The organism is Mucilaginibacter kameinonensis (assembly GCF_003675385.1).
Classification (GTDB): Bacteria; Bacteroidota; Bacteroidia; order Sphingobacteriales; family Sphingobacteriaceae; genus Mucilaginibacter; species Mucilaginibacter kameinonensis.
Genome location: NZ_RCWZ01000005.1, coordinates 922,744 through 1,038,086, shown reverse-complemented (window position 1 = coordinate 1,038,086; position 115,343 = coordinate 922,744). Strand labels below are relative to the sequence as shown.

The 115,343-nt window shown below is 43.3% G+C and carries 78 protein-coding genes (2 of these 78 only partly in view); 41 read left to right on the top strand and 37 right to left on the bottom strand.

Going from position 1 to position 115,343, the window contains the following annotated elements:
* The 5 genes from EAH55_RS27060 to EAH55_RS27040 all read left to right on the top strand — a co-directional run.
* On the top strand, window positions 1-2,249 hold the 3' portion of the coding sequence (locus EAH55_RS27060) for a GAF domain-containing protein (protein ID WP_121812398.1). 109 nt of this gene lie to the left of the window's left edge; only the last 2,249 of its 2,358 coding nucleotides appear in the window; the start codon falls outside the window, past its left edge; the stop codon is at window positions 2,247-2,249.
* A gap of 370 nt (window positions 2,250-2,619) precedes the next feature.
* Window positions 2,620-5,208 (top strand): BamA/TamA family outer membrane protein, encoded by a 2,589-nt coding sequence (locus tag EAH55_RS27055; RefSeq protein WP_244228374.1) that lies wholly within the window; start codon window positions 2,620-2,622, stop codon window positions 5,206-5,208.
* Between the two features lie 405 nt (window positions 5,209-5,613).
* Window positions 5,614-6,264, top strand: a complete 651-nt coding sequence (rpe, locus tag EAH55_RS27050; protein WP_121812397.1) for a ribulose-phosphate 3-epimerase — start codon at window positions 5,614-5,616, stop codon at window positions 6,262-6,264.
* 201 nt (window positions 6,265-6,465) lie between these two features.
* Window positions 6,466-7,533 carry a 3-phosphoserine/phosphohydroxythreonine transaminase gene (gene serC / locus EAH55_RS27045; protein WP_121812396.1) on the top strand — a complete coding sequence of 356 codons (1,068 nt, stop codon included), beginning with the start codon at window positions 6,466-6,468 and terminating at the stop codon, window positions 7,531-7,533.
* 81 nt (window positions 7,534-7,614) lie between these two features.
* Window positions 7,615-8,568, top strand: coding sequence for a D-2-hydroxyacid dehydrogenase (locus EAH55_RS27040; protein ID WP_208644948.1), 954 nt, complete (start codon window positions 7,615-7,617; stop codon window positions 8,566-8,568).
* Window positions 8,569-8,820: 252 nt separating this feature from the next.
* Here the strand turns inward: EAH55_RS27040 and EAH55_RS27035 are convergent, their stop codons facing one another.
* From EAH55_RS27035 to EAH55_RS27015, 5 genes are all read right to left on the bottom strand, one after another.
* Window positions 8,821-9,525 carry a hypothetical protein gene (locus EAH55_RS27035; RefSeq protein ID WP_121812395.1) on the bottom strand — a complete coding sequence of 235 codons (705 nt, stop codon included), beginning with the start codon at window positions 9,523-9,525 and terminating at the stop codon, window positions 8,821-8,823.
* A 74-nt stretch (window positions 9,526-9,599) separates the two neighbouring features.
* Entirely contained in the window at window positions 9,600-11,000 is a 1,401-nt protein-coding gene (locus EAH55_RS27030; protein ID WP_121812394.1) for an MBL fold metallo-hydrolase, read from the bottom strand.
* 165 nt (window positions 11,001-11,165) lie between these two features.
* Window positions 11,166-12,998, bottom strand: coding sequence for an ABC transporter ATP-binding protein (locus tag EAH55_RS27025; protein ID WP_121812393.1), 1,833 nt, complete (start codon window positions 12,996-12,998; stop codon window positions 11,166-11,168).
* 29 nt (window positions 12,999-13,027) lie between these two features.
* Window positions 13,028-13,555 carry a hypothetical protein gene (locus tag EAH55_RS27020; RefSeq protein ID WP_121812392.1) on the bottom strand — a complete coding sequence of 176 codons (528 nt, stop codon included), beginning with the start codon at window positions 13,553-13,555 and terminating at the stop codon, window positions 13,028-13,030.
* A gap of 15 nt (window positions 13,556-13,570) precedes the next feature.
* Complete coding sequence (locus EAH55_RS27015; protein ID WP_112565561.1) at window positions 13,571-14,347, bottom strand: SAM hydrolase/SAM-dependent halogenase family protein; 777 nt, start codon at window positions 14,345-14,347, stop codon at window positions 13,571-13,573.
* A 102-nt stretch (window positions 14,348-14,449) separates the two neighbouring features.
* On the opposite strand from EAH55_RS27015, the gene EAH55_RS27010 reads away from it, so the two are divergent.
* The 4 genes from EAH55_RS27010 (at window position 14,450) to EAH55_RS26995 (ending at window position 17,817) form a co-directional block, all read left to right on the top strand.
* Window positions 14,450-15,415, top strand: coding sequence for a PhoH family protein (locus EAH55_RS27010; RefSeq protein ID WP_114940594.1), 966 nt, complete (start codon window positions 14,450-14,452; stop codon window positions 15,413-15,415).
* A 92-nt stretch (window positions 15,416-15,507) separates the two neighbouring features.
* Window positions 15,508-16,452, top strand: a complete 945-nt coding sequence (locus EAH55_RS27005; protein WP_121812474.1) for a phosphoribosylaminoimidazolesuccinocarboxamide synthase — start codon at window positions 15,508-15,510, stop codon at window positions 16,450-16,452.
* Between the two features lie 50 nt (window positions 16,453-16,502).
* Complete coding sequence (locus EAH55_RS27000) at window positions 16,503-16,880, top strand: STAS domain-containing protein (protein WP_090527130.1); 378 nt, start codon at window positions 16,503-16,505, stop codon at window positions 16,878-16,880.
* A gap of 22 nt (window positions 16,881-16,902) precedes the next feature.
* Window positions 16,903-17,817 carry a ribonuclease Z gene (locus EAH55_RS26995; RefSeq protein WP_121812391.1) on the top strand — a complete coding sequence of 305 codons (915 nt, stop codon included), beginning with the start codon at window positions 16,903-16,905 and terminating at the stop codon, window positions 17,815-17,817.
* A gap of 43 nt (window positions 17,818-17,860) precedes the next feature.
* On the opposite strand, the gene EAH55_RS26990 is transcribed toward EAH55_RS26995, so the two are convergent.
* Window positions 17,861-18,805 (bottom strand): MlaD family protein, encoded by a 945-nt coding sequence (locus EAH55_RS26990; protein WP_121812390.1) that lies wholly within the window; start codon window positions 18,803-18,805, stop codon window positions 17,861-17,863.
* 111 nt (window positions 18,806-18,916) lie between these two features.
* Window positions 18,917-19,849, bottom strand: coding sequence for an N-acetylmuramoyl-L-alanine amidase family protein (locus tag EAH55_RS26985; protein ID WP_121812389.1), 933 nt, complete (start codon window positions 19,847-19,849; stop codon window positions 18,917-18,919).
* A gap of 52 nt (window positions 19,850-19,901) precedes the next feature.
* Between EAH55_RS26985 and EAH55_RS26980 the strand changes: the two genes are divergently transcribed.
* The 4 genes from EAH55_RS26980 to EAH55_RS26965 all read left to right on the top strand — a co-directional run bounded on the left by EAH55_RS26980 (window position 19,902) and on the right by EAH55_RS26965 (window position 26,342).
* Window positions 19,902-22,640, top strand: coding sequence for a putative LPS assembly protein LptD (locus EAH55_RS26980; RefSeq protein ID WP_121812388.1), 2,739 nt, complete (start codon window positions 19,902-19,904; stop codon window positions 22,638-22,640).
* 7 nt (window positions 22,641-22,647) lie between these two features.
* Entirely contained in the window at window positions 22,648-23,895 is a 1,248-nt protein-coding gene (locus EAH55_RS26975; RefSeq protein ID WP_121812387.1) for a competence/damage-inducible protein A, read from the top strand.
* 43 nt (window positions 23,896-23,938) lie between these two features.
* Window positions 23,939-25,501 (top strand): dihydrolipoamide acetyltransferase family protein, encoded by a 1,563-nt coding sequence (locus tag EAH55_RS26970; protein ID WP_121812386.1) that lies wholly within the window; start codon window positions 23,939-23,941, stop codon window positions 25,499-25,501.
* Between the two features lie 181 nt (window positions 25,502-25,682).
* On the top strand, window positions 25,683-26,342 hold the full coding sequence (locus EAH55_RS26965) for a protein-L-isoaspartate(D-aspartate) O-methyltransferase (RefSeq protein WP_112565585.1): 660 nt from the start codon (window positions 25,683-25,685) through the stop codon (window positions 26,340-26,342).
* A gap of 93 nt (window positions 26,343-26,435) precedes the next feature.
* Here the strand turns inward: EAH55_RS26965 and smpB are convergent, their stop codons facing one another.
* From smpB to EAH55_RS26950, 3 genes are read right to left on the bottom strand one after another with little or no spacing between them, the layout of a single operon-like run.
* Window positions 26,436-26,888: an SsrA-binding protein SmpB gene (gene smpB, locus EAH55_RS26960; protein ID WP_090527145.1), complete on the bottom strand. Its 453-nt coding sequence runs from the start codon at window positions 26,886-26,888 to the stop codon at window positions 26,436-26,438.
* 26 nt (window positions 26,889-26,914) lie between these two features.
* Complete coding sequence (locus EAH55_RS26955) at window positions 26,915-28,816, bottom strand: Nramp family divalent metal transporter (RefSeq protein WP_121812385.1); 1,902 nt, start codon at window positions 28,814-28,816, stop codon at window positions 26,915-26,917.
* A complete protein-coding gene (locus EAH55_RS26950) occupies window positions 28,813-29,463 on the bottom strand; it encodes a metal-dependent transcriptional regulator (protein WP_121812384.1) in 651 nt (216 codons plus the stop codon). The genes EAH55_RS26955 and EAH55_RS26950 overlap by 4 nt, the downstream gene beginning before the upstream one ends.
* 130 nt (window positions 29,464-29,593) lie before the next feature.
* Between EAH55_RS26950 and EAH55_RS26945 the strand changes: the two genes are divergently transcribed.
* Window positions 29,594-30,064, top strand: a complete 471-nt coding sequence (locus tag EAH55_RS26945; protein WP_022832833.1) for an Lrp/AsnC family transcriptional regulator — start codon at window positions 29,594-29,596, stop codon at window positions 30,062-30,064.
* 202 nt (window positions 30,065-30,266) lie between these two features.
* On the opposite strand, the gene ung is transcribed toward EAH55_RS26945, so the two are convergent.
* Entirely contained in the window at window positions 30,267-30,944 is a 678-nt protein-coding gene (ung, locus tag EAH55_RS26940) for a uracil-DNA glycosylase (protein WP_121812383.1), read from the bottom strand.
* A 71-nt stretch (window positions 30,945-31,015) separates the two neighbouring features.
* Here ung and EAH55_RS26935 point away from each other — a divergent pair, with 71 nt between their 5' ends.
* Window positions 31,016-31,564 carry a DUF2892 domain-containing protein gene (locus EAH55_RS26935; RefSeq protein WP_112565597.1) on the top strand — a complete coding sequence of 183 codons (549 nt, stop codon included), beginning with the start codon at window positions 31,016-31,018 and terminating at the stop codon, window positions 31,562-31,564.
* A 57-nt stretch (window positions 31,565-31,621) separates the two neighbouring features.
* Here EAH55_RS26935 and EAH55_RS26930 read toward each other — a convergent pair whose 3' ends face one another.
* Both EAH55_RS26930 and lysS read right to left on the bottom strand, forming a co-directional pair.
* A complete protein-coding gene (locus tag EAH55_RS26930) occupies window positions 31,622-31,837 on the bottom strand; it encodes a hypothetical protein (protein WP_112565600.1) in 216 nt (71 codons plus the stop codon).
* 191 nt (window positions 31,838-32,028) lie between these two features.
* Window positions 32,029-33,750: a lysine--tRNA ligase gene (gene lysS / locus EAH55_RS26925; protein WP_121812382.1), complete on the bottom strand. Its 1,722-nt coding sequence runs from the start codon at window positions 33,748-33,750 to the stop codon at window positions 32,029-32,031.
* Window positions 33,751-33,964: 214 nt separating this feature from the next.
* Here lysS and EAH55_RS26920 point away from each other — a divergent pair, with 214 nt between their 5' ends.
* Complete coding sequence (locus EAH55_RS26920; protein WP_121812381.1) at window positions 33,965-34,858, top strand: SMP-30/gluconolactonase/LRE family protein; 894 nt, start codon at window positions 33,965-33,967, stop codon at window positions 34,856-34,858.
* Window positions 34,859-35,165: 307 nt separating this feature from the next.
* Here EAH55_RS26920 and EAH55_RS26915 read toward each other — a convergent pair whose 3' ends face one another.
* The 10 genes from EAH55_RS26915 to EAH55_RS26870 all read right to left on the bottom strand — a co-directional run bounded on the left by EAH55_RS26915 (window position 35,166) and on the right by EAH55_RS26870 (window position 53,020).
* Window positions 35,166-36,614 (bottom strand): DNA/RNA non-specific endonuclease, encoded by a 1,449-nt coding sequence (locus EAH55_RS26915; protein WP_121812380.1) that lies wholly within the window; start codon window positions 36,612-36,614, stop codon window positions 35,166-35,168.
* 136 nt (window positions 36,615-36,750) lie between these two features.
* A complete protein-coding gene (locus tag EAH55_RS26910) occupies window positions 36,751-37,902 on the bottom strand; it encodes a hypothetical protein (protein ID WP_121812379.1) in 1,152 nt (383 codons plus the stop codon).
* A 20-nt stretch (window positions 37,903-37,922) separates the two neighbouring features.
* Window positions 37,923-40,862, bottom strand: coding sequence for a TonB-dependent receptor domain-containing protein (locus EAH55_RS26905; protein ID WP_121812378.1), 2,940 nt, complete (start codon window positions 40,860-40,862; stop codon window positions 37,923-37,925).
* A 161-nt stretch (window positions 40,863-41,023) separates the two neighbouring features.
* Complete coding sequence (locus tag EAH55_RS26900; RefSeq protein WP_121812377.1) at window positions 41,024-42,214, bottom strand: FecR family protein; 1,191 nt, start codon at window positions 42,212-42,214, stop codon at window positions 41,024-41,026.
* 334 nt (window positions 42,215-42,548) lie between these two features.
* Window positions 42,549-43,142: an RNA polymerase sigma-70 factor gene (locus EAH55_RS26895; RefSeq protein WP_121812376.1), complete on the bottom strand. Its 594-nt coding sequence runs from the start codon at window positions 43,140-43,142 to the stop codon at window positions 42,549-42,551.
* 272 nt (window positions 43,143-43,414) lie between these two features.
* Window positions 43,415-46,273 carry a M16 family metallopeptidase gene (locus EAH55_RS26890; protein ID WP_121812375.1) on the bottom strand — a complete coding sequence of 953 codons (2,859 nt, stop codon included), beginning with the start codon at window positions 46,271-46,273 and terminating at the stop codon, window positions 43,415-43,417.
* 384 nt (window positions 46,274-46,657) lie between these two features.
* Window positions 46,658-48,103 carry a TolC family protein gene (locus tag EAH55_RS26885; protein WP_208644947.1) on the bottom strand — a complete coding sequence of 482 codons (1,446 nt, stop codon included), beginning with the start codon at window positions 48,101-48,103 and terminating at the stop codon, window positions 46,658-46,660.
* Window positions 48,104-48,115: 12 nt separating this feature from the next.
* Window positions 48,116-51,280, bottom strand: a complete 3,165-nt coding sequence (locus EAH55_RS26880; protein ID WP_121812374.1) for an efflux RND transporter permease subunit — start codon at window positions 51,278-51,280, stop codon at window positions 48,116-48,118.
* Window positions 51,281-51,356: 76 nt separating this feature from the next.
* Entirely contained in the window at window positions 51,357-52,499 is a 1,143-nt protein-coding gene (locus EAH55_RS26875) for an efflux RND transporter periplasmic adaptor subunit (protein WP_121812373.1), read from the bottom strand.
* A 119-nt stretch (window positions 52,500-52,618) separates the two neighbouring features.
* Window positions 52,619-53,020 (bottom strand): hypothetical protein, encoded by a 402-nt coding sequence (locus tag EAH55_RS26870; protein ID WP_114940616.1) that lies wholly within the window; start codon window positions 53,018-53,020, stop codon window positions 52,619-52,621.
* A gap of 248 nt (window positions 53,021-53,268) precedes the next feature.
* Here EAH55_RS26870 and EAH55_RS26865 point away from each other — a divergent pair, with 248 nt between their 5' ends.
* The 9 genes from EAH55_RS26865 to EAH55_RS26825 all read left to right on the top strand — a co-directional run bounded on the left by EAH55_RS26865 (window position 53,269) and on the right by EAH55_RS26825 (window position 65,739).
* Complete coding sequence (locus EAH55_RS26865; protein WP_162997062.1) at window positions 53,269-54,882, top strand: Na+/H+ antiporter; 1,614 nt, start codon at window positions 53,269-53,271, stop codon at window positions 54,880-54,882.
* A gap of 232 nt (window positions 54,883-55,114) precedes the next feature.
* Window positions 55,115-56,494: a deoxyguanosinetriphosphate triphosphohydrolase gene (locus EAH55_RS26860; RefSeq protein WP_244228373.1), complete on the top strand. Its 1,380-nt coding sequence runs from the start codon at window positions 55,115-55,117 to the stop codon at window positions 56,492-56,494.
* A 139-nt stretch (window positions 56,495-56,633) separates the two neighbouring features.
* Window positions 56,634-57,533, top strand: coding sequence for a helix-turn-helix domain-containing protein (locus EAH55_RS26855; protein WP_121812372.1), 900 nt, complete (start codon window positions 56,634-56,636; stop codon window positions 57,531-57,533).
* A gap of 246 nt (window positions 57,534-57,779) precedes the next feature.
* On the top strand, window positions 57,780-58,367 hold the full coding sequence (locus tag EAH55_RS26850; protein ID WP_121812470.1) for a TetR/AcrR family transcriptional regulator: 588 nt from the start codon (window positions 57,780-57,782) through the stop codon (window positions 58,365-58,367).
* A 104-nt stretch (window positions 58,368-58,471) separates the two neighbouring features.
* Window positions 58,472-59,638, top strand: coding sequence for an efflux RND transporter periplasmic adaptor subunit (locus EAH55_RS26845; RefSeq protein ID WP_121812371.1), 1,167 nt, complete (start codon window positions 58,472-58,474; stop codon window positions 59,636-59,638).
* 54 nt (window positions 59,639-59,692) lie between these two features.
* Window positions 59,693-62,848 carry an efflux RND transporter permease subunit gene (locus EAH55_RS26840; RefSeq protein WP_121812370.1) on the top strand — a complete coding sequence of 1,052 codons (3,156 nt, stop codon included), beginning with the start codon at window positions 59,693-59,695 and terminating at the stop codon, window positions 62,846-62,848.
* A gap of 37 nt (window positions 62,849-62,885) precedes the next feature.
* On the top strand, window positions 62,886-64,295 hold the full coding sequence (locus EAH55_RS26835) for an efflux transporter outer membrane subunit (RefSeq protein WP_121812369.1): 1,410 nt from the start codon (window positions 62,886-62,888) through the stop codon (window positions 64,293-64,295).
* Between the two features lie 243 nt (window positions 64,296-64,538).
* Window positions 64,539-65,138: a TetR/AcrR family transcriptional regulator gene (locus EAH55_RS26830; protein WP_112565646.1), complete on the top strand. Its 600-nt coding sequence runs from the start codon at window positions 64,539-64,541 to the stop codon at window positions 65,136-65,138.
* A 4-nt stretch (window positions 65,139-65,142) separates the two neighbouring features.
* The gene (locus EAH55_RS26825) at window positions 65,143-65,739 is read left to right on the top strand and encodes a TetR/AcrR family transcriptional regulator (RefSeq protein WP_114940622.1); all 597 of its coding nucleotides are present in this window, start codon (window positions 65,143-65,145) and stop codon (window positions 65,737-65,739) included.
* A gap of 2 nt (window positions 65,740-65,741) precedes the next feature.
* Here the strand turns inward: EAH55_RS26825 and rpiA are convergent, their stop codons facing one another.
* The 5 genes from rpiA to EAH55_RS26800 form a co-directional block, all read right to left on the bottom strand.
* On the bottom strand, window positions 65,742-66,431 hold the full coding sequence (gene rpiA, locus EAH55_RS26820; RefSeq protein WP_121812368.1) for a ribose 5-phosphate isomerase A: 690 nt from the start codon (window positions 66,429-66,431) through the stop codon (window positions 65,742-65,744).
* A gap of 230 nt (window positions 66,432-66,661) precedes the next feature.
* Complete coding sequence (locus tag EAH55_RS26815) at window positions 66,662-69,883, bottom strand: error-prone DNA polymerase (protein ID WP_121812367.1); 3,222 nt, start codon at window positions 69,881-69,883, stop codon at window positions 66,662-66,664.
* 6 nt (window positions 69,884-69,889) lie between these two features.
* Window positions 69,890-71,398, bottom strand: coding sequence for a Y-family DNA polymerase (locus tag EAH55_RS26810; protein WP_317127611.1), 1,509 nt, complete (start codon window positions 71,396-71,398; stop codon window positions 69,890-69,892).
* 6 nt (window positions 71,399-71,404) lie between these two features.
* Window positions 71,405-72,139, bottom strand: coding sequence for an ImuA family protein (locus tag EAH55_RS26805; RefSeq protein WP_121812365.1), 735 nt, complete (start codon window positions 72,137-72,139; stop codon window positions 71,405-71,407).
* Window positions 72,140-72,624: 485 nt separating this feature from the next.
* Window positions 72,625-74,364: a tetratricopeptide repeat protein gene (locus EAH55_RS26800; RefSeq protein WP_121812364.1), complete on the bottom strand. Its 1,740-nt coding sequence runs from the start codon at window positions 74,362-74,364 to the stop codon at window positions 72,625-72,627.
* 99 nt (window positions 74,365-74,463) lie between these two features.
* Between EAH55_RS26800 and EAH55_RS26795 the strand changes: the two genes are divergently transcribed.
* Complete coding sequence (locus EAH55_RS26795) at window positions 74,464-74,952, top strand: cupin domain-containing protein (protein WP_121812363.1); 489 nt, start codon at window positions 74,464-74,466, stop codon at window positions 74,950-74,952.
* A 5-nt stretch (window positions 74,953-74,957) separates the two neighbouring features.
* Here EAH55_RS26795 and EAH55_RS26790 read toward each other — a convergent pair whose 3' ends face one another.
* Window positions 74,958-77,255 carry a histidine kinase dimerization/phosphoacceptor domain -containing protein gene (locus EAH55_RS26790; RefSeq protein WP_162997061.1) on the bottom strand — a complete coding sequence of 766 codons (2,298 nt, stop codon included), beginning with the start codon at window positions 77,253-77,255 and terminating at the stop codon, window positions 74,958-74,960.
* Between the two features lie 774 nt (window positions 77,256-78,029).
* Window positions 78,030-78,932: a helix-turn-helix domain-containing protein gene (locus EAH55_RS26785; RefSeq protein WP_121812361.1), complete on the bottom strand. Its 903-nt coding sequence runs from the start codon at window positions 78,930-78,932 to the stop codon at window positions 78,030-78,032.
* A 140-nt stretch (window positions 78,933-79,072) separates the two neighbouring features.
* Between EAH55_RS26785 and EAH55_RS26780 the strand changes: the two genes are divergently transcribed.
* Both EAH55_RS26780 and EAH55_RS26775 read left to right on the top strand, forming a co-directional pair.
* Window positions 79,073-80,632: a DHA2 family efflux MFS transporter permease subunit gene (locus tag EAH55_RS26780; protein WP_121812360.1), complete on the top strand. Its 1,560-nt coding sequence runs from the start codon at window positions 79,073-79,075 to the stop codon at window positions 80,630-80,632.
* Window positions 80,633-80,898: 266 nt separating this feature from the next.
* A complete protein-coding gene (locus EAH55_RS26775; RefSeq protein WP_121812359.1) occupies window positions 80,899-83,280 on the top strand; it encodes an ABC transporter permease in 2,382 nt (793 codons plus the stop codon).
* 70 nt (window positions 83,281-83,350) lie between these two features.
* Here the strand turns inward: EAH55_RS26775 and EAH55_RS26770 are convergent, their stop codons facing one another.
* From EAH55_RS26770 to EAH55_RS26755, 4 genes are all read right to left on the bottom strand, one after another.
* Window positions 83,351-84,397, bottom strand: a complete 1,047-nt coding sequence (locus tag EAH55_RS26770) for a DUF6807 domain-containing protein (RefSeq protein WP_121812358.1) — start codon at window positions 84,395-84,397, stop codon at window positions 83,351-83,353.
* 82 nt (window positions 84,398-84,479) lie between these two features.
* Window positions 84,480-85,835, bottom strand: coding sequence for a Gfo/Idh/MocA family protein (locus EAH55_RS26765; protein WP_121812357.1), 1,356 nt, complete (start codon window positions 85,833-85,835; stop codon window positions 84,480-84,482).
* A 232-nt stretch (window positions 85,836-86,067) separates the two neighbouring features.
* On the bottom strand, window positions 86,068-88,518 hold the full coding sequence (locus tag EAH55_RS26760) for an outer membrane beta-barrel protein (protein WP_121812356.1): 2,451 nt from the start codon (window positions 88,516-88,518) through the stop codon (window positions 86,068-86,070).
* 118 nt (window positions 88,519-88,636) lie between these two features.
* Window positions 88,637-89,539, bottom strand: coding sequence for an AraC family transcriptional regulator (locus EAH55_RS26755; protein WP_121812355.1), 903 nt, complete (start codon window positions 89,537-89,539; stop codon window positions 88,637-88,639).
* A 121-nt stretch (window positions 89,540-89,660) separates the two neighbouring features.
* On the opposite strand from EAH55_RS26755, the gene ppsA reads away from it, so the two are divergent.
* The 4 genes from ppsA (at window position 89,661) to EAH55_RS26735 (ending at window position 97,569) form a co-directional block, all read left to right on the top strand.
* Entirely contained in the window at window positions 89,661-92,120 is a 2,460-nt protein-coding gene (gene ppsA / locus EAH55_RS26750; protein ID WP_121812354.1) for a phosphoenolpyruvate synthase, read from the top strand.
* A gap of 24 nt (window positions 92,121-92,144) precedes the next feature.
* On the top strand, window positions 92,145-93,164 hold the full coding sequence (gene fbp, locus EAH55_RS26745; protein WP_121812353.1) for a class 1 fructose-bisphosphatase: 1,020 nt from the start codon (window positions 92,145-92,147) through the stop codon (window positions 93,162-93,164).
* 157 nt (window positions 93,165-93,321) lie between these two features.
* The gene (locus EAH55_RS26740) at window positions 93,322-95,382 is read left to right on the top strand and encodes a glycoside hydrolase family 127 protein (RefSeq protein WP_121812352.1); all 2,061 of its coding nucleotides are present in this window, start codon (window positions 93,322-93,324) and stop codon (window positions 95,380-95,382) included.
* 45 nt (window positions 95,383-95,427) lie between these two features.
* Complete coding sequence (locus EAH55_RS26735; protein ID WP_121812351.1) at window positions 95,428-97,569, top strand: glycoside hydrolase family 31 protein; 2,142 nt, start codon at window positions 95,428-95,430, stop codon at window positions 97,567-97,569.
* 71 nt (window positions 97,570-97,640) lie between these two features.
* On the opposite strand, the gene EAH55_RS26730 is transcribed toward EAH55_RS26735, so the two are convergent.
* A complete protein-coding gene (locus EAH55_RS26730; protein WP_208644946.1) occupies window positions 97,641-98,957 on the bottom strand; it encodes a vanadium-dependent haloperoxidase in 1,317 nt (438 codons plus the stop codon).
* A 7-nt stretch (window positions 98,958-98,964) separates the two neighbouring features.
* The gene (locus EAH55_RS26725; protein WP_121812350.1) at window positions 98,965-102,234 is read right to left on the bottom strand and encodes a VCBS repeat-containing protein; all 3,270 of its coding nucleotides are present in this window, start codon (window positions 102,232-102,234) and stop codon (window positions 98,965-98,967) included.
* Between the two features lie 418 nt (window positions 102,235-102,652).
* Here EAH55_RS26725 and EAH55_RS26720 point away from each other — a divergent pair, with 418 nt between their 5' ends.
* From EAH55_RS26720 to EAH55_RS26695, 5 genes are all read left to right on the top strand, one after another.
* Window positions 102,653-104,809: a GH92 family glycosyl hydrolase gene (locus EAH55_RS26720; protein WP_121812349.1), complete on the top strand. Its 2,157-nt coding sequence runs from the start codon at window positions 102,653-102,655 to the stop codon at window positions 104,807-104,809.
* A gap of 633 nt (window positions 104,810-105,442) precedes the next feature.
* Entirely contained in the window at window positions 105,443-106,243 is an 801-nt protein-coding gene (locus tag EAH55_RS26710; protein ID WP_121812347.1) for a polysaccharide deacetylase family protein, read from the top strand.
* Between the two features lie 9 nt (window positions 106,244-106,252).
* Window positions 106,253-107,596 (top strand): alkaline phosphatase family protein, encoded by a 1,344-nt coding sequence (locus EAH55_RS26705; protein WP_121812346.1) that lies wholly within the window; start codon window positions 106,253-106,255, stop codon window positions 107,594-107,596.
* The gene (locus EAH55_RS26700) at window positions 107,580-109,370 is read left to right on the top strand and encodes a cytochrome c peroxidase (RefSeq protein ID WP_121812345.1); all 1,791 of its coding nucleotides are present in this window, start codon (window positions 107,580-107,582) and stop codon (window positions 109,368-109,370) included. The genes EAH55_RS26705 and EAH55_RS26700 overlap by 17 nt, the downstream gene beginning before the upstream one ends.
* A gap of 66 nt (window positions 109,371-109,436) precedes the next feature.
* A complete protein-coding gene (locus EAH55_RS26695; RefSeq protein ID WP_121812344.1) occupies window positions 109,437-110,039 on the top strand; it encodes an HAD family hydrolase in 603 nt (200 codons plus the stop codon).
* An 18-nt stretch (window positions 110,040-110,057) separates the two neighbouring features.
* On the opposite strand, the gene EAH55_RS26690 is transcribed toward EAH55_RS26695, so the two are convergent.
* On the bottom strand, window positions 110,058-110,243 hold the full coding sequence (locus EAH55_RS26690) for a DUF2188 domain-containing protein (protein ID WP_121812343.1): 186 nt from the start codon (window positions 110,241-110,243) through the stop codon (window positions 110,058-110,060).
* Window positions 110,244-110,294: 51 nt separating this feature from the next.
* On the opposite strand from EAH55_RS26690, the gene EAH55_RS26685 reads away from it, so the two are divergent.
* From EAH55_RS26685 to EAH55_RS26670, 4 genes are all read left to right on the top strand, one after another.
* Entirely contained in the window at window positions 110,295-110,534 is a 240-nt protein-coding gene (locus EAH55_RS26685; protein ID WP_121812342.1) for a hypothetical protein, read from the top strand.
* A 1-nt stretch (window position 110,535) separates the two neighbouring features.
* Window positions 110,536-111,228 (top strand): dihydrofolate reductase family protein, encoded by a 693-nt coding sequence (locus EAH55_RS26680; RefSeq protein WP_121812341.1) that lies wholly within the window; start codon window positions 110,536-110,538, stop codon window positions 111,226-111,228.
* Between the two features lie 122 nt (window positions 111,229-111,350).
* A complete protein-coding gene (locus tag EAH55_RS26675; RefSeq protein WP_121812340.1) occupies window positions 111,351-112,367 on the top strand; it encodes a LacI family DNA-binding transcriptional regulator in 1,017 nt (338 codons plus the stop codon).
* Window positions 112,368-112,556: 189 nt separating this feature from the next.
* On the top strand, window positions 112,557-115,343 hold the 5' portion of the coding sequence (locus EAH55_RS26670; protein ID WP_121812339.1) for a SusC/RagA family TonB-linked outer membrane protein. It continues 291 nt past the right edge of the window; only the first 2,787 of its 3,078 coding nucleotides appear in the window; its start codon is at window positions 112,557-112,559; its stop codon lies beyond the right edge, outside the window.

The following is a 115,343-nucleotide window of genomic DNA, read 5'->3' as shown; positions in this document are numbered from 1 at the left end:
CCGAAAAAACGCTCAAAAGCGAGTTTTATCGCTACGTGCTGGGCCGTTTTGAGCATGATATTTGCATTGACCTGGACATGCGGCCATCTGACGCCGAAAAATACAGGGAAATGCTGGAGCTTATTTACTCTATACTCACCCCGCCAATAGCCAACGAAAAGGAATTTTACTGGGCGCTGAGCACACCGGTACCCGATAAGATCTTTTTCAGCACCGAAGCTTTTTATGATTTTCATTCAAGTCACCATTCTAACCTGTACGCGTTGAATGTGCCCAAGAATGATATGTTCAGCGATAGGCAAAAACGGTTTATTTATAACCTCATCCTTGAGCGGATGTATGGTTTTTCAACGGCAATGAAAAATGAGTTGCTGTTTTCATACGAGGATCCCGAAACAGGCCTTTCCAGGTATTTTAATATCGTGACTGATCCACGCTTTGTAGAGATTGAATTGAATGGCGAACTGCCGGAGCTTAGCTTTGATACTATCGAACCCTATTTACACTCGCATGCAAGCTTGGAGTTAATTGAGCAGGTATTACCGCTTAATATCTTTAAATTTAAAGGGTTTTCAATTATAAGTTTGACGGATATAACCCTTACTCACGCGCTTGAAAACATCCGTACCGAACTGGTTAATCACTCGTCAAATGAAGATGAGCAGTATGCGCACGTCATCAGCTCGCTTAAAACCCTTGCCGAAAGTCCGGGTATTGAATTTGGGTTGATGCCTTTTTTGACCATCAATAACGAACCCATTTTTGATAATGATGAATGCTCGAAAAGCATTTTGTTAAAAGCTGCCAAAGAGTTTAACCTTGCGGAAGAAACATTTGACGCTGTTGTGGATGATTATAATCAAAACCCAAGGCCAATTTTCTTTAATTCCATTACCGATGAAAAAATAGGTAAATTCCCTTTTTTGCAGGTTTTGAAACAGGCGGGCATTAAATCGTACGGCATTTTTCCGGTGTATTACAACAAGAAAAATGTGGGTATCATGGAAGTGTATTCTTATAAGGAAATTGTTTTTTATGAGAAACTGCTTTCAAAATTACAGGCTACAATTCCGCTGATAGCGCAATTGCTTCAAAACAGTATCGATCAGTTTGAGGCCCGTATTGCGGGAGTTATCAAACATAAATTTACTTCGCTACAACCATCTGTTCAATGGAAATTTAATGAGGTGGCGTGGAATTATCTTAAAGAAAAACGCAGGAAGAAAAAGAGCCCTGAAATTGAAACGGTATCGTTTAGCCATGTGTACCCGCTGTTTGGCGCTATTGATATCCGCAATTCAACAGTAGAACGAAACAGCGCCCTGCAGGAGGATTTGAAAAGCCTGCTGACAATACTTATTGATACCTTAAGGCACCTGAATGATCATATTCATTTAAGTCTTACGGGTAAACTGGTATCTAAATGTGAAGAATGGCTTGAACGCATCAGTGGTTACATTACTACCAATGATGAGTTGATGCTGGATACTTTCCTGCATAATGATGTTAATCCTTTCCTGGAACATTTCAGAAATAATTATCCTGCCGAGCGGGAAATTATTGACCTGTATTTTGATGCTATGAATGAGGAAACCGGGGCTTCATTTGAGCACAGGCGAGGCCTGGAAACTTCCATGCAGCTGATCAATACTTCTATCAACCAATATCTTGAACAGGCTCAGACAGAAGTGCAGGAATCGTTCCCCTGTTATTTCGAAAAGTTCCGTACCGATGGGGTTGAGTACGATATTTACATTGGGCAGTCGATAGCGCCGCAACGCGTTTTTGATACGCTTTACCTTAAAAATATCCGTTTGTGGCAGCTACGGTCAATGGCCGAGATAGCCCGGATGACCAATGATCTTAGCGAGCAGCTATCTCGTCCGTTGCAGACTACACATTTGATCTTTATCCATTCCAACCCGATAGATATCAGCTTCAGGAATGACGAAAGGCGTTTTGATGTTGAGGGCGCTTACAACATCCGCTACGAGGTGATCAAAAAACGTATCGACAAAGTTTTAATTGCCGGAACTTTCGAGCGCCTTACTCAACCCGGTAAAATAGCTATGGTGTATTTCAACCCGACAGAAGCTGCCGAGTATGATGAATACATCAGGTACCTGCAAGTACAAGGCTACCTGCTTGATGACCTGGAATATCTTGAACTGGAGGAGTTACAGGGCGTTAGCGGCTTGAAAGCCCTGCGCGTTGGGGTTAATTATCAATTGCCCTTGCTGACTAATTAATTTACCGAAATTTATAAGAAACCTTACGCCGTTATTGGTGTTATCACCAAAGTTGTTCGGATATTTAGATCAATTGAAAATGTTGGTTTAAAAGGCCATGTCATTGCGAGGAGCGAAACGGGTAAGAGCTTGGGCGCGACGTGGCAATCGCATACTATACAGAGCGGTTATACTCCCGTGCGATTGCCACACTACGTTCGCAATGACATGCTTTTTTTAAGAGCGTTTGAGCAAAGCGAAGAAGCTCCTTCGTGCGTCAGCATGACAATAGGTTATTAAATTTTCCTATTAAACCCGCCGCTATTCGTGCATTAATTAAAACTATTTTGTAATATGCATTATTCTACTGTTGCATTACTTACAAAACCACATGAGCGGCACAAAACTGTTCAAAGCTTTATCCTTTTTTTTAACGGCGGGCTTAATAGGCTTAGCCGGTCACATTTCTTACGCCCAAACAAGAGCAGATAGCGTTAAACTGGCTATCGAGCCATCATATAATAATGTAAGCGGGACTCATCAATTTTTTCTTGGCGATAATTACCGCAAACTCTGGGCTGCTCCGGTTACTTTGCCTGTATTTCATCTAACTACCGAAAAAGGTGGACTGAAGATATTGCAACGTGGCGGAGGTAAGCAAACCAAATCATTACGTCTTCAGGATCCAACCGGCCAGCAATGGGTGTTACGAACTATCCAAAAATATCCCGAAAAAGGGTTGCCTGTTGATTTAAGACCTACCGTAGCTAAAGATATCCTGCAAGACCAGGTATCAGCCGCGCATCCGTTTTCTGCACTTACGGTTCCGCCACTGGCCGAGGCCCTGGGCGTGCCGCATTCCAATCCGAAAATTGTCTACGTTCCGGATGATCCTACTTTTGGCGAATATCAAAAGGATTTTGCCAACCAGGTATTTTTGTTTGAAGAACGAGAGCCGCTTGATGCCGATAAAACCGATAATACCGAAAAGGTACAGCGCAAGCTGCAGGATGATAACGATAACCGCGTTGATCAAAAGACCGTACTTCGCGCCCGACTGCTGGATATGCTTTTGGGTGATTGGGACAGGCATGAAGACCAATGGCGCTGGGAAAAAATAGATGGCAAGCACGAAACCGTTTATGAACCCGTTCCGCGTGATCGCGACCAGGTTTATTATAAAACTTCGGGTGTTTTACCGTGGATAGTGGCACACCAGTGGCTCAAATCAAAATTTCAGGGCTATAGCGATGAAATCAGGGACATCAACGGATGGAACTTTAATGCCCGCTACTTCGACCGTTATTTTCTGAACCAATTGAGCGAAGACGACTGGAAACAACAGATAGCCTACGTGCAAAGTAAACTTACTGATGACCTGATCAAAAAAGCGGTGCGTTTGATGCCTGATACCATTTATCAGCTTTCGGGCTCGGAGATTATCCGTAAGATGATAGCAAGGCGCAACATCTTGCAAAAACAGGCGCTTGAGTATTATAAGTTCATTTCTAAATATGTAGATGTTCCGGCGAGTGATAAAACAGATAAATTTACCGTAGCTCACGAAACCAATGGCGATATCACCCTTACCATAAATAAGATTAAGAAAGACGGCAGCATTGACAAGGTAACCTACCAGCGCACTTTTAAACCGGATGTTACCAAAGAGGTTAGGATGTATGGTTTTGATGGTGACGATCTTTTCACAGTTACTGGTTCAACGCCATCGCCCATTATAGTGCGAATGATAGGAGGGGATGGGATGGATACCTTCGCGGTAGACAGCAGTTTGAATAACAGGGGCAACACCTATATTTATGACCGTTCAGATCAAAAAAATGTACTGCCTCCTTCATCGCTGGCAAAAAACCGGACATCGAGAGATACTGCTGTAAATAACTATGATAAAACCAGTTTTAAATTTGACAGGTTTGAGCCTATCATCCTGGCCAATTACAGTAACGATGTTGGTGTCTTGCTGATAGGTGGTTTTTCGTACGAGCGGCATGGCTTTAGGAAAGAACCATATGCTTTCCGCGAAGAGTTTTTGACCAATTACTCGTTGGAGCGTAAGTCGTTTTTATTTACCTACATGGCCGACTGGAAAAAAGCCATAGGCGAAAATGATCTGAAGATTAACTTGCTATCGCGTGGGCCGCATAACCTGAGCAATTTCTTCGGCATAGGGAACAATACGGTTTTTGAAAATAAAGACGACAGAAAGATCTCGTACTATCGTAACCGCTATGATTATGTTACGGGAGATGTTTCCCTGCACCGCGATTTTGGAACATTACACGTTAGCGCTGGTATTGCCGGTCAGTTTTATAACAGCAAGGCTTCAAATAATACCGAACGGTTTTTAAATGGTTATAATGCCGCGTTCCCGGATGAGCAAGTATTTGGCACCAAGGTTTACGGCGGTTTAACAGCCAACGCCACGGTGGATACCCGTAACAAACTCATTATACCAACGCAAGGCATATTATGGACAACTACCGTAAGCGGTTTTAGCGGTGGCGGCTCGGGCAGTCATAATACTTATGGACAGGTGTTATCCGAGTTTAGCTTTTATTTGAACCCCGACAGGGATTCGGTATTGGTGATTGCTAACCGTACAGGTTTAGGAACAACGGTAGGTAATGCAGCCTATTTTCAACAGTTAAAATTGGGCGGCTTCCAAAATTTCAGGGGATTTCATACCAATAGATTTACCGGGCGTACAATGGCCTATAACAACCTCGAATTACGCTTAAAAGTGCTTGACTTTACATCTTACCTGTTACCCGGTTCGTTTGGCCTGATAGGCTTTAACGATGTAGGCAGGGTATGGGTTCCGGGCGAATCATCAGACAGATGGCATGATGGCTATGGTGGCGGTTTATACATCATCCCTGCCCAGCTGGTGTTAATTGAGGCGGTAATGGGCTTTTCAAAAGAAGGATCGCTGCCTTATGTTTCTATTGGATTTAGGTTTTAAGGAAGATAAATTGCCGCGGGTTTCGAAAAACCTACCATGATATAATCAAAACTGGTGTCATGCTGAGCCAGTCGAAGCATGGTGGGGAGGGCCTCTGCGCGCGACCCTTCGACTGGCTCAGGGTGACAGCCCCTACTTGATTAATGTCGTTTCTCCTTTAGAGGCCAACGGATTTAAATCACTCAGCATGACACCCATTTTATTATGTCGTGCTGAACTTGTTTCAGCATCCCACGCGACAGGCGATTTGATTGGCAGACAGCTTATCAAATGAGATCTGAAGCAAGTTCGGGATGACGGCCTGATTAATAACCGCTAAAACATATGTTCCATTTTTTTACATTTATATCATAAAATAATTCCCCTTTACCGGCGGGCGGGTAATCGGGTTTTATATATTTGCATATGAATCACCTCATAGCCCCATCTATCTTAGCGGCCGATTTTGCCAACCTGCAACGCGATATCGAAATGATCAATAACAGCGAAGCCGACTGGATCCACGTTGATGTTATGGATGGTATGTTTGTTCCGAATATATCTTTTGGTTTCCCTGTTATAAGTGCCGTAAAAAAACATGCTACCAAACCGCTTGATGTACACCTGATGATTGTTGAGCCCGACCGTTACCTGAAAGCATTTAAAGATGCCGGAGCAGATAGCATCACTGTTCACCAGGAAGCTTGCCCTCATTTACACCGTACCATTCAGGCTATTAGGCAATTAGGTTGTAAGGCTGCAGTTGCCATTAACCCGGCCACTCCGGTATTTATGCTGGAAGATATTGTTGCCGATTTGGATATGGTTTTGATCATGTCGGTTAATCCCGGTTTTGGCGGACAACACTTTGTTGAGAATACTTATAAAAAGATAAAAGAGCTCAGGACACTAAGTGCCGAAAAAAATCCCGGTCTGTTAATTGAGATTGACGGTGGGGTAGACGCTAACAATGTAACAAAACTGATAGAAGCCGGAGCAAATGTGTTTGTTGCAGGTACTTCAGTCTTCTCGTCGGCCGACCAGCTGGCCGCGATATCAAAACTTAAACATCCCTAATTTATTATAATGGCAATAATTACTACCAGCCCTGTAGGGTTAGTTTAATTATTTGCAATCAAAGGGCCTTTTGTTGATTAATTGTATATTTTTTCAAAAAATGTAAATAATGTCTATATATTTTGTCAAATTAATTAACTTCGGCCCAACAAAATACAAACTTCCTAATAGTGTATTTAGAACCTACAATTCGTTAATTTTATGAAACATAATTTTGGTGCCGGACCTGGCATTCTACCACACGAAGTTTTAAAGCAAGCTTCAGAAGCAGTTATTGATTTTAATGGTACTGGACTCTCTTTGCTTGAAATTTCGCACCGATCAAAAGAGTTTGAGGCTGTTTTAGATGAAGCTGTAAGCCTGGTAAAAGAATTATTCAACGTTCCTGAAGGTTATTCGGTATTGTTTCTGCAAGGCGGCGCAAGCACCCAGTTTGCTTTGGCTCCTTACAATTTGCTGCCAGAAAGCGGTAAAGCTGCTTATGTTGAAACCGGCGTTTGGGCAAACAAAGCTTTAAAAGAAGCTAAATATTTTGGCGAAGTTCAAGTTGTTGCGTCATCAAAAGAGGCCAACTTTACTTACATCCCAAAGGATTTTGAAATCCCGTCCGATGCCGCTTATATCCACATTACTTCTAACAATACCATTTATGGTACCCAGTTACAGGAGTTCTTTAAATCGCCTGTTCCGGTGGTTTGCGATATGTCATCAGACATTTTCAGCCGCGTGGTTAACGTTGCCGATTTTGGTTTGATCTATGCTGGTGCTCAGAAAAACATGGGCCCTGCAGGTGTTACTTTGGTTATTGTTAAGGATGATCTGCTGGGTAAAACCGGTCGTAAGATCCCTGCAATGTTTAACTACCAAACTCAAATTGAAGGTGGTTCAATGTACAACACTCCACCGGTATTTGCTATCTACGTATCTATGCTTACCCTTAAATGGTTAAAGGCAAAAGGTGGCGTTCCGGCTATTGAGCAGGAAAACATTACCAAAGCACGTGTATTATATGAAGAAATTGACCGCAACCCATTGTTCAAAGCAGTGGCTGCTGTTGAAGACCGCTCAAAAATGAACGTTTGCTTCGTAATGGAAAACCCTGAGTTGGAAAAACCATTCCTGAAACTTGCCGAAGAACGTGGCATAGTTGGTATCAAAGGTCACAGGAGTGTAGGTGGTTTCCGCGCTTCAATTTACAACGCATTGCCAATAAGCAGCATCTACGTGCTGATTGACGCAATGCAAGAATTTGCTGAAAAGAATAAATAATTTATTTCATTAAGTCATTGAGTCATTATGTCGTTTTTATGGCAATGACTCAATGACCTGATGACCCAATGATATAATAAGATGATCAAAATATTAGCTAACGACGGTATCGACCCAATAGGAAAAAAAATGCTGGAAGATGCCGGCTTTTTTGTAGATACCAATAATATTCCACAGGATGAGCTTCCTGAAAAATTGAAAAACTATGATGCTATTACCGTACGTAGCGCTACTAAAGTACGTAAAGCATTAATCGACGCTACCCCTAACCTGAAATTGATTGGTCGTGGTGGTGTAGGTGTTGATAATATTGATGTTGATTACGCTAAAGAAAAAGGTATTGGCGTGTACAATACCCCGGCTTCATCTTCATTATCAGTAGCTGAGCTTGTATTTGCGAGCTTATTTGGCGCTGTGCGCTTTTTACCTGACAGCAACCGCAAAATGCCGGTTGAAGGTGGTACTAAATTTAACGATCTGAAAAAAGCTTACGCTAAAGGCGTTGAGCTTCGTGGTAAAACTTTAGGTATTGTTGGCTTTGGCCGTATTGGTAGGGAAGTAGCTAAAATCGCTATCGGTGTTGGTATGGATGTTTTGGCTTACGATCTTTTTGATTTCAATCCTGAATTGGATCTCGTTTTAGGTGGTGGTACTACTGTTAAAGTAGCTGTTAAAAAATCTACCCTTGATGAAATTATCGCTACAGCGGATTTCATTACCCTGCATACCCCATTCATCGACAAAGCCCTTTTTGGTGCCGAAGAATTGGCTAAAACTAAAAAAGGTGTTGGCCTGGTAAATATTTCACGCGGTGGCTTGATCGACGAGCTTGCCCTGGTTGACGCTTTAAACAGCGGTCAGGTTTCATTTGCTGCACTTGACGTGTTCGACAATGAGCCTACACCTCGCGCAGAGATCTTAACTCATCCAAAAATTTCCCTGACCCCGCACATTGGTGCTGCCACCAACGAAGCTCAGGAAAGAATTGGCGTTGAGCTTGCAAGCTTAATCATTGAGCATTTCAAAAAAGCTTAAGTAGGTCAAAACAATACAAAACAGAAAGGGATGTATCGCAAGGTTCATCCCTTTCTGTTTCACAAAAAAAGCTGCCGCGGTTTTAGCGTAGCGTAACCCGTGGTATAAAATTACTTGAGTTTATAACTCAAGTGGACGGTGTTTAGGGACTTAAGTTTAAAACTTAAGCCATTATTCACCACAGGTTACGCTGCGCTAAACCTGCGGCAGATAAGGAATATTACTAGATATTTGGGAACGGAAAACGATAGGCTATCTTCCGCTTACTTTTATTGCCTGTTTTTCGCCCAACAAACTAACAATCTTTTTTAGTTTATCAAGTTCTTTTCTATCTATATAAATACTGTACTGATCGACATTTCTTCGTACGGTGTGCTTGTCTTTCAAATTTGGCCATTCGGTAGGCCAGTTCATAGGTGTTTGGGGGGAATAGCTGTAGCTGGTTAACATTACCTCAATGTTATCCGGTAACCACTCTTTCGCTTTGGGGTCTTGGAAATTAGTAAGTTTATCAAAAGCGTTCAAAAAGGCTTTAGGTGTTTTTTGTCTTCCTATGCGTTTTGTGTTGAACAGGCTACCATAAACTTGTATGCCTTTTCGAAAGCTTAAATCCAACATCAATAGGTTTGTAGGTTGGTCTGATGCTGTAGTCCCTACTATATTAGAAGGAAGTTTTTTAAGGCTGTCGGTAACGTTCAGTTTTCGTAGTGTTTCTGGTATTTTATCTATAGGAACACTGGTTTGAAAATACTTGATTTTGTTTGCGATTGTCTTTTTATACAATATCTGACCATTTTGATAAAGTGCGAAAGTAGGAGCATCAGAACCAATAACCATTACCCATGGATCAACTTGGGTTAATACAACTAACGGTTTACCATATTCCGGCTTGTAAGCTTGGGCTAATGCCCGTGCTATTAAACAAGTAAGTAATACGAATAAAAATATCTTCTTCATGATAGTTTATTTACCATGATGCATTTAGCGGCAGAGTTCCATAAAAAGAATTAAAAAAAGCTGCCGCAGGTATTTTATATAATATAACTTACACCTTTCTCAGGCATAGTCACACCATAGCCTTCCTTTTCCAGGTCATTAGCCAATAACTGCATACTTTCACCTTCGCCATGTACCAGGAATATATGTTTTAGTTTTGCCTTGTCAATAGCTTTTACGGTATTCATGATGTCATCATGATCGCCATGAGCACTTAGTACGTCGGTTTGTTTTATGGTTGCGTAAACAGACAGTTCACGGTCTTTGATGTGTACAATGGAATCGCCACGCAACAAGCGGTGTCCTAAAGTTCCCTTGGCGCAATAGCCTATGAATAGGATGGTAGCGTAGTAATTCTGGATGTTATAAAAAAGATGGTCCTGTATACGTCCGCCTTCAAGCATCCCTGCAGATGATATGATGATACAAGGTTCCCAATAATTAGAGATCTGCCGGCTATCCTTAAGGGTTTCTACGTAGGTGAGGTTATCAAACTCAAATTCGTCACCGCGTTTCTGGTAAAATTCCTGAGCTTCCTGGTTTACATGGCTATGGTATTTCCTGAACACTTCAGTAGCTTGTGTAGCCATCGGACTATCCACAAATACCTTTACAGGAGGTAGGAGCCCGGTACTAAAGATCTTATTTAAAGTATATACCAATGATTGCGTACGCCCGATGCTAAACGCAGGGATAATTAAACGCCCCTGTTCTTTAATACAGGCCTTTTCAATAACCTCTATCAGGGTTTGTTCAACGGTTTTGTCTTTACTGTGATAGCGGCCACCGTAGGTAGCTTCTGATACCAGGAAATCTACCGGGGGCAGGGGCTGAGGATCGTTTAATACAGGGTAATTTTTCCTGCCGATGTCGCCCGTAAAGGCAATTGATTTTTCTTCGCCTTTGTCGTTTATTTTAAATACTGCTGCCGCAGCACCTAACAGGTGACCAACGGGTACAAAAGTTAATTCGATATCGCCGGTGATACGGAAAGGTTTGTTGAAGCCTATGGTAACAAAACGCTCAACTGTATCCATTACGTGTTTTTGCAAATACAACGGTTGCACGTGGCTGCTGTGCTTACCTCTGCCGCGCCTGTGGTGTTTGTTCCTTTCGCCAGCTTTCCGCATAAACAGGTTTACGGAATCAAGCAGGAGCAATTCTGTTAAATCGGCAGTAGGAGAGGTGCAAAGTATCTGCCCGTCAAAGCCCAAACGGATCAGGGTGGGCAGGTTTCCTGAATGGTCGATATGGGCATGGGTAAGCACAACCACATCAATGGTTTCGGGGTTAAAGGGAAAGTTTTCGTTGGATATTACACTGCGGTCCTTTTCATAATCCAGCCCGCAATCCACCAAAATTTTATATTGGCCAACCTCAAGCAAATGCATGCTTCCGGTAACCTGACGGGCCGCCCCGTGTATAGTTAGTTTCATTTTTTATAAGTGATACGCATCCCCGGGGCGGTATCGATAATTATATTACGTTATAAGTAATCTTTAATTTGTGAATATAGCAGTTTACACTCGTTTTACTGCGAGTGTAAACGGATTAATCGGCTATAAGTTCTGACATATGCCGAATTAATCTGAGCAAGCTAATCAGGCCTGGCTGCTTTCGAACTGAAGCTGACTTAGGTAACGATACAGTCCCTGTTCGTTGCTAATAAGTTCAGCGTGGCTGCCGCTTTCAATAATGTTACCTTTTTCAAGTACTACTATTTTATCGGCTTCGCGAATGGTTGATAAACGATGAGCTATAATGATGGAAGTCCTGTTCTTCATCAGCTCTTCCAACGCTTCCTGTACCAGGCGTTCCGATTCGGAGTCTAACGATGAAGTAGCCTCATCAAGTATCAGTATGGATGGGTTTTTAAGCAATGCCCTGGCAATTGCAATACGCTGCCGCTGACCGCCGGATAGTTTTACGCCACGCTCGCCTACAACGGTTTCATAACCTTCGGGGAATGATGAAATAAATTGGTGTGCATTGGCTCGTTTAGCTGCTTGTATGATATCTTCTTTTGTGGCATTTAAACGGCCATAAGCAATGTTTTCCATAATAGTACCGCCAAACAACAATACATCCTGCGGAACAATAGCTACCTGGTTACGGATATCAGTTAAGGAATAATTATCGGCAGATTTGCCATCAAACAAAATGTTGCCGCTTTGCGGATGATAAAACTGCAGAATCAATGAAGCCATGGTTGATTTTCCCGAACCACTTGGGCCAACAATGGCTACACGCTGCCCTGCATCGGCACTAAATGAAATTCCTTTTAATACGGTTATTTCCGGGCGGGATGGGTAAGCAAATACCACATCGTTAAATGCCACGTCGCCTTTTATGGTTTGTTTGACAGCATTATTGCTTTCAATCATTGAAATGTCTTCACCTTGTTCGCCAAGTATTTCCAATACACGTTCGCTGGCACCTACGGCTTTCTGCAAGTTGGCATATAAGTCGGGGAAGCTACCCATGGCAGCACCAACAAATATCGAATACATGATAAAGGTGGTCAGATCACCAACGTAAATTTCATGATTTGCAACCAGCACCGAGCCGTACCAAATAACACCAACAAAGGTTCCGAATAGGCAAAATACAATAAATGAGGCAAATGTGCCCCTAAATTTAGCGCCACGAACGGCTATGTTCACTACTTTACGTAATATTTTATCGTAACGATTAGCTTCATAAGCTTCGTTAACAAAAGCTTTTACATTAGCAATGCCTTGAAGGGTTTCTTCAACTATGGTATTTGATTCGGCTAATTTATCCTGCGCTTCGCGTGATAGCTTACGGATAAAGCGCCCGAAGAATACAGCAAAGGCAACCAGGAAAGGTAAAATAGCCAACAGCGCAAGCGTCAATTTTATAGATACAATAGCCAGTAGGGTAGTGCTCCCCACCATGATCACCAACTGGCGGATCATTTCGGCAAAAGTAGTGGTAAGGGTATCCTGAATCTGGGATAGATCGGCAGAAATGCGGCTGTTCAGTTCACCAACTCGGCGGTTGGCGAAAAAGTTCATGGGCAAGGTAATAAGTTTGAAGTAAGTATCGCGCCTGATATCGGCCAATGATTTTTCGGCTACCTGTACAAACCAAACCACCCTGAAAAACGATACGAATGCCTGGGCAAACAAAATAATGAAACCCATTATGGCTATGGCATTTAATCCGTGCGGCAGATATTTGTATTTATATATGCCTTGTGCCGCATCAATTAACGCACCCAAAATTGCAGGGAATGCCAGACCTACAAGGCTGGACAGGAACAGGAATACTAATCCTGCAATAAATTTCAAGCGGTAAGGTTTCAGGTAAGTGAGCAATTTTGCTACATTACGCAGGCTGCTCCGGTTTATTTTTGCTTTAGGTAATTCTGCTTCTGCCTTGCTGCCACTATTCAGTCGTCCTCTTGCCATGTATACGTTTTCGTGTTTAAGCCGCGAATTTACGCTTTAACACGGGTTTTTCGGAACATGAGTAACAAAATTGACGCACCCATGAAAAGTATCACTATCATAAATATGGTTTGGCGGGTACTAAGGCGCTGTTCTGATGCTGTTAACTGTTGTTTGAGCTTGCTGTTTTGTTGCTGTAAATGAGCAATAACTTTAAGATAATCAGAGTTAGCACTCTCGGTTTCGTGACTATGACTCTGGATTTGTTTTTGCAGAAAATCGCGGTACTCAAGCAGGATTTTAAGCTCTTTAAAAATGGCATCGTCCGTTTTGGCAATATCCATTAAAATGCCCGCCGACCGGCGGATGTCATCTTTGGTTTGAAAGCCAAAAATGCCCGTATGCTGCCCGAGACTTTGCTCATACTGCCCAAATTTTTGCTTACGGGCAGCCAGCATGTTGTTTATTTTCTGACGCTGTAACTGGTAGGCCACCGAGTCGGAATTAACGGCACTTTGGGCAAATAATGAAGTTGATCCTATTATTAAAAATGCAACAAGTAAAGCGATTTTCTTCATTTTATCAATCAGTGATTATTGAAATTCTATGATCACCTTATCGTTAAGGTTAAGGCCCAACAAACCACTTGCATTGCCTTTATTGATAGCAATTTCAAGGTGGTCGCTAATACCGAACAAGCAAAGTTTTTCGCCAACGGGTACTTCGTTATAATGCCAGCTAAGGTGGTTAATAGTTTCGTTACGCTTAAAGTTGAGCACAAAACGTCTGCCTTGCTGGACGTTGTTAAAAAACTCTTTGGTGATATTGGTTATCACATTCTGAAATGAATCGATATAAATCACTACGCCTTTGATCAGGTTTTTTTCGATAACAGGCTGTAAATTCATTTTGTTTTCGATATCATTTACAGGCAAACCTATTTCATCAAGCTTCCCGCCTTTGGCCAAATGGCAGGCTGTTTTTACGAACACGTCTGCCAGCGGAAAGTGCAGGAATTTTAGGTCCTGCATAATGTTGATCTCTACAATCTCTTCCGGTGCCTCATCAAACATTAGCGAAAAAATGCCATTATCTGCTCCTACAAAATAGTGCTTTTTATATCGAATGGCGAGATACTTGGTATGGTCGTTATAAACAGTATCAATACCAATAAGGTGCACGGTATCTTCCGGAAAATAGTGGAAACTGTTTTTAAGTATAAAAGCAGCCTGCTGTACGTTAAATGCGGCTACGTTGTTGGTAATATCAACAATATTTACTGTAGGCAACAATTTGTAGATACTGCCTTTTAACGCAGCCTGGTAAATATCTTTATCGCCTAAATCAGTAGTTAATGTTATAATTGCCATTAATTTTATAAATATTTATTGCTAATCTTGTAGTAGCATTTGAAGCTACAAATATTCAATTTTTAATTCATAAAAATCTGTAACTAAAAAATCAAATTAGTATTGAACGAGCTTAAGCTATCAATTGAAAACGTAAACCCTGCAGTATTGTGGGGCCCGAATAATGATCATTTTGAGATCATTAAGAAGCAATACCCCAAGCTTAAAATAGTTGCCAGAGGCAGTGAAGTAAAAGTTTTGGGCGATGATAATGAATTGAATATTTTTCAGGAAAAATTCACTCACCTGATAAATCATGTTGAGAAATTTGAAAACCTCAACATAACCGACCTTGAGCGGATCCTGGGTTCAAAGGCCAGCAACAACGTTGCAAATGCTGAGCCGGCTACTGCCGATAAGTTTGCAAGCGGCGAGGTTATTGTATTTGGACCTAACGGTATTATGGTTAGGGCGCGTACAACCAATCAGCGTCGTATGGTTGATAGCATTAACAAAAGCGATATCCTGTTTGCTATTGGGCCTGCCGGTACGGGTAAAACTTATACTGCTGTTGCTTTGGCGGTAAGGGCGTTAAAGAACAAAGAAATTAAACGTATCATATTAACCCGGCCGGCGGTTGAAGCAGGGGAGAACCTTGGTTTTTTACCGGGCGACCTTAAAGAAAAGATCGACCCTTACCTGAGGCCTTTATATGACGCGCTTGACGACATGATTCCGGCCGAGAAACTTAAGGTTTACCTGGAGAACCGTACTATCGAAATTGCTCCGCTGGCATTTATGCGTGGCCGTACCCTTGATAACTGTTTTGTTATTTTGGACGAAGCCCAGAATGCTACCGATATGCAGCTGAAAATGTTCCTGACCCGTATGGGGCCATCAGCCAAATTCATAGTAACCGGCGACGTAACCCAGATAGATTTACCTAAAAAACAACAGTCGGGCTTACATACCGCTTTAAGGATCCTGACCGATATTAAAGGCATCGAAATAGTATACCTGAGCGGTGAGGACGTGGTAAGGCACAAATTAGTAAAACGAATATTAGAAGCCTACGGGGATATACAGTAATTAGCGATTAGTTTATAGTTCATGGTTGATAGTTCATAGTAAAAATGCAAATCAGCTATGAACTATCAACTATCAACCATGAACTAAAAACAATGAACGCAATAAAAGAAACACATTTTAACTTTCCGGGACAAACTGCTTTTTATAAGGGGAAAGTACGCGATGTTTATACTATAGATAATAAATACCTGGCCATGGTTGTTAGTGACCGCATCTCAGCCTTTGATGTTGTACTGCCCGAGGCTATTCCTTATAAAGGCCAGGTGCTTAACCAAATTGCTGCCCGCTTTCTGGAAGCTACCAAAGATATCGTTCCAAACTGGGTTATTTCAGTTCCGGATCCAAGTGTTACCATTGGCCGTATCTGTGAGCCGTTTAAGGTGGAGATGGTGATCCGCGGTTACCTTGCCGGTCATGCCGCACGCGAGTATGCCGCAGGCAGGCACCACGTATGCGGTGTAGCTTTGCCTGAAGGGTTAAAAGAAAACGATATCCTGCCCGAGCCAATCATTACGCCAACTACAAAAGCATCTGTAGGGCACGATGAAGATATTTCACGCGAGGAAATCCTGGCAAGAGGTATTGTATCTGAAGAAGATTATGTGAAACTTGAAGCTTATACCCAGGCGCTGTTTAAACGCGGCACCGAAATTGCAGCTAAACAAGGTTTAATATTGGTTGATACCAAATATGAATTTGGTAAGGTTGACGGTCAGATTTACCTGATTGACGAGATCCACACACCTGATTCATCAAGATATTTTTATAAAGAAGGGTACGAAGAACGCCAGCAAAAAGGTGAACCGCAAAAACAGCTTTCGAAAGAGTTTGTACGCAGATGGCTTATCGAAAATGGTTTCCAGGGTAAAGACGGACAGGTGGTACCGGTTATGACCGAGGAGATTGTTAATTCGATATCTGAGCGCTATATTGAGCTTTATGAAAAGATTATTGGCGAGGCATTTGTTAAACCTGCCGAAGGCAGTGTACTAACCCGTGTTGAAACAGCAATTAATAACGCCTTGAGTGTTATGTAATTTTAAAATATCCATAAAATATTTATCTTAGCTTATTAAATTTAATAAGAATGAAATTTACTGTAGATAAACACGAGAAATATATATTATTGAAGCTTAATGAATCAAAATTAAATTCAATAGTAACTCCTCAGTTAAAATCTGAATTGATACTGATCAATACCGAAGGTCAGCGCAACATCATTCTTGACTTGTCGCAAGTTAAATATGCCGATTCATCAGGTTTAAGCAGTTTACTGGTTGGTCATCGCTTGTGTAAAAATGCTACAGGTTCCTTCATTCTGGCAGGTTTAAATGATGCAGTTGCACGTTTAATAACCATATCACAATTGGATAATGTTTTAACCATTGTGCCAACTGCCGAAGAAGGTGTCGATCTTATTTTTATGGAAGAGATTGAAAAAGAGTTAAAAAAGGAAGCAAGATAAACCATTTGATTGTTTACCTATTATGAAATTTGAGGTAACAATACTTGGAAGCAGCTCCGCAACCCCCATCTTTAACAGAAATCCCACTTCACAGGTGCTCAATATCAATGAGCGCCTGTATTTAATAGACTGCGGCGAGGGCACGCAGCAACAAATGCTCCGCTTTGACGTCAAGGCCAGTCGCATTGATCATATTTTCATCAGTCATCTTCACGGCGATCATTACTTAGGCCTGGTAGGTTTATTATCGTCCATGCACCTCAACGGGCGTAAAAAGGGGCTTAAGCTGGTTTGCCCCGAACCATTGAAGGAGATCATTGATCTGCAGTTAAGATATTCAGATACCGAGCTTCAATTCCCTATTGAATATGTTTTTACTAATGCGCAACAAAGGGAGGTGGTGATCAGCAATAATGATGTTACTATTGAAACCATACCGCTCGATCATCGTATTGCCTGCACCGGTTTTTTATTTAGGGAAAAGAAACGGCTCCGCAAACTGATCAAAGAGAAAATTGAAAACCTTGATATCTCCGTAGCCTATTACTCGATATTAAAAAAAGGCGGTGATTATACTGATGAGAAGGGGAATGTCTACAAAAATGAAGATTTAACTATTGATTCGGCGGAGCCAAAAACTTATGCTTACTGCTCCGATACGATGTATAATGAAAGCTACTTTGCCCAAATTGCCAACGCAACGCTGCTATATCACGAGGCTACCTTTTTAAATGATATGCTTGACAGGGCTGTTATAACCCATCACACTACAGCATTACAGGCAGGAGAGATAGCTTTAAAAACCAATGCCAAGAAGTTGCTTATTGGTCATTTTTCGGCCCGTTATAAAACCCTGAACGAGTTACTGGACGAGGCTAAAATAAATTTCCCCTCAACTGAACTTGCAATTGAGGGGAAAACCTTTTTTATAGAATAAAGCTGAAAGCTTAAGGCATAAAGCCAAAAGCAAGAATATTCTCTTAATCTTTTTTACCGCCGAATACTGAGAAGCTTACGTAGCGTTTTGGATGCGCTTTCAAATCAATAAACAGGTTATTGAGGTTGTTTGATGCATCAGTAAGGTTTTTGTACATTTTATCGTCGTTAAGCAATAAACCCAATGAACCCTGACCTGCGTTGATCTTAGCGATGGTTGCCTGTAAATCGGCCATGGCTTTGTTTGCGTTATCAAGCGTTTGTTTCAGGTTGGCAGCAGCCACATCATTACTTACTTTTTCAAAGTTGGCCGTCATGCCGTTAAGGTGTGCTGTACTTGTTTTTAAGTTGCCCGATACCACTTCGGCATTAGAAAGTATGGCATCGATATGGCTGCTTTGTGCCCCAACAAGATGATCGATCTTTTTGGTAGTTCCTTCAAGCGTTTGCAAAGAGTTGGCGATGCTCATGAAACTGCGATCGATGTTTTTCTGAAAGTTAGGGTTCAGGATCTTGTTTACAGCTGTTAAAGATGAATCAAGCTTAGTGATTAACAGCTCCGCCTTTTTTTGTATTGGTTGCAGGCTTTCTGCAAGGCTGCCCTGAATATCGGCTTTAAGTGTGTCTTTATCTTCGGCAGGTACATTGCTGTTCCCTAACTCAAAAACTATGGCTTTGCTGCCTAACAAATCAGTACTTTCAAGTTTAGCAAGGGTGTTTTTTGGTACAACTACATCCGGTTCAATTTTAAATTCAACTACGGTACGGCCGTCAGGCTGAAGTTGCATTTTAGAGATGCGTCCTATCTGGAAGCCGTTTACCAAAACAGGTTTTGAAACGGTAAGGCCTTCAACACTATTATAGATAGCGTAGTATTTATTTGATCCCGAAAAAATATCATTACCGCGTAAATAACTGTAACCTAATATGAGTATAGTAATTGCAATGGCCGTAAGTGCACCAATTTTGGTTTCGTTAGAGATTTTCATTAAGTAGAGTTTATGCGTTAATTGTGTTTAAGGTTATAAACCTGCAAAAAGGTTTATATGTTTTATTATGTACGTTTTATTTACGTAGAAGGTAACAGTTTAGCTTTATAATTATTGCGCAACCTGTTCCATTTCTTTTTTATAGCTTGTTAATGCGCGGATAATTGAGGCCACAATTTCGTTTTGCCCATCTTCCGAGTTGAGGTATTTCTCATCATCCGGGTTGTTGATATAGCCGGTTTCAACCAGTACCGATGGCATTGCGCTGTGACAAAGCACGTAAATACCTTGCTCCCTGATACCCTCACTGCGCCTTCCGTCGGTATCAGTAAACTCGCCATTTATTAAAGTAGCCAGTTTAATACTTTGCTGACGGAATTTCCTTTTGTACTCGTTAGTTAAAATGATGGTCATCGGATCGTTCGGGTCCAATGCGCCGCCATCAAGTTCACTTTCCTCACCAACCTGGTTTTTCTGAATAGCGCTTTCTTCTTCGCGGGTACGGTGCAATCCGTAAACCAAAATCAGCACACCTTTGCCCGAACGGTCGGGTACTCTTACCGTGCGGTAAACGGCTTTATGACGTTTAGTGCCCACTTTTTCGCGAACGGTTCTGTCAGATAATGAGTTACAGTGCAGCGATATGAAAAGCTGTCCCTTGTTTTCGTTTGCTATTTCGGCCCGGCGCTCAAACGAAACATCATCTTCGGTAGTACGGGTCATTACAGCTTTTACGCCGGTTAATTCTTTTTCTATAGCGGCCTGCAATTTAAAGCCAATAGCCAGCGTTACATTCCTTTCTGACGAATATGAGCCCGATGCACCATGCGAATAATGACCTGTAGAGGCTGATGGTTTACCACCATGCCCTGGGTCGATAATAATAGTTTTGATTTTAAAACCGGTGCTGTTTACAACAGTATCCGACTGAAGGGGATGACTATTGGTTAAATTAGAACTGTATGATTTAAAAGGAAAAAATGAAAGGAGAATCAGCAATACCCACAAACTATAAATCAATCTTTTCAATGCCTTATTTTTCATTATTTTTGAACGCTGTTAACTTTATCTGCAAAAATACTATTCATAATCAATTTTGAAATTCATAACCTTTTTTTTTCTGCTTGCAATTATATTAATAGTAAACGGCCTTGCTAATGCTGGTACCATTTTAAATGACCGCCACAACAGCAGACCTTTAAGGGATACTATTATCAAACTTGATTCGCTTCGTGATAAGAAACTTCTTAAAGGTAAAAAATCCGGTTCAATTACGCCACTTAGAAACGGCAAACCAGTAAATTCTTTACCTGCCAATGATACCACAAAGAAAAACAAAAGCGGGATTCAGTCAGAAATAAAAGCAACCGCCGAAGATTCGATCTACTCGGACAGGGAGCACCAGATTAACTACTTTTATGGCAAAGCCCGTGTAACCTATGAAGATTTTGAGCTTGATGCAGATTATATTAGGGTCGACGAAAAAAATCACCTTGTTTTTGCAAGTGGTAGCATAGATCCGCGGACACATCAATATATCCGCAGGCCTATCATGAAGCAAAAAACGGATAAGCCGGTTGCGTCTGACTCTTTACTATTTAACTATCAAACCAAAAAAGTAAAAATCTACAACCCTGCATCTGAGCAGGAGGGAAACTTTATTTCTGGCGGACAGGCTAAAAAGCTTAATGATGATGAGGTAGCATATCGTAACGTAATTTTCAGTACCTGCGATTTGCCTTATCCCGATACGCATTTTGGTATAGTAATAACCCGTGGTATAGGCGAAAAGAAACGTATCATATCCGGCCCGGCCTACCTTGAAATTGAGGGGATACCATTGCCGCTTGGGATACCTTTCGGCTTTTTCCCAAAGCCGGATACCAGGACATCGGGTGTTATTTTGCCAACCTTTGGCGAGGACAATACGCTCGGCTTTTACCTAAAGGGACTGGGATATTATATCGGTATAAATGATTATTTGGATTTAACCACAACTGGGTCTATTTATTCAAAAGGCTCGTACGAGTTAAGCAGCACGGCCCGTTACCTGAAACGATATAAATATACCGGTAACGTTACGCTGAGCTTTGGTTCGCACAATTATGGCCTGGAAGGTGATCCGGCTACTAAAGACGCGCATATTTACTGGTCGCACGTGCAGGACGCTAATGCCAACCCTGGTTCAACATTCAGTGCTTCTGTTGATGCTGGTACTTCAGGCTTTTTCAGAAATACGCCATCGGCAACTAACTATAACCCAACCGCGCTTGCTCAAAGTAGTTTGCGTTCAAGTATCGCGTATGGTAAAACCTGGGCCGGTACGCCTTTTAACTTAAGTGTCGGTATTTCGCACAGCCAGGATATAGCCCGTAAAACGGTAAACATCGAGTTGCCTACCATCGCGTTTGGTATGTCGTCAATAAACCCATTCGATTCAAAAGACAGGGTAGGCGAACAAAAATGGTATCAGAAAATTACAGTCAGCTACAACCTGGTAGGTACCAACAAGTTGAATGATATTCCGGAGGCCCAGTTGTTTAAAAGCGAAACCTTATCGAAAAGGTTGCAAAATGGTTTCCAGCATACCATTCCGGTTAGTTTGGGCCTAAACGTGTTTAAGTACTTTCAGTTTAATAACAGTATCAACTATACCGAACGCTGGTATTTTCAAAGCATTAACGAAAGGTTTGAAAGGGGAAGTATTGCCGGATCAAACCAGTTAGTTATTGATACCGTTCCTGGCTTTAAGCGTGCCGGGGAGTACAGCATTAGTACCGGCTTATCAACCAAATTATATGCTACCATGAACTTTAAGCATGGTAACCTGAAAGCCATCAGGCACGTGGCTACGCCATCCATAAGTTTCAGTTACCGTCCTGACTTCAGCGATCCGAGCTTTGGATATTACAAAACCGCTGTAAGTACTGCTACCGTGCCATATCCCTATACGTATCAAAAGTATTCTATTTTCCAGAATGGCGTTTACGGAGGGCCTTCGGCTGGTAAACAGGCGGGCTTGAACTTCTCGGTCGATAACACGATAGAGGCAAAAGTGAAGGCGAAAAGCTCGGATACCTCCGGTACCGATCGTAAGATCACGATTTTGCAGGGTTTGTCATTCTCTACATTCTACAATTTCGCAGCCGATTCAATGAAACTGTCGGATATCTCGTTTTCGGGACATACGGCCATTTTTAACCAAAAATTGAGTATCAGTTTTTCGGGGGTATTTAGTCCTTATGTTACCAAGGTAAGTGATTCCATTTCAAATAATACTATCGTAAAAACAAGTCGTTATATAAACAGGTATGCCTGGCAGGATGGTAAATTTCCTACTTTAACAGGTTTGAATATCTCAATGGGCGGTAGCTTAAATTCAACCAAGGCAACCCCGGGTAATGCGGCACTTAATACCATTGCCACTATGAATACCAGCCAGGCGCAACGACTGGCGTTGGTAAATAGCGATCCGAATGCTTACGTGGATTTTAATGTACCGTGGAATATCTCTTTGAACTATAGTTTCAGCTATCAAAATTACCTGAATAATAAAAACACAAGTAATACGCTCCAGATCTCGGGCGACGTAAACCTTACGCAAAAGTGGAAGATCCAGTATACTACCACTTATGATATAAAAGCGGCTAAATTTGCCAGCGCTACGTCGTTTTCCATATACCGGGATCTGCATTGCTGGGACATGGCGTTTCAGTGGATTCCGTTTGGGGTATATAAAATGTATAACGTAACTTTAAAGGTGAAAGCATCTATTTTGCAGGATTTGAAGCTGAGCAAGAGAAGCGATTACAATCCCCAATCAACTTTTTATTAATATAAAAATGCTGGCAGAAATAATTACCATCGGCGACGAAATACTTATCGGACAAATTGTTGATACGAATTCGGCCTGGATGGCTACCGAACTTAACAAGATAGGGCTTAGGGTAAAACAGATCTCATCAATAAGCGACGACAGGGAACATATCCTCAAAGCACTGGCCGAGGCAGCAAACCGGGCCAACGTGATTTTTATTACCGGGGGCCTTGGTCCTACAAAAGATGATATCACAAAAAAAACATTAGCCGAATATTTTGGCGTTGGTCTGGTTGAAAATAAAGAAGCCCTGGCCAATGTAGAACGTATTTTTGCTAAATATAACCGCCCGCTGCTTGAAGTAAACAAGCAGCAAGCCCTTGTTCCGGCCAATTGTCAGATAGTGCTTAACGAAAATGGCACGGCTCCGGGTATGTGGTTTAACCATAATGGGGTGATTTATGTGTCGATGCCGGGCGTGCCGTTTGAGATGATGTATATGATGGAAGAACAGGTACTGCCAAAGCTTAAGGCTACCCTTAAATTTCCAACTATTATTCATAAAACACTGCTAACCGTTGGCGAAGGCGAATCATTTTTGGCCGAACGCATAGCGGATATTGAAAACGATTTACCGCAGCATATTAAACTGGCATACCTGCCCAAGTTGGGCCAGGTACGTTTGCGTTTGAGCGCTTTTGGCGAAAACGAAGCCGCTCTGCAACAGGAAGTTGATGTGTTTGCCGCGCGCCTTATTGAGCGGATTGGTTTGCCATTTGTAATCGATAAAGATATCGCGCTTGAGAAGGCCCTGCTTGATATCATGGAAGCAAATAACTTTACTTTATCAGTAGCCGAAAGCTGTACCGGTGGCTATCTTTCACACTTGTTTACCCAACATCCGGGTTCATCGCATGTATTTTTAGGTGGAGCTATATCGTACTCTTACGAATTAAAGGAGAGTATTTTGGGCGTAAAGAACGAAACTTTATGGCAACACGGTGCGGTTAGCGAGGAAACTGTAAAAGAAATGGTAGAGGGTGCACTGTTAAATTTTAAATCGGATTTGGCAATTGCAATTACCGGCGTTGCGGGCCCTGGCGGCGGCACGGAAGACAAACCCGTTGGTACAGTGTGGATTGCAGTTGCGGGAAAAGGGAAGTCATTAATAAAAAAGCATATATTTGGTACCAAACGCCGCCAAAACATTGAGAGGAGTGCTATAACAGCACTGTCAATGTTGAATACTTTACTTACTGAAATTAAAAAGTAAAGATTTAAATATATAATTTTGGAGTTAAACTATATTCTACTGTATGGCCAAATACCAACTGTTATTGCCAAAAATGGGAGAGAGTGTTGCCGAGGCAACCGTTATCAAATGGATAAAAAATCCGGGTGATAAGGTAAATGCCGATGATGCGGTAATGGAGATCGCTACCGATAAAGTTGACTCTGACGTGCCCTCGCCTGTAGCGGGTAGGTTAGTTGAACAACTTTATAAAGAAAATGATGTGGTGCAGGTTGGGGCGGTTATTGCGATCATTGAAACTGACGAACCTGAAGCAGCACCTGCAATTGTTCAGCCTGAGTCAACTCCGGAGGTAAAACCTGCCGGGGAATCCAAAATAGCAGAATCAACTTATCACGAAACTGTTCAGTTTAAAGAGATTGAGAAAACTCCTGAACCAGAATTAAACGAAATTCAATCCGAAAGCTTAGCGGGCATTCCTGGCCTGGATCAGCTTGGGCAAAAAAGCTCACCTGCTTCGTTGTTTAAATCAGAAGGGCGCTTTTATTCGCCACTGGTAAGAAATATTGCCGCTCAGGAAGGTATCAGCATTGATGAGCTTGACAGTATTTCTGGAACAGGTTCTGAAGGCCGTTTAACCAAAGATGATTTATTAAACTACCTGCAGGCAAAAACTTCGACTGCCGCTCAAAATGGTCAACCTTCGGCGTCGGTTAGTACTCCGCCTGCCGAAGCTGTAAAAGTTGCCGAGCCGGTTAAGGAAGCACAGCCAGTTGCAGAAAAAGTAAATACACCTGTTCAGGATCCGCAGCCGGTACCACAACCAGTTATTCCGGCAAGTCCTGAACCTGTAAAAACGGAAGTGACGAAAACTGCTCCTGTTGAGCAGAGACCAGTTCCGGCTACTTCTGTAACTGGTACAGATGAGATCATTGAGATGGACAGGATGCGCCGTTTAATTGCCGACCATATGGTGATGAGCAAGCAAACTTCGCCTCACGTTACATCCTTTGTTGAAGCAGATGTTACCAACCTGGTATTATGGCGCGAAAAAGTTAAAAATAGCTTTGAAAAACGTGAAGGTGAAAAGATAACCTTTACGCCTATATTCATAGAGGCCGTAGTAAAAGCCATCAAGGATTTCCCGATGATCAACGTATCTGTTAATGGTACCCAAATCATCAAGAAAGCGGCAATCAATATAAGCATGGCAACTGCTTTGCCAAGCGGTAACCTGATAGTACCTGTAATTAAAAAGGCCGATGAGCTTAACCTGGTTGGCTTAACAAAAGCTGTAAATGACCTGGCAAACCGTGCCCGTATTGGCAAACTACAGCCTGATGATGTAAAGGACGGTACGTTCACCATCACCAATGTTGGCTCGTTTGGTAACGTTATGGGTACGCCTATAATTAACCAACCGCAGGTTGCAATTTTGGCTGTTGGCGCTATTAAGAAGAAACCAGCGGTTATTGAAACCAAAGAGGGGGATATGATCGCTATACGTCACATGATGTTCCTTTCGTTATCATATGATCACCGTGTTGTAGATGGTGCCTTAGGGGGCTCCTTTGTAAGGCGTGTGGCTGATTATTTGGAGAAATGGGATAGCAGCAGAGAAGTATAATTCTAAATGATATAAAAACGAAGAACGCCGGGCAAATAGCCCGGCGTTCTTCGTTTTAGGGATTGCCGTTGGGAAATTGAATTTTAAATTTTTACTAATGAAGCATATAAACAGCTTCGGGCCTTAAATCACGTTTATGGCGCAAATTCTGTGAAAATTCGTATTAACTTTGCTCTTGAAAATGGCTTACAAGTATATTGATAATTACCGCGAACAGGGTGCCCGTAAAAGATTGGTTGATGTTTTAAGAAAGAAGGGAATTGGCGACGAACATGTTTTAGAGGCTATCGGTAAAGTAAAACGCCATTACTTTTTTGATGAAACTTTCTGGAACCAGGCTTATAGGGACATCGCGTTTCCTATAGGCGAGGGGCAAACCATATCGCAACCATATACTGTTGCCTATCAAACCGAATTATTACATATTCGCAAAGGGGATAAAGTGCTGGAAATAGGTACGGGCTCCGGCTATCAAACCTGTATCCTGCTTGAGCTTGGCGCTACAGTTTACACCATCGAACGCCAGGAAAAGCTGTATCATCGTACTAAATTTATATTGCCCAGCGAAATGGGGTACAATGCCCACTTTTTTTTGGGCGACGGCTCTATTGGTTTGGCGGATCATGCGCCTTATGATAAGATCATTGTAACGGCCGGCGCGCCAACTGTTCCCGAAGTGCTTTTAAAGCAATTAAATATAGGCGGAATCCTTGTGATCCCGGTTGGTGACGAAGAAACTCAAAAAATGGTTACTATCCTGAAAGTAGGAGAGAACGACTACGAAAAAATTGTGCTGGATACCTTCAGGTTTGTACCGTTGGTAGGAGATAAAGCCTGGTAGTGGATTTGGGATTTCGAATTTTCGATTTCGAAATTGTGAATGGACAGATGTAGATATAATTCGAAATCCAAATTCTCAATTCCGAAATCAGATTTATCTTTTCATCACCCTATCTAATTCTATCTTAGTATCACGTTCCTTCATGGTTTCGCGCTTGTCGTAAGTCTTTTTACCCTGGGCCAGCCCTATCTCCAGTTTCGCAAACCCACGTTCGCTAATAAATAAAGCCAGCGGAACTATAGTTAATCCACGTTCTTCGCCACGGGTTTGGAGTTTTTTAAGCTCTTTTTTATTTAGTAATAGGATACGGTCGCGCTTGGCTTCGTGATTATAGAATGAGCCAAATGAGTATTCTGAAATGTGCAGGTTGCGTACATATAACTGATTGTTAATGAATGTGCAAAATGCGTCGTTAATATTAGCCTTACCTTGCCTTATCGATTTGATTTCGGTGCCGAGCAGCTGTATACCCGCCACGTACTTATCAAGTATATGATATTCAAAGTAAGCTTTTTTATTTTTTATATAGATGTTATCCTGGCTCATGATTATTAATCCGCAAACTTACAAAATTAGTTTGACTGTGGCTTTACTACCAGCACGGGCACGTTAACCATGTGCCTCACGGAATTTACGGTAGTGCCAAATATAAGATCCTTTAGCGCTTTGTGCCCGTGTGACCCCATTACAATAAAATCAACATTTTGATCTTTCACAATTTCGGCAATGGCACTGGCCGGGTTGCCGTAGCCAATTTGCCCCTGCGCGTTATAGCCAAGATTTTTCAGCGCGCATACATATTTATCCAGGTTATCAAAATCAACCTGGGTTTCGTTGTCCATTACCTCGCCGCCGTAGTAGCGGGCACCGGCGGTTTCAACAACGTGAATCAATGTATAACCAGCCTTTTTGCCGCCCTGCATAATGGCGTGACGAAGGCAATCGGTGTCATTTTTTGAAAAATCTATAGTTATACCAATATGGCCGTAAGTTATGGCGTCAAGCTCGGTAATAGCATTAGCTATGCCATGCGGAACATAAGCCGGCTTATCGTAATGTTTAAATAACAATGGTCTGATGAAAACATAGATTAATAGTACCCCTATGCCGATAACAATCGGAACCACAACGGCGTATATCCATACGGCCGAAGGATTACCCGTTACCCAGTCTATAATCTCTTCATAAACCAGTTTGGCATTCAGCGCAACAATTAACAGGGCGCTTGCCCATGCTAATGCCCTTGTTTGAAAATTGATGGCGAATTTGCCCATCCGTTTCCTGTCGGACGTAAAATGGATAAGAGGAATCACCGCGAAACCCAATTGCAGGCTCAGTACCACCTGGCTTAAGATTAATAGTTTTCCCAAGCCATCTTCTCCGTAGTAAAGTATGGTGAACACGGCCGGTACAATGGCCAGTATCCTGGTAAGCAGACGGCGTAACCAGGGCTCAATCCGCAGGTTAATATGGCCTTCCATAATGATCTGCCCGGCAAGCGTTCCTGTAATAGTTGAACTTTGACCAGACGCTATCAAAGCTATGGCAAACAGCGTAGGGGCAATGGCTCCAAAAATATGTTCCAATAGCTTAAACGCATCCTGTATTTCAGCAACCTCAAAATAGCCGTTCCTGAAAAACGCGCTTGCGGCTAATATCAGGATGGCAGCATTTACAAAAAAAGCGAGGTTGAGCGCTATAACGGTGTCAAAGAGGTTAAACTTAATAGCGGCCCTGAAACCTTCTTCTGTACGGGTGATTTGCCGGGTTTGTACAAGCGATGAATGCAGGTACAGGTTATGGGGCATTACCGTTGCGCCAATAATACCTATAGCGATATAAAGCATCTGCTGACTTATTTTATCGCCTTTAAATAGGTTGCCGGGTATAAAACCTTTTGCTACTTCTATCACATCCGGTTTAACGATAAACATCTCAACCAGGAAAGAGAGCCCTACGATAAAGATCATGGAAATGATAAAGCCCTCAAGTTTGCGCATGCCCTTGTTCATGAGGTAAAGCATGAGCACGGTATCGGTTATGGTAAGCGATACGCCCCAGATCAACGGGAGGTGAAAAAGTAGCTTTAAACCAATGGCCATACCAATAATTTCGGCAAGGTCGCAGGCTACGATGGCAATTTGGGCTAATATGTATAACCAAAAGTTAACAAAGCGCGGATAGGCATTTTTAGAAGCCTGTGCAAGATCGAGCCCGCGGACTATCCCCAACCGGGCAGCCAGTGACTGCAACAGGAGCGCTATCATGTTTGATACAAACAGTACCCAGATCAGCTTATATCCAAAGGCACTGCCACCGGCAATGTCTGTTGCCCAGTTTCCCGGATCCATATAGCCCACGCTCACCAGGTAAGCCGGGCCCAAAAAAGCCATCAGCTTGCGCCATCCGGTTTTATTTTCGGTGCTTACCGATCCGTGTACATTACCTAAAGATTCGTTGTGTTTATTATTCATAGGGCTATAAGCAGATTGTTGGCTACCTCGCGACTGATCTGCACTTCTTTATTGCCGGTTTGTACCACTACCGAGTGGTCGTATTCGATAATATCAGTGATTATGATTTTGCAGCCAATGGTAAGCTGTTGTTTATCGAGGTATTGTAAAAAAGATGAACTATGGTCGCGCACGCCGGAAATAACGCCGCATTGATTAATTGTTACCGCCGACACAGGCTTTAGTTCATGAGTATTAAAGCGGCCATTACAATCAGGGATGGGATCGCCATGCGGATCATGTGTAGGGTAGCCCATAAACTGATCGAGGCGGTCAATCAATTCCTCGGATGAAATATGTTCCATCTCTTCGGCAAGGTCATGTACCTGATCCCATTTAAAGTTAAGTTTCTCAACCAAAAAGTACTCCCACAAGCGGTGTTTACGGATAATACCTAATGCTATTTTTTCGCCGGAAGGGGTAAGGTTTACGCCCTGGTAAGGAGTGTAATTAATGAGGGCCTTATCTGCAAGCTTTTTTAGCATATCGGTAACCGAAGATGCTTTGGTATTTAGCGAGGATGCGATTTGATTTGTACTCGCATTGCCATCATTTTCAGTGAGATGATAAATGGCTTTTAAGTAGTTTTCCTCGGCTAAAGTATTCATTTAAACAAATCTAATAAAAAATTTAGACTAATCTAAAAAAATAAACGTTAGGAAATATGTTTTTGTTGAAGTACTTTAAAGAAAAATTAAATTTTGCGAAGCAAGGAAAATACTATATTTGCATACAACTATGGCCGCCGAATTAGATAAAATAGACCTACAGATACTCAAGATTTTACAGGAAAACGGAAGGATAACCAACCTCCAGCTGTCTAATGAGATAGGGCTTTCACCAGCACCTACCCTTGAACGCGTGCGTAAACTTGAGAACGCCGAATACATTAAAAGCTATCATGCCTTGGTAGATGAAGAGAAGTTAGGATTGGGGATCAAAACCTTTATCCAGATCTCACTTGATTTTCATCAGAAAAATACCATTCAAACTTTTTTGGATGAGATCAAGAATATTAAGGAAGTTACCGAGTGCCATCACGTAACCGGCCAGTGCGATTTTCTGCTGAAGGTATACGTACGTGACATTAAATCGTACGAGCAATTGATCATGGAAAAGATCAGCCGTATTACCGTGGTCAAAACATTCCAAACCATGATGATCATGTCGACCAGCAAAAAGGAGCCAATAGTGCCGCTGGAGTATTAGATATAAGAATCAAGAAGTCCAGATACAAGAGTCAGGATAGAATCAGGACGACAAGAATTAAGAGTCAAGAAGAGGAGATTTTAATATCTTTTATTCTTGACTCTTTTTATTTATTACGTTTTACAAATCTTGACTCTTGTATGTTTCCCGGCTCTTGTATCTTGACTTCTTGACTCTTGTCTTGCTGTCTTGATTCTTTCCTCTAATGAATCTGCCAGTCAATTTCTTTCTTTCCTTCTTTTTTCAATATTTCATTAGTTTTTGAAAATGGCTTGCTGCCAAAAAAACCACGATCTGCAGAGAATGGTGAAGGGTGGGCAGAGCGGATGATAAAATGTTTCTTTTCATCGATCAAAACCGCTTTTGACTGGGCAAAGGCTCCCCATAGTATAAACACAATACCTTCTTTTTTATCGGAGATGGTTTTGATCACTTCGTCGGTAAATTCTTCCCAGCCTCTTTTTTGGTGCGAGCCTGGGGTGCTCGCCCTAACGGTAAGTGTAGCATTTAGTAATAATACACCTTGTTTAGCCCATTCTTCAAGATTACCGTGCGCCGGGGCTTTAAATCCGGGAATATCAACCTGAAGTTCTTTATAGATGTTCATCAACGAACGGGGAATAGCAATTCCCTTTTGTACCGAAAAGGACAATCCATGAGCCTGATGGGCACCGTGATAAGGGTCCTGGCCTAATATTACCACTTTAACATCATCAAAATGGGTAGTGTTAAAAGCATTAAAGATGTCGCTGTTTTTAGGGTAAACAATTTGTCCTGATTCCTGCTCTTCTTTTAAAAATTGTTTAAGTTTTACCATGTAAGGTTTGCCAAATTCCTGCTGTAAAACCTCAAGCCATGATGGTGGTAATGCAATCGCCATAAATATTTATATAGAAGTTGGTTTAGCGTGCAAATAAACAGATATTTGCGTTAATATTAGTATCACAAATTATGTCAAATATTGTTCGGTTAATTATTGCTTGTGTAGTGATGGGTGCGGCGGTCGCGCTTTGTGCATTCGGTTTTTGGGGATGGGGTATTTTAGTTTTGTTGATAGGTGGTATTTTGCTGCTTAGCTTCTTCTTTAACGAAAACATGATCATTGCCCAGTACTTTTTACGTAAAGAAAATTCTGAAAAGTCAGAAGAATGGTTATTGAAAATCACTGATTACGAAAAGCAGCTGCATAAAAACCAGCACGGTTATTATAACCTGCTGATCGGTTTGATCGAATCTCGTAAGGCTCCGATGAAAGCAGAGAAATATTTCAAGAAAGCGTTGTCGTTGGGTATGAAAATGTCGCACAATGTCGCTTTGGCAAAATTGAGCCTTGCCGGTATTTCAATGGCTAAACGTAACAAGCGTGAAGCACAGATGTATTTATCAGAAGCTACAAAAGATGATAAGAACAAACTACTTACCGAACAGATCAAGATGATGAAAGGCCAGTTGGCACAGATGGATAAGCAGGTAGTAAGAGGGGGATATCGCCAGTACTAAAAAGAGAATAAAATAAAAGGAATAAAAAATAAAAGGGACGCGAAAATCGCGTCCCTTTTATTTTTCTTCAATGGCGCTGAAATAGTCAGGCGTCGCAGAGTGGTTTTGATAAGGCTGAACGTAGCTATCAGTATGATAGGTGTGCGTATCTTCAGATGGATTGGCTACTTCAACAAGCTTCAGTAAACTTCTGATGAACGACAGGTTGAAATTATTCCTGTTTAGTTTGATCAGGTATTCGTTTTCGGTTATCTCTAATATTGAGTTAGTCATAATGCGTATGAGTTGTATAATACAATATTAAAGAATAACTTAATATCGAAAGTTTTCCTTTTTTTATGATTTTGTTAACAAATTGTTATCCGGGATTGGATTTTGGGGCAGTGGAGAGGTAAATGGAATTGAACGGAGGTGATAATGAGATTATTATCACCTCCGTTTTTTGATTTTAGCAGAAAATCAAATTATTCAAACCAGGCCATAACAACTTCTTTAGTTGGCATGGTAATATCAAGTTTTAATTTTTTGCGCATACCGCCAAGGTCATTAAATACCTTGTTAGGGTTGCCTGCTTTTAGTTCTTCAACAGTGTTGAAGCCCATTTTATTTAATACGGGTACCCATTCGGCAGGCACACCAATGTTTATAAAATCATCGGCAGTAGCAACTTTAACTTTTTTCTCCGGGCGCATCTGCGGGAAGAATAATACTTCCTGGATAGTGCTCTGATTGGTCATTAACATTACCAGCCTGTCGATACCGATACCTAAGCCCGATGTTGGCGGCATACCGTATTCAAGTGCGCGTAAAAAGTCGTCATCCATAGCCATAGCCTCGTCATCACCACGACCGGCCAGGATCAACTGCTCTTCCAAACGCTCACGCTGATCAATAGGGTCATTCAGCTCCGAGTAAGCATTGGCAATTTCTTTACCGTTTACAAATAACTCAAAACGCTCAACCAGCCCTTCCTTAGTACGGTGTTTTTTGGCAAGCGGTGTCATTTCGATAGGGTAGTCCGTAATATAAGTAGGCTGGATCAGGTGATGCTCAACTTTAGCGCTGAAGATCTCGTCAATCAATTTGCCTTTGCCCATGCTTGGGTTTACTTCTATTTTCAACTCTGCACAAACCTCGCGTAAGCCGGCTTCATCCATGGCAGATACATCGATGCCGGTATATTTCAGGATCGAATCATACATAGATAGCTTTTCGTAAGGGCCTGCAAAGTTAATTTCGTTGCTGCCAACCTGTACAACCGGGATGCCGTGAACTGCTCTTGCTACAGTTTCCAGGCATTCTTCAACCATGGCCATCATCCATATGTAGTCTTTATAGGCTACATAAATTTCCATAGCAGTAAATTCCGGGTTGTGGGTGCGGTCCATGCCCTCATTACGGAACATTTTACCAAATTCGTAAACACCGTCAAAGCCGGCTACAATAAGCCTTTTTAAGTAAAGCTCGTTGGCAATACGTAAAAACAGCGGCATATCAAGGGTGTTATGGTGGGTAGCAAACGGACGTGCCGCCGCACCGCCATGTACAGGCTGTAGGATAGGGGTTTCAACCTCCATCCATCCCTGGGTGTTAAAGTAACCACGCATAGCGCTGATCACTTTTGAGCGGTTGATGAAGATCTGTTTGTAATCCGGGTTAACGGTTAAATCCACATAGCGTTGGCGGTAGCGTAACTCAGGGTCGGTAAAACCATCGTGGATGGTGCCATCGTCTTCGCGTTTAACAACCGGCAGTGGTTTCAATGATTTTGAAAGCACAACCAGTTCACGTACGTGAACCGAGATCTCGCCGGTTTGGGTAAGGAAAACATAGCCTTTTACACCAACGTAATCGCCAATATCAAGTAGTTTCTTAAATACAGTGTTATATAAAGTTTTATCCTCACCAGGGCAAATATCATCGCGTTTCAGGTAAATCTGCACACGACCGGTTGAATCCTGTAATTCGGCAAACGAAGCGTTGCCCATGATACGGCGGGTCATGATCCTGCCTGCAATTACAACATCCTGGTAGGCCTCGGGTTTATCCTTAAAATTATCAGCTATATCCTGTGCCCAGGCGTTAACATTAAAAGCTTCGGCGGGGTATGGGTTAATACCCAGTGCACGTAGCTCCTGTAAAGATTTGCGGCGAAAGATTTCCTGTTCGGATAATGCAATACTCATGTGATGTACGGTATTTTAATAAAGGTGCAAAAGTAAGGTTTTTAAATCTATCTTTTTAATCAAACATTTGATAGATGGTAAAGAAGTATGCGTGAGGAGTAAAGCGTTAACAATCCTACAAATCCACTACTTGTATCAAATATTTTACCCCCGCAAAATAATCGGGTAGTAAAACGTGTTACTTTAGCAAAACCAAAAGTAACCTGTACCGCACATGAAAAAACTATCCGTTATTATATTATTCTTATCGGCACTTGGGGGCAAGGCCGTAGCTCAGGATCAAACCGATCTTTATTCGCCCGATACTAAAGCGCAGTTGATCGCGAAACAATTCTCTTTTACAGAAGGGCCGGCTGTTGATAAAAAAGGCAATGTGTTTTTTACGGATCAGCCCAATAACAAGATCTGGAAATACGATACCGATGGCAAGCTTTCCGTTTTCCTGGATAGCGCGGGCCGCTCAAACGGCATGTATTTCGATAAAAAGGGAAATCTAATCAGTTGTGCCGATGCTGATGACCAGTTATGGTCTATCAGCCCCAAAGGAAAAGTAACCGTTTTGCTAAAAGACTACCAGGGCCATAAATTTAACGGCCCTAACGATGTTTGGGTACGCCCGGATGGCGGCATTTATATCACCGATCCATACTATCAGCGCGATTACTGGACACGCAAACAGTCTGATCTCGATGGTCAGAAACTCTACTTCCTGGCTAAAGGAAAAGCGCCTGCGGTAATTGTTGATGATAAATTTGTGCGTCCTAACGGCATCGTAGGCACACCGGATGGAAAGAATTTGTATGTGGCCGATATTGGTGATAATAAAACCTATCGTTATGATATCAATAAAGATGGCACACTATCAAACCGTACTTTATTTATAGCGATGGGCTGTGACGGAATGACAATTGACGAGCGCGGTAATATTTACATGTGTGGCAAAGGTGTTACCATAGTTAACCCTAAAGGCGAAAAGATTGGCCATATAGATATTGATGAACCCTGGACAGCCAACATCTGTTTCGGCGGCAAAAACAAAGATGTGTTATTCATTACAGCCTCGAAGGCAGTTTACACCTTTAAAATGAATGTAAAAGGTGTGGATTGATCTCGTGTCCTAACAATAGGAGATTAGCAAAATAAGCATGAAATAGCAAGTGTTCAACTTTTAAAAGTATGAACACTTGTTGTTTTTACCTGGGTTTTATTGCTTGGAAATCAATAGATTATAAATAGTGAAAAACGTGCAATAAATTAATTTGAACAGTTTGTTGTTGGTAGTCAATTAGTTGTGGTTTCGGGCTTTCAAAAGGTGAACACCCGTTTTTCAAAAGTTGAACACTTCCGAAAAGTGCCAGCAAAAAAGCCGGAAATATTTTACATTTCCGGCTTTCCTTTTTCAATTACCGCTTTTGTTATGAGCCAGAAGCGCCGGTATCTACCTTAACTTCAAGTGCTGTCCTAACCGAAGCAGGCAGAGTTGATAGCAGTGTATAACCAGTAGCGGTTTCAATATCCTTAATGGTAGTGATGTACTTAGTCCAGTCGGAATTGATGGTATTGATGTTAGGTGTGTTTACCGCGATAACCCTTGTTGAAGCGGTAACCCTTGCAACATCACCATCGCCTTTCGGGATGATCAGGGCAATTTTCCAAACATTGCTTGGTACGTTTACGTGACCACTGTTAATGGTGCTGGCAGTACCGTTTGAACCTGTGCCGCCGGTTCCATAGCTGCCCATAATAATGTATACCTCGTTACCGGCAACCACTTGCTCGCGCAGGTAGTTTTCAAGGTTAGCCCAGGTTTGTTGGTTGTTTTGAGGGGCCTGTGGTATCATATTGGTCATCAGGAAGGTTGATGCATTAGCATCTGTAGAGCTTGTACGATCGGCCGACGGACAATTATGCCCCCTGTCGAAACCACTGCCTGAGTAGCTATTGCTCTCTACCTGGTACCAGGCAGCAGGTAATCCGCTCCAGCCAGCAAAATCATCTAACCTGCCGGTTGCATTGGTGGTATTGGTTGCATCCAGGTGCCAGCTTACCCAGTTTGGTTCGCCTTTGGTAGCGTTGTATGATTCTACATAATACTTTTGATCTATCAGGTAATTATCCATAGACGCCAATGTTGAAAGCGCGTTTGATGGATTACCGAAAAGCAGGTTGCTGTTGTCGCCGCTTGTTGGTGGCGCATCCGCACCGGCGGTAACATCGCGCGGGGTTGATGGGCTTGTGCTGCCCGGAGTATCGCCGCTGCCGGTATCTGGCGTTCCAACAGTTATACCAGGATCGCCGGCACCTTTAAAAGTGATATCATCAATGTTGATACGGGTTGTTCCTGTTTTTTTGATCTCAAACCTAACTTTTCCTGTAACGCTTACTTTAAATGAATCGGTTACCAGCGTGGTATTGGTTTCAGTAATATCAGTACCAACCTGGGTATAGTTTGTTCCGCCATCTGTCGACATTAATAATTGCCATGTAGATGTTGCATCAGTACCGTATTTGCCATGTTTAATATACAAAGTAGTAAGACCGTTGATATCAAAATTCATGGCAATATCACCGGTACGGATCCTTACTGATTTTGTACCGTCTTTTAAATCAGCAGCAAGATTGCCTATCAATGCATCGTTAAAATTCCAGCTGCCCGTACTTAAGGATACATCTGCCGCTGCATAGGCGGTTTTCGCACCCTGTTCAAAATCCTCGGTAATAGTGTAAGGAGTGGGAGCAGGAGGAGTGGTTGTCTTCGTAGTATCGCCGGTTTTAGGCGGCGTCGGCGAGTTTTTAAGGTCTTTGGAACATCCGGCAAAGGTTAAAGCTAAACCCAGGCCAATAAGCAGGTTGTTAATTTTCATAATTGTTGTTTTTATGATAGATAAATACAAAGTACAGCCAATGCGTTTACGCTGTGCAAATTTTTTAAAACCAGGAAAGATTTAGGGGAGAAAAAAACAGGCCCGGCCAGTATACCGGGCCTGTTGGTATAAGATATTACGATTGCGGAACTACGAAATTTGTTCCGTCGAATACGAAAGTTTTGCTGACGTTTGAGGTTTTACCAAAGCTGTAAACAACATAGGTAACCACAAATTTTTGGTTTGGAAGTGCGGTAGTTTTAAATTTCTCTGTTAACACGGCTATCATAGCAGCATTCAGATCTGCATCGCTCCAGTAAGTAGCATCGGTTGTAGCACTGATGTTAAAGTCGGGGTATTTGGCAACGTTGTCCCTTGCAGCCTGGGTACCTACGGTGGTTTGTGTGCCAATGTAAACGTAATCATCTTTAACAAGGGTATAGCTAACGGTGCTGCTTACTACCCATTTGCCACTTGCACGCTCAAACGATAAAGTGCGCGGAGTTGAACCGGAAACCCAGTTGCTGCCATCAAACGCGAAGGCTGTTACTTTTTGAAAATCAGTAGTACCATCATAGTAGTTATAGCTTACATATTGGATATCGCCAACCTGTGCGGTTGCAGATATGCTTAAGTCGGCTTTTAATAATGCACCGATATAAGTGTTGACACTGCTCACATTATCGGTAGCAACAAACTCGTTATGGTTTGAGCGACCGATTGAGGCGTACTGAGCTGGCGACAAAAGATAAATTTGCTGCCAGGCACCATTTAAATACATATATCCAAATGTTTGTACAGATACACTGCCCGAGTAATAATTAAAAGTTAACACCGCCAGCTGGTTAGCTTTAGGAGATGATGTTTTAGGCCCGTAAGGCAACCATGAAAGTATTTGAGCAGCCGTAAAATCGGTGAACTTGTTGCCCGGTAACAGTAAATAATCAGCGTTGGTTAGCGTATACGCTACGTTTTTGTAAACACTGTCTGCAACTTTAACCTGTGGCGTACCTACGTTGAAAGTTACATCGGCGGTTGAACCATCGTCAACGCGCGGATATTCAGTGGCCAACAGTCCCGGAATGGTTTGTTTAGCGTCATCCTCTGATTGAAAAACGCCGTTTTTATAACCATATGATGAGGTATCAAGCTTTTTATAATCGGCCGCAACCAGTGTTTGGGTCAGCTTGGCCTTATGCAAAGGCATAGTATTTGGAATAACCGGTTGTTTTTGGCAGGCCGATAATGCAAGGGCTGCCAGTACCAGTATGTTAGATATCTTTTTCATTTTAATTACTTAAAATCTTATTAAAATTTAATTTTTAAACTGGTTACAAATGTTCTGCCTAAACCGTAGTAAACTAATGCGTTGGCCGCATTACCGGTTAGGTTACCGTCGTAAGAGTCGGCTATGTATTTGGTATTAAGCAGGTTGTTTACGTTGCCGATTAACACAGCATTCAAACCTGCAATTTTAAACCTGAATACACCATTAAGGTTCCAGATAGAATAGTTTGGCAATTTGTAAGGGTGCATATTGGGTTGACCAGCATTTGCAAAGTTGAAATCTGAATAGTAGTTACCATAGTAAAAATAGTTACCACCAATAGTCAGATCTGGCAATACATCAATATCGGCGCCTAAAGCAGCAGTAGTTTGTGCTGCATCGCCAACTTTAATGTCTTTTAAGTAAACTTTGTTAACGGTTTTAACAGCCTGTTGCTGTGAGTTATAAACTGTGGTCGGGCCAGCATCGTTGGTGTAGCGCCAATCGCCATAAGACAGCATACCGTTCAGCGTAATTTCTTTAATCGGCTTTAATTTCATCTCAAGCTCCAAACCCTGGTGTAATTCGTCAACGCCTGCCACGTTAACGGTATAAAGCTGATTAGTTGGTTGGTCAAAGTATGATGTAGCAAACGACTCGTCATTATACTGTGTTCTGTAAGCGTTTAATTTGGCGCTGAAATGTGCCAGTTTAAGGCCATATCCCAACTCATAGCTCAGTAATTTCTCAGATACCGAATTTGGATTGATGGTATTGGTGAACTTTTGGAAAACGTTATCAAAATAAGGCGCTTTAGTCATGTAGCCAACATTGGCAAACACGTTCATTGCCTCATTGATATTATAGTTGGCACCACCTTTAGCCTGGTAGTTGAAAAAGTTTACGTATTTACTGCTTTGGTTAGGGTCGCTGTTCAGGTAATTATAATAGTCGTTACGTTGGTTGCCGGTGCCGCTACCTGTTACAGTTACAAAGGCCGAGAAATCATCCTTTGAATATTCGGCCTGAGCAAACACGCCGCCTGAAATCACATTATCTTTATTGAAATAACCTATTTTATCGCCAACCATTGCGCGGTGTTCGGGGTTGTTAATATCGCCCGAACGACTGCCAAGATTGCTGCTTCCGGTATACGGATCATAAACATAATCGGCGCCTAACAAATCGGTAACAGTTTTATAATGGGTGCCTTTGTAATACCTCGCGTCGATACCTGCAGACAGATTAAGGTATTTACTTAATTCGGTACGGTAAGTACTGCGTAAACCATACCAGGTATGATCATTGTGTGATGAATAGAAATAGGTGCTTGCAGAACCGTCAGGGTTAGCGAAGTTCGCTTTTTCGGCAGCTGTATAATCATATGGCGAATATAGATTGCTTACCCTTGGCGCTTCGCCCTGGATACCACCGCCACCACCTGTGCCGTAAGTTGCATATAATACGGTTGATAAGCTTGAGCTTCCATTGATATTCCACTCATGATTTAATGAGAATAATGGCTTGCTAAAGTTGTTATTGTACGGATTGATTTGTTTGCCGTCTTTTACACCCAGCTCATAGTTCCAACGGATGCCCTGAGGCGCATTTTGCCAGTCAGAGATCAGTTCGTCTGGTCGTTGACCATGTGTTTGATTGGCACCCATTACCGAAAGCGATAAGGTTTGGCTTGGTGTAAGCTGTTTTGAAATGTTAAAGAAGTAGTTGTAACCTAAAAAGTTTAAACCATCGGCATTACCACGACCTTGAGTCCTGCTGCCCTGGAAGGTAGCAGCCCAGCCATTTTTATCTAAGCCGGTTGATAATAAAACGGTTGTTTTTTCATAACCATCGCTACCGATACCCTGAGAAATATAGCCGCCTTTTTCGGTCTCGGTACCACGTGTGGTGATATTGATTGTACCACCAAATGAAGGTACTATGATTTTTGAAGCACCTAAACCGCGTTGTAACTGCAATGAAGTGGTTACATCGGTAAGGCCAGAAAAATCTGACCAGTACAGTGAACCATTCTCCATATCATTAACAGGAATGCCGTTTATGGTTAAAGCCACGTTACCTTTCTTAGATCCGCTGTTGAAACCACGGATGTTGATGCGTGAATCACCGTAACCACCGTCGCCTTGAGTAGCCATTACACCAGGAACAATACTTAATAATTGCGGGATATCCTGGTTGCCCAGTTTTTCTTCAATAAAGCGTTGGTTAATGGTTGTTACCGCTACAGGAGTTTTACGGTCGATGGCAACGTCACCGGTTACCACAACTTCATTCATAGCACTTGCACTTGATTTAAGCTCAATTTCGCCAAGATTGGTGGTGCCTGAAAGCGTAATCTCTTTGGTTACATAACCGATATAGGAAACTACCAGCACAGTGCCGTCGCCATTTTCAAGGTTTAATTTGAAAGTACCATTAAGACTGGTTGATGTAGCTTTGCCTCCGCCTTTAACACCTACCGAAGCACCAATAAGCGGCTCTTTGGTAACAGCGTCAATAACTTTACCGGTATATAATGAAGCCGGCGCGTTTGCGGAAGTTTGCGCGTTTTTTTCCTTTACTACAATGGTATGGCCTACAATAGCATAAGTTACAGGCTGACCTTTAAATACCCTGTCGAGCACTTTTGTTAAAGCTTCGTTTTTTACATTTAACGATACCTTGTTGCTGCCGGCAAGCAGTTCGGTTTGCATGAAGATATCATAACCGCTTTGCTGCTCAATTTTGTTCAGCACCGTTTGAAGACTGCTGTTTTTTTCGGCTAAAGTGATGTTTTGGCTGAAACTTTTAGCGCTGAGATGCATGCAAACTGCAAATAACAGGACGGCGATAAGCTTAATCCGCATAATAAATTTCCTTTTTGTTTCCCGGTTCATCCGGAAAAAACCTTTGGTAGCGTTTTTGAATTTATTTACCCGGCCATCGTTGTGTAAGGGCACAGGAAATGTAGAAAAATCCATATTTTTGTTTTGGGTTGATTAGTTTAAAAAGTATTTAGTCGATATAATTTGGATGATGTTAGCCCCCAAAATATAGCCGGAAGTGGTCGCAACACTTTCGGTTTTTTTATGGGCCAACTTTTAGTAAACCGGCCTGGCCGTTTACCACATATTGGATTTTGTTATGATTTTACTATAATCTTCCTCCCGTTAATTGTGAAGTTTAAGCCGCTTGTTTTAAGGATTTCAAATATTTGTGACACAGGTACATTGCGTGAAATGCGCCCCATGTAATGTTTTTGCGCTGTTTTGCCCTGGTACTCTACATCCACATCATACCAACGGGATAGCTGGCGCATAATGGTTTGCAGATCGGTATTGCTGAAAACAAATTTTCCGTTTTTCCAGGCCACTGCCTCGTCAATGTTGGCATTCTCATTAATGTTGATGTTGCTTAAAGTGTTGACAGCCTGCTCGCCCGGTTTTATTTTAACCGATTGTCCAGAGTTGCCGGTAACCCTCACACTGCCTTCAAGCAGGGTAGTTTTAGTGACACCCTCATCGGCATAACTGTTAATGTTAAAATGCGTGCCTAACACTGTAACCGTTTGGCTCGCGGTTTTTACGTTAAAGGGTTTCGACGGATCTTTACTTACCTCAAAATACGCCTCGCCTGTAAGTTCAACCCTGCGCTCATTGCCTGTAAATGTGGTTGGATATTTCAGTGACGATGCAGCGTTTAACCAAACCTTTGTGCCATCGGGCAAAACAACCTGGTATTGACCGCCGCGTGGGGTAGCCAGCATATTCATAGCAATAGTCTCGGTAGTAACAGGGGCAGTAGGCCCTTGAGTTTCATGCGTAGCCTCGTAAACTACCTTGCCATCCTTATCTTCCCTGATCACCACATTTTGCTGATTTGCAATTTGCCCGTGTTTGGCGCTATCCAAAACTATGGTCGATCCATCGGCAAGCGTAAGTACAGCTTTGTTAGTTCCCGGGGGAATGTCTTTGTGTTGATTGGCCAGGTTTTGTGGCTGCTCTGCAGTTTGGCGTTTATTTAGGGTAATGGTTAATGCGGCCAGTAAAAGCACGGCTGCGGCGTATCCAACCCACCGCAGTTTGTTATTTTTGCGTTTAAACCCCGTGCTTTTGGTAATATTATGCCATGCTTTAGCTTTATCAGTTGCCGAAAAGGTTTCCAGCTCATTATTGAGCAGATGTTCATCGGTTAGTTTTTTGAATAATTCCTGGTTGCGGGCATCAGCCTGAAGCCATTGGTCAAGCTGGAGTTTTTCCTGGTCGCTCAACTCGTTTCGCATATATTTCGCGATCAACTGGCCCAGGTCAAAGTATGAGTCGTAATTATTCATTTTTCCTTTTCGTACATAAAGACACCTTCATTTTAAAAGTGGATAAAGTGAGGTGAATATTTTTTTAATTTTTTTTGAGAGGGAGCGACTGGATTAAAACTTGTTTGAGAAAATATCTGATAGGGGGCACCTACGGAGCTTTTACTTTTACAAATGCCTTGCTACAAACATGGTACTCCTCCGGAGTTTCAAAATGTGATTAGTACTCCGGAGGAGTATCATGTTTATAGTGAAAAAAAGGAAAATGGTGGGCTCCGTAGGTGCCTCCTACAAACAAGAATTTTTTTCAGCCGTTACCTGTGTATTTCAGTAACAGAATTGAAGTGTAATTAATTTACTTTTTAAAAAAGCTCAAACCAAGCGCTATAAACGCAGTAAACATTTCGGGTGAAAGTTTTACGCGCATCAGTTCAAGGGCGCGTTGCTTTTGTTTTTTAACGGTATTTACTGACATGTCCAATTCATCGGCAATTTCCTGGTTCTGTTTACCATCAAAATACCCCATGATTGATATGGTGCGGTGACTTTCGGGTAGTGAATGCAGGGCGGCATGGATTTCGGCAACAGCTTCGGCAGTGATGATGGCTTCAATTACCGGTGGTTCTTCCGGTTCGGTATTACCTTGTTGCTGAATATAGGCTTCAACAACTTTACCATGTCTTATAATATTTAAGCTTGCGTTACGAACGGTACTGTACAGGAAGTTTTTGATAGCTATCTTATCCTGCACAACACTTTCGCGTTGGTTCCAGTATTTAATGAAAGCATCCTGTACAATATCTTCGGCCTGGTCTTTATCTTTAATAAACTGGAGAGAGAAGTATACCAGCCTGTCGTAATATTGTTTGAAGAGAACATCCAGATCAACATTTTCTGCTGAAGTGGTAGCGTTATTTTTTTGCCCAAAAATTCCCTTTACGATACTCATTTGTTTTTCTGGCAGAAATAAAACCTGAACCCAACGAAACAGCACCTTTTGTGCCGATAAAAACTTAATCCAAAATTGAATTTTCTGTATTTAATTTAGGTTAAGTGTGTGTTAATAAATAGGTTTTTGATGGTAACTTTTCAGTTGCAGAGAACCTACAGAAATAATAGCATTGATGGCTATAGTTTTTAGCAATGTATTGATTGTCAGAATAAAAATCCCCTTATGCCAATATCGACATAAGGGGATTTGCAGCTTGCTGTTATGTTAACTTATTGCTTCGGCTTGCCATCAACATCAAGTTCAACAATAGGGTACCCCAATTTTTGTAAGCCCGGAGCAATCCTTGCTTTATCGCCAACAACTAAGATGATCATGTTGTCTGGGATAAGATATTTTGAAGCGAGCGTGTTGATCTCAGCAGGGGTAATGCTTGATAAGATCTTGTTTTGCTCATCAACATAAGTTGGCTTCAGATCATATTCCTGAATGCGTGATAAAAAGGCTGCTTTTTGCGCATTGGTTTCATAACGGCGTGCATCACTCTGACCTATCGAAGTTTGTGTAAACTTCAATTCATCAGCGGTAATACCTGTTTTTTGATAATTGGTGATCTCCTTCATGAATTCAACCACCGAGCTATCTGTAGCGGTAGCCAATACCCCGGCCGATGCGGTAAAGTCGCCGCCATATTTACCCGAGCTGAATGATGAGCGGGCACCATAAGTCCAGCCTTTCTTCTCCCTTAGGTTAAGGTTAATATGGCTGTTGAACGCGCCACCTAAAATGTAGTTGGCAATGTTCAGTTTATAGTAATCACCGGTTGCATCATAGTTAAGTTTATCAAGATAGCCGATCCTGATCTCTGATTGTGCTGCGCCCCGGATATCAACAAGATATAAAGTTGTTTTATCAAACGTCTTGCCCTCAACCGGGGCAGGAACTGTTACCTTTTTATCTTTCCATGAGTTTAAGAAAGCAAGTGCACTTTTTGCTGATGCTTCGCTAACATCACCCACCACCACAATTTTTGTTAATGACGGAGCAAAGTTTTTATCATAATAATCCTGAACATCCTGTAAAGTTATACCGGCAACGGTTTCTTCGTTGCCACCGGCTGCGTAAGTACGTACATTGTCTGTACCGTAAAGTATTTTGCTGTAAACAGTGCTGGCAACACCTGCAGGTTGGGTTTTCGCTTGCTTAAAGCCTTCTAACGTTTGTTTCTTAATCCTGTCGAGCGCGTCCTGAGTAAATTTAGGGTGGTATAACCTTTCTTCCAGCAGCGACATGGTTTTACCCAGGTTTTTGGTGAGTGATGATACCTCGGCACCAATCTGGTCTAAACTGGCGTAAAAGGTAATGCTGCTGCCCAGTTTATCCAATTCGGAGTTAAAATCTTCAGCGGTGTATTTCTGGGTTTCTTCGTTCATCATGCGGGCAACAATATTTGCCAGACCTGCCTTAGATGGATCATTGATCGCAAACAAACCGCCGCCTTTAATAGCGATAGTCATAGATACCGAAGGGATCTCATTATTTTGTGTGCCGATGATATTGATGCCATTTGGCGTATTGGCCGACCATATAGCCGGAACCTTAATAGCCGGGTTAGCACCAACACCAGGTTTTGCAGCACGGTCAAAACTATCTTTTGGTTTGTGGTAAACCAGGCCTTTGTAACCGTAGTCAGGCGCTTTGTAGCCGGTTGTATCAACGGTGAAGTTATCAGGGGCTACCGGCTGCAAGTTGCCGCCTTTAGGCAGTACGCTTAATATTACGGCTGGTTTGCCTTTAACGTATTGGTTGTAAACGCGCATTACATCTTCTTTTGTAACCGCACGGATGGCAGCCAGTTCGCGGCCAATTTGGTTAGGGTTACAGGTAAAAGTTTGCGCCTGCGCCAGTTCAGATACTTTACCGCTTACGCTTGACAGGCTGTTGATGTAATCAGCTTCAGAGCTTGCTTTAAAACGGGCCAGATCGTCATCGCTTACACCTTTTTTCTCAAATTCAACCAACGATTCATCTACCAGTTTCTTAGCATCGGCCAAAGTTTGACCAGGGAAAGGAACAACCCTGATGCTGATCTCGCCGGCAAGTTCTGTGTTAGATGAGCCCATGGTTGCCTGTGCAGCCTTACGGGTTTTTACAAAGTTTTTATAAAATATAGAGTTACGTCCCTGACCGATGATAGCCGATAACGCGTCAAGCGGTGACATATCTTTGTCATAGATTTTAACGCCCGGATAGCTTATTGATAGCAGCGGGAACTTAGCGTAGTTGTCCGTATAGGATACGTACCTGTCGGCTTTTAATACCGGTGCCGGTAATGACATATTTTTAACCATCGGGCCTCTCGGGATGCTGCCGAAATATTTGCTTACCCAGGCTAATGTTTGCTTAGGGTTAAGATCGCCGCCAATGGTAAGCGTAGCATTATTAGGGCCGTACCATCTCAGGAAAAAGTTTTTAAGGTCGTTTACACCTACTTTATTTAACTCCTCGATGTAGCCGATGGTAAGCCATGAATAGGGGTGACCATATGGATATAATGTTTTTGAAGCGTACTGGCCAACTAAACCGTACGGACGGTTATCATAATTCTGCCCGCGTTCGTTTTTAACCGTTGCGCGCTGAACTTCAAATTTTTGTTGTGTTACGGCGTCAAGCAGGAAACCCATCCTGTCAGATTCCAGCCAAAGCATTTTTTCCAGTTGATTGGCCGGTACGGTTTCGTAATAATTGGTGCGGTCGCGGTTGGTTGATCCGTTCAGGGTACCGCCTGCTTCGGTGATGATCTTGAAGTGGTCTCCATTAGCTACGTGGTCCGAACCCTGGAACATCATGTGCTCGAAGAAATGTGCGAAACCAGATTTACCTATCTCCTCCCGGGCCGAACCTACGTGATAGGTTATATCAACGTGAACAAGCGGGTCGGAATGGTCTTCGGCCAAAATAACGGTAAGGCCGTTGGGTAATACATACTTTTCATAAGGGATCACCAGCTCGGTACCCTTGCGGGTAACTTTTTCAATGAGCTTTGGCTGAGCGCCGGTTTGAGCAGCGGCATTAAAAGCCAGTACAGCAATTGATGGGGCAATCAATGCATGCTTTAAATGTTTGATCATTTGTGTTAATTGTTTAAGTAATAAGTCAGTCAGTAGATGCTTACTTCAGTAAGCATCGAAAGCTACTATATTAAGCAATTTTATACTACTGGTTAATATTATTGCGATGTAATTTGATTTGTGTAACGGATTTGTGACGGGTGCTCTGTGAGGAATTGAGCTCATGCATTGACAATTCCCTCCCTTGGGAGGGGGGCGTTAGGATTGAGTATTGGCAGGGAGGGGGTTATGCGACTTTGAAACGGCCCGGCACTCGCTGAAACCCCTCCCTACACACTCCCAGGGGAGGGAATCGCACAATCCCACGCTTTAAAAGGTTTCGGAATCCCTTTTAACAAAAATGGGCGCCAACAAGCGCCCGTTTTTGTTTGGTTAAATAATAACTTATCTCCAGCCACCACCAACAGCCTGGTATAAATTAACCGAGCTTAAAAATATATCACGTTTAATGCCGGCCAATTCAAGCTCGGCATCAAGTACGCTGCGCTGGGCAGTGATGATCTCGAGGTAATTGGCACGGCCAACAAGATATAGGTCGTTGGCAACAGAAAGGGCGTTGTTAAGCGCTTGCAACTCCTGTTGCTTAAACTCAAAGGCGCGGTTAAAATTCTCTATCCCGCTTAAATTATTGTTTACTTCCTGGAAGCCCGACAGGATGCTTTTTTGATAATTATACATCGCTATCTTTTGCTCGGATATCGTCCGCTCATATTCTGCTTTGATGGCTTTGCGGTTAAAAATAGGAGCGGTGATGCCTCCTAAAATGCCATAAGTAAACGAAGCTGGATCAAATAAAAGATTTGCCCTGAAACTGTTATAGCCAACATATGGAGTTAAAGTTAAAGTAGGGAAAAAGTTTGCCCTCGCTGCTTTAATGTCTGCATTCATTGCTGTAAGCTCCAACTCGGCGCCGCGGATATCCGGGCGGTTTAATAACATTTGAGATGGAACACCGGTACCGATAACTACAGGAAGCTTGGTTTTCATGATAGAAGTATCCCGTGTGACTTTGCCCGAATAGCTTCCGGTTAAAAAGCGAAGCTGGTTCTCGGACTCGGTGATTTGCTGGCGGGTGGTATATTCCATGCCTTTAGTACGGGACAACTGCGCCTCAAACTGCTGAACTGCCAACTCCGTAGCACGACCGCCAAGCTTTTGGATTTTAACAATTTCCAGCGCATGCTCCTGGAGTTTAATGTTCTTTTTGATGATCCCCAGTTCGGTATCATAAGCCAGCAATTGGTAATAAAGGCCCGCAATTTGGGCTGTAAGCGCGGTTGTTACTAAACGATACCCGCTTTGACTGGCCAGAAAACGAGCGAATGCCGCTTTTTTCTGGTTGTTCAGTTTGCCCCAGAGGTCAACCTCCCATGAGCTTTGAAAGCCCAGGAAATAGTTAGGCACCGGGTTAGGGATATGTTGATCGCTGTTGATGTTGTTTGAAAAATTGGTGTCGTAATTACCCACGCCATTCTGGGTGTAATCGCCATATTTTTCAACGCCCGCATTTGCAGCCAGATTTATGGTAGGTAAAAGCTTTGAAGCGTTGAACCGCAGATTAGCCCTCGCGGCCTCAACCCTTTGCAAGGCGCTTAACAAATCGGGATTGGCTTTAAGCGCTGTGTCGATAAGGTTAACGAGCCTTTGATCGGCAAAAAACTGACCGATGGGTAGACTTGCAACCGTGGCCGTATCCGTATTATTGTTAAATGTTGACGGCAGGTTGGCAGTTACCTCCTGGCCGGTGACCGGCTTGTAGCTTTTGCAACCGGCCATGATGACCAGTAAAAGTACCGTATTAAGTATATAGAAACTTGCTTTTTTTAGCATTGCAGATCTTGATTAATTATTAACGATATCCAGTTCATGATGAACTACTTCTGTAGCCGGCTTCTTCTTTTTGTTCCGTTCGGCCAGGCCCGCGAAGATCACGTACAACCCCGGAATAAGGATCAAACCAAAAATGGTTCCCATCAACATCCCCCCGGCCGCGGCGGTACCGATAGAACGGTTACCCATAGCGCCAGCGCCACTGGCCACGCATAGCGGGATCAAACCGGCAATAAATGCCAGCGAGGTCATGAGAATTGGTCTTAAACGGGAAACCGCCCCTTCAATAGCGGCTTTCAAAACGCTCAGGCCTTCTTTTTGCCGTTGGATGGCGAACTCTACTATCAGGATGGCGTTTTTGCCTAACAGGCCAATCAGCATCACCAGTGCCACCTGAGCGTAGATATTGTTTTCGAGCCCGGTGATCTTCAAAAAGAAGAATGCCCCGAAAATACCCGTGGGCAGTGAAAGGATAACCGGAAGCGGCAATAAAAAGCTCTCATACTGGGCGGCGAGCAACAGGTAAACGAATATCAAACAGATCACAAAAATGTAGATTGCCTGGTTGCCTGACAAAATCTGCTCCCGTGTCATACCCGACCATTCAAAAGCATAACCTTTAGGAAGCTTTTCGGCAGCAATGCGTTCAATGGCTTTAATCGCGTCGCCGCTGCTGAAACCTTTGTCGGCATCACCGGTAACCATAGCAGATGTGTACATATTGTAACGAGTAAGCTGCTCAGGGCCAAAGACTTTCTCCATTTTAATGAAGGTAGAGAACGGCACCATTTCGCCTTTATCGTTCTTAACCTGCAGGTTTAACACATCCTCCGGGCGCGATCTGTATTCGGGCGAGGCTTGCACCATCACCTTATACATCTGCCCGAAACGGATGAAGTTGGAAGCGTAAAAACTACCCATCAACGTTTGAAGGGTCGACATTGCCTTATCAACAGTGATACCTTTCTGCGCGGCCGTTTGCTGATCTACAGAGATCATGTACTGCGGAAAGTTAGGGTCGAAACTGGTAAATGCTCCCGCAATCTCCGGCGAAGCGTTTAGCGCGTCAACAAAGTTTTTGGTAACATCGGCAGCCTTTTGCAAATCACCCTGGCCGCTTTTATCCAGCACACGGATTTCAAAACCACTCGCGTTACCAAAACCCGGTACAGTAGGCGGGGGGAAGAACTGGATAGATGCATCGCCAATGTTTTTTGTTTTAGCGGTTAGCTCGGCAATGATATCATCTAACGACTCTTCACGTTCATCCCATGGTTTAAGGTTGATCATGGCCATACCGTATGATGCACCCGCTATTTCGTTCACCAAACTATAGCCTGAAAGGGTTGAAACCGATTCGATTGATTTCATTGATTTAGTTTTGGCTTCAATCTCTTTTAATACTTGTTCGGTCCTTTCGACGGTGGCACCTGCGGGAGTAGTCACGTTTACATAAAGCATGCCCTGGTCTTCAGTTGGGATAAAACCTGTCGGCAAAATAGCGCTGGTACCCCAGGTCAGTATGAAGAACCCTGCCAACAGTATTAACGTAATACCCTTACGTGGCGACAGGTAAGCCATGAAGGTTGAATACTTATTCTGCAATCCGTTGTATTTATTATTAAAGCCGCCAAAAAAGCGCTGCAACAGGGTTTTCTTTTGCGATGCAGGATTATGTTTAAGCATAATAGCACAAAGGGCAGGGGTAAGCGTTAACGCGTTAACACCCGATATCACAATGGAGATAGCCAGCGTAAGCGAAAACTGCCGGTAAAATACACCAACCGGCCCCGACATGAAAGCCACCGGCACAAATACCGCCGACATTACCAGCGTAATAGCCACGATAGCCCCGCTGATCTCGCGCATAGCGCTAACAGTGGCATCCATGGCGTTCATGTGGTTTTCGGTCATTTTTACGTGCACGGCTTCCACCACCACAATGGCATTATCCACCACAATACCGATGGCCAGCACCAATGCGAAGAGCGTAAGCAGGTTGATAGAAAAACCCAGCATCTGCATAAAAAACAGTGAGCCGATAAGGGCGACGGGCACGGCCAAAGCGGGAATTAATGTCGACCGGAAATCCTGCAGAAAAATAAATACTACAATGAAAACCAGTATAAAAGCCTCAACCAACGTACGTAATACTTCATGTATGGATGCATCCAGGAAGCGGGATACATCATAGTTTACGTTAAAGGTCATCCCGGCCGGGAAAGAGCTTTCTTTAAGCTCGGCCATGCGGGTTTTAATGTTATTGATAACGTCGCGGGCATTTGAACCGGGGCGTTGTTTTATCATGATTGATGCCGAAGGTTTGCCATCAGTGTTGGATACCATACTGTAGGTTAACGAACCAAATTCAACATCAGCAATTTCTTTCAATCTTAATACCGAACCATCTTCCTCGGCGCGGATCACAATGTTTTCATATTGTTTGGGCTCAAAAAACTTACCCGGATAGCGCAATACATATTGTAGCGCCTGCGGGGTTTTATCCGAGCTTTGGCCGGTTTTACCCGGTGCCGCTTCAACGTTTTGGGCACGAATAGCCTCTATCACCTCATCGGTTGATACCTTGTAGGCCATCATCCTGTCGGGTTTAAGCCATACACGCATGGAGTATTCCTTAGCGCCCATGATCTCGGCCCTACCTACACCTTCAATTCGCTTAAGCTCCTGCAAAACGTTGATATCGGTAAAGTTATAAATGAACTTTTCGTCCATGCTGGTGTCCTGGCTCATGATGTTCAGGTACATCAGCATGCTGTTTACTTCTTTTTCTGTGGTAACACCGGCTTTAATAACTTCTTCCGGCATTTCGTCAATAATGGTGGCTACGCGGTTCTGGACGTTCACCGCGGCCTGGTCGGGATCAACCCCAACGTTAAAATAGATCTGGATCACCGTTAAGCCGTCGTTACTACAAACGGTAGACATATAAGTCATGCCCGGCACGCCGTTAATGGCACGCTCCAACGGAGTAGCCACGGCTTTGGCACATACCTCGGCATTAGCACCGGTGTAATTGGCGGTTACGGTTACCGATGGTGGTACAATATCCGGAAACTGGGTAACGGGCAGCGTTATCAACGCCAGCACGCCCAGCATAGTAATTATCAATGAGATAACAAGCGACAGCACTGGCCGCTTTATAAAAGTTTCGAACATAGTTTGTTAGGGTAAGTGTACAATAAACCTGTGCCGCGCGTTTACGCAGCCTGGAAATGGAAACATGGGCAACCGATTACTTCATTGCCAGCAGTGAGTCTTTTGCCATTTTCCTTGGTTTAATGATCATGCCATCACGCACGTTTTGTGCTCCCTGAAACAAGATCCTGTCGCCCGCTTTTAAGCCGTCTTTTACAATGTAGTAGGTAGAAAAACGGGTTTGCGGCAAAAATGCCTGCATGTGCAGTTTATTATCCTTGTCAACTATGTATACGTAGCTTTTATCCTGGATATCAAATACCGATTGCTGCGGCACCATGATCACACTATCTGCCTTTGTGGAGATAAAAAGCTTACCGGTAGCGCCATGCCTTAACAGTTTTTGCGGATTTGGGAACTTTGCCCTGAAGTTGATGGAACCTGTTTTCTGCTCAATTTCGGCTTCTACGGTTTCTATTTCGCCCTGATAGGGGAAGTCCAGTCCATCTGCTAATACCAGCTTAACTTTATCACTTGTTTGGCCAGGTGCCGATTCTTTTTTGCGGATGTATTGCAGGTATTCATTTTCTGGGAAGCTGAAGTAAGCATACATCGAGCTGATGTCTGAAAGGCTGGTAAGCAAAGTACCCTCATCAATTAAACTGCCCGATTTAAGCGGAATCCTGTCAATGATGCCATCAAACGGCGCGTGGATATAAGTGTAGGCCAGCTGGTCTTCTGCACTTTGTACCATAGAGCGTGCTTCTTCAATGGTCGCCTTATCAGCATTCATTTTTGACTCGGCTACTTCAAGTTCTGATTTGGAGATTACTTTCTTGTCAACCAGTAGTTTAACCCGTTCTACCTCAAGTTCTGTTGCCTTTGCATCGGCCATGGCATTGCTCAATGCAGCCTTGGCTTTTGATAGGTTTACTTTAAACTCCTGGTCGTTAAGTTTAAACAATAGCTGGCCTTTTTTAACCTGCTTGCCTTCATCCACATAAATTTTTTCAAGAAAGCCGCGAACACGTGAACGGATCTCGATATTTTTTTGAGCCTGGATATCGGCAACGTATGATTTTTGAAGAACTGTATCTCTTGTATTTAAAGTAAGTACCGGCAATTGCAGGGTATCCGCAGCAGCGGCTTCGTTACTGGTCTTAGCTTTTGATGAGCAGCCCGTGACAAATATACCGGCAATTATGGCCAGTAAGGGCATATAAATAATTAACCTTTTCATTTTTTCCGAATTGGGGGTAATAGGCAAAGCAGTGCATATCACGTACTGTTAGCCAATGTTAAATTTGATTGTGTAAAAACAGGGATTTGCCGCAAAGGGCATTTGAACGGAAAAAAGGATCAGAACGGACTGAGCCTGAAGAGGAAATTATAATATGCAGGCAAAAAGCCTTTTATGGATTTATTTTGATTGTGTTGTTTTTCTACGGTTGATACAACATCTGCCAGTAGAAGCTGTTGCCCCGGTAGTAATGCCGAAGAATAATTTACCCTGCTTGGTAAAAAGCGTATAATGTTACGGGTGTGGGCGGCTTCGTTACCATCAGAGTCGGGGGAATCATCCTGTACTTCCTGCTGTTGAATTTGCCCTATGATCCTTTGGTGGGTAAGAGAAATTACATCGGCAGCCCGACCTGATTTTTTGTAGTGGGTTAAAATTGATTCGGCGTTAGCAGGTGCTACAGCTATTGCAAGCTGGAAAAAAAATAATGCGAAGAATATTTTTTTTATCGACGACCACATGATTGCGAAATTACCAAAATTTTTGAAGCTATAGAAATGACTTTGTATTTTTTTTGATATAAAATGACTTTATTTTTATTTTTTATTACTGTTTTTTAGCATTTTATCTTTTTCTATGTCAATTTATGCTTCAGAAATTACCTTAATGTTATCAGAACAGTAAAAACGGTTATTTGTTCGGGTTTTCTTAAAGTGCTTAATACAAGCACAGGCAAACTTTACTCGCTTAATAATTGTATTTTAGCTACATGCTGCATCACCTTATTATTCAATGTACCTGCTTATTGCTTGTTATTCTGTCTGTTGTAATGCTTGGGCAGAAGATAAAAATCGCCTATCCCATATTACTTGTACTTATTGGTTTGCCCCTGGGTTTCGTGCCGTTTTTGAAAGGTATTGAAATAAATCCCGATCTGATCTTTGTGATTTTTTTGCCGCCCTTACTCTATGAATCTGCCTGGAACACCTCCTGGAAAGATTTTTGGAAATGGCGCAGGATAATTTCAAGTTTTGCATTCCTGATAGTTATTTTAACCTCATGTTTGATAGCTTTTGTATCCAATAGTCTTATCGCTGGGTTCACCTTACCCCTTGGTTTCTTGCTTGGAGGGATAATTTCTCCGCCCGATGCTGTATCAGCAAGTAATATCCTGAAAAACATAAAAGTTCCTAAACGATTTGTAGCCATTGTTGAAGGCGAAAGCCTCATGAACGATGCATCAAGTTTGGTGATATTCAGGTTTGCACTCGCGGCTGTGCTTACCGGTAAGTTTGCTTTTGGTCAGGCTGCTTTAAGTTTTGTTTTAGTGATAGTAATGGGTATAGTTATCGGCTTGGCTGTGGGCTTGATTTTTTATACCATACACAGGTGGTTGCCAACCACGGCTAATATTGATATTATCCTCACGTTTATAACACCGTATGTGATGTACATGGCTGCGGAGGAGTTTCACTTTTCGGGTGTGCTGGCTGTTGTGAGCGGCGGTTTATTCCTTTCATCACAACGGCAGGTGATATTAAGCTATCGCAGCAGGTTGCAGGGGGTAAATGTTTGGGAAACAGTAGCTTTTGTGCTGAATGGTTTTGTTTTTATTTTAATAGGGTTGGAGTTTCCCGTTATTATAAAGGCGCTTGGGCCTGAAGGGTTAAAGCCGGCGATAAATTATAGTTTGATTATAACCGGTGTGCTGATACTGGCCCGCTTGGCAAGTACTTACGGTGCAACAATATTTACGGTATTTATCAGCCGGTACATCACTACCGCCGATCCGAGTCCGGGTTGGAAAGGGCCATTATTGCTCGGCTGGACAGGCATGCGTGGCGTGGTTTCCCTTGCCGCGGCGCTGAGTATCCCGGAGCTTTTACCTTCTGGTGCAGCCTTTCCTCAACGAAACCTTATCCTGTTTATCACATTCGTTGTCATCATATTTACACTGGTTGTTCAGGGGCTTACTTTGCCCATATTAGTAAAACTTGTGAACCTGCCCGATCGTGACTATACAGGTTCACATGAGCAGCAAAAACAGTTGGTTAGGAAGAAGTTATCAAAGTTGGCTTTACAGATACTTGAAGATAAATACGCCGACCGTTTAGACGGTAATGATATGATCAAGGCATTCAGACTGAGGCTAAGTGCCGATATGGAACTACTGAAAGATTGGGAAAAGGACAACAACGAACAGCGCGCCAGCGAATTTTACCACGATTACCGCATGATCTTAAATGATGTTATGGCTCAACAGCGCGATCTGCTGTTAACGCTCAATAAAAAAGAAAACATCAGCGACGAAATTGTAAAGCAGCAATTGGATCTGCTTGACCTGGAAGAGGAAAAGTTGAGGCAGCATTTTGAGGTGGTGTAAGTTTAGAAATCACCTTTAGAACAGGAGGCACCTACGGAGCCAATACTCGATTGATTTTCCTTACAAACATGGTACTCCTACGGAGTTAGGAAAGCGCACATAAAAAACTCCGGAGGAGTACCATGTTTATAGAAATTGTAGAGCTAACCTATGGCTCCGTAGGTGCCTCCTTTAACTGTCGATTTCAAATAGGTTTCCCGCCGTTTAAAGGCAATCATTTCTTTCGGGTATAATGGCTACTTTTGCCGCCTATACACATCATACTATCATGAATTGGGATAAGCTACTATCAGCGAAGCGCTGGGGTTACGAGGATAAATATATTGCAAACCATATCGATGCCAGATCGGAGTTTCAGCGGGATTACGACCGGATAATTTTTTCATCACCATTCAGGAGGTTGCAAAACAAAACCCAGGTATTCCCATTACCCGGAAGCATTTTTGTACACAATCGGCTTACCCATAGTTTGGAAGTAGCCAGTGTAGGACGCTCGTTAGGGCGTATGCACTTTAACCGGATGCTTAAGGAAGATCCCGAGGTAGAGAAAAAATATCCGCTTATCAGCGAGATTGGTAATATGATTGCGGCAGCTTGTTTGGCCCATGACCTGGGTAACCCTGCTTTTGGTCATTCAGGCGAATCTGCTATTTCACATTATTTTGCGGAAGGAGCGGGTAAAGATTACAAAGCAACTGTTACCGCTCAGCAATGGGAAGATCTGACGCATTTTGAAGGTAACGCCAATGCCTTACGGTTATTAACGCACCAGTTTGCCGGTAAAGGCCGGGGGAGTTTGGCGCTAACCTATTCTACCATAGCTTCTATTGCAAAATATCCGTGTTCATCTGTAGCCGGGCATAAAAAGGGAATCATCTACCGGAAAAAATATGGTTTCTTCGATTCTGAGCAGCAGGATTTTGAAAAGATAGCTAATGATTTGGGTTTGATCAGGGTAGAGGGTGATGAACTTATTTACAAAAGGCACCCGTTGGTGTACCTTGTTGAGGCAGCCGATGATATTTGCTATAATGTTGTTGACCTGGAGGATGCCCATCGCCTTAAAATACTCTCCTATGAGGAAGTGAAAGCATTGCTGATGCCTTTGTGTACTATCCCCAGAATGGAAGAGCGGTTGGAAGAGTTTGACGATAGCGATGCTAAAGTGGGCTATTTGAGGGCGATAGCAATAAATACTTTGGTAAATCAATGTTCAAATCTGTTTTATGAAAAACAGGAAGAGATAATGAACGGCGATTTTAATTCTGCACTGATGGACGCCATTGAAGAGCCTCTCCGGTCTGCCATGAAAGCTATTGAAAAGGTATCTGTAAAAAAGATCTACAACTATAGCTCGGTAGTGCAGAAGGAAGTCGCCGGTTACAAAGTCATGGGCGGTTTATTGGAAGAGTTTGTTCCGGCTTATTTAAAAAACAACTCAAAATACCACGAGAAACTGATAGAACTGATCCCTAAACAGTTTTTAACCAAAGCTGATGATGACTATTCAAAGATCCAGACCATCCTTGATTTTGTTTCGGGCATGACAGACCTGTATGCCGTTGAATTGTTCAGGAAGATCAAGGGGATCTCGTTCCCGTCGATGAGTTGATTATTATTTGCCTAAAAAAATAGTAAGACTTACGAAGTTTTTAAAACTTCGTAAGTCTGGTGGTTCGTAAGTCTGGCTTTCACGTGTTTCGTTTTCAATTTAATTCGCAAAATTAGCGCAGGAGCCTTATAATTGCCTTATGCCAAAAGAGATCCTGCCTGTACAGACGCATACCATGGAGCAATTGCTTGCTCCGCTTGGCATTACAAGTCAGCATAAAGGCTTGTATGTAACTTCGTTTAACCCGAGCGATGTCGAAGTGCCAATTCTGTATCCTTTCAGGTCAGATCATTTTTCTTTTACGCTGGTTCATGAAGGCGATTTTTCCATCAATGTAGGCCTGTTGGAGTATAATGTAAAAAAGGACAACATACTGCTAATCGCGCCTAATACCGTTCGCCAGTTTCTTAATGTTTCGCCAGATTGCAGGCTTACCTCTGTCATATTTACATCGGCCTATTTATCAGCAACCAGTATCCACACCAAAAATGTTGAAGCATTTGATTTTTTATCGTCGCAGGTTAGCCCCTTGCTGATTACAGATGAAAAGTCAATGGCCCCGCTTACAGCGATCCTTGATATCATTGAAAGTAAAATAGACATCTGCGATGAGCTTGCTTTTCGGGATGAAGTGTTATTGAATCTTTTCACCGGTTTTATTTATGAGGTAAGTGCCTTATATAAAAAGCAGGAAAAATTAGAAGGGATAAAAGGTACGCGTAAGGAGGAATTAACTTTTCGTTTCCTGAAAACCCTGCCGCAGCATTTCAAGACGGAAAGAAGCGTACAGGCTTATGCCGCCATGCTAAATATTACCCCCAAGTACCTTTCCCAAACTGTAAAAGAGGTAACAGGTAAAACGGCAGGCGAGTTTATTGATGAAATAGTGATCATGGAGGCAAAGGTAGCCTTGAATGATCCGGCACTGACCATAGCCCAGGTAGCAGCGTATCTCAACTTTGCCGACCAATTCTTTTTTAGTAAGTTTTTCAAAAAACAATGCGGTATCAGTCCCAGTAAATACCGCCAAACCCCTTAATAATTACCAGTCATTTTATTTGGATGGGTGCTGTTGTAATTTTAATTACAAAGCGATAGTATCGTTGTAATAGTACAATCAAAATTACTATTCTATTACAATCTTTTTATCGAAAACGACTTTTTGACATATTGCGCCATCTTTTAAACATTCTGCAAAAACGATAATTGGGGCAATTTTGCCCTGTCATCAATTTTTGGTGCAGCCGGGCATAATAGTGTGCCTGGTTAAATGCCGTTTGTTTTTATGCCAATAAGGGATACCGGTGCCGAGCAGTTAATTAAGAATACCGCCAAGCATATTTTTTTTGCCGAAGGCAGGCTACACGCCAATACCCAGGATATTGCCGATGCCGCCGGGGTGAGCCGCACGCTGTTAAATTACTATTTCCGCACCAAGGATGTTTTGATTGAACAGGTGTTTAAGGAAGCCATGCTTGCTTTAACCACCCGCCTTGATGCTGTTATGGCCTCCGATCTGCCGTTTAAACAGAAGATCGAAAACTTTATCGATCTGTTTTTAACCGAGGCCAACGCTTATCCATACCAGGAAACTTTCCTGATCACCGAACTCAATTCAAATAGCTGTAAATACACCAACGAGGTTAAGCCTCATCATATCCAGATATTCCTGGAGCAGATCAATTCTGAAATGGAAGCCGGCAACATCGAACGGATGAACCCTGTACATTTTGTGCTCAACCTGTTCTCGCTCATGTCATACCCGCTTATTATGAGTCCCATCTACAAAAAGGCTTTCGAACTAAGTAATGAGGGCTATGGCTGCCTCATCAACGAGCGGAAGAAGATGATCTGCAAAATGATTTTCCAATAAAAAATTTACCCCGTTATTAACGCATTTGTCAAACAGAATAATTAACACACATACCTGCAATGCCTTTTATATCAATTCAATCCAATAGCTACAAGTTTATATTTATGAAAAATACAGTTCAACTGCTAACCGGCTTTAGTGCCGCCTTAATTTTATTGTCGTCATGCGGCGGTGGTCAAAACCAGGGTGCTGCAATGGCCGCAGGTGGCCCGCAACCGCCACAGAGTTACCCGGTTTTTAAAATTAGTTTACATGATGCCACGCTGAACAGCGAATATCCCGCTACACTTCAGGGGCAACAAAATATCGAGATCCGCCCGAAAGTTGATGGTTACGTTGACCAGATCTATATCGATGAAGGCAGCGTGGTAAAAAAAGGCCAGCTGCTTTTTAAGCTCAGCGCCCCACAATATGCGCAGGAAGTAAATACCGCGAATGCAGCCATTGCTACTGCCGAAGCTGATGTAAGCTCGGCCGAGTTACAGGTTAACAAAACCAAGCCCCTGGTTGAGAAAGATATCATCAGCCACTATGAGCTTGAATCGGCCGAGTATACTTTGAAAGCCCGCAAAGCCGCGCTTGCCCAGGCAAAAGCCAGTTTAGCCAATGCCAAAACCAATTTAGGTTATACTGTAATAACCAGTCCGGTTGATGGCGTAGTAGGAGCTATTCCTTACAAATTAGGTAGCCTCATCACCGGTTCAACAGCACAACCGTTAACAACGGTATCAAACATCGGCAAGGTATACGCTTACTTCGCCCTGAATGAAAAGCAGCTGCTTGATTTTTCAAGAACTGTAAAAGGCAGCACCATGAACGAGAAGCTGGCCAACACACCGCCCGTATCACTTGTATTGCCTGATGGCAGTACTTATGCAGAAAAGGGTAAAGTTGAAACCATCAGTGGTTTAATCAATACCGAAACCGGATCGGCAAGTTACAGGGCTACGTTTCCTAACCCGATTGGCCTTATCCGCAGTGGTGGTAGTGCTACTATCCGCATCCCGCAAACAGTAAAAAACGCGGTGCTTATACCTCAAAAAGCGTCTTACGAGCTGCAAGGAAAGCATTTTGTTTACACAGTTGATAGCAAAGGGGTTGTTAAAAATACCGAGATCCAGGTTATGGATTTAACCGCAGGCCAGTTCTATGTAGTTACCGATGGCCTTAAAGCAGGCGATACCGTTGTTACCGATGGCGCTGCTACTTTAAAGGATGGCGCGGTTATCAAGCCTGAAGCACAGGAAATTGCGGCTAATTACGGAGAATAAAATAAATTTTATAGCAATAGCTGTGCTGTTTAGCCCGGCATCAACATAAATAATATGTTACGTACATTCATTGAAAGACCAGTACTATCTACCGTAATATCGGTAATCATAGTAATACTGGGTATTTTGGGCCTTACTACATTGCCCATATCCCAATATCCGGATATAGCGCCGCCAACGGTGCAGGTATCAACATCATACCAGGGCGCCAATGCCGAGGTGGTGATGAAAAGTGTTATCGTTCCGCTTGAAGAGCAGATAAACGGTGTGGAGAACATGACCTACATGACCTCTACCGCGAGTAATGATGGTAGCGCTGCCATTACTGTTTATTTTAAACAAGGTACCGACCCCGATCTGGCTGCGGTAAACGTGCAGAACAGGGTATCAAAAGCTACCAGCTTACTTCCTGCCGAAGTAACCAAGGCGGGTGTTACCACCAGTAAACGCCAAAGCAGTATGGTGATGGTGTTTTCCCTGTCGAGCGATAACAAAAGTTACGACGAGAAGTTTCTGCAAAACTACGCCAATATCAACTTGCTGCCGCAGATCAAGCGTATCAACGGTGTTGGTGACGCATCGTCATTTGGGATACAGGATTACTCCATGCGTATTTGGTTAAAGCCAGATGTAATGGCCACCTATGGCCTTGTTCCCGATGATGTGAACAACGCCCTTGCCGAGCAAAATATCGAGGCTGCACCGGGTAAAGTAGGGGAGAATGATAACCAGTCGTTCCAATATGTGTTAAAATATAAAGGCCGACTTACGAGTGTGCCCGAGTTTGAGAACATCGTAATCCGTTCATCAACCAAAGGGCAATTATTGCGCCTGAAAGATATAGCACGTGTTGAGCTTGGCGCGCAAAGTTATGCCAATGCTACTACCATGAACGGTAAGCCGGGTATAGCGATAGCTATTTACCAAACAGCAGGCTCAAACGCGCACGAGTTAATTAAAAATTGTGAGCAAACTATTGAAGCCGCTTCAAAAACGTTCCCGGCAGGTATTAGCTATACCTCCCTTTTCAGCGCCAACGACTTTTTGGATGCCTCGATAGAAAAGGTAGTGCATACGCTTATCGAAGCCTTTGTACTTGTATTTATTGTAGTATTCATTTTCCTTCAGGATTTCCGCTCAACATTGATCCCGGCCATTGCTGTGCCAGTAGCTATTGTGGGTACGTTCTTCTTTTTACAATTGTTTGGTTTTACCATCAACCTGCTTACCCTGTTTGCTATGGTGCTGGCTATCGGTATAGTGGTGGATGACGCCATTGTGGTGGTTGAGGCCGTGCATGCCAAGCTTGATCACGGTGCTAAGTCCGCAAAGGCCGCCACCATCAGCGCTATGAACGACATCAGCGGGGCCATCGTATCCATCACCTTGGTAATGGCTGCAGTGTTTATCCCGGTTTCGTTCATTACAGGCTCAACCGGCGTGTTCTATAAGCAATTTGGTTTAACGCTTGCTATCGCGATATTAATATCTGCGGTAAACGCTTTAACCTTAAGCCCGGCTTTGTGCGCACTGTTAATAAAACCGCATCCCGAAGGTGAACATCATAAAACAGGTTTTTTACAGCGGTTTTATAGTGCCTTTAACACCAGCTTTGATTCACTTACCCGCAAGTATAAAAGATCGGTAGGTTTTCTGGCGGCTAAAAAATGGCTGTCTATTGCAGGGATCCTGGTTTTTGCCGCGATATTCTGGTTCCTGCTCAAAACAACACCATCGGGCTTTGTGCCAAATGAAGACCAGGGCTTCATCATCGGCGACGTATCCTTGCCTCCCGCTGCATCGTTGGAGCGCACTACCGAGGTTATCGATAAAGTATCTGGTATGGTACGGTCGTTACCCGAAGTTGAATCGGTAATCCGTGTTGCCGGACAAGGCATTCTGAGCGGTGCGGGCGGTTCATATGGTTTGATCATGATCAAGCTGAAACCATGGGATCAGCGTACAGCCAAAGGATCGGACGTGAACAGCGTTACCGGTAAACTTTTTGGGATGACAGCCGGGATCAAAGGCGCTACTATCTTGTTTTTCGCCCCTCCAACTTTACAGGGTTTCGGTAACAGCAGTGGTTTCGAGTTCCAGGTACAGGACAAAACCGGCGGCGACATCGTGAAGTTTTCCGAAATAAACGGCAAGTTTTTAGGTGCGCTAAATCAACGTCCCGAAATTCAATATGCCTCAACTTTCTTTAATACCAACTTCCCGCAGTTTTTGGTTGATGTAAATGTGGCTAAATGTAAAGACGCGGGTATTACCGTAAACTCGGTATTAAGCGTTTTACAAGGCTATTTCGGCGGTGTTTATGCTTCTAACTTTAACGAGTTTGGTAAACAATATCGTGTAATGATCCAGGCTGATGCCGCATACAGGGGCACAACCGGTAGTTTGAACAACATGTATGTGCGTAATGCCAATAATACCATGGCGCCAATTTCAGAGTTTGTTACGCTGAAAAGGGTTTATGGGCCGGAGTCGATCAACCGCTTTAACCTGTTTACCTCTATTTCGGTAACAGGCGCGCCAAAACCGGGCTTTAGTACCGGTGATGCCATTAAAGCCATACAAGAGGTAGGTGCTAAAACATTGCCTGCCGGTTATGGATTTGAGTTTTCGGGCTTAACACGGGAGGAGATTGCCAGCGGCAGCCAAACCATTTTCATTTTTATGTTGTGTTTGGTGTTCGTGTACTTCCTGTTAAGTGCACAATACGAAAGCTATATCCTGCCATTCGCGGTATTGTTATCGTTGCCGATAGGTTTGGCCGGCGCGTTCATCTTCGCCCGCATCTTCGGGATCGAGAATAATATCTATCTGCAAATCACGCTCATTATGCTTATTGGTCTGTTAGCCAAAAACGCCATCCTGATTGTGGAGTTTGCCGTAGCACGCAGGCGTAGCGGCGAAAGCATTGTACAGGCAGCTATTGATGGTTCTGTAGCGCGTTTAAGACCTATTTTGATGACCTCCTTCGCGTTTATCCTCGGTTTGGTTCCGCTGATGCTTGCCTCTGGTGCAGGTGCCGAAGGTAACCGTTCGATAGGTACGGGCGCTGTAGGGGGGATGTTGATCGGTACCATATTCGGTGTGTTTGTGATACCGGTGCTGTTCATTATTTTCCAATCGTTGCAGGAACGTATCAGCGGTACGCCTGCCGAACAGGAAATAGAAGTTGAAGAGGAAACGCTGGCCTGATAGTAGAAATTTTAAAAAACAATTAAGAAGCAACAAAATGATCTATTCATATAAACGACAAATATTGGTTACGTTGGCAGCAACAGCGGTATTTGCATCGTGTGTTACAAAAAAATACCAGCAGCCGGTAGTAAATACCGATAAGCTTTACCGGGATACCGCCATTACCGATACCACATCAATGGCCAATATGCCGATGAACCAGTTGTTTTCGGATACGGTACTGGTAAACCTGATTCAGGAAGGACTGCGCGAAAACCTTGACCTGAAGACTGCCGTACAGCGCATCAACGAGGCACAGGCTACATTTAACCAAAGCAAGGCGGCCTACCTGCCAAGTCTGGAGGGAAGTATAACCGGTACCAGAGCAAAGACATCGGCAGCAAGCTTGAATTTTCCGCCGGAGTTTGCCAGTTCTTTCAACCTGAAAACTACAACTTACCAGGCGGCCCTGAGCACAAGTTGGGAAGCCGATATCTGGGGTAAACTGAGCAGTGCAAAAAGGGCTGCGTTGGCTTCATTATTACAAAGCGATGCCGCTAAAAGAGCGGTTCAAACCCAGTTAGTGGCAGATATTGCCAATGCTTATTATAACCTGCTGGCGCTTGATCAGCAATTGGCTATTACCGAGCAAACGCTTGCCATCAGGGTAAAGGATGTGGAAACCGTAAAAGCCCTGAAAGAGGGTGCGGTAGTGAACGGCGCGGCAGTTGTACAAAGCGAAGCTAACCGTTACGCGGCTGAGGTTACCATTCCCGATCTAAAACAAAGCATCCGCGAAGCTGAGAATGCACTGAGCATTTTATTGGCAAGGGCCCCAGGCGCAATCAAACGCTCAACCCTGAACGACCAGAAACCGGTAGCGGATCTGAAAACCGGGATTCCATCGCAACTGCTGAAAAACCGTCCGGACGTGCAGCAGGCCGAGTTCGCGTTCAGGAGCGCGTTTGAGAATACTAACCTGGCGCGTACTTACTTTTATCCGCAGCTTACCATTACCGGTCAGGGCGGTTTATCAACCCTGCAGCTGAAGAATTTCTTCGATCATTCCGTTTTTTACAATTTTGTTGGCGGAATTACCCAACCTATCTTTAATAAAGGCCAAAACCGCGCCCGTTTAAGAACAGCCCAGGCCCAGCAACAGGAAGCTTACTATGCTTTTCAAAAATCGTTGTTAACGGCGGGGCAGGAGGTAACCAACGCGCTGTTCTCTTACCAAAACGCCGTTGCAAAGCAGGGTTCAAGGGCTAAGCAGTTGCTGGCCCTCGAAAAATCGGTTGATTATACCAAGGAGTTGCTCCGTTACAGTTCGGCAACAAATTATACCGATGTTTTAACTTCCGAACAAAGTTTGCTTGCTGCCCAGTTAAGCAGCGTTAATGATCGTTTGCAGGAACTGCAATCAATTGTTAACCTCTACCGCGCTTTGGGTGGCGGCTGGAAATAGAACAATGTATTTAATCCCCTGTTAATCAAGAAGCCCGGTTTGCGCCGGGCTTCTTTTTTTGCCGTGGTGATTTTGACATATTTTGAAGTTGTTTAAACATTTATTATCTATGCTGACTAATTGATATTTATAAAAGCCTGTTACAATGCTAAACCTATAGTCATAATTGTAATTTGATTGTGATTAATTGTTTATTAATGAGTAAATTAAAGTATAATATGCTTGTAGCTACAAGGTTAAACCATGGGAAGTAAAGAACGGATATTAAGGCAAAAGGACGATACTCGCCGAAGGATACTGGACGCAGCGTTGGATATGATTAAGTGCGAGGGATGCGATTCATTGAGTATGCGTAAACTTGCCGATAATATTGAATACACCGCCCCCGCCATTTACGAGTATTTTGAAAATAAAGACGCGTTGTATGTAGAACTTGCGCGTACTGGTCACCTGAAATTGGTTGCCATGGTTAAAATAGCCAAAGATGCGCATACCGGAGCGGCACAGCAAATGGAAGCCATGTGGCTGGCTTACTGGAGTTTTGCAATTACTTATAAAGAGCTTTATCAGCTGATGTTTGCCGTTGGAACCGGCTGTTGCCCGGTAGAGAACCAGATTGGTGAAGCAAAGCTTTTTCCGGAAATGGTTTCGGATGTGATACGGATGCTTTATTTACCCCACGAAGCAAGTGACGAGGAAGTTCAAAAAAAATACTATACCTATTGGGCTATAATTCATGGTTTGATAGCGATTAGTATGATACAGCTTACCCATGACGAGAAAATGAACCAGGAGATCCTGATCGATGCCATCAAGGGGATCAATGCGCTGATAACAGGATAAAGTGATGATTGATAAGGAACGGGTTTTAATTGGGAGCGAAGAGCTTTTTCTAAAGGCAGGCATAAAAAGTATTACTATGGATGATATCGCCCGCCATCTGGGGATCTCCAAAAAAACAATCTACCAGCATTTCAGGGATAAGAATGATCTTGTTACGGCCCTGGTGAAAAAGCGGCTTGCAGATGATGAGGCGATGCTTTGTGCTATCATCAGTGATGCCGGAAATGTGATGGATGAGATGGTTGAGCTCACCAAATGTACAGGCGAGATCTTTTCAAGGGTAAATCCTGCTGTATTGTTCGATCTGCAAAAGTACCATCATGAAGGCTGGATGCTCTATCTGAAATTTAAAACAGGCTTCATGGTCAATATCATCGAGAAGCTTTTAAAGAAAGGTATCGATCAGGGTTATATCCGTCCTGAAATTGACGCCCGGATAATAGCCATCATGCGTGTAAACCAAATTGAGCTTGGCTTCAACTCATCTATCTATCCTCATAACGAGTTTAATTTGTGGGATGTGCAGCTTCAGCTTTTAAACCATTTTAATTATGGTGTTTGCACCATAAAAGGTATTACTGTGTTAAACAATCCCGATTAAGCTTATCGTTTGGGCAAAATAGTTTGGATGCCGTTTTCGCCCGCAATGATTGCCCTGCTTGCTATCTGGTAAAATAAGGAGTGCTCCACAACACCCGGGATCATTTTTACAAGCGTATTTAAATGAGCAGGTTCTGGTAATTCGGTAAATAGAACATCTACAAGCATATTGCCATTGTCTGATATCAGCGCGCCATCTTTTTGATTGCTCATACGTTGTGTAAGCGTAGTGGATGGAAAAAGCGCGTTTAGCTTTGCCAATACAATTTGTAAGGCTTGTGGCAGGATCTCAATAACAACTGGATAAGTTGCATTAAGCTGAGGCGAAAATTTTCCTTCATCGCCCAGCAAAATAAATTCATGCGCCATAGAAGCCAATACTTTTTCGGTAGTATGGATACCGCCGCCGCTTTTCAGGGCATTCAGTTCACTGTCAAACTGGTCGCAGCCATCAAAATAGATGTCAAGTTTACTAAGCAAGGCCGGCGACTGGATCCGTAAGCCGTGTTTGCTTAATAATTGGGTTGTTTTAAATGATGACGATGTAAATGTTAATGAAGCCACAAGCTCAGGGTTTTGAGCCAGCATATTAACCAGGTGTGCTATGGTGCTTCCGGCTCCTAACCCAATAGTTTGGTTGGGGCTTATTAAGGTTAAAGCGGCTTTTGCTGCTTCCAGTTTGTAATCAATCATGGCGCTAAGATACAGCACCAGCCGCTAATAACCCCGGTCAAATTATTCTTTTAGTCGTCTATGCCCTCCCACAAATATTGGGTATGATGGGCTGATATTGCATATGTTTTCATGTTGGTGTTTCTAATTATTATTTTATTATTCTGTACTGTTTTTAACGATCTCGGCAGCTGTTTTTATTCGTCGTATATTAATGCAGACGAATCAGCTGCAAAAACATTTTAAATTTTTTATTTAAAATTTCGTCCCTTGTGAAATACCTCTTTTTGCTTGCTTTGCTGAACCTGTCCTTTGTTTGATCCTGCCGGATAAGGCGCGGTTGTTTCGTCGCTGCGGGATAAGGTCATTACCGGCTGGTCGTCATTACCAACGGTTGTAAGTGTGCTCAACAGCTTCGATAAATTAAAACAGCGCCGTATAATAACGTGGATCACCTTGCCCTCAATCTGTAACACACCTTCAACCATGAGTAAGCGTGATTGGACAATATCTTTGCGGTATTTGTCAAAGATCTTTTCCCAGGCAACCAGGTTGGCAAATCCTGTTTCATCTTCAATGGTGATAAATAAAATGCCCTTGGCAGTGCCAGGCCTTTGCCGTACAGTTACCAAACCGGCAACTTTTATCTTATCCCCGTTTTTAAGATTAGGCAGTTGCGCTGTTGGGGTAACCTGCAGCATATTAAGCTGTTGGCGTAAAAAACTAACCGGATGCGCCTTTACGGATAAACCGGTAGCCGCATAGTCCTGTACCACGTGTTCGGCCTGGGTCATAAACGGTAAACTGATCTGGGTTTCTTTAGTACTTTCTGATGGTTGCCCGGCAAACAAGCCTATTGGTTTATCACTAAGTGCCGGTACTTCCCACAGTGCCGCGCGACGATCAAGGCTTAAGGACCTGAATGCATCAGCATCGGTAAGTTTTTCAATCTGGGTTTGCGGTACACCGGAATCACTTAAATGACTGATACTGGTATATCCCATACCCCGACCGGCTATGAGCGCCTGCATATCATTTTCATTAAGGCCCTTAACCTGCCTGAAACCTAAGCGCAATGCCCGGTATGCGCCGTCCTGTTCTTCAAGGGTGTTATCCCAAAACGAGTGGTTAATATCTACAGGTCGTACCACTACGCCATGCCTTTCGGCATCTATTACAATTTGGGCCGGCTGATAAAAGCCCATTGGCTGGCTGTTTAACAAGGTAGCCGCAAATACATCAGGGTAATGATATTTAAGCCATGAAGAGATATAAACCAAATGCGCAAATGATGCCGCATGACTTTCGGGGAAGCCATAGCTGCCGAAACCCTCCAGCTGTTTAAAAATGCGATGGGCAAAATCTACTTCGTAACCTCTTGCAACCATACCATCTACCAGTTTTTGACGAAACTGGCTTACCAAACCTTTAGCTTTGAATGTGGCCATGCTCCGGCGTAGCTGATCGGCTTCAGCTGCGGTAAACTCGGCCGCTACCATGGCTATTTCCATGGCCTGTTCCTGGAACAGCGGCACACCTTTGGTGCGGCCCAATATTTTCCGTAATTCTTCTTTGGGATAACTTTCTTCTTCTATTCCGTCGCGACGTCTTAAGTAAGGATGAACCATATCGCCCTGGATAGGGCCGGGGCGTACAATGGCAACCTCTATCACCAGGTCATAATATTCTCTTGGTTTAAGTCTTGGCAGCATTGACATTTGCGCGCGACTTTCTATTTGGAAAACCCCTAATGTATCGGCATCGCAAATCATATCGTAAACCTTGGGGTCTTCGCGCGGAACGTTCTTTAAATCATAGGTTTCGCCATAATGCTGCTTAATGAGGTCAAAACTTTTACGGATACAGGTAAGCATACCCAGGCCAAGTACATCAACCTTCAGAATGCCAAGGGCTTCCAGATCGTCCTTATTCCATTCCAGTTGGGTGCGGTCTTCCATTCGGGCATTCATTACCGGGCATATATCTGATAGTTTGCCCTGGGTAATAACAAAACCACCTGTATGCTGCCCCAACTGACGCGGAAAGCCCATCAACTGTTCGGTAAGTACCAATACTTTATGCAATGCCTTATCATCAGGATTAAGTCCCTGATCAATGATCCTTTGCCGGTCAAATGCCTCTTCCGAAAAATCCCAGATGGCACCCGATAAGCGGTTAATGGTATCTACCGATAAGCCCATAGCCTTGCCAACATCACGAATAGCGCCCTTGTGCCGCTCCTGTGTAACGGTAGCTACAATGGCCGATCGGTCGCGCCCATACTCGCTGTAAATCCATTGAATGATCTCTTCGCGGCGCTCATGCTCAAAATCCACATCAATATCCGGCCATTCATCACGCGCATCAGACATGAAACGGGAGAAAAGTAATTGCGTTACCGTAGGATCGACAGCGGTAATAGCTAAGCAATAACATACGGTAGAGTTAGCCGCCGAGCCGCGCCCCTGGTAAAGTATACCCAACTCGGCCGCTTTACGGGTATATCTATATACCCGTAAAAAATATGGGGCTAACCGTTTCCGCTCAATAAAGGCAAGTTCAAACTCTATTTGATCTTTGATACTATCGGGTACATTATTGTTGTACCGCTGCCGGGCGCCCTGCCAGGTGAATTTGGTTAACCGCTGTTGTGGAGTAAGTCCGTCGGTATTGGGCTCTTCGGGTTCAATGTACTTAAGGGTATCTAATGAAAATTGGCAGGCTTCGGCTATTTCGGCAGTGCGAGCTATGGCATCTGGGTACTGGCGAAACAAACGCTCCATTTCATCCGGGCTTTTCAAATACCGTTCGGCATTGGCATTGAGTTTAAAGCCGGCATTATGAATGGTGCATTTTTCGCGCACACAGGTAACAACGTCCTGAAGTTGTCTGCGGGCTGCTTCATGATAATGTACATCATTAGTTGCTACAATGGGTACGCCAGATTGAGCCAGCCTGTGAAGCCGTTTACCGTCATCAATATTATAAGCGCGTGAGGCAGCAAGATAAAGTTCATGCCCAAAAACTTCCTGGTACTCTTTTAGATCAGCCTTGAAATCTGCATCAAAATCAAAACGGCTGTTTAGCGATTCGGGAGGTATAGCTATAAACTTGATACCCTTAGCATATTCGTACACATCCTGTTTATACAAATGGCATTGCCCTTTTTCGGCCCGGAGGTTTCCCCTGGTAAGCAGCCCGGAAAGGCGCGACCATGCATCCATATCTGTTGGATAAGCAAGCAGGCTGGCGCCATCAAGCAGGTCAAGACGGCAAGCTGGAATAATTTTAATATTGACATCATCCGGCCGGGCGGCTAAGTGCGCACGTACAACGCCGGCTACGCTATTGCGGTCGGTAATGGCAACTTTAGTATGGCCCAGTGCCGCCGCCTGCATTACCAGTTCTTCGGGGTGCGATCCTCCCCGTAAAAAACTAAAATTGGTGGTTACCTGTAATTCCGAATAGCTCATAACCTGTTATGCAAAAAATCCGTGAATAAACCATTGGCCCGACTGACTACCCGCATAATGACCTGACCGGAATAGCCAGTACCGCCTGCCATCCTGATCTTCAACCTGGTAGTAATCGCGATGCTCACCCTCGTCAAACCACCATTCGCGTTCTATACGCTCGGGGCCGTCAGATCTTTTAATATGGTGCGTTTCATTTTTGTAGATGAACAGCATAGGCGGATAATCGGGGATAGGCGAGGTTACCTCTATCGGTTGCGGACGAGGGAGTAAAATAGACGGACGGGGACGATCTTTTCGCCAGCTGGTCTGCGGTTTTTCATTGATGGAGATGGCTGGTTTAATGCTCCGTTCGGGCCAGTAACGTTCCTGTGGCAGATAACGGTGAATGCTGCCCGCGCCAATTTTATTGGCTAACCTGTCCAGTAACTCAGCCAGATCCGTATCATCAAGTCCGCAACTTTCTGATTGCCATAACACTTCCTGTTCGGGATCTACATCGTCAATTTTTGGCGCTTCGAGTGTGAAAAGTTCAATGCCCAATGCCGGTTCCAGGGTGGGGATCTTGAGCTCGAACAGTTTGAACAGATGATCAATATGATGTGATGCGCGATTGGTGCCGATATCAGCACTAATCACATGCCCATCCACCCGGTAGCATTTTAAAATTGCTGTCCGCACACCTTTGCCTTCACCCTGTAAACGGTGACAAAGTTTTTCGAGCAGTGTTTTAATGGCTATTTCGATCCCGGTAGCTGTACGGATGGGTTCCAGGCAAGGTAACCTTTCTGAATAAGGTTCAATGGGATGCAATAATTGCAGGGGTTCATCTACATTACCTAAAGCCTGGTCAAGCCTCAGCAATAATTCCTGCCCAAAGCGTCGGCGTAATACCGAACGCCCCATACCCATAAAAGTTTTGATAGTATAAAACCCGAGCTTTTGCAGCCTTTCAATAACCAGTGGCTCAAGCCGTAGGGCAGAAGGTGGCAAGGGCAGCAATGCATCTGCTTGTTCGCCGGGAGGGATGATTGGTTTTACTTTGCCAAAGCGGGCTACTGCCCATGCTGTGCCCGGCGTATCTGCCATAGCGCCGCGAACATCATAACCCTTGCTTCTTAAGCGAGTAACAATCTCCTTTAAATATTCCCTTTCGCCTCCCCATAGATGGGCACAGCCCGAAATATCAAGCAATAGCCCATCAGGCAGATCGGCAGCTATCAACGGTGAATAACGGATACACCATTCGCCCAAAGCCTTGAGCAGCTTATCTGCCTGGCCGGGTATATCATCAATAACCTGAAGATCAACTATTATGGCTTTTGCATCAGCTGCGGTCATGCCTGTGGTTACGCCCTGTGCTTCGGCTAACGCGTTGGTAGCTGTAATCATAACCCTGCCACGTACAGGCGAGGCAAAAACAAAGGGCACCGCTTTAAATTCTGGCCGCCGAAGGGTGAACCAGTCTGTCAGTAAATGACGAAACCATAAAGAAACAAAGCGCTTGTTCATCATATCTCACTATCCGGCTATCCTTTCGTGTAAATTTACTTGCGCGGCTTTTTCTTCTTCTACCGGTATAAAATTCCCATCGATCCATTCCAGTTTCCAGCTGCCGGGATTGCCATTGCGTACCCTTAGTAGGTCAATCTGCCAGCGGGGAAAGCCAATGCCGGGCAAATCATCTTGGGGGTGGCTTGGCAGGGGCGTTATTTGCCAGCGGGCCACACAAGTTGTTGAGCCAAGCTTGCGCGGATCATTACGGAGTAAAAAACCGGTTACTTTGCTGTTTTCAACTGCCAGTTGCAAACGCCGGGATTGTGCAAAGCTGATCTCCCTTACTTCGGCTATTACGGCGGCGAGGCCTTCGCATTTCAAGGCTTCTTCCATTGCCCAAAGCAGGTCTTTTTCGCGTTGTACATCAATAAATATTACCCGGTGGGGTTCTACATCATAACTGGCTAATGCCGCCGGGAATAATTGCCTGTGCATGCTCACCCATAAACACACGCCACCTTGTTTCATTAATCGGGTAAGCAGACCGGATATCAACCCACCGGTAGCCGCGGTATGTTCGGGAGTGGGGCATATCATTTCATGTATTGTGCCGGTAGGGAAAACACCATTAGGAAAAGCAGCTTCCAGCGGGCCCAAACCAATACCCTTAGCTTTACCGGCCATAGTTGGCGTAAAGCCCTGCCAAAGCAAAATATCTTTTTGCAAACGGCTGATGATATCTTTTTTGGCTACCGGCATTACCTGTCATTTAATTCCAATCATAGCTTTAAATGCTGCTGATGAATTGGAATGACAAATATAATGCTAAAAATATTAGTATTTCCTAATTGATGGATAAATTTTTAAATGGTTGATTTTTAATCGAATATTGGGTGATGGTAGCTAATATTATAGCCGCCAAATTAAGGATAAAAAGCGGGGAGATAGTGCGATTGTTCTTGTGTGTTTGTTATATTAATAATTAGATAATTAAATAAAATTTTGTGTTAGCTCTAAATCCGCCACTTAGTTGGAACCAAGTGATCGCTGACTTAAGCAAGAAAAAGTGCGGGATTGAGCGATTCCCCTCTTGAGAGGGGCGGAGGGGTGTGTTTCTGCTCTGATAAGCTTGTAGCAGAAACACACCCCTGCTACCACTCATTCCATCCGCGCCCCCTCTCAAGAGGGGAATTTTAAAACCTTTGTTCCCCGCACTGGTCGAAGTTACTGCGATGTGTTTTTATTCAAAAAACAGGTTTGTCAATTTCTACATCCTTTATTTTCCAGGCTGTTTTTAATTGCTGTTTTGTTTTATCTAAGGCCGTTACGTTACTGGTGTTTTGATAGGCTAACTGAAGGCCGGTTAATGCCCAGCCATTGTTAGGATTAATTACCAGGTCTTTATTTAATACAGTTATGGCTTCATTATACCTGCCTGCTTTTAACAGGGCATTGCCCAGGTAATGTCTTGCAGGCAGCGGCCAGTCACGGGGTTCATTGTAGATCAGGTGATCTTCGGCAATAACGGCTTTTTGTAAAATATCAATGGCCGCACTATAGTTTTTTTCGGAGGTGGCGATGCTGCCCTGTAATATAAGGCTGGCAACCCCTGCTGACTCATATGCACTGCTGAAATTATCTATAGGGGCCTTTAATGACTGGTCTTTCATTTCGAGTTGCAGCATTTGTAGTTCATGCCTCGCATTGGTCATATTACCCTTGCCGCACCATGCCAGGCCTTTTGAAAAATGCAGTAATGCCGATGCGTAAACAAGAGAATCAACGGGCTTGGTATTTAAAATATCTGCCCATTTACCAAAGCGGACAGCTGTTAACACCGGCTGCATATAAACATACTGGAAAAAATTGCCATCGGCACCCTTAGCGCCTAAATAATAGGGTGGTAATGCTGCCCTTGCATCGTAAGCTGCAGCACGGGCGGTTTTGTAATTGCCGGCCATTTGGGCGCAATTTACTTTTAAATGGATGTTGTGGATCTTATATAATACGTCCCCGTTTGCTACAGGGCTGTATTGTTTCAGATAGGTATTAAAACCTGCAACAGCTGCTGTATTATTGGTAATGCCCTGCTCATAATTGCCGGTGCGGATATAAATATGCGAAGGCATATGCGTCAGGTGCGATACCAGAGGCATCAGGGTATCCAATAAATGGGCACTTTTTAAAGCCATTTGCGGAGTTGCGGAAGCCTCCATGGTATGGATATAAAAATGATTGGCCCCGGGATGTTTCGGGCAAATGGCTATAGCTTGTTCTAACAGAGAGCGGATTTGCGGGGTCCATGGTTTGGGTTTAAAATCATGAGTATAGAGATCCCAGGGGTGAAGTAACAGCAGGGCATCAGCATATAGCGTTAATACTTCGGCATTTTTGGGATATTTTGAATATACTGCCCGCATAGCATCAGCATAATTAATTCTTAACCGGTTTACGGTAAGGGCACTGTCGTTGCTGTAGCGCTGTTGCATGGCGCCAATAAGCTCTTTTTCGAGCGGGGTACAGTTGGTACTCAGCTTTTTACTTTTTTCGGCTGCATCAAGGGCATCGGCAGGCGGGATATAGCCGTTAGGATAATTAATAGTTGGGCCCAGGGCCAGCGATTTTCCGTACCAGGCCATTGCGCAGTCTGGATCAAAACGTGTGGCTTTAATAAAAGAAGCTATCGCTTCGATAGAGTGAAAGGCATAATACATGCTTATGCCCTGGTTAAAATAAAATTGCGCGCTATCTGATGCGGTTGTAATTTCCCATTGGTAATTACCCCAGCCTTTCAATGCCGGGATATCCGGAATACTATCCGCGCTGTTATACACAAAGCCGCATACTATCGCCCGCTTAGCGGTGCCTTTATACATAAAGGTTGTTAAGGCGCTTTTTTGATAGCGATAATAGAAGGACTGTGCCGTAAAGAAAACAACAATCAATCCAAAAAAGCTTTTGATTAAAAGGAGTTGATTTTTCATTGCAATACATTGAGAAGGTATATGCAATTTAAGATTTTTACTGAACTAATTCGCTCAATATTAGTTAGATTAGTGTGCGCTTTAATAAGGTTTTAAAATATGCATAACATAATAACCGTAGATGAAAATGAAGGGCAAACGCTTGCCGTAGTTGGTGATGCCTATAGGGTAATTATTTCGGGTAAACAAACCGGCGGTGCCTATGCCGTTATTGATATGCTGGTGCCACCAGGTGGCGGACCCGGACCACATGCCCACGCCGAAATGCAGGAGTCGTTTTATATTATTGAAGGCGAATTAGAATTTAAAACCGAAGCGGGCCCCTATATCGCGAAAAAGGGCTCTTTTGTAAATATCCCGAAAGGAGGTGGAGTACATTGTTTCAAAAACAAAAGTAATACCATGGCCCATATGCTATGCACTGTTATTCCCGCAGGTTTGGATGAATTTTTTGAGGAGATAGGAACTCCGGTTGCCGCAGGTACATTTTTGCCCCCGCCTGCTTTGACTGAAGATGATTTAACCCGGTTAAAATCTGTTGCAGAAAAATATGGCCAAAAGCTTTATCCTCCTGATTACTTAGGGTAAACAGATTAAGAGTTTACTTCCTGGTCTGTGCTGAGATAATTCCTTTCTTCAAAAACTTCAAGGTGGTTTTGTTCAATCGGAAAGGTGATCATTAATGTAACGCCATGGGTATTTTCAATCGCGAATTTTCCTTTTAGCTGTTTGCCAAGGGCTTTCATCATTTCCATGCCGAGTGAATTGGCCTGACAAAAATCAAAGTCGGGCGGGAGGCCGCGCCCGGTATCTGATACTTTTAATATGGCCTCGCCATTATCAGTCAAAGATAAGCTCACTAATATCTCTCCACCATCGGGATCAAAGGCATATTTTATGGCATTTGTGATGGCTTCGTTTAATATCAAGCCTATGGGTACAGCCAGGGCTGGGTCGAGGCTCAAAGGTTCTAATATCTGCCTGATTTTTATTTTCCTGAAGCTTGTATCAAATGAATCGCTCAGGTAATCTATCAGTTCTGCAATGTAGGCAGGCATAGATACAAGCGCCGCGGTAGTCCCACTGTACAATTTCTGATGCAGAAGCGCGATTGCGTTTACACGGTGCTGACTGCCCCTGATGGCTTCAAGGGCCACATCATTTTGTAAATAAGCTGATTGGGTGTTCAGAATGCTCATTACAATTTGCAGATTATTTTTTACCCGGTGATGCACTTCCTTTAACAGCCATTCCTTTTGCGACAGCAGGTCTTCAAGCAGGATGTTTTTGGAGGTGACTACCTCATTGTTTTTTTGCTTATGTAAGTTTTGCCTGAACAATAAAATAGCAATGATCAATAATAAGCATATAGCGCCGATAGTGAGGTTTTTAACCTGGTTTGCCTGCCTTAAATTAGCTTGCTCAAACTTGCTTTTTTCATTGAGGAGCGCAATTTGTGCTTCTTTTTGCCGGGTACCATAATCAATTTGTAACTGCTCTATTTGTTTACTTTTAGTGCTGTTAAAGATGGAATCTTTAATAGTATTGGCTGATATAAGGTGATAAATAGCCGATTGATATTGCCTTTGGGCAGTATCCAGGTGAAACCAAAGAATTTCATTAGTGCCAAGGTCATTATCGTTGCCTATCTTCTTCAATACATTTTGATTCAGCTTAAGGTATTTTAACGCTTCGGCAAATGCTGCAGTCGCGGTATAGTATTTAATGATGAGTTCATAATAGCTGCTGCGGGCATATATGTTAAGGTTGGGGTTGTTAGTTTGGCGGATAAGTTCATCACAGTAGCGCTTGGCTATAGCATACTGTTTTAACGCCAGGTAAATTTTAAGATAGGTTTGGCTAACCTCATCGCCTCCTTCATACAACTTTCCAGATGGGTATGCAAATTTTTGAGTTATCTGGTTTAAAAAGGCTTTGGCTTTTTGAGGTTGGTTCATGCGCAGGTATACATCAACAATATTGCCGGCCAGCAGGTATACAGTCGCGTTATCTTTTTCGGTTTTGGCTATCTCTAACGCTCGTGAAAAATAAGTAATCGCTTTGGGGTTTTCACCAAGTTTAATAAAGTCATATCCCAGGTTATTATTGATCTGGCATATCAGCCTTACGTTATCGGCGCTGCTTGCGGTAGCAATCCGTAGGGCAGTAAGTTCATAATCGATGGCCGTTCTATAGTCGCCCTGGGTATAAAATAACCTGCCCAATAAAGCGTAAAGCCCTTGTGTTTCTGAATAATGAGCTTGCTTATAGTATCCTAATGCCTTTTTTGCCTCACTAAATGCAAGTGTGTAATTATTCATCATCTGGTGCAGATCGGCCAGTAAGCGGTAACATCGTGCAAGTTCAACCAGATGATCTGTGCGTTCAAAGGCGCTTACCGCCAGGTTTAGATAATTGATCCGGGTAACCATGGTTTGCTGCAAAAAATCCTGGCTATAGTATTCTGATAGTTCAAAATAAGCCTTGCCAAGAAGTACCCAGTTATGAGCCTGCTTTATTTCCTGTATTGTTTGCTCAAGTAATGCCCTGCCTGCTTTAGGTTCGCCTTTTGATTTGTAAAATGCCGAGCGGATTAACGCTATTCGAAAATTAATTTCGGTTTGCGGAGAGCGGTGATTAAGTTGTTCGGCCTGATTAATAAAGTAAGAAGCACTGTCTAACTGTGCAGGATTGGGATGGCGTAACTGGCTAAAAAACTCCGCGAGTTGCAAAACAGATGAGAGGCGTTCGGTTGCAGTACCCGCAACCTCCTTTTGTAGGAGCAAAGAATCTACATGACGCCTGGTGATTTCCTGCGCCCTTGCCGAAATGATGCAAAGGAAACAGGGTATAATCAGTTTGCACTTTCGTATCAAGTCGGCTCTTCTCATTTTTGGTTGAGAGCCTGTATGCATCAATCTTTTTTTAAATTTAAGCATATTCAAGCGCATCTGCTAATTTTTAACAACAGTATTTGCTGTAATTTATTAATAGTCAATTGTTTTAATAGGGGCTGGATTTCATTGCCGGCCATAGCCAACAAGCAATTAAAGCTTTGTACATGTGTTGGGTAACAAAAATAAAGCTTTATATGCCCGGCCTTTAAAATTGAATTTTTACCATGGCTCCCGCAATGTATAAAGTACGGTTATTGTTGTGCAAGTTATCGATAATGTGAGGTATGAACCGAAGGAGTTTGTATAACAAGATATCTTTTTAATGTCATCCGGTTCAGAAGTCAACTACTTGAATTGAGGTAATCGTGAGCAGTAAGCAACATATACTATAAAAAGAATCAAAAGTATTAATAAACCAAACACTATACCTCCACTATTTTTAACTGGATCGTCGTCTGATGAATTGTTCTGAGGTTGGCTGTTTACCAATGAACCGTCATCTACTGTTGATTCTATCTCCTGTTCTTTGAACGAAGAACCGCAATATGAACACAACAGTATATCGTTGTCTATTCTGTCTAATTTAGCCCCGCAATTTCGGCAGTTACTTAATTGGATATTTGGGGTTGATGATGAATTGTAATCAGGCATTTTGAAAAACAGACAATGTGCTAATATAAAGTTATTTTAAGCTCTGATAATATATACCCGCAAAAAGTTAAACCGAATCATCTCTTATTGCTAAGTAAGAGTCTGTAGAATATATTGTTAGTTATTAGATGAGCGCGACACGGCAGGTGATAGGCCTGTATGTTTTTTGAAAAAATTGGTAAAATAAGCAGGTTCCTCAAAACCAAGCCCAACGGCAATTTGTGCAATACTCCAGTCGGTATGTTTTAGCAGGGCTTGTGCTTCCTTCAATATACGTGCAGAAATATGCTGGCTGGTTGTTTGCCCGGTGGTTTCCTTCACCGAGCGGTTTAGGTGATTGGTATGCATGGCCAGGCAATTTGCAAAGTCATTAGCTGTTTTTAGTTTGAGATATTGACCTGATGAATCGATGGGGAATTGTCTTTCCAGTAACTCCAGAAATTGATTAGTGATTCGGGCCGGGGCATTGATATTGTTTTCGGCAGGATTTAAAGGACTTATTTTTAAAGCCTCGTGCATCAGGATGCGTAAATAATTGCGGAGCAGATCGTATTTGCCGGAATATTCTGAATCCATTTCTTCCATCATTTTTCGCAACACGGCAGAAAAGAAGGCCTGCTGACTTTCTGTAAGAAAAACAATATGGCTGCCACCTGCTTTGAATAAAGGAAAATCCTGTATCTGTGGGCTGCCGGATTCAATAAAAGCATGTGTAAAAAGACAAAACCAACCGGTTTGGGGCCCTGCATCACTCTCCCATGAGCTTGTTGCAGATGGGCTGGAAAACACAAGTGCAGGCTTGTCTACCACTACCTCTTTATCAGTATAATGCATCTTTCCGTTACCTATAACAAGCGCTATTTTATAAAAATCGCGACGGCTGAACGGGCTGCGTACCATACAGGGCTTGCGCATAAATACATTAAAATGCCCCTGCCCGGTATTGTTTTCGGCAAATACTTTTTGATTATCTACAGGGTGGCGCCTGTAAAACTCTTCAAGTGTTTCTATCGTTTGCATAAACGAAGTTAAGGTTTATTTGATTATTATAAATATTTATGACTTTTTGATGATTGATAAAATTGCCTTTGTTTGATTTTTATAATTTCCTGTTTGAATACTATAATGGCGGCGGTAAGGAGCGAAGGTAATTTTGCTTTATGGAAACAGGTTTCAGAAAATGGATCATCGTGATAACGATCATCACATCAACCATCATAGAGCTTATTGATACCACAATTGTAAACGTGTCAATTAATACCATGAGCGGCAATTTAGGCGCGTCGCTTGAAGATACGGCCTGGGTTATTACTTCGTATGCCATTGCAAACGTGATCATTATACCCATGACCAGCTTCCTGGCCGAGAAGATTGGCCGAAAGCAGTATTATATCGGCTCTATTCTTTTATTTACACTTGCCTCGGCCTTATGCGGGTTCTCTCATAATCTTTGGGAACTTGTCGCTTTCCGCTTTTTTCAGGGTATAGGCGGCGGGGCTTTATTATCAACTTCGCAGTCGATATTATTTGAAACTTTCCCGGTGAAGGAAAGGGCAACTGCAAGCGGAATCTTTAGCCTTGGTATTATCATAGGCCCATCTATAGGCCCGGTAATGGGCGGCTATATCGTAGATAACTTATCATGGCAATGGATCTTTTATGTAAATATCCCTATAGGATTAATGGCCGCGTTGTTATCATATATTTACCTCAAACCCAGCAAGCCTTCGGCAGATGGCCGGAGTATCGACTGGTTTGGCATCTTTTTACTGGCAGTAGGTGTCGGCAGTTTGCAGGTAGTACTCGAGCGTGGCGAAACCGACGACTGGTTTGCTGCAACCTATATCATTATACTTACTTTACTCTCCGTTTTGAGCTTAGCGATACTGATCTGGTGGGAACTTCGGATAGAGCACCCGGTTATTAACCTGCGTGTATTGAAGAGTACCACTTTATCAATCTCTGCAATCATGACCTTTGTATTGGGGTTTGGCTTGTTCAGCGCAGTATTTGTTTTTCCGTTGTACGCCCAGCGTATTATCGGCTATTCTGCCTTTCAAACTGGTACAATGTTATTACCGGGAACCTTGATGGCAGCTATGATCTCGCCGTTTTTAGGGAAAATGCTCCAAAGCGGAATCCGGCCGCAATATCTTATTATTCTGGGTTTCGGCTTATCGGCCATTTTTGGTTTTATGATGTCGGGTTCTAATCTCGAAACCGGGAATGCCTATTTCTTTATTCCGCTGATTTGTCGCGGATTGGGAGCTGCTTTACTCATTGTTCCTTTAACCGCGCTGGCAGTTTCGGAGCTTAAGCCAGCCGACATTCCGCAGGGAGCAGCCCTTAATAATATGATGCGGCAAATGGGCGGTTCATTTGGTATAGCACTGATCAATACCTATATCGCACACCGGGCGGCCGATAACCGGATGTCTTTGATTACGCATGTAACAGCTTCCGATCCGCAAACTATAGCACGGCGACAATCTTTTATCAGCAATTTCATAGCCCATGGCGCCAGTTATTTACGCGCGCTGCAGCAGTCAATTGGTGCATTGGAAAATACAATAACCAGGCAAACTTTCCTGCTTAGTTATATGGATGCTTTCTTGTTACTGGCCATATTAAATGCCTGCTGTATTCCGTTGGTGATCATGACCATAAAAAAACGCGCGGCTGTAAAGGTGGGTAAGGTAGAAGTACCGGACGCGCACTAACTACACTTTTATAAGTCTTGAAATTACCGGGCCGGCTCACTGACAAAGTGCACCGGCCTTTTTATGTTGTATCATTCTGAAACAAAGGTTATAACGTCTTTTACTATATCCGAACACAGGCTGTCCGTATGCGAACAGTTTATTGAGCGATGGTTTGGTTTAATTTATTGATATATAGATTGTTATTTATTTGGCATGCATCTTATATAAGTTACTGGAAGTAAACCCTCTTTGCTCAATCACGGCTGCCAATTAAAATTATCGTTATGATCAAAAACTATTTGAAAATTGCCTGGCGTAACCTTATTAAAAACAAGGTGCATTCTTTTATCAATATCGCGGGATTGTCTGTTGGTATGGCGGTGGCCATACTGATAGGTCTCTGGATCTGGGATGAATTATCGTTTGACAGTAACCATCAAAACCGCGGAACCATTGCCCAGGTAATCCAAAACGTTACCAATAATGGCGAGGTGCAAACCTGGCAGGCGGTACCCTTACCACTTGCAGCAGAATTGCGGAAAAGCTATGGCAGCCTGTTTAAACAGGTGGTAAACAGCGCCGGCTATGGCGATCACATGCTTGCGCTGGACAATAAAAAATTAACCCGGACCGGCGTATTTATGGAAGCCGGGGGCCCCGAGATGTTCACATTGAAAATGCTTAAAGGCAACCGTAATGCATTAACAGATCCTACTTCGGTTTTAATTTCGGCGTCAACAGCAAAAGCTTACTTCGGCGATGCTGACCCTATGAACCGGACTTTGAAAATTGATAACCATTATAATGCAAAGGTAGCCGGTGTATTTGAAGATATGCCCCATAATGCAACATTTGCCGGCCTTGGTTTTATTGCACCCTGGGAAATGGGCTTTACCGCTAACGATATCAGATCGATGAGTGAGCCCTGGAGGCCCAACTTTTGTGCATTGTATGTGCAAACGCAACCCAATGCAGATCTTGCTGCTTTGTCTCTGAAAATAAAGGATGCAAAGCTGCGCAATGTAAGTGCCGTATTGGCCAAAAAGAAACCCGCACTGTTTTTGTATCCTATGAGCAAATGGCATTTGTACGATGAGTTTAAAGATGGCAAAAATACAGGCGGGCGTATTCAATATGTATGGATGTTTGGCATCATCGGTGTTTTTGTGCTGCTGCTGGCGTGTATAAACTTCATGAACCTGAGTACGGCCCGGTCAGAAAAACGGGCGCGCGAAGTGGGTATCAGGAAAGCCATTGGTTCGGCCAGGAGCCAGCTTATCTACCAGTTTTTTAGCGAGTCGGTTTTATGTGTAGCGCTGGCGTTTGTAATTTCTTTGGTGATGGTGCAGTTGAGTTTGCCTCTTTTTAATGAAGTAGCAGAAAAGCAAATGACCATACTGTGGGGTAGCGCCTTGTTCTGGTTATTGGGATTGGGCTTTACTTTATTTACCGGGATTGTTGCCGGAAGCTACCCCGCGTTTTACCTGTCGTCATTTCAGCCGGTAAAAGTGCTCAAAGGGGTATTCAGGGCAGGAAAACTTGCGGCCCTTCCGCGTAAAGTGCTTGTGGTATTGCAATTTACGGTATCAATAACGCTGATTATAGGTACCGTGGTTGTTTTCGGGCAGATCCAGTTTGCAAAAGACCGGCCGGTAGGTTACAGCAGGGACGGCTTGTTAGCTGTTAATCCCGGCACTGACCAGGTTCATAAGAGCTTTACTGCGGTAAAAAATGAGCTTTATAAAACCGGCGCTGTTGTTTCTGTCGCCGAAGGGGACGTAAACCCTACCCAAACTGCGGGCAGCACCAGCGCTATCGAATGGAAAGAGAAAGATCCGAACTTAAGTGTGGATTTTCAGCAAAACGGTGTTTCTGTTGATTACGGAAAAACCGCAGGCTGGCAATTCAAGGGTGGCCGGGACTTTTCAAAAGATTACCTGACTGATTCATCGGCCGTAGTAGTTAATGAGTCGGCAGTAAAGTTTATGGGGATGAAGAACCCGGTAGGTGAAAATATCACCTTTTACGGGCATCCTTTCAAAATAATTGGTGTCATCAGCAACATTATTGTTGATTCGCCTTACGGGCAGGTAAAGCCTTGCATTTACTTTTTTAATAAAGATGCCGCCGGCACAGTGTTATTGCGTATAAACCCTCAAATGAGTGCAGGAAAGGCTATCGAGAGTATACAACAGGTATTCAAACACTTCAACCCCGAACAACCTTTTCAATATAGCTTTGTGGATTCGGCATACGCTCAAAAATTTGGCAACGAACAGCGCATTGGTAAGCTGGCGGCGTTCTTTGCGGCCTTGGCCATCTTTATCAGCTGCCTGGGTTTATTTGGTATGGCATCCTTCATGGCCGAACAACGTGTTAAGGAAATTGGTGTACGCAAGGTACTTGGAGCAACAGTTTTCAATCTTTGGAGATTGTTAACTACCGACTTTATTACCCTGGTATTTATCTCGCTCCTGGTTGCCACACCAATTGCAATTTATATGATGAATAACTGGCTGCAGCATTTTGATTACCGGTCGGGGATTTCGCCATGGATATTTGTGTTAACGGGTATTACCGCGATAGTGATCACTATGATTACGGTTAGTATCCAAACCATAAAAGCGGCATTAACAAGCCCGGTTAAAAGTTTAAAAAGTGAATAATTGGGCTTAATTAATAGCACATGAGGTATATATTTATATACCTCATGTGCTATTATTGGGAGATGTAATTTTATTTCGTTTTGCCAAAAGCCGCCGCTTCCTGGTTTAATTGAGCGCTGCTGCTGGTTTGGCTGCCATTATGGATAATGATCCTGTATCTGAATGTTACAGATTCACCCTTCTTCAGGGTAAGGTTCTTTTCCGATTTTCCGTTGGTAAATACCTTTTCGCCTAAAGGATTGGCTGCAAATAGGCCATAACCCCGGGCATGCCAAAAAGTAGGGTAATTAGGATTTTGAGGATGGTCAATAATGGTGATACTTACCGAGTCGGTACCCATTTTGCCGTATACCTTGCACCATACGCCGCGGGTACTCCAGGCATCATTGCCGGTTTTACCCTCGCTGGTTAGATAGGTGCCATTAGCTACTTTATCGGCGCCGCCTTTTACTATGGTTATGTTGCCTTTATCGTCGGTGAATTTCTGGTCTGCAGGGTCAGGAATCTGCAGGTCGTGGGCCAGGCGAAGGCCAAGCATTCCGTCTTTAGCATCTTTAAAAAAGGCTTCCGTATCAGCTTTAAGTGTGGTTATACGGTCAATGATCCGGTCTTGCCCGTTTCCGCTAAATTCAAAACGGGTGTTCTCTTCCAATATCACGTGTTTTTGTTGATTTGTCCAGTTGGCGTGATAGGCCAGCACACCTTTTGTGCCGTTCTCCATTTTCAGAATGCGATCTGTACGGATCCAGCCATAACCGCTCTTTTTAGCGGCAGGTATAGCGTATGAGTTATTCCAAAAATCCAGCCCGTTCAGGTTTTCAAAATTAAACCAGAGGCCAATATGATGCGGGTGATCTGTAGGGTCGCCGGCGCGCGTAGCCAACGGGAAGCCGCGGGTTACCAGGGTGCCATTGGCCGAGTGTATCGGATAGAGCACCGGCTTTTCCAGCGTATCCGGATACAGGAAACTGGTAAAGGGTTTGCCACCTATCAGGATATCTATCTTATTGTCCGTGGCTTTTACCAGTTTTACAGGCTCGGCCTTTTGGGCTTGTACTGCCGGCAACAACAGCAAGTTTGCTGCAACGGCAAGCCCTAATTTTTTTATGATCTTCATTGTTGATGTAAGGTTAAAGCTATCTGTGTGTTAAAGCTAACACACAGACAGAGTCAGATAATGCTTATGACCTGGCTGCAGATCAATATTTAAACACCTTGCCGTTAGCCATTACCTCCTGGCTGGTTTCATCAAAAGTGGCTTTGTAGCCGGTATGTACGGCCGCGTTGGTCATGATGTTGGCTATCGAGTGGCTATAACCCGCTTCAACAGGAGCATTGGGTTGTTTGCGACTGCGTACGCACTCCATCCAATTGCGCACGTGGTTTGAGGTGAGTACATCGCCTCCGGTATTGGCAGATGCGACAACTTGTTCTGTATTGGCCAGACTAAGATCAGGCAGCAGGTTGGCTTTCATGTGCATGGCATCAGCCATTTTTTGTGTAAGTCCACCTTCGGGCGATACCTTATTGGTGATCAGGTTAAGCTCGCCGCCGTTTGAGTAGTAGATCTCGGCCGGATGCTCATCGCCATTATGCATGCGCGATGCAAAAGTAACCTGGAAACCGGTTGAAGGATCTTCAAGTGGCCCGTAATCAAATGCTGCAAGTATGGTATCCCAGTTGCGGCGACCATCTTTCCACATATAAATACCGCCATTGGCAACTACGCTGCGCGGGTGTTTTAAGCCGCTGAACCAGTGTACAGTATCAATCTGATGACTCATCCACTGACCAGCCAGTCCCGATGAATACGGCCAGAACAAGCGGTATTCCAAATATTTCCGCGGATCGAAATCCTCATAAGGACGGTTCATGATAAAGCGTTTCCAGTCGGTATCCTGTTCTTTTAATTGGCTCAAAAGTTCCGGTCTGCGCCACCGTCCCGGCTGGTTTACATTCCAGGTTAGCTCAACCATAGTGATAGGGCCAAATTTCCCCGAACGGATAAAATCGTTGGCGGCATGATAATTAGCCCCACTCCGGCGTTGGGAGCCTATTTGCACAATCTTACCCGATTCCTTTACTGCTTTTAAGGCAGCTCTGTTATCTTCCATGGTTTCGGCAAAAGGCTTTTCTACATAAGCATCACAACCGGCCTTTACCGCTTCAATGCAATGGCGCGCGTGCTGGAAATCGGCAGTGCTGATAAATACTGCATCTACCGTTTTGCTATCATATAGTTCTTCGTTATTACGATATGCTTTTACATCATGCTGCATTTTATCTTTCCACAGTGCAGCACCTTCTTCACGTCGTTTGTTCCAGATATCAGATACAGCTACCACATCAAAATTAAGTTCTTTATAGTGGTTCATGAAGCTGGGTACGTGTGAGCTTTTGTGCCTGTCCGAAAAGCCTACAACGCCAACCCTAACACGGTCATTAGCGCCAATGATACGTTTGTAACTTTGCGCGCTCCAGCTTTTTGGGGTAAGCATAATTCCGGCACCGGCTAACGCGGCCTGCCTGATAAAGGTACGGCGTGATTTTTCCATATAGTAGATAGTTTGATTTGCAGGTTGTTTTTATGTACCAAAAGCGATGACACTTAACTGGTGTAAGCGCCTGTTTTTTTGATAATTTAAAAGGTAAATTGGTTTAGCCACGCAACACATCCGCGTGGTTAAACCAAATATCGAAGAAATGGATTGAAATGCAATAACGTTTTTAACCGTTAATGTAACAATTATACTGCAAATATGCCCTGCTTATACGGTATTACGCCGATTAATGTGCCCTGCCTTGTTCACTTTCGGCACCACCGGTATCCCGTTTAGGAGCGTTATGGGTTAGGTTGCCCAGGTTATAAGTAAATGCCAGGGTTGCCACCTGTGTATCTAAATAGTTGTGATAGGTAGCGGTAGCACCCACAATATTGGTAATGGTGCCGCTTGGACTAAACGAGTGAAAAACATCCCGCATGTTTAGTTTGATAGTCCCTTTGTTATTCAGGATCTTTTTCTGGATAGCAGCATTGAGCATACCGGTAGGGATAGAAACAAATTGCCCGTATGTTCCGCTGGTATTATAAAAGCCGCTTAATTCGGCACTCCAGCTTTTGGATATGGTAAACTGGTTATTGCCATTGGCCGAAAACGTATATTTTGAAGCGTGAAGGTATCCGTTATAAAATGCGCCCTGGTAGGTGTTATTATACACTTCGGCATATAAGTTAACCGACCACCATTTAGCGGGCTGGAGATTTGTGTTGATCGAATAGTCCCATGTTTTTTGTTGCCCTATATTGCCTGTGGTGCTTATAAAGATCTTGCCGTCTCTATGAATAGTTTCATTTTGTACGTCGGTTGTGTAGTTGTAGGCAACCGCTATGGTGAACAGGCTTTTGAAACTGTAGGCCAGTTTATAGTTATCGGTAAACTGTGGTCTTAGGAAAGGGTTGCCTGAAAAATAGGTGTACTCATCCACAAAAAAAGTGAATGGGTTTAAGCTTCCGTAGCTCGGGCGGCCTATGCGGCGGCCATAAGATGCAACCAACACTTTGTGACCGGCTGTATCCAGATTGTACGATAAATAGGCGGTAGGAAAAAGATTGGTGTAATGATTGGCAAATGACGAGTCGGGCCTTTGGGCGTTCCCCAACTGGTGACCGATGCCATTGGTGTTCTCGGCCCGTAATCCCGTTTGTATAGAGAACCGGCCTACAGTTTTATTAAAATTAACATAGGCGGCATTGATGTTCTCTTTATATAAAAAACGATTAGTGTTGTTATAATCAATACTACTTTCGCCATTAATCACATTGAAATAATTAGCGGCATTGTCGGTATTTACGTAGCTACTTTTAATACCTGCTTCAAACTTGGCTTTACCTTTAAGAGGATGGGAATAATCGGCTTTGGCCGAGTAAATATTGATGGTTGAGGGCAAGTCGTCACGGAGCGTACGCGAATTGATTGAAGTACCATCGGGTAAAAAGGTGTCATTCATAAACAGCTGTTTACTGCCGGATAAATCGTTGATATAATCCAGGTCAAAAGTAAGGGTACGACCGGTGCTGTCATATTTATGAGTATAGTTTAGGTTGATGCCTTTGCTGTCAAATTTATTCCGGGACGAGTTAGAAGTAGTGATGCTCGAATCCAGGCCACCGTTTGGGCCATACGATAAGCTATATACCGGGCTGTTGTCATGGTCGCGCGAAATGGTGCCGGTAAACACAACTCCCCAGGTAGTTTTAGACGATACATAATAATCCATCCCAGCTTTGATGTTGGTATTGCTGCTTGAAGGCCTGAAGTATGAAATATCCTTTAATGACGAGGTTTTGGCGCCGTTATCGTCCAAATAGTCCCTGTCAATTTCCAGTCTCCGGTATGTGCGTTGCCCGTTGTAAGAAAGGTTGGCAAATAGGTTGACCTTGTTTACGCGGTAATTGAGATTAATGCTTTCATCAGTGCGGCTGTAATGCCCTTGCGCGTAATCAGCAGATATTACGGCATTGAACCCCTTGATGGTATTTTTCTTGGTTTTGATATTGATCACTCCCGCGTTTCCGGCAGCATCATATTTGGCCGGCGGGTTGTCCATCAACTCAATCTGATCTAATGCCGAAGATGGTAAAGACCGCAGGTAAGTAGCCAGGTTTGAGGCCGACAGATAGGTGGGTTTGTCATCTATCATTACCAAAACACCGCTTTTTCCCTTAAAAGTTATATTGCCATCGGCATCTACCTGCACACCGGGGCTTTTTGAAAGTACTTCCAGTGCGTTGGCGCCTGTATTGGATATCAACGAGCCCACGTTAACCACAGTACGGTCAATTTTCTGTTGAATGTATGATCTTTTTGCGGTAACAGCTACCTCATTCAGGGTTTTTCCTGCTGCCGCTAAAATAATTGGCGGTAAATTAACGGCTTTTTGCCGGCTAATAGTTGCCGGTTCGCTGCGGTAATTTTTATAGCCTATATAGCTTGCTTTTATAGTGTAGGTGTTTTCTTTTAGGTTTTGAAAGACGAAGCTGCCATCCTTGTTGGCAAATAGGGTGCCTAATACTGTTGAGTCTTTTGCAATAAGCAGGGTTACAGTTGCTCCGTCAAGCGGTTTTTTAGCGTCATCTAAAACACTTCCCGATATTTTACCACCTGTGGTTTGTGCATTGGCAAAGTTGAATATTAAAAGTGTAAAGAAGGTTAAAATAGATATCCGGATCAATCTCATTCCTATAAGACCGTGCTTTGGACAATATAGTTACAGGGAAAATTTACATTTAAATTGAAATTAAATGTGAAAGGGTTTAAAGCGATGTGTATGAATGAGGTAGGGAGAATTGGGGGTTTTATAAGTCGACGATAATTGAGCGCTGGTTTGTCTTCCTATACTCTAATGGTGTTTGCCCGGTTATCTTTTTAAAATGCCTGTTAAAATTAGAGTGGTTACTAAAGCCTGAATCATAGCAAACTACAACCATGCTGTAGTCGGTTTCTTTAAGCAAGCGGCATGCATAATTTATTTTTACCTCCAGTAAAAACTCAAAGTAACTTTTTTGAGTAAGGTTTCTGAAGTATTTACAAAACGCGTTGGGGCTCATGTAAATAATGGCCGCAACCTCTTTCAGCTTGATGGTTTTGGTGAAATTATTCAGGGTGTATAAATAAATTTTAGTCAACCGCTGTTCATCCAACTTATTGTAAGTATTTACAGAAGGGGCAGAGGTAAAACTGGTATGCTGCTGACTAAGGGCTATGCCATTAAATAACCTCATTAGTAAAGGTAAGTGGTCATACTTGGGTGCATTCATCAGCTCTCTTAGCTGGGCGAGGATCGTTTGATGTTCATTAGGATGGATGATCAGGCCACTCATACAATCGGCGAACAATTGATTGATCAGGTAATTTTCGGGGAGGGCCATAAAGGCGTTGCCGAAAGTGTCGGGATTAAAGTGTAAGGTAAGCAGCCGCACCGGCAATTCATACTTCCCCATTTTGGTTAAAGGTTTCAAATAAGCAAATGATTCAAACCGCAGCATGTGCGGAACGTTGCTCCCAATCATGATCATTGTACCTTCCACAATCTGCTCAATTTTTTCATGGATCATGATGGTACCCTTTCCTTCTATAACATAAATCAACTCTACCTCATTGTGGGCGTGCAGGTCATTCAAGCCATGATAAAGCGACGATTCCTTCAAACTGAAGGACTGTTCACTATTGCCTGAAATTCTGCTAAAGATAAAATCCATGTTATATTATATGAATATCTTAATTGTGCTCAATATAAGGATAATATAGTATCATTTTTAAATAAGATTTACACATGTACTCCATTGCTGCCAAAATACCTTTACTAAAAAAACAAACATTATGCAGCAGGAAAAATTCACCCTCAGGTTAGCGGAAGCCGCTATCAGGGATATTGAGGCAGTTGGCGGTAAAAATGCATCTCTCGGCGAAATGCTTCAAAACCTTGCTCCGTCAGGTATCCGGATTCCGGATGGATTCATTATTACAGCTTCTGCTTATCATCGGTTTATAACATTCAACCATCTGGATAACGTGATCCGTGAGAGGATCAACGCAACAGATACAGATAACCTGGAGCAACTGGCAGCATGCGGATTAGCCATCAGGACACTGATCAGCGATGGTAGTTTTCCTGACGAAATGACTTCGCAAATAAGCGAGGGATATAAACAACTTTGTTTACAGTACCGGCAGGAAAACGTTGATGTAGCAGTCCGTTCTTCTGCAACCGCCGAAGATTTGCCCGATGCTTCTTTTGCCGGCCAACAGGACACTTACCTGAACATTAGCGGTATAAAGAATGTATTAAAAGCGGTCAAAAACTGTTTCGCGTCACTGTTTACGGATAGGGCTATCAGTTATCGTAAAATGTTCGGATATGATCATTTCCAGGTGGGACTTTCTGTTTGTATCCAAAAAATGGTACGCTCCGACCTCGGGATGTCTGGTGTCGCTTTTTCCCTGGATACAGAAAGCGGGTTCAAAGATGTTATTGTTATCAATGGCTCTTATGGCCTGGGCGAAATGATTGTTCAGGGTTCAGTGAACCCTGATGAGTTTATCGTGTTTAAGCCTTTGCTGAAACGAGGTTTTAGCTCCATCATAGAAAAAAAACTTGGGCAAAAACATCAGAAAATGGTTTACGGAACAACGGCTGCTGAGCCGGTCAAAGTGGTTCCTGTTTCTGCTTCCGAAGCCGCATCCTTCTGTCTCAATGATGATCAGATTATTGAATTAAGCCGTTGGGTTGCCATTATTGAGGATTATTATTCTGTTCTTAAAAAGAAATGGTGCCCCATGGATATTGAATGGGCGGTTGATGGGATTTCGGGTGAACTATTCATTGTACAGGCCAGACCGGAAACAATTCATTCGCGCCGGGAGGGTGGTTCGGTAGTTTCCTATCAAATACATGATGAAAGCCGTCATGAAAAGATTTTGCTCAAGGGGATTGCCGTTGGTGATAAAATAGCCACCGGAAAAGTTCATTTATTGGAGGGTCTGGACAGGGCGGGAATTCAACACATCGATTTCAAGGAAGGCGATATCATGGTTACCGACATGACCGACCCGGATTGGGAACCTGTTATGAAAAAGGCTGCCGCTATTATCACTAACAAAGGGGGCAGGACCTGCCATGCCGCTATTGTTGCGCGCGAACTGGGTGTACCGGCTATTGTTGGCTGCGAAAACGCTACCGCTATTTTAAAAACAGGAATGAAAATTACGGCTTCCTGTGCTGAAGGAGAGGCCGGGATTATTTACGACGGGATCATAGCTTATGAAAAAACGGAGCAAAAGTTTACCTCCCTGCCTGAAATTAAAACGCCGTTGATGATGAATGTAGCCTCACCCGAAATGGCCTTTCATTACGCCAATTACCCAAGTTTGGGGGTGGGGTTGGCCCGAGAGGAGTTTATTATCAATAATTATATTAAGGTACACCCCATGGCTTTGCTTAAGCATGAAAGCATTGGCGACGCGGAACTTAGCAGCTACATAGCAGAGCAAACCAGGGGATATGCCAATGGCGAAGAGTTTTTTATCGAAAAATTATCATATGGCATAGCCAGGATAGCCGCAGCCTTTTATCCAAACAGGGTGATTGTCCGTTTCTCAGATTTTAAGACAAACGAATACGCCAATATGCCCGGCGGTAAATATTTTGAACCTGAAGAGGAGAACCCGATGATAGGCTGGCGCGGGGCTTCAAGGTATTATTCAGATGCTTACCGGGAGGCTTTCGGTATGGAATGTAAAGCCATACGGAAAGTGAGGGAAGTAATGGGCCTCAATAACGTCACCGTCATGATCCCATTCTGTCGTACGGTTGGGGAGTTGATGAAAGTTTACGAAACCATGGAAGCGTATGGATTAAAAAGGGGCGAAGAAGGATTGGAAGTTTACCTTATGGCCGAATTGCCATCCAATATTATCCTTGCGCAGGAGTTTGGCAAATACATAGATGGTTTCTCGATAGGCTCAAATGATCTTACCCAATTGGTGCTCGGGCTCGACAGGGATTCTGCCCTGGTTGCCGGTCTTTACAATGAACGGAATGAAGCAGTGAAAACCATGATCTCATCACTCATCCGCACTGCCCGGGATATGAATGTTAAAGTAGGGATCTGCGGTCAGGGGCCATCTGATTTCCCCGACTTCGCCCGCTTCCTTACCGAAGAGGGGATAGGTAGTATCTCGGTAACTCCTGATTCTTTTATGAAAACGGTAAAAGTGATCAGCGCCGCCGAAACCAGTCAAAGCAAGCTAAATGAGCCGGTTCCTGAACCTATTTTCTGAGCGCGCATTAAAAAAGAAACAGTGATGAAACCACAATTCAAAACTTTAGACCAGTTTATTATCGAAAAACAGGCTGATTTTCCTAATGCCAAAGGTGAGTTGTCGCGTTTGTTAAGGGATATCGGTATAGCTGCAAAAATAGTGAACAGGGAAATCAACAGGGCCGGGCTCGCAGGAGTATTAGGAGAAACTGATTACATAAACATTCAGGGCGAATGCCAGCAACGCCTGGATGTTTATGCCAATGAACAGTTTATAACCGCGTTAAAAAAAGGCCGGGAATGCTGTGCCGTTGTTTCCGAAGAAAACGATGAGCCTGTCATATTTGATTCCCCGGAACCAGGAAAAGGAAGCTATATCGTAGCTATTGATCCTTTGGATGGTTCTTCGAATATTGATGTAAATGTTGGAGTAGGCACCATATTTTCTATTTATCGTCGTGTTGGGAATGCAGCGATAAAGCCATATGATTTGCTTCAGGACGGAAATCGTCAGGTTGCAGCAGGTTATGTTATATATGGCTCTTCGACAATGCTTGTTTATACCACGGGAAATGGGGTTAACGGATTTACGCTGGATCCCTTTTTAGGCGAATTCTGTCTGTCGCACCTCGATATGATGATCCCCGATCAGGGTAAGATCTATTCTGTTAACGAAGGGAATTATAACCGTTTCCCTGAAAGCGTCAAACAATACATCAGGTATTGTCAGGAAGAAGATCAGCCCACCGGTCGGCCTTATAGTTCAAGATACATCGGCTCTTTGGTTGCTGATTTTCACAGAAACCTGATTAAAGGTGGCATCTTCATTTATCCGCCCATGATTGGCGCCCCAAATGGAAAATTGCGGCTGGTTTACGAATGCAATCCAATGGCTATGATCATAGAGCAGGCTGGCGGAGAGGCATCCGACGGGCAAACGCGGATCCTTGATCTCGAAGTAAGGGGACTTCATCAGCGTTCAGCCTTATTTATCGGCTCAAAAGCTATGGTAAAAAAAGCCATGGAGATGATAGAGTTATATAGCGAAGTGTACCAAAGTTGACTGGTTATTATAATTAACTATTAAGGACTGGCTAAGGTTGAGGCTTTAGCCAGTTATGTTTAAAATTGGGTAATTGTACTAATGACAGATAATACTTACCTTGTGTGGGCATTGTGTTGCAACCCAATTGTTAACCTTAATAATTAATATCTATCTAATGTTTGTATTTAAAAAATACCAAACGGCTGTAATTTTCAGTTGTCTGGTTTTTGCAACTTCCATGGCTTCGGCGCAGTCTGATAGCCGGCCTAAGCGTATCATTCAGCCGCTTGCATTTCAGCAGGTAAAAATAAACGATGGTTTTTGGAGCCCCAAAATGAAGGTATGGACAACCCAAACCGTATACGATGTTTTTGATAAACTGGAAGGGAAATATGAACCCGATCGTCCGGATATTATTGCCGAAAAAGCAAAGCTTGGCCGTACCCGCAACGCGTTTCTGAACTTTGACATGGTTGCACAGGGTAAAAAGAATACCGGTAATCATGACGGCCCGCCATGGTACGATGGCCTGGTTTACGAAACAATCCGCGGAGCCGCTGACTTGCTCGCGGAGCATCCTGATCCCGCACTGGAGAAAAAAATAGACGGCTACATAGATCGCGTTGCCGCCGCGCAAAATGCCGATCCGGATGGTTATATCAATACATACACCACACTTGTACGCCCGGATAAACGTTGGGGTACCAATGGTGGCGATGATAAATGGCAGCATGATATTTACAATTCGGGCATGCTGATGGAAGTCGCGGTGCATTACTATCGTGCTACCGGCAAAACTAAACTTCTTAATGTGGCTGTTAAACTCAGCAATTACATTTGTACGCAGATAGGGCCAGCGCCCAAAAGCAATGTTATCCCCGGTCATGGTGGACCTGAAGAGGCGTTGCTGAAACTGTACCAGCTTTTTAAAGAACAGCCTTCGTTAAAAAACAAGATAACCGCCCCGGTTAAGGAAGAGGAATATCTGGCCATGGTGAAATTCTGGATTAATGACAGGGGCAATTATGGCGAAGCGGACGGTAGCCATGCCCGTAAAAGCGATAGTTCCTACAACCAGGACCACATGCCTGTAATACAACAAAAAACCATTGAAGGGCATGCTGTAAGGGCAACCTTGCTTGCAACCGGCGTTACAGCTACCGCTATGGAAACCGGCAACGCCGCGTATGCCAATACCTCCGTTAACTACTGGAAGAATATGACCGGCAAAAGAATGTTTATTACCGGAGGTGAAGGTGCCATTGCCGATGGTGAACGCTTTGGAAAGGATTATTTCCTGCCCGAATCGGCCTATCTGGAAACCTGCGCATCCATTAGTGCCGGTTTCTTTAGCCAGCGGATGAACGAGATGGAAGCCGATGGTAAATACATGGATGAGTTTGAGCGTATCATTTATAACAATTTCCTTTCGGGCATATCGCTAAACGGACAGCAGTATTTTTATGAAAACCCGCTTGTGGGCAACGGCAACAAGCGCTGGGCCTGGCATGATTGCCCTTGCTGCCCGCCAATGATGCTTAAAATGGCCGGAGCTTTGCCTCAATACATTTATGGATATGATGGTAGCGATGTTTATGTAAACCTGTTTATAGGCAGCGACGCATCGCTGAAAATAAAGGGCGAAGATGTGTTGATCAAACAAACCACCGGTTATCCATGGAAAGGGAATGTAAGGTTAGAAGTTAATCCAGAAGGCGCTAAAACTTTTGCCATGAAAGTAAGGATCCCCGGCTGGGCCGAAGGGAAAGAAAATCCGTTTGATCTGTATTCATCGAATTTAAATGGGAAACCAACACTAAAGGTGAATGGTAAAACTATACCTGTTGATCCGCAAAATGGCTATTTAACTATAAGCAGAGCATGGAAAAAGGGCGATGTCGTTGAATTACAATTGCCGATGACCCCACGACTGATAGCAGCCAATGATTCTGTGCAAACCATCAAAAATAAACTGGCCATTGCATCGGGTCCTGTCATTTACGCTTTTGAAACCGTAGATAACCCTGCCCTGAAAAATTATACCCTGAATCCTAACGCAGGTTTGAAACTAAGCTATAAACCGGAGTTACTTAACGGTGTAAACGTTGTTACAGGTAACGTAAGGAATAGCGACGGTAAGCAGATAAGCATAACCGCGGTACCTTTTTATACCTTAGGTAACAGGCAACCCGGCTCTCCTTATGAAGTTTGGATCAGGAAAGACGGTAATCAATAAACAGCTCTTTAAACAAGACCTCTTAATTTTAGATCTTCTACATCGATGAGAAAATATTTTATCTGTTTAGCTGTGTTAGCCAGCTGTTTCAACCTACTTACCTTTAATGCCTGTAGTCAAACTGCGCAATTGGCGGCAGGTGTTCAGAAAGTGACTTCAGGAACAATTGATAAGTTTACGCCCTACAGCTTTTGTAGCGAACAGCCCATGAGCGCGGCTTTAAACGAGTTGCCTGCCGGAAAGCTGCCTTTTAGTATCGACGATATCAAAATAAAGATTAATGACAGGGGAGTAGTGGTGGAAGTGCCCTTAGATGACACCGAGCAACTGTACGGATTTGGGATGCAGATAGGCTCGTTTAATCAACGGGGATTAAAAAAACGCCCTATTGTTAATGATAACCCATTGAATGATCTGGGCTACACGCACGGCCCCACAACCTTTTACGTTTCAAGCAAAGGGTATGGTGTTTTAATCAATACTTCGCGTTACGCTACTTTTTATTGTGGCAATACCTCCAAGCTTAATAAAAGCAAAAACGACGGCAAAGAAAGTAACGGCGGTAATTCGGTTGAGGAATTATATAAAAGCGATAATAAAGCTTCGGGATCTGTAACGGTTGATATTCCCGGCGCCAAAGGGATTGAGGTGTTTGTTTTTGATGGACCCGATTTGAAAACCGCGGTACAGCGTTATAACCTGTTTTCGGGCGGAGGGGCCTTTCCTGCCATATGGGGGCTGGGAGTAAAGTATCGCGTTAAGGCAGATTTTAACCAATACCAGGTAGATAAAATGGCTGCTTACTTTCGTGATAATCATATCCCCTGCGATGTTCTGGGGCTGGAGCCGCGTTGGCAAACCGCTTCCTACTCATGCTCTTACGTATGGAACAAAAGCTTTTTCCCTACGCCCAATGAATTTATTGATTCCATGAAAAACAAGGGTTTTCATATCAACCTGTGGGAGCATGCCTTTGTGTCGCCCAAATCGCCGTTATATGAACCTTTAAAAAATAAGGCAGGTAATTACCTGGTTTGGAATGGTCTTGTTCCTGATTTCGCCGATACCTCAGCAAGTAACCTCTTTGCCAATTATCACAGGCAGACTTTTGTGCAACCGGGAATTTCGGGTTTTAAAATGGATGAGTGTGACAACTCAAACATCGCTTTTGGTAGCGGGGCCTGGAGCTTTCCTGAACTTAGCCAGTTTCCATCAGGTATTGATGGCGAGCAAATGCACCAGCTTTTTGGTTTGCTATATCAAAAAACGATCTATAGCATTTATAAAAAATTAAATCAACGCACTTATTTGGATGTTCGGGCTTCAAATGCCTTCGCTTCATCGTATCCGGCAGCTTTATACAGCGATACTTACCTGCATGACGAATATATCCGCATGATCCTTAACTCCGGTTTTGCAGGTATGATCTGGTCGCCGGAGGTGCGTGAATCTAATTCTATTAAAGATTTTATACGTCGCAGTCAAACGGCGGTGCTTTCGGCACAAACGTTGTATAATTCATGGTACCTGCAAAACCCACCCTGGCTACAGATCAACAGGGAAAAGAATAACAAAGGCGAACTGATGGACAATGCTAAAGAAGTTGAAGGAGATATCCGTAAACTGCTAAACTTTAGGATGAGCCTGGTCCCATACCTTTACAATGCCTTTGCCGATTATCATTTTAAAGGCATCCCGCCATTCAGGGCTTTGGTAATGGATTATCCGCAGGATAAAAACACGTTCAACTTATCAGATGAGTACATGGTCGGCAACGATATCCTGGCGGCTCCCTTAACCGAAAAGATGGATGAGCGCCAGGTTTATTTGCCCGAAGGTATATGGTATGATTATAATACCAATCAAAAGTACGACGGAGGCAAATCTTATACCATAAAACCCAGCCTTACTCAACTGCCTATATTCATTAAAGCCGGAACCATTTTGCCGCTGGCTAAACCGGTAGAGTTTGTTGCGCCCAATACCAAATTTGAAATTACCTGTTATGTATACGGGAATGGAAACAAGGCTTCTTTATTTGAAGATGACGGCCTGACTTTCAATTATGAAAACGATGCCTACAATACCGTAAACCTTGTTTGGAGTAAAGGCAAAGGAGAGGTTAAGCGCACAGGCAAATTCAAAAGCAGCAGGTATATCATTAAAAACTGGAAAGTGATTAACTAAGAGGTACTGACAACAAAAAGGGCTTGCACATTTCTGTGCAAGCCCTTTTTGTTGTCATCGTTTACGTTTATTTACGCTCCTTTTTGTTTCAATTTATCAAGCACCCGATTCCCTACCTTATTCCCCTGGATAATGCCATTGTCAATAGCATCCATAAAGTGGATTCCTCCCCAGAACCTGGATATAGCGGCTTCCTTAGCCGCCTGGGTAAAGGATGTAAAATGCCTTGGCGGTATACCGTAGCCTATTTCAACGTTATCGGTATACTTAAAATTATCGCCAAAATAGTGTGTGAGGATCACTGCCGATGCTGATGAAACTACCGAATGCCCGCTGATATATTCGGGAAAGGGAGGCGTTTGCAGTAAAGGTTTCCAATGCGGATCAATGTATTGGCGGATAGCGGTTTCGGGCCGGATGCGGTTGGTGCGATATTTATCGTCCCAGCAACAAATAAACGCGTCGGTTAAGCCTATAGCAACTACGGTATTTACCTCCAAAGCTTTTGAAAAGCTTGCTTTAGTTTGCTTGCAGGCAATATTGGTGATGCCCATCCAGTGTGCTCCCGGCGAGATTTTCTTTAAGCCAATGAGCATGTGCCCATCATTTTGAACCGCGAAAGGGTTACAATCCCAGAAGTTGGCGATGTCTTTTTCCTCCTGTTTTAAACCATCACCACTTTTAGTATAGCTCAATTGCAGGAACTTATAAAAAGTTGAATTTTTATCGGTAGAAAAAGAAATAGGCGGATCAGGCACAAATTGCGCCGCCGAATCGAGCGTAAATGGACGTACCGTATTAAAATAAGGTTCAACAGGCAGCATATAGGCAGGAGGGGTGAGGTCCCAGCTGCCGGGCGTATGCTTAAGTTTATAACGCGGGTAGTTGTTTATCTTCCGGTACCCATCGGCTTTAGCATAAGCCAGGATCTTTTTGCTGATGAATTTGGCATAGCTTTTTGAACTGTCAATCATTTCATCGCTAAAGCCAATTTTGCGGCAGGAATCTAAAAACGTGCCTTCGTTTTTAAGCATCAGGCTGCCTGATGGCTGAAGCTTTCCGGCGGTTTCGTACATGGCCAGTATCGCGCTTAGCTGGCTGTTATAGCCCGAAATTTGTTTGGGTGCAGCGATAGCAGGATAGTCATTCAGGATACCGTGCATGCTTTTAACCTGCTTATCGTTTTGTGATAAAACTTCATAACCGGCTAAACAGGTGTACGCAAAAAAACGGCATGCCAAAGGCGGATTGGTTACATCGTGGATCATTACATCGGCCATCTGACCAATCACCTTGCTAACATCACCGTTCCCTAATGGTTGGGGAGGGGTTTTATGGCAGCCTGTTATAACTAAACCAAGCAATGCTATAGATAAATACTTTTTCATGATTTGATTACTGTGGTTTATAAGCTTTCAGTTTGCCTTTATCCATGCTGAACAGCAGGGCATCGTTTAATGGCAGCACGCCCCTTACATCGCCTTTTAAGCTAAAGCCCGATTGCTGTTGGTTAACGTAACTATAACCGCCTTTTCCATCACCCTTAAGCAACACCCCGTAATTTGCATCGTACTTACCAAAGCGGATACGGGCATGGTTCATATTGCCGCAAAGTAACAGGTCGTTTTTGCCATCATGGTCATAGTCAAGCGTGGTTATGGTATAAACCGGGCTGTATTGCGCCTGGATTGGAAGGGTGGCTTCATGCAGTTTGCCTTGCCCGTTGCTTATAAAAAGGGTAGTAGCAAGATGATTGGCGCTCAGTTTTTTTACGCCCTGCAATTCTTCCGGGGTAAATATTTTATCCACCGTAGCGTCGGCATAGCTTTTATAATCGGGGAAACGGGTACGCATCATACTCATCTGATCCAGCATTTCATCGCGTGTTACATAAGGGTAACTTGTATGCTGAATGTAAAAGCAAAGAATAGGATCAACCGAGCCATTATCATCAAAATCTTTGTATAGTAATTCGGCTGGCTCAGTGTCACTGGCTTTGCATTGGGTGTTTAAGCCAAGGTTTCCGGCAACAATATCCGGATGCCCGTCATGGTTTATATCACTTACCTGGATACAGTTCCACCAGCCGGTATATTTTTTATCAAAGTATTTGGTAGTGGCATCGCTAAGTTTACCGTTGCTGTTTTCAAAAACGGTTAATGGCATCCATTCGCCGGCAACTATTAAATCGGGCTTTTTATCGCCATTCATATCAACCCAGGCAGCATCGGTCACCATGCCTATGTTTTTCAGCGTAGGACTATAAGCAGCAGTTTGATTGCTGAATTTTCCTTTACCATCGTTTATCAAAATATAACTTTCGGGTGTTTCGGGATATTGCCCCGGAATTACCCTGCCACCTACAAAAAGATCGGCAAAGCCATCGCCATTGATATCAGCCACTTTTACGCAGCTTTTGCTGCTTGCCATTTTGGGCAGAGCGTCTTTAGCTTTCGTGAAGTTTCCTTTGCCATCGTTAAGGTATAGCCTGTCCTGCAATAAAGCATCGTCAGGTTTATAGTCGGCATATCCGCCCGAGCAAACATACAAGTCGGGTTTGCCGTCATTATTCGCGTCGAAGAACACAACGGCGGCATCGGTACTTTTCTTATCGGCTTCAAAAGCAGCCGTTGTCTTGGCTATAAATTTGCCATCCTTCTGCTGCAAGTATAAAACTCCTGCTTTGTCGTCATGCCCGCCAACATACACATCCTCCAAGCCGTCGCCATTTACATCGGCTTTGGCCAAAACGGAGCCGGAGAATGAAATAGAGTTAATCAGCAGCGGCTGCCTTTTAAAATCATTAGTGGTATTATCGCTTTCGGCAGATGCTATAGGCGATGGGATTTCTTTAAACAGCGGTTTTACAGGTTGAGACGCTGGATTGGTACCTTTAGCATCTTGCTCGTTCAACGTGATCTGTTTATCGGCTTTTACATTGGTAAGCAGTTGTGAGCCGCCACGCTGCCAGGTAATCCTTAATGAATCTATCTTTTTATCCTTGCCCAAACCAAAATGCAATACAGGCGATACACTGGACTGGAAACCACGTGTTGGCATTTGCTCAAGGTACTGCCGTTTGCCGCCATTGTATATGGAAACTTTAGCACCAATACCTTGTGTATTACCGCCTGCACCTTTCAGGCTGATAGCTAAGTAATGGTTGCTGTTTTGTTTGGCTGTCTGGTTTTCATAAACAAAGGCTGGCTGATTGATATTGTTTACTACCAGGTCAAGGTCGCCATCATTATCCAGATCCACGTAGGCGGCGCCGTTACTGTTTGACGGCAGCGTTATTCCCCATTGCTGGCTGACATTTGCAAAAGTAGTATTGCCGTTATTTTTAAACAGGTAGCTTTTAACCTGCGATGAAGGCATCTGGTTTACGATATTTAACAGGTCTTGCCGCATAACGCGTCTGTCTTTCAGGTTATCGCCCATAAACTTTAAAAAGTCCATGTTGGTATAATCACGTGTGTAGCCGTTGCTTACAAACAGGTCTTTCCAGCCATCGTTATCATAATCGGCAAAGAGGGGTGACCAACTCCAGTCGGTATTAGAAACACCAGCCAGCTGACCAACCTCGCTGAAAGTATTATCACCGTTGTTGATCTGCATCATGTTGCGCATGTACTGGTAATAAAAGCCAACCCGCAGGTTTAAGTCAAACGCCTCATAATTGTCAATACCGAACAGCAGTTTTTGGCGCTTATTATCTTCTGGCAGCATATCCAGGGTATAAATATCCGGTTTGCCATCGTTGTTGATATCGGTAACGTCGTTCCCCATCGAGTAAAACGAAGTATGCCCAATCTGCTTCTGTAATTCGTCGGTAAACGCGCCTTTAGTATTATTGATATACAATCTGTCGGGTACGCTATAATCATTGGATACATAAATATCCGGCCATCCGTCGCCGTTGATATCGGCGATACCTGCAGCCAGACCGTAGGATAAAGGATTATTAACTATCCCGGCGTTAGTAGTGATATCCGTAAAACGGTTATTGTCATTTCTTAAAAGGCGAATCCCCGATTCGGCATCTCTTTTAGCAGATACATCCTTAACATAAATATCATCGATGATACTGATCCTCGCTGGGTTATGGTTAACCAGTAACAAGTCCAGATCGCCGTCGCGGTCGTAATCAAAAAAGTAGGCTTGCGTACTGAATGATGGGAAATCAAGGCCATATTCGGCAGTCATGTCTTTAAATATAGGATTGCCATTGGCATCGTTACCCTGGTTTATAAATAGCTGGTTAATTCGTTTTTCGGCCCTTACTTTTCCCGAATAGCAAAGGTAGAGGTCGAGTTTGCCGTCGCCGTTAACATCAGCCATAGTTACCCCGGTTTTCCAGGGGCCCGGGCGACCAGCTACGCCGGCTTCTTCAGTAATATCCTTGAACTGCATATGGCCCTGATTCAGGTATAGTTTATTGTCGGTCATGTTGCCGGTAAAATAAACATCAGGCAGTCCGTCGCCATTCAAGTCGCCGGTGGCTACACCACCGCCGTTATAAAAATATTCGTACATCAATACGTTGGTATTGAGGCCCTCGGTTAAAGTATTGGCAAAGTCAATGTGCGTTTGCTCCTGCGGGAGCAGTTTAAACAGTGGTTGGGTAGAATCAGTACCAGGCTCATGGCTACACCCGGCGGACATTACAAGGGTACACAATCCCCCCAATATTAAAAAAGTTCTGTTTTTTTGCTTTTTAAGAGATAGAGAGCGCCGGAATATCTTCATTTTGGTTTAACTACGGTTACGGCAATTGGGGCCGTTAAATTTGTTGTCAAGATAACAATTATTCGGAGTTTTATATAGGTTGGGAGATTAGTTCTGAAATACTTTTCAGAGATTCATTTAATCTTCACTATTACTGCCCGTGAGCAGAATCTGATGTTATTGTGCTGAATGATAGCACTAAATAAAAGTTTGCTTGTTGGTTTTCTGAAAAAAGACTTAACAACAAATCCTCAAGAATTTTATAAAAAAGAACAACAGGTAAATAAATATGTATAATTTGGCAATATCCTAAATCAATTTAGCAAGTAATTTGCAACGATAACAAAACCTATCAATGAACCAACCAATTAAAACCCTGCTCAGTTTAACTTTACTAATTATTTTCAAAGTAAACGCGCTACTCGGCCAAACCCAATCAGTTTACACCAGGTATGTAAATACTTTTATAGGTACCGCACCACTTAATGATCCTAAAATCCTGGGATACGAGTTGCCCAAAGGATGGCGGTCATGGGCCGGACTTACCTTTCCGGGTAGTTCATTGCCAAATGCCATGGTGCAGTTAAGTCCTATGACGGCTTATGGTTCGGGCGCGGGTTACCAGTATGAGGACTCGGTTATTTATGGCTTTACGCATACCAATAAAGGGCACTGGAATTTGTGTAATATCCCGATTTTGCCGGTATCAAATCCGCAGGGAAACAAATTCGGGTCAAGGTTTTCGCATAAAAAAGAAAGCTCGGCACCGGGGTTTTACCAGGTATATCTTGAAGATTACCAGGTAAATGTGAGCCTGACCTCGACCCTAAGGAGCGGTTACCATAAATATGAGTTTAAGAATAACATCAACAGGCAAATCCTTTTTGATCTGGGCAAAGCCAACAGCAGGGTATCAACCTGGCGTATAGAACAGGTAGGCCCGAACGCTGTACAAGGTTTTCAGGGCGGCGAAAACGTTTATTTTTATGCCGAACTAAACACCAAAATAAACAAATTAGAAAAGACCGAGGAAGGGCAACGTAGCGGATATGCGATGCTGTATTTAGCTGATGGAGGTTCAACCCCTGTTGAACTTAAAATCGGGCTCTCATTTGTAAGCGAGAAAAACGCTAAAGAGAACCTGGAGAAAGAGATAGGGAATAAAAGCTTTGATGTTATCCGTAACGAGGCGACTCAGACCTGGGAGAAGTTATTGTCCAACATACAGGTTAACGGCGGAACCGAAAAGCAAAAACGCATGTTTTATTCCTGCCTGTACCGTTCGTTTTTGTGGCCTGCATTACGCAGCGACGTAAACGGCGAATTTACCGATGCCAAAAGAAACGTAGTAAAAACAGGGGCGAGGTACTATACCGAACCATCGTTATGGGATACTTACCGGAATAAAGACGTGCTGCTGGGTTTGATTACGCCCGATGTAACGCTTGATGTTATTAAATCATTAAAGGATGTTGGCGATAAAACCGGTTTCATCCCAACGTTTTTCCACGGTGATCATGGTGCTTCGTCCATCGCGGGAGCTTACCTGAGGGGGATTGATAATTTTGATGTTGAAGGCACTTATAAATTGTTGCTAAGAAACGCCAATGTTGAAGGCGGTGCGCGTCCGTACATCACCGAGTATATCCAGAAAGGATATATCTCTGATCCAGACATTGCCAAACCCGAGGTGGAAACCAAAGCCAAAGCAGGCGTTTCAAAAACACTGGAATACTCATATGATGATTATTCGGTAGCACAGATAGCCAAAAAATTAGGTGATACCGCCAATTACCGCATTTTGATGGCGCGTTCAAAAAACTATAAAAACATGTTTGACCCATCTACCCGGTTTATGCGGGGCAGGTTGGAAAACGGCGAATGGATCAGGAACTTTGACCCTCAGCATCCGTATTATGAATACATGTACCGCGAAGCTAATGCCTGGCAGGTATCGTTCTTCGCGCCGCATGATATGCCGGGGCTGATCAAACTTTACGGCGGGCCAAAAGGATTCGAATCAAAGCTTGATTCGTTATTTACCCTGCCATGGAACCCTAATTATATTGCCCGAAACGTAGAAACTATGATAGGTCAGTATTGCCAGGGTAACCAACCCGATCATGAGGCGCCGTTCGCTTATATTTTTATTAATAAGCCGGCAAAATCCCAAAAAATACTCGATTATATTTTGAACAACCTTTATGGCATTGGCGACGAGGGACTGGAACTCAGCGGGATGGACGACGCCGGTGAAATGTCGTCGTGGTATGTTTTCAGTGCATTGGGTTTATATCCGTTTTCGGCAACCGATCCAAAATATATTGTTACCGCCCCGCTGTTTGATGAAGTGAAATGGACTACCAGCAACGGCAAAACTTTAACTATCAGCAAACCGGGAAAGGGCAGGGTTGTTACCTCGGTAAAAGTAAACGGAAAGGTTAATAACGGATATTTTGTATCGCATGATTTGTTTAAAACAGGCGGTAAAATATCAATAGCTACAAACTAAAAAAACGACTTTTCAAGGCCATAGCCCCGTTATTGTATTTGGTAACGAGATTGTGGCCTTGAAAAGTTAATAGTGCCTGATTTTACCGGAGAACTGTTTTTGATTTGTCGGCAACATGCCTTAATATTGTGCGTTCTTTCATGAACATCAATCTAAATGAGCAGGAAAACGGTAAATATCTTGATATTGAGTGTCGGAGTGCTCATGCTTCTGATCCGGCCTTATCTGGTTTACCAACTAACAGGCTATGAAAACAAAGGCAAAAATCCTGTTAAAACCATCCTGCTACAACGACTGATTAAGAAGAAAGATGATCACTATGAGCATTCTGAAAACTCAGCGGTCGAAATCCAAACCAGGAAGATTAATTTTAAAGTCCCGGTAAAGCCGGTTCCATTTTTGCGTCTCCGCAACTTAGTGTCAGCTTCTTATTTTAATTCAAACATCTCCGTTAACAAAGCGGACTTTACATTGCTCGTTAGGCCAGGAAAATATCTTTTAAATTTCTTATCCTGTTTTCGTATCTGATTAGTAGCTTATGATTATTGCCTGCTTATCAGATTGTACATGTTGTGCGATACCACAGCAATGCTTTTTCTGTTTGCAAAAAATTGATTTTTAAAAGCTTACTACATGAAAACAATATTTTTTACTTTTCTTTTTCTTGCTACGCTTGCAATTGCACATGCACAGCAATCAATGACATGGCCGGATAACAAAAAGGCAGCCATTATCCTTACTTATGATGATGCTTTGCCCTCGCAATTGAAAAATGCTGTACCTGAACTTAAAAAAGAGAAATTGACAGCTACTTTCTTCCTGACAAGTGATATCGACAGTACGTCGATACCCCAATGGCGAAACCTTGCTAAAAAGGGCTATGAGTTGGGTAACCACACTGTGTTTCACCCTTGCGCAGGAACGGATGACAACCCTGTTCCTTCTGATCATTATACCGCTTACCAGATCATTCGGGAGATTGAGGTAATGGACAGGTTTTTATACGCTGTAGATGGAAAAACCAAGAGGACATTCGCCTATCCATGTGCCGAAACTATTGTGGGTGGGAAGGATTATGTAGATTCTCTGCGGAAATATACCTTGGTTAAATATGCCCGGGACGGTGGCGACTCAACAGCTTTTATAACTGAATTTAATCATCTTGATCCTTTCCGCGTACCTTCTTATGGATTAGAAGGTGGCGAGACCGGGGCTCAGCTTATTGCTTTTGTAAAAAAAGTGCAGCAAAGCGGTGGTTTGGGTATAATAATGATTCATGGCGTAGGCGGCGATTATATCACCATCTCTGCCGAAGCCCATAATGAGCTTATCCAATATCTGAAAGCTAACCGAAAAGAGATCTGGATCCCCACTTTTCAGCAGGGTATGGATTACGTGAACAAACAAATTCCTTTAAAAGCACAAAAACTATAATAACAAACTATGAAAAATTTAAACAGGAGATACTTTTTTATTCCGGCTGCTGCTTTAGCCCTTGCTACATGCCTGAGCGTTTCGGCTTTTCGTGACCCGGAGGCACCCGGCATTAACAAGGTACAGCATGTGGTAGTTATTTATATGGAAAACCACAGCTTTGACAACCTGTGGGGCCAATTCAAAGGTGCCGATGGGCTTACATCAGCAAATAAAGAAAACGTTATCCAGATAGACGCGGAAGGTAAGCCTTATACTACTTTACCACCGGTGCCGCGCAGCAGCGCTTTCCCTACAAACCTGCCAAATACTTATTTTAATATTGACCAATACGTAGCTGCCGATCAGGCTACGCCCGACGTTACGCATGCTTTTTACCAGGAGCAAATGCAAATAAACGGCGGTAAGATGGACAAGTTTGCGCTATATAATTATACCAAAGGTTTAACCATGGGATATTATACTACTGCTAAACTACCGTTGTATGAACTGGCGACTAAGTATACGCTTTGTGATCACTTTTTTCACAGCGCTTTTGGCGGTTCCTTTCTTAATCACCAATGGTTGATCGCGGCTGCTTCACCAGAGTTTCCTAACGCCCCGGAAAATATCAAAGCACAGTTGGATGCGTCCGGAAAACTGATTAAAGACGGATCGGTAACGCCGGATGGCTATGCTGTTAATACTTCTAATTCTGTAAACCTGCATCCTAAAGGTGCCAATCCTGCAACTCTGATTCCTAATCAAAATGGCCCGACCATTGGTGATCGTCTTACCGATAAGGGAATTTCCTGGGCCTGGTATTCAGGAGGTTGGAATGATGCTGTAGCAGGTAAAGCCGACCCAACCTTCGCTTACCATCACCAGCCATTCGCTTATTTTACTAAATATGCCGAAGGTACTGAAGAAAGAAAAAAACACCTGAGAGATGAAACCGAGTTTTTGGAAGCAGCAAAAAAAGGCACTCTACCGGCAGTATCTTTTGTTAAACCTATAGGGCTTGAGAACGAGCATCCTGGTGCATCTACAGTTACAGCCGGTGAAAGCCATGCCGTTAAGTTAATTAACGCGGTACTGAACGGGCCAAATGCTAAAGACGTGGTTATAATCCTCACTTATGATGAAAACGGTGGTTTTTGGGATCACGTTGCGCCACCGAAAATTGATAAATGGGGACCAGGTACAAGGATCCCCGCATTGATCATTTCGCCATTTGCGAAAAAAGGTTTTGTTGACCACACTAATTACGAAACGGTAAGCATTATGGCGTTTATAGAAAAAAGATGGGGGCTGAAACCGCTTAACAGCCGCGATCAGCATGCCGATCCCTTAAGCCATGCGTTTAGCTTTTAAGGCTATTTCAGCAGGCCTCCTGGTTGTCACCGGGTTGGGCCTGCTGAGTTTTCATAATACCCCGGCGTCCGTATCTGAAAATGTGCGTGAAAAGCTGGTACTGCAGGCTGATAGTTTTTTGACAGCGGTGCACAGTTTGCAGTCGGCAGCAGCAAAAGGCAACAGACAGGTGTTGCAGCAGCGGTTTAAAGATGTACGTTTAGCCTATAAACGGATGGAGTGGGCTACAGAATACTTTGATCCCCTTACTTCGCGGCAGGTTAACGGGCCTCCGGTACCCGAAACCGAGCTTAGCGGCCTGGTTGTTCAGCCAGAGGGTTTGCAGGTCATAGAGCAGTTTTTGTTTCCTCATTTTAACCCTGCCTCACGGAAGCAACTTAACGCTTCGTTAAGTAAACTCAAGACTAACGCCGAAGCTTATCGTGATTATTTTATGCACGCCGATTTGCAGGACTGGCAGATCATGGACGCGCTCAAACTGGAGGTTTTTAGGATAGAGACATTAGGGTTGAATGATTTTGATGATCCCCTCGTTCATCAGTGTTTTGCAGAATCTGCTACCGCGCTTAAAAGTGTTGGGGTTGTTACGATGTGCTACGTACAGGATAATAACGATCCGTTGCATGAACTTTTCGATCAGGCTATAGGCTATCTTTCCAGACCTGTTGTTTTTGATCGTTTTGACCGGGCTGCATTTCTTACCCGTTATGCAAATCCCTTAACAAGGGCTTTAACCCATTTACATCAACAGTTAAACTTGCCCGATGTTCGTTACAACCGCTTGTTGAATCAGGACGCGGAAACCTTATTTGATACCAAAGCTTTTAATCGCAATGCTTATATCGCCGCCCCGGAGGATTCTGTTACCGAAAAAAAGATAGCGTTGGGCAAAAAATTGTTTTTTGACCCTCGGCTGTCCGGTACTTTAACCCGTAGCTGTGCTACCTGTCATCAGCCTGGTAAAGCTTTTAGCGATGGCATGGTTAAAAATTTGGATATCACGGGCAAAAAAACAATTTTCCGCAATACGCCAACGTTGATCAACGCGGCGCTACAGCCTGCTCAGTTTTACGATCTTCGGGCGGCTTCGCTGGAAGACCAGGTTGTGGATGTAATAGGTAACCGCGATGAAATGCATGGCGATATTAAGCTCTCGACCAAAAAACTGTGGCAGGATAAATATTATAGCGGGCTTTTTAATGACGCGTTCCCGATAAAAGACAGAACAGCTATCGATACAGGAGAAGTGATGAATGCTTTGGCAAGCTATATCCGAAGCCTTACCGCCTTGGATAGCCGGTTTGATGCTTATATGCAAGGCAATCGGCAAATACTTAACCAAACAGAGATCAACGGTTTTAATATTTTTATGGGCAAGGCGCGCTGCTCAACGTGCCATTATCTGCCTTTGTTTAACAGTACGCTCCCGCCAAGATATATGCAGATGGATGCAGAGGTAATTGGCGTACCAAAAATAAAAAATGGAAAAATAATAGACCCTGACCCCGGGTTGTTTGGCATCCAACCCTTAGACTTTAACCGCCACGCCTTTAAAGTTACCACCGTACGTAATACCAACAGAACTGCGCCATATATGCACAATGGTATTTATAAGACACTTGAGGAAGTAGTTGATTTTTATAATGAAGGCGGAGGCGCGGGAATGGGATTGAAAGTGCCAAACCAAACACTTTCTGCTGATAAGCTTCATCTTACAGCGAAGGAAAAAAAGGAGTTGATCACTTTCATTAAAGCATTGGATAGCCGTAATTAAATTATCCGCCATTTTAATGGCCTCTTTGTTATTTTATTTAAATGCCGTAGGGCTATATTTGCCGCCATGGAAATTTCAAAGCTTGAGCAGCTAACCAACCTGAGTAAAGGATATAAAGCTTATTTATATGATTGTGACGGCACCCTGGCCGATAATATGGGTGCGCACAAGGAAACTTATATCAAAGTTGCGGCAAACAAGGGGCATGTTATTGAAGGAGATATCATAGATGAACTTGCGGGCTGGCCGGTGGTCAATGTTATTGAGGAGATAAACAAAAAATACGGGACAGACTTTGATCCGCTTGAGTTTAAGGAATTGAAATATAAATTGTTCCTGGATGAATATATAGCGCATACTTTACCCATAGCCCACGTTGTAGATCACCTACGGGCTCATGCAGGGAAAGTAAAGATAGGCGTGGTATCCGGAAGCGGAAGGATTGCGGTAGAAAAGACACTGGAGGTGCTTGGGATAGCATCGCTTGTTGAAATCATGGTCTGTGCCGGCGAAACCGAGCATGGAAAACCCTTTCCAGACCCTTTTTTGAAAGCGGCGGAATTGCTTGAGGTTAATCCGGAGGATTGCCTGGTATTTGAAGATGGTGAAGCTGGAACCATAGCTGCCACGGCGGCCGGTATGAACTGGGTGCGTATTGATCAGCTATAAGCTAAGAAAATCAGACTTTTACTGCCCTTTTGCTTTTTCTTCTTTTTTGAAGTGGGCCCGCGCCTGTTTCAGACCGGTTGCGATGGCTTCGCCCTCGTTGCCGGTTGTTTTTAGCACTTCGTTTGCAATCTCGGTTGCCTTATCCCTTATTTTTTTAGGTTGATTTTTGTATGATGGCGGGTAGTCGCCGTTAAGCCATGGCATAATTCCTCCTTTTTTATGCTAACAATTTGCCGCGGGTTTTGTTAACCCATTATGAAAAATCCATTTAAAAAAGAAGATAATACAGGGCTTATTGTAGCAGTAGCGGCTGGCGCGTTGGTGGCTGGCGCATTAGCTTATTTATTTTTAACCGAAAGCGGGGCAGAGGTGATCCGGTCAATTAAGCATAAGTTAAAAGACGAAGCGAAAAATCTGGCTTCGGACGTTGTTAGTGCTAAGACCGGTATAAAGAAAAAGAAAATAAAAAAAGTGGCCGATCATATCGTTAAATAACATGCCTCCGAAATCAAAATTACCTTACGTTATTTGCCACATGATGAGTTCGGTTGATGGCAAAATCTTAACTAAAAACTGGGCTGATACTAAAACAGGTAAAAGTTCGGCTGGCTTGTACGAAAAGGTTCATAAAAAATATGACAGCCAGGCCTGGATGTGCGGTAGGGTAACCATGGAGCGCGATTTTGCAGATGGCCTGTACACTCACGATGGTGAGCAAACAAATGAAACTACCGACTTTGTAGCTGATGCTAAAGCCAAATCGTTTGCTATAGCGATAGATGCTAAAGGTAAATTAGCGTGGAAAGAAAACAACATCGACGGCGACCATCTTATTGAAGTGCTCACCACACAGGTTTCACAAGGCTATGTTGATTATTTGCGTGACCGGGGAATATCATATGTTTTCGCGGGCGACAAGGACGTTGATCTTACAGTGGCTTTAAATAAGATAGCAACCCTGTTCCCAATAAAAACAATAATGCTGGAAGGTGGCGGTAATTTAAATGGGGCGATGATGAAAGCAGGCTTAGTTGATGAATTAAGTTTGCTGCTTTTGCCACTGGCTGATGGAACAACTGCTACCAGTGTATTTGAAACCGGGGCCGTTACCGAAATGAAGTTGAAAAAGGTAAAAGAACTGCCCGGCGGTGTGCTCTGGCTAAACTACAAGATAAGGAAGGCTAAATGAACAGGTTTTGATCTGGTATCTAATTTTGGATAAAATTTGCAGATTTATTTGCTTTAATCGTTTAAAGCGTTAGATTTGTTTTCATATTCCAATTTAACCGAAATCCGTAGCCTTTCAACACAGTGAAAAAAGTTGTCCTAAAAGATATTGCGCAACACGTTGGTGTTTCCACCGCGCTGGTTTCGTACGTGCTTAACGGGCAAGCTGAGGAAAAGCAGGTAAGCAAGGAAAACGCAGAGAAGATCAAATTAGCCGCTATTGAATTAAACTACCAACCCAACCAGGTAGCTAAAAGTCTGCGGATTCGGAAAACCCATACCATTGGTTTAGTTGTAGCCGATATCAATTACCGCTTTAGTACCGGAATTACCCGGGCGATAGAAGCCGAAGCCAAACGCCTCAACTTTACAGTGATTTTTGGCAGTACGAACGAAAACCGGGATAAATTTACAGAGTTAACCAATGTGCTGGTAAACCGGCAGGTAGATGGCCTTATCCTTGTGCCGGGTGAAGACTCGCAGGAACAAATCCTGCATCTGCAAAATTCAGGGATCCCATTTGTGCTGATTGACCGTTATTTCCCTGAGATAGATACAAACTACATTGCATTAGATAATTATAAGGCCTCGTATGAGGCTGTAAGCTATCTTGTGGCTGCTGGCCATAAAAGGATAAGCTTTATCAATCTAAAAACAAACATGTTCCATTTGCAGGAGCGTGATAGGGGGTATTTAGATGCGCTGAAAGACCATCACCTTGAAAGCCACCCCGAATGGTTGATCCATGTTAAGGGCGACGATTTATCAAAGGAAATAGAACCAGTTCTTAAACCATTATTAAATTCTGGCAATAAGCCTGACGCCATTTTTCTGGCAACAGATCGTTTAACTATCGAAGCTTTAAAGCGGTTAAACGCGCTGGGAGTAAAGGTGCCCGAAGATATCTCCGTATTAAGTTTTGACGAATCGGACGCGTTTGATTTGTTTTACTGCCCGGTTACACACGGAAGGCAACCATTGGAAGAAATGGGGGAGGCCGCGGTAAAGACTTTGGTAAACCTGATCAATAACCAAAAGATAAAGAAGAAGCTGACATTCCAGGCGGGGTTTGTCCCGGGAAAATCATGCCGTGAAACATAGAATTTTTTTTTAGTCCGTTACTTTAATCGATTAAAGTAAAGTTTAAACCAGATAATCAATTTTAAAATTAAACAGTACAATTATATGAACCATTTTAAAATCCATTACTTTAATCGATTAAAGTGCAATTCTCCTTGATTAAAACTTTCAAAAAGAGCTTATCAAACCAACATTAAAACCAAACGAATTATGAAAAAAATTTTAATAATCATGTTCATGCTCTGTTACGTGGCCCTGTACGGTCAGCAAAAAGTAGTAACAGGCACGGTGACCGAAAAAGAGCGGGGGACACCGCTTGCCGGCGTTACCGTAAAATCGGCCATAGCAAGTACCATTACCGATGTTAACGGAAAATTTAGCCTTAACGCCACCGTAAACGGTAATATCACTTTCTCTTTTGTAGGGATGCAAACGTTTACCTACACCGTTAAAGCGGCTAACGAACCGGTGCTTATAGCCCTTGAATATCAGTCGGGCAACCTTGACGAAGTAGTTGTAACCGGTTATCAAAGCCAGAAAAAGGCCGATTTGACAGGCGCGGTATCCGTAGTGAAAATGACCGACATTAAGGATATTCCGCAAGGTAATGCCACCAAAGCCTTACAGGGCAGGGTACCCGGCGTGTACATTACCACCAACGGTTCGCCCGAAGGTGGCGCGACCGTCCGCATCCGTGGTATCGGTACACTGAATAACAACGATCCATTATATGTTATCGATGGCGTGCCGACCACACGTGGGTTGGAGGAGATCAACCAGGCGGATATTGAATCGTTACAGGTATTGAAAGACGCTTCATCGGCAACTATTTACGGTTCGAGAGCGGCTAATGGTGTTATCATCGTAACCACAAAACGAGGTAAAAAAGGGATCAGTCGCATTGATGTAAACGCTTCATCATCATTGCAGTACTACAATTCAAAGCTTAAAGTATTGAATACCCAACAGCACGGCGAGGCTTATTTTAAGGCATCGGTTAATGATGGTACCGATCCTAATAATAACCAGATCTACCAGTTTGACTGGAACAAGGATTTTAATAACCCGGTGTTAAATAAAATAATCCTGCCTGAGTTTATCGACGGCGCCAAAACCATGAAACCTGCCGATACGAGGTGGTTTGACGAGATAGGTCAAACTTCCTTGTTGCAAAATTACAATGTCTCCGTTAGCAACGGCGGCGAAAAAGGGAACAGCTTTCTTTCAGTTGGTTATTATGATAACAAAGGTATAGTTAAAGAAACCCACACCCGTAAGGCCACTATCCGGTTAAATACTGATTACAATTTCTTTAATGGTCGCTTAAAAATAGGTGAGAACTTCAATGTTTCTTTTATTAACGACAGGCTTATCGACGTAAACAGCGTGTTATTTACCGCGCTGGTTCAAAATCCAATTGTACCGGTTTATACCGTTACCGGCGGATGGGGCGGCCCCGCTGCCGGCATGACCGACCGCCAGAACCCGGTACGTTTAATCATGGATAACAAGCAGAACCAAAGTTATTTTGGTCGCATTACCGGCAATGTGTTTGCAGATTTGACCGTTATTCCTGGTTTGCATTTGAAAACCACCTACGGGGTTGATTATGACGGCCTTTATGAACGCACCTTGCGCAAATCATATATTTCAGGTTTTTTGGTCGATCCTTCTAATCTTGTTGCTAACTCGCAAAATTTTGACGGTAACCTCATCTGGCAAAACACTTTGACTTATGATCTTAACCTGAAAAAACACCAGATCAATGTGCTGGCTGGCCAGGAATCTATCCACTACATGAACCAGAACTTTTTTGGCAGCAGGCAGGGCTACGCGTTAGAAGATATTAACTACGCTTATCTTGATGCAGGTTCGTCAAATATCCTGAATGGCGGCAATGGCGGTGCTTATTCTCTGTTGTCGTTCTTCGGCAAGGTGAACTATACTTTTGATAATAAATACCTGGCGTCGGTTACTGTCCGCCGTGACGGTTCTTCAAGGTTCGGTGCCAATAACCGGTATGGAACATTCCCTTCGGCAACCGTTGCCTGGAGGCTGAGCCAGGAGGATTTTATCAAACAGATCCCTGCTATTTCTGACTTAAAACTGCGTTATGGCTACGGACGTACCGGTAATCAAACCATAAGTAACTATGCTACCAACTCTTTATATGCGGCTATCTACGGTACAGATCCTACTTTTACTGCAGACAGGGGAACTGCCTATGATATAACCGGAGCCGGTACGGGTACACTTCCTTCAGGCTTCGTCAAAATTCAGGAAGGTAATAATTCCCTGAAATGGGAGGGCACCAGGGAATCGAACTTCGGTATCGACTTTGGATTGTTTAACCAAAAGCTTTCCGGCTCGGTTGATTATTTCATCAAGAAAACTTCTGATATCCTTATTACCCCAGGTTATCTGGCAGTTATTGGCGAGGGCGGTACAACTACCTTTAATGGCGCATCTATGCAAAATAAAGGTATCGAAGCTTTGCTTACCTATGATGGGCAAATTAACAAAGACCTGAATTTCACCGTGAGTGGTAATATCGCAACGTTCAGGAACAAGGTTACCTATATCCCTTCTGAAGTAATTACTGCCTATCCGGGCAATGGTACAACGCAAACTATCATAGGCCATTCTATTAATTCAATTTACGGCTATGTTGCCGATGGCCTATTTACCTCGCAGGATCAAGTAACCAATTCGGCCGCGCAACCAGGCAAGGGTATCGGCAGGATCAGGTATAAAGACCTGAATGGCGATGGTGTAATTGATAATAAGGACATGGATTACATATCTAACGGTAATCCCAATTTTACCTATGGCTTGAATATAAACCTGGCCTACAAAAACTTTGATCTGGCGCTGTTTTTTCAGGGAGTACAAGGCATAAAAGTTTACAACTCTTACAAAAATTATACAGACTTTACTTCGATATGGCCGGGCACCAACTGGGGCACCAGAACATTAAATGCGTGGTCGCCAACAAAT

Bases quoted from the DNA above. Each gene is read 5' to 3' on its own strand.
- EAH55_RS27055 (WP_244228374.1), top strand. From the start codon at position 2,620: ATGAGCGGCACAAAACTGTTCAAAGCTTTATCCTTTTTTTTAACGGCG.
- rpe (WP_121812397.1), top strand. From the start codon at position 5,614: ATGAATCACCTCATAGCCCCATCTATCTTAGCGGCCGATTTTGCCAAC.
- serC (WP_121812396.1), top strand. From the start codon at position 6,466: ATGAAACATAATTTTGGTGCCGGACCTGGCATTCTACCACACGAAGTT.
- EAH55_RS27040 (WP_208644948.1), top strand. From the start codon at position 7,615: ATGATCAAAATATTAGCTAACGACGGTATCGACCCAATAGGAAAAAAA.
- EAH55_RS27035 (WP_121812395.1), bottom strand. From the start codon at position 9,525: ATGAAGAAGATATTTTTATTCGTATTACTTACTTGTTTAATAGCACGG.
- EAH55_RS27030 (WP_121812394.1), bottom strand. From the start codon at position 11,000: ATGAAACTAACTATACACGGGGCGGCCCGTCAGGTTACCGGAAGCATG.
- EAH55_RS27025 (WP_121812393.1), bottom strand. From the start codon at position 12,998: ATGGCAAGAGGACGACTGAATAGTGGCAGCAAGGCAGAAGCAGAATTA.
- EAH55_RS27020 (WP_121812392.1), bottom strand. From the start codon at position 13,555: ATGAAGAAAATCGCTTTACTTGTTGCATTTTTAATAATAGGATCAACT.
- EAH55_RS27015 (WP_112565561.1), bottom strand. From the start codon at position 14,347: ATGGCAATTATAACATTAACTACTGATTTAGGCGATAAAGATATTTAC.
- EAH55_RS27005 (WP_121812474.1), top strand. From the start codon at position 15,508: ATGAACGCAATAAAAGAAACACATTTTAACTTTCCGGGACAAACTGCT.
- EAH55_RS27000 (WP_090527130.1), top strand. From the start codon at position 16,503: ATGAAATTTACTGTAGATAAACACGAGAAATATATATTATTGAAGCTT.
- EAH55_RS26995 (WP_121812391.1), top strand. From the start codon at position 16,903: ATGAAATTTGAGGTAACAATACTTGGAAGCAGCTCCGCAACCCCCATC.
- EAH55_RS26990 (WP_121812390.1), bottom strand. From the start codon at position 18,805: ATGAAAATCTCTAACGAAACCAAAATTGGTGCACTTACGGCCATTGCA.
- EAH55_RS26985 (WP_121812389.1), bottom strand. From the start codon at position 19,849: ATGAAAAATAAGGCATTGAAAAGATTGATTTATAGTTTGTGGGTATTG.
- EAH55_RS26975 (WP_121812387.1), top strand. From the start codon at position 22,648: ATGCTGGCAGAAATAATTACCATCGGCGACGAAATACTTATCGGACAA.
- EAH55_RS26970 (WP_121812386.1), top strand. From the start codon at position 23,939: ATGGCCAAATACCAACTGTTATTGCCAAAAATGGGAGAGAGTGTTGCC.
- EAH55_RS26965 (WP_112565585.1), top strand. From the start codon at position 25,683: ATGGCTTACAAGTATATTGATAATTACCGCGAACAGGGTGCCCGTAAA.
- smpB (WP_090527145.1), bottom strand. From the start codon at position 26,888: ATGAGCCAGGATAACATCTATATAAAAAATAAAAAAGCTTACTTTGAA.
- EAH55_RS26955 (WP_121812385.1), bottom strand. From the start codon at position 28,816: ATGAATAATAAACACAACGAATCTTTAGGTAATGTACACGGATCGGTA.
- EAH55_RS26950 (WP_121812384.1), bottom strand. From the start codon at position 29,463: ATGAATACTTTAGCCGAGGAAAACTACTTAAAAGCCATTTATCATCTC.
- EAH55_RS26945 (WP_022832833.1), top strand. From the start codon at position 29,594: ATGGCCGCCGAATTAGATAAAATAGACCTACAGATACTCAAGATTTTA.
- ung (WP_121812383.1), bottom strand. From the start codon at position 30,944: ATGGCGATTGCATTACCACCATCATGGCTTGAGGTTTTACAGCAGGAA.
- EAH55_RS26935 (WP_112565597.1), top strand. From the start codon at position 31,016: ATGTCAAATATTGTTCGGTTAATTATTGCTTGTGTAGTGATGGGTGCG.
- EAH55_RS26930 (WP_112565600.1), bottom strand. From the start codon at position 31,837: ATGACTAACTCAATATTAGAGATAACCGAAAACGAATACCTGATCAAA.
- lysS (WP_121812382.1), bottom strand. From the start codon at position 33,750: ATGAGTATTGCATTATCCGAACAGGAAATCTTTCGCCGCAAATCTTTA.
- EAH55_RS26920 (WP_121812381.1), top strand. From the start codon at position 33,965: ATGAAAAAACTATCCGTTATTATATTATTCTTATCGGCACTTGGGGGC.
- EAH55_RS26915 (WP_121812380.1), bottom strand. From the start codon at position 36,614: ATGAAAATTAACAACCTGCTTATTGGCCTGGGTTTAGCTTTAACCTTT.
- EAH55_RS26910 (WP_121812379.1), bottom strand. From the start codon at position 37,902: ATGAAAAAGATATCTAACATACTGGTACTGGCAGCCCTTGCATTATCG.
- EAH55_RS26905 (WP_121812378.1), bottom strand. From the start codon at position 40,862: ATGGATTTTTCTACATTTCCTGTGCCCTTACACAACGATGGCCGGGTA.
- EAH55_RS26900 (WP_121812377.1), bottom strand. From the start codon at position 42,214: ATGAATAATTACGACTCATACTTTGACCTGGGCCAGTTGATCGCGAAA.
- EAH55_RS26895 (WP_121812376.1), bottom strand. From the start codon at position 43,142: ATGAGTATCGTAAAGGGAATTTTTGGGCAAAAAAATAACGCTACCACT.
- EAH55_RS26890 (WP_121812375.1), bottom strand. From the start codon at position 46,273: ATGATCAAACATTTAAAGCATGCATTGATTGCCCCATCAATTGCTGTA.
- EAH55_RS26885 (WP_208644947.1), bottom strand. From the start codon at position 48,103: ATGCTAAAAAAAGCAAGTTTCTATATACTTAATACGGTACTTTTACTG.
- EAH55_RS26880 (WP_121812374.1), bottom strand. From the start codon at position 51,280: ATGTTCGAAACTTTTATAAAGCGGCCAGTGCTGTCGCTTGTTATCTCA.
- EAH55_RS26875 (WP_121812373.1), bottom strand. From the start codon at position 52,499: ATGAAAAGGTTAATTATTTATATGCCCTTACTGGCCATAATTGCCGGT.
- EAH55_RS26870 (WP_114940616.1), bottom strand. From the start codon at position 53,020: ATGTGGTCGTCGATAAAAAAAATATTCTTCGCATTATTTTTTTTCCAG.
- EAH55_RS26865 (WP_162997062.1), top strand. From the start codon at position 53,269: ATGCTGCATCACCTTATTATTCAATGTACCTGCTTATTGCTTGTTATT.
- EAH55_RS26860 (WP_244228373.1), top strand. From the start codon at position 55,115: ATGGCTACTTTTGCCGCCTATACACATCATACTATCATGAATTGGGAT.
- EAH55_RS26855 (WP_121812372.1), top strand. From the start codon at position 56,634: ATGCCAAAAGAGATCCTGCCTGTACAGACGCATACCATGGAGCAATTG.
- EAH55_RS26850 (WP_121812470.1), top strand. From the start codon at position 57,780: ATGCCAATAAGGGATACCGGTGCCGAGCAGTTAATTAAGAATACCGCC.
- EAH55_RS26845 (WP_121812371.1), top strand. From the start codon at position 58,472: ATGAAAAATACAGTTCAACTGCTAACCGGCTTTAGTGCCGCCTTAATT.
- EAH55_RS26840 (WP_121812370.1), top strand. From the start codon at position 59,693: ATGTTACGTACATTCATTGAAAGACCAGTACTATCTACCGTAATATCG.
- EAH55_RS26835 (WP_121812369.1), top strand. From the start codon at position 62,886: ATGATCTATTCATATAAACGACAAATATTGGTTACGTTGGCAGCAACA.
- EAH55_RS26830 (WP_112565646.1), top strand. From the start codon at position 64,539: ATGGGAAGTAAAGAACGGATATTAAGGCAAAAGGACGATACTCGCCGA.
- EAH55_RS26825 (WP_114940622.1), top strand. From the start codon at position 65,143: ATGATTGATAAGGAACGGGTTTTAATTGGGAGCGAAGAGCTTTTTCTA.
- rpiA (WP_121812368.1), bottom strand. From the start codon at position 66,431: ATGATTGATTACAAACTGGAAGCAGCAAAAGCCGCTTTAACCTTAATA.
- EAH55_RS26815 (WP_121812367.1), bottom strand. From the start codon at position 69,883: ATGAGCTATTCGGAATTACAGGTAACCACCAATTTTAGTTTTTTACGG.
- EAH55_RS26810 (WP_317127611.1), bottom strand. From the start codon at position 71,398: ATGATGAACAAGCGCTTTGTTTCTTTATGGTTTCGTCATTTACTGACA.
- EAH55_RS26805 (WP_121812365.1), bottom strand. From the start codon at position 72,139: ATGCCGGTAGCCAAAAAAGATATCATCAGCCGTTTGCAAAAAGATATT.
- EAH55_RS26800 (WP_121812364.1), bottom strand. From the start codon at position 74,364: ATGAAAAATCAACTCCTTTTAATCAAAAGCTTTTTTGGATTGATTGTT.
- EAH55_RS26795 (WP_121812363.1), top strand. From the start codon at position 74,464: ATGCATAACATAATAACCGTAGATGAAAATGAAGGGCAAACGCTTGCC.
- EAH55_RS26790 (WP_162997061.1), bottom strand. From the start codon at position 77,255: ATGAGAAGAGCCGACTTGATACGAAAGTGCAAACTGATTATACCCTGT.
- EAH55_RS26785 (WP_121812361.1), bottom strand. From the start codon at position 78,932: ATGCAAACGATAGAAACACTTGAAGAGTTTTACAGGCGCCACCCTGTA.
- EAH55_RS26780 (WP_121812360.1), top strand. From the start codon at position 79,073: ATGGAAACAGGTTTCAGAAAATGGATCATCGTGATAACGATCATCACA.
- EAH55_RS26775 (WP_121812359.1), top strand. From the start codon at position 80,899: ATGATCAAAAACTATTTGAAAATTGCCTGGCGTAACCTTATTAAAAAC.
- EAH55_RS26770 (WP_121812358.1), bottom strand. From the start codon at position 84,397: ATGAAGATCATAAAAAAATTAGGGCTTGCCGTTGCAGCAAACTTGCTG.
- EAH55_RS26765 (WP_121812357.1), bottom strand. From the start codon at position 85,835: ATGGAAAAATCACGCCGTACCTTTATCAGGCAGGCCGCGTTAGCCGGT.
- EAH55_RS26760 (WP_121812356.1), bottom strand. From the start codon at position 88,518: ATGAGATTGATCCGGATATCTATTTTAACCTTCTTTACACTTTTAATA.
- EAH55_RS26755 (WP_121812355.1), bottom strand. From the start codon at position 89,539: ATGGATTTTATCTTTAGCAGAATTTCAGGCAATAGTGAACAGTCCTTC.
- ppsA (WP_121812354.1), top strand. From the start codon at position 89,661: ATGCAGCAGGAAAAATTCACCCTCAGGTTAGCGGAAGCCGCTATCAGG.
- fbp (WP_121812353.1), top strand. From the start codon at position 92,145: ATGAAACCACAATTCAAAACTTTAGACCAGTTTATTATCGAAAAACAG.
- EAH55_RS26740 (WP_121812352.1), top strand. From the start codon at position 93,322: ATGTTTGTATTTAAAAAATACCAAACGGCTGTAATTTTCAGTTGTCTG.
- EAH55_RS26735 (WP_121812351.1), top strand. From the start codon at position 95,428: ATGAGAAAATATTTTATCTGTTTAGCTGTGTTAGCCAGCTGTTTCAAC.
- EAH55_RS26730 (WP_208644946.1), bottom strand. From the start codon at position 98,957: ATGAAAAAGTATTTATCTATAGCATTGCTTGGTTTAGTTATAACAGGC.
- EAH55_RS26725 (WP_121812350.1), bottom strand. From the start codon at position 102,234: ATGTCCGCCGGGTGTAGCCATGAGCCTGGTACTGATTCTACCCAACCA.
- EAH55_RS26720 (WP_121812349.1), top strand. From the start codon at position 102,653: ATGAACCAACCAATTAAAACCCTGCTCAGTTTAACTTTACTAATTATT.
- EAH55_RS26710 (WP_121812347.1), top strand. From the start codon at position 105,443: ATGAAAACAATATTTTTTACTTTTCTTTTTCTTGCTACGCTTGCAATT.
- EAH55_RS26705 (WP_121812346.1), top strand. From the start codon at position 106,253: ATGAAAAATTTAAACAGGAGATACTTTTTTATTCCGGCTGCTGCTTTA.
- EAH55_RS26700 (WP_121812345.1), top strand. From the start codon at position 107,580: ATGCGTTTAGCTTTTAAGGCTATTTCAGCAGGCCTCCTGGTTGTCACC.
- EAH55_RS26695 (WP_121812344.1), top strand. From the start codon at position 109,437: ATGGAAATTTCAAAGCTTGAGCAGCTAACCAACCTGAGTAAAGGATAT.
- EAH55_RS26690 (WP_121812343.1), bottom strand. From the start codon at position 110,243: ATGCCATGGCTTAACGGCGACTACCCGCCATCATACAAAAATCAACCT.
- EAH55_RS26685 (WP_121812342.1), top strand. From the start codon at position 110,295: ATGAAAAATCCATTTAAAAAAGAAGATAATACAGGGCTTATTGTAGCA.
- EAH55_RS26680 (WP_121812341.1), top strand. From the start codon at position 110,536: ATGCCTCCGAAATCAAAATTACCTTACGTTATTTGCCACATGATGAGT.